This window comes from Ferrimonas marina (genome assembly GCF_900129905.1).
GTDB classification, from domain to species: Bacteria; Pseudomonadota; Gammaproteobacteria; order Enterobacterales; family Shewanellaceae; genus Ferrimonas; species Ferrimonas marina.
In genome coordinates, this window is sequence record NZ_FQXG01000007.1 from 228865 (window position 1) to 343065 (window position 114201).

Genomic DNA, 114201 nt, shown 5'->3' on the forward strand with positions numbered 1-114201 from the left:
TGCACCACCTGCTCGGCGGTCAGGGTGGCGGTGGGGTAGCGAGCACCCGGCCCGTTGGCGTACGCCAGGGTGGTGTAGGGCTGGCCATCGCTGTCCAGGGTGGGGATAAACTCGCCGTTGGCATCAGTACGACCCGCCAGCCCGAGGATATTGTTACCCGCGGCGGAGTAGCCGGCGAAGGTCATGGTGTGGGAGTGGTCTGCGGTTACCAGCACCAGGGTGTCATCGCCCACGGCGCCGAGGGTGGCCGCTACCGCTTCGTCCAGCTCAATCACCTCGTGCAGGGCTCGATGCGCCTGGCCGGCGTGGTGGCCATGGTCGATGCGACCGGACTCCACTACCAGCAGGAAGCCCTCATCCCCCTGTGCCTTGAGCAGCTCAATCGCCTTCAGGGTCATCGCCTTGAGGCTCGGCTGCAGCGAGCTGTGGGTTTCAGAGTCCTGGCGATCCACCCGGTACTCGTTGTGGGAGGGGGCAAACAGCCCCAGCACCTGAACCCCGGCTTCCACCGGCAGATCTTCCAACTCCGCCTTGGTGTGGATGTAGAGTGACTGGGCGTGGCGCTGCTGCCACTCCTGGGTCAGGTTACGACCGTCCTTACGTTTACCACCGGCGCCCGGGTAGATGGGATCCGCCTGGTCCTCTGGCAGGAACTGGGCTCGGCCACCGCCGAAGGCCACGTCCAGGCCACGGCCATAGTCGAAGCTGATCAGCTGGCTGGCGATATCGACGCAGCCCACCTGCTTGCCCCAGTTGGTCAGGTCAGCGTCACTCTCGTAGTTGCGATCCGGCGACCAGGCAAAGGTGGCAGCCGGCGTAGCATGGGTGATGCGGGTGTTGGTAACCACACCGGTACCCAGCCCCGCCTCGGCCGCCAGCATCATCGCGCTCATCAGCCGGTGCTCACGGAACTCAGCGCAATTACGACGATTGACGTTCTCGTCCACCCCCAGCAGCCCGGCGCGGGTCTTCACCCCGGTCATCATGGCGGTCATGGTGCCGGCGGAATCTGGCGTCTGGGCATCGGTGTTGTAGGTCTTCACCATGGCAGTGAAGGGGAAGGCATCGAAGCTGAGCTGATGATCTTCACCGGGACGGCCCTGCAGCTGACCGGCCAGGATCCGGGCCGCCGCCACAGTGGTGGCACTCATGCCGTCGCCGACGAACAGCACCACGTTGCGGGGGCGCTCGGTCAGCGGGGTCAGCTCCATCATGGATTTCAACTGGGATTGTCCCTGGGTAAACCAACCGCTTTGCAGCGGGCTGGGTTGCCCATCCAGGCCCAACTGACCGACGGAACCGTAGCGGTGTACCGGCTCAGGCTCCGCTGCGATTGCCGGCTCAGGGGCCGCAGCCTGCGGGGCCTCAATCTCGGTTTCCGGCTTGGAGCAGGCCGCTAACAACGTGGTGGCCAGGATCACGGCCAAAGGGTGCATTCTTGTCATTATTGTTTCCTTGCCAAGTCGCGGGAATTGCTGGGTTATACCCTAAATTGATGACAAACCTGTGGCGATACTAAGGGCAATGTTCTGCCCCTTTCAAGCCGGGGCTGCCAGAGGGTTAACCGGGTTACAAAAAAGCCCTGCATGGATGCAGGGCTTCTTGATTAAAACGGGCCGAGGCCGATCATCTGGCCGACTAGCACCGCCACCAGGGCCACCGCACTCCACAACAGGAACAGCGGCAGGAAGAAGCGGGCCCAGCTGCTGTAGGAGATCTTGGCCAGGGCCAGTACCGCCAGCAGACCGCCATTGGTGGGGTAGATGTAGTTGGAGATGCCGTCCCCCAGCTGGGAGGCCAGCGCCGCCACCTGACGGGTCACCCCACCCATGTCCGCCAGCGGCACAATGATCGGCATGGTGATCACCGCCTGACCGGAGCCGGAGGGGATAAACAGGTTGATGATCGCCTGGGACAGGTACATCGCCGCCGCGGAGACCAGCTCGTTACCCCCTACCAGGAACTGAGACAGGCCATGGATGATGGTGTCGACCACCATGGCGTCTTCCATGATGGTCATGATGGCACGGGCAAACAGGATGATCAGCGCTGCCACCAGCACGTCGCTGCAGCCACGGGTCCAGTAGTCACAGATACGGTTGAGGCTCAGCCCCCCCACCAGACCGGAGATAAAGGCGGCGGCGAAGAAGCAGCCGGACATCTCGGTGAAGCCGAAATCCATGGTCAGGGTGCCAAAGATCATAAAGCCCATGATCGCCACGAACACCAGGCCGGCGGCCTTCTCACGGGGAGTCAGCGGCGCCACCTGGTCAGCCACCTTCTCCACCGAGGTGATCACCGCCAGGGAGGGGTCCCGCTTGACCTTCTCGGCGTAGCGCAGCACATAGATCATCCCGGTCACCAGCATAAAGGCGCCGATGATGGCGCGGTACCACATACCGGAGTAGAGCGGCAGCTCGGCGATGTTGTGGGCGATACCGGTGAAGAAGGGGTTGGCCAGTGCCGCGGCAAAGCCGGCACAGGAGGCCAGCAGCACGATGCCCAGGGCGGTCATGGCGTCGTAGCCCAGCTTGATGCAGATCGGGATCATCAGGGTAATGAAGATCACGTCCAGCTCGCGCATGCCGGTGAAGGTGACATTGAGATAGATGGCGATCATCACCACCGGGGCGATCACCTTAAGGCCATGGCCCTGGGTGCGTTCGGTCAGGCCATAGACGGCAGCATCCAGTACCCCCATGTACTTAAGCACCCCAAAGGCACCGCCAACGAAGAGCACCAGACCGATGATACCGGCCGCCTGGACAAAGCCCTTGTAGAAGGCATTGAAGAAGTCGGTGATGCCGGCGGGGTTGCTCTCCACCAAACGGAAACTGGCGGGGTCCACCAGGGTGCGGCCATCCACCACCACCCGGTCAAACTCGCCGGCGGGGATCAGGTAGGTGGCTATCAGGGCCACCACCACCATGATGATCAGGGAAAGAAAGGGGTGATTGACCTCTTGGGCCTGGGCTGCGCCCTTGGCCTGAGTGACCTCAGCAGATTGCATAGCTCTCCCATCAATTACAGGGGATTGGCCAGAAAAAGCGGCTATCCCGTGAGCAAAAAAGCGCGCATTCTGCCAGTTTGTTCAGGCTTCGCACAGCCCACCCCGAAGCCAAGTTAAAAAGCTGCGATCCGGATCCCAGCGGTCGGTCGGCCCGGTCCCGCAGGGATCACGCTTATGGCCACCACAGAGCGCGATCCCAGCAGGGTCTACACTTGGCTGTGTTTTGCCTTGGTCGAGGAGTCTTCATGTTGCGCCTCATCCCCCTGCTGCTGTTTTGCCCCTGGCTGATGGCGGCGCAGTCCTCTTTGCAGCAACTGGCGGAAGGGCTGGAGCCGGAGCAGCCGGTGACCCTGTTCGTTGCCGCTACCATCCACACCCTGGACCCGCTCCGTCCCCAGGCCAAGGCGGTGGCGGTGCACCAGGGTCGTATCCTGGCGGTGGGTGATGAGGAGGTGGTCAGCGAGTTGCTCAAGGACTACCAGGTGCGGGTGGATCGCCGTTTTGAAGAGAAGGTGTTGGTGCCTGGCCTGATCGAGCCCCACCTGCACCCACTGCTCAGCGCCCTGACCCTGACCTCGGAGATCATCGCCATCGAGCCCTGGCAGCTGCCCAGTGGCACCGTGCCTGCTGCCAAGGACCAGGCGGCGTTTCGTCAGCGCCTGAGCAAGGCGGATGAAGCCCTGGCTCCGGCAGACCAGCTGCTACTGGTTTGGGGCTATCACCACTATTTCCATGGTCCGCTGGACAAGGGGGTTCTGGATGGCATCAACGCCAAGCGGCCCATCGTGGTCTGGCATCGCAGTGCCCATGAGTTCTACCTCAACTCCGCCGCCCTGCAGCAGTTCGGCATCGATGCCGGCTTTGTTGAGCAGCTCGATAGCGAGGCCCGGGCCCAGGTTAGCCTGGAGCAGGGCCATTTCTATGAGCAGGGGATGTTTGCCCTGCTGCCCAAGCTGGCGCCGGCCATCGCCACTCCGGAGCGGCTGGAGCAGGGCCTGCGCCTAACCCGCGACTACCTGCACCAGGCCGGGGTGACCCTGGCCGCTGAACCCGGCGGAATACAATCCAAGCCCCTGCAGGATGCCCAGAATGCGGTGCTGGGAGAGAGCGATACCCCGTTTCGCTTTTTCTATATCCCCGACGGCAAGAGCCTGGCCCAGCAGCACCTGGATGGGGATCTTATCGGTGAAACCGAGAAGCTGCTCAGTTGGGGGGCCGGCAACACCCAGTTCCTGCCCAAGCAGGTCAAGCTGTTCGCCGACGGGGCCATCTTCAGTCAGCTGATGCAGGTGCAGGAGCCCTACCTCGATGGCCACCAGGGTGAATGGATCATGCCCCCTAGCCTATTCTCCCAAGCTTTTAAGGCCTACTGGGATGCTGGCTACCAGATCCATATCCACCAGAATGGCGACGCCGCACTGGCGATGATCCTGCAGGTGCTCAAGGAGAACCAGCAGCGAACCCCGCGCCAGGACCACCGCACCACCCTGGTTCACTTCGGCATGGCGGACCAGGCCCAGGTCCAGGAGTTGAAGCTGCTGGGTGCCATCGTCTCCGCCAACCCCTACTACCCGGTGGCACTGGCGGATCGCTACGGTGAGATCGGTCTGGGCCCGGCTCGAGCCGATCAGATGGTACGGCTGGGGGACGTCTCCCGGGCCGGGATCCCGTTATCACTGCACTCGGACATGCCGATGGCCCCGGCGCAGCCGCTCTACCTGATGTGGGCCGCGGTGAATCGTCAAACCAGCTCAGGTCGGGTGGCCGGGCCCGAGCAGCGGCTGCGGGCACCGGATGCGCTCAAGGCGGTTACCCTGGGTGCGGCCTACGCCCTGCGAATGGAGCAGGAGGTGGGCAGCATCGAAGTGGGTAAGCGCGCCGATTTTACCGTACTGGACAGTGACCCACTGACGGTGCCAGCGGAGGCGATCAACACCATCAAGGTCTGGGGTACGGTGCTGGCGGGTCGGGTTCAGCCGGTCGCACCCGACTCCCAGGCCGAGCCACCGAAGGCAGAACCTGGGCCCGGCGCTAGCGAAGGGGAGTTTGGCGCCACACCAGCAGCGACCCAGGATGAGCCGCTAGCCCAAGCCGTACTGGCCCACTGGCAAAAACTGCTGCAGCACCAGCACTGACGCTGGTGCCAGAGATGTGGTTGTCAGCCCCTAGCCCGGAGGGTCGCCATGATCCGCAGTGCCGTGCTCCGTAACACCCTGCTTGTTCTCTACCAGCTGTGGCTACTGCCGCTCTGTGTCGCCAACCCGGTTGCACAGCTCTGGGCCCCCGACGGGGTGAGCGCCGATCAGTTCGGTTATGCGGTCGCCATCGACGGCGAAACCGCCCTGGTGGGGGCAAACCAGCACGATGAGCCCAGCCGGGACGGCGGTGCCGCCTACGTGTTTGAACGCCTGCAGGGCAGCTGGGTGTTTATCGCCAAACTGACCCTGCCGGAGGCGGGTCTGGATGACCGACTGGGCCACGCCGTGGCCCTGGCGGGGGACAACGCCCTGGTCAGTGCCAGCCAGGGCAGCGAGCCGGGCAGCGTCCATCACTTTCGTCGCAGCGGCGGCAACTGGCTGTACCAGGGCCAGCTGCAAGGGGAGGACACACGCCCCAATGATGGCTTTGGTGTCGCCCTGGCGCTGGATGGCAGCCTGGCTGCGGTGGGGGCAAGCAAGGTGAGGCACCAAGGTCAGAACAGCGGTGCCGTGTACCTGTTCCGACTCGAGGATGAGCAGTTCCAGCCCGTCGCTCGCCTCACCCAGAGCCAGGGTCAGGACCAGGATCTCTTCGGCATCGCCGTGGCGCTTTCCGGAGATCGGGTGCTGATCGGTGCCAGCGGTGAGGACAGCCAGGGAACCGACAGTGGTGCCGCTTACCTGTTTGATAGCGAGGATGGCCAACAATGGCAGCAACGGGCCCGTTTGCTGGCCGAGGACGCTGCCCGCTATGACCGCTTTGGCAACGCTGTGAGCCTGGATCATCAGCACCTGCTTATCGCCGCCAGTCAGGCAGATCTTGGCCCTGCCCTAGACGCGGGCGCCGCCTACCTCTACCACCAGAGAGATGAGCAGTGGCAGCTGCGACACAAGCTGCAGGCGGCTGATCCTGTTGGGGGTGAATACTTTGCCAGTGCAGTGGCTATCCACTGTGGCCAGGCGCTGTTGGGGGCCATCGGTAACCACCTTAACGGCCAGCAGTCAGGTGCCGCCTACCTGATTGACCTGGACCAGCCGGAGAGCGCAGCAATCAGGCTGCAGGCACCACAGGGGCAATGGGACGATCGCTTTGGTTTCTCGGTGGCGCTGAGTCAGAACCAGGCCCTGGTCGGTGCCCCCGGGGACGATGACCTGGGCAGCAACGCCGGCAGTGCTCTGCTGCTGGCGTTGGAGCCGCAAGGCTGCCCAGGGGAGTAGGAAGCGCGTCAGAGCTTCAGGTGTGTATCCAGGAACTCGACCATGGCCTCCATCGCCGCCAGCCGATGGGGTTCAGCCCAGAGTGAATGATTGGCGTCCTCCAACTCCAGGTATTGCACCGGTTTGCCGGCCTTCTTCAACGCGCTGGCCATCTTGCGGCTGTGGGCAACCGGTACCACCTTGTCGTCGGTGCCATGGATCAGCAGCAGCGGTGCTGAGACCTTGTCAGCCTGGTGATAGGGCGAGTTGGCGCGGTTGTTGGCCTTGTCGGTGCCCAGCTGCTTGCGCACCACCTCTTTGTGGGTAAAGAAGCGGGCGGTGGAGAGCAGCAACTCAATATCACTGACACCGGCAAAACTGGCGGCACAGCGGAAGGTCTCCGCGTGCTTGACCGTGGCCATCATCGCCGCATAGCCCCCATAACTGCCTCCGACGATGCAGATCCGTTTGGGATCGGCCCAGCCCTGTTCAACCAGGAAGTGCGCCGCATCCTGCAGGTCATCCTGCATCGCCCCACCCCAGCCCTGGATAGCCGCCTGAGAAAAGGCAAAACCGCGCCCGCTGGAGCCACGGAAGTTGGGCTGCAATACCAGGTAACCCCGGTTGGCCAGCAAGGCCGACCAGTAGTCATACTCCATACCGTCCTGTCCGGCCGGGCCGCCATGGGGCAGGATGATGGCCGGCAGCTTTTGCTCTTCGCTGCTGCCCACCGGCCGGGTTAGTACCGCATCCAGTTTGGTGCCATCCCGGCTGGTGTAGTTGAGCCACTGCTTACCGCCATAGCTGCGCTCATCCACCTCGGGATAGCGGCTGCCCAGGTAGTCCAGGGTCTGGGCCTGGCGATCGCCCAGCAGATAGTCACCGGCGGAGGTAGGGGAGCGGGAGAACAGCACGTAGGACTGCATATCCCGGCTGACGCTGATGATGCGGTTGTTGCGATCCGGCAGCGCCTGCTGCAGTGCACGCTGCAGCGCCAGGTGCTCCTTGTCCCAGTAATCCACCCCTGTTTCACCGAGACCATGGCGTACCCCCACCACCTCGCCGGACCGCGGCGAGTAGACCAGGCCGCCATCGATGTCGTACTTGTCATCACTGAAGACCAACTCAAGTTCCGGCTGTGGCTGGGTCAGATCCGCCTTGAACAGGGCGTAGCGGCCCTGGTGATCAGCCCGGATATAAAGCAGGTTTGGATCCTTATCAAAGCCCAGCATCTGGATATCAGGGGCCTCGAACAGCTGGTACTCCCAGAGGATGCGAAACTCCTCTCCATCGGTGTCATAAAGGCGATAAAACACCCGGGTCTCATCCTGACCGATGCCCAAGCGCACCCGCCCCTGGCGGTCGGCGATCCAGTGCTGAATATCCTGTTTGGCCCGTCGTACCCGCTTCAACCGACCGCTCTTAAGACTGAGTCGATAGACAGTAGGCAGGTTGTTGATCTCCAAATCGATGGCCACCATCACGTGGTCGGGGTCATCCGGCAACAGGCTGACCAGGCGGTCGGTGAACTGGGGCGAGCGCCCCTTGAGCTGTGAAAGCTTGATCGCCAGCTTGGGCTTGCTGTCCTTGCCCAGGGTGAATTTCTGCAGCTGGTTAACCGAGTACTTGATCCCGGCCTGTATCTCGGTGCGGCCAACACTGAGCAGCAGGGTGTCGTCATTAGCCCAGTGAAACCAGTTGAGGGTCACCTCCAGGTTGTCGGCCTTGACCAGGTACTGCCACTGGGCCTCGTTGCGATCCAGCACCGCCAGCACTTCGTGGCCCTGGACACCCCTGAGCACGGCCAGGTAACGGCCATTGGGAGACAACTTTACCCCGCTAAAGTCCGGCAGGGCGGCAAAGGCCTTGACCGGGAGCGGCTCACTTTGCAGCGGTGGCATCCATAGCACCAGCGCGGCCAATATAGCAGAAACGAATAGTCGCATAGCCTCTCTCTCCTTGAGAAACAATCACTTACAGACATATTCATTCCATGTCCATCAGCCTGATGCAACCGCAAATGAGTGTAGCTGGCAATAAAAAGCCGAAGCGGATGCTTCGGCTTTTATAGCGCAGGACGGCAGGTGTTATTCACCTCGTCGGTGCAGGGTTACCAGCAGCTGGGCCTCGGCCCGGGGCAGCTCGCATTCGCGCATGATCTCGTCGACGTCCGCCCCCAGCTCCACCATCTTCATGGCACGGTTATAGAGCCGCGCCTCCGGATCGGTCTGGGCCACTTCGTCCTGGCGCGCCTTAAGCAGGTCCAGGTGCTGCTCAATCTCCTTGACCCGGCGCCCGACCCCGAGGGCACCGGTGCGGATCTCCGCCAGCTCACGCTGCAGGCTGTCGCTATTGCTCTGGGCATTGCGCTGAACCAGCTTGAGGGCTTCGCATTGACGCTCCAGCTGCGCCATCCGCAGGCGCGCCTGGCGCAGCTGCCACAGGCACACCAACAGGAACAGCAGGGCCAATGCCGCCACCGCGGCGGGGATCCAAAGCATCACAGGGCGGCGATCTCCATCCACTCTTCGTCGCTGAGCAGCTTCTCAAGGTCAACCAGGATCAGCAGCTTGTCATCCCGGTGGCAAACCCCCTGGATAAACTTGGCGCTCTCTTCGTTGCCCACATTCGGAGCGGTATCGATCTCGGAGCTGTTGAGGTAAACCACCTCGGCCACGCTGTCCACCAGGATACCAACCACCTGGTCCTCCGCCTCGATGATCACCACCCGGGTCTGCTCCGTCACCGGGGCTTCTGCCAGGCCGAAGCGGGCGCGGGTATCGATCACCGTGACCACGTTACCACGCAGGTTGATGATCCCCAGCACGTAGCTCGGTGCCCCGGGTACCGGTGCGATGTCGCTGTAGCGCAGCACCTCGCGTACCTGCATCACGTTGATGCCGTAGGTCTCCTGCTCCAGCTGGAAGGTCACCCACTGCAGCACTTGGTCTTGCTTGTCGCCGGTTTCAGCATTGAGCGCTTGTTGCATGCTCATCCCTCAGGACTCCTGTAAATTGATATCCAAACCCGCATCCAGCAGGCTGACCAGTTCCGGCACATCCAGTACCACACACATTCTTTTCTTGACGATGCCCGCCATGAAGCGGCGCTGGTCTGTGTCATTGCGCCACTTCACCTCCGCCTGCTTCAGCGGCTCAGCGTTGACCAGGCTCTCACAGGCCAGGCACCAGCGGCTCTCGCCCAGCTGCACCAGGTATTGGTAGTCCGGCATCTGCGCACGCGGCCGATCCGGCAACAGCCAACGTCCGCTGTCCACCACATAATATTGTGCCTGCGGGTCACTTTGTACCCCCAACATCCAGGGCGGTTGGCCCGGCAGCTTGGTGCGCTCCGCCACCCGCTTGATGCCGCCGAGCATCTGCAGTGGCACCGCCAGGGTCAGTCCGGCCACCTTGAAATAGAGGCATTGGAACTCATCACCCAAGTCGTCACGCCAATGGGCCCGGGGCAGGACCGGCTCAGTCGGCACCTCAAGCTTGCGTTCTGTCTCTGCTTCAGGCTCCACCCGCACAGGGGTGGCCTCGGGCCGAGGGGGCGCAACCGGAGTGGCTCGCTCTACCACCGCCGGCTCGGGTTGAGCCTGCTCCGGCTCCGGCGTCAGCGATTGCGCCTGGGCCCGCTCAAGCAGATCGGCCACCCGCGCCTGGTGCACCGGTACCGCGGTTTGGGGTTCCGGCTCTGGCTCCGCTTCCGCCAGCAGCACATCGAAATACTCGTCAACCGCTTGTTGCGCGTGGCGCGACATTCGCCCCGTCCTCTTGATCCAGGAAATTCAGCAACTCATTGTATGCGGTTACGCCGCGACTGGCACCCGCGAACTGGGGTGCAGGCAGATGGGCGAGACTGGCGTCACGAAAGCGGGTATCCACCGGGATCACCGAATGCCACAACTGCTGCGGATAACTGCGGGCCAGCTCGGCCAGGGCCAGCAGCGACGCCTTGGTACGACGATCAAACATGGTCGGTACGATGACGTGGGGCGCCACCCGGCGTTTGCCCTGGGCCATCCGCTGCAGGGTCTGGATCATCCGGTCCAGCCCCTTCAGTGCCAGGTACTCGGTTTGTACCGGCACGATAATGCGATCACAGGCGGCCAGGGCGTTGACCATCAACACCCCCAGCACCGGCGGACAATCGATCAGCACGTAGTCGTAGCGCGAGCGCAACTGGCCCAGGATCTTCTGCAGGATAAAACCCATGCCCGGCTGGTTGCCCAGCCGGCGGTCGAGGGTCGCCAGGGCGGTAGCCGCGGGCAGCAGGTCCAGCCCCTCCACCTGGGTAGGCACGATGGAGAGGGAACAACGCTCGGGGCTGAGCTGGTCATGATGGATGAACAGATCAAACAGCGATGCCGGCAACTCCTCCGGGTCCAGCCCGAGGTAGTAGCCCAGCGAGGCATGGGGATCGGTATCCACCATCAGTACCCGCTTGCCCCTGGCCGCCAGCAAGCCGGCCAGGGTCACCACCGAGGTGGTTTTGCCTACGCCGCCCTTTTGATTGACCACGGTCCAGACCTTCACGGGGTTACTCCGGTGCGGTCAGGCGCACCGCACCGTTGGGCTGCTGCATCAGCGCCAGCCCCTTGTCGGTGTGCTCAATCAGCAAGGATTCGCCACTCAGGGCAGCCTGGGTCTTGAGGCCATCCCGACGCTGGTACTCCGCCAGCCGGCTCTTCAGCTCACGGTTTTCCGCCACCAGTTCGGCCAGCTGCTGATGCTGCTCACTGGCCTCGCGATGCTGCTGGGCCAGCTTGTCCTGCAGCTCGCCGGCATACAGATGCTTGTCCACCGCCCATACCAGGGTGACCAGGGTGAACAGGCTCAAGGCCGCGGTCAGCCAGGGATAGAGCCGGCAGCTCCAGTTACATCCGGTGGGTTTCACGCAGGATCGCCTCCGACATCTTGTCCAGGGGAATGCTGTGGCTGCTGATCCCGGCGGCAGTCACCGCCTGGGGCATGCCATAGACCACGCAGCTGTCGGCATCCTGGGCCCAGATATTGGCGCCCTGGGCCTTGAGCATGCGGCAGCCTTCGCGGCCATCGGCCCCCATGCCGGTGAGGATCACCCCCAGCACGTCACCGCCAAACACCCGTGAGGCACTGCCGAAGGTGATATCAACCGAGGGCTTGTAGTTGATCTTGCTGTCACCATCACGCACCACCAGGCGCGCACTGGCACCGGTACCCTCCACCAGCATCTGCTTGCCACCCGGCGCCAGGTAGGCCACCCCAGGGCTAAGCCGCTCGCCACCCTGGGCCTCACATACGCTGATCTGGCAGAGGCCATCCAGTCGCTGAGCAAAGGCCGGGGTAAAGGCCGCCGGCATGTGCTGAACCAGCAGGATGGGATAGGGGTAGTCCTTGGGGAACTGGGTGAGGATGCTCTGCAGCGCCACCGGCCCACCGGTGGAGGTGCCGATCAGCAGCGCCTTGTAATGCTTGCCACTGGCGCGCAGCGGCAGTCGGGCCGGGCGCTCTACCCGCTCGCTGCGTGGCGGCGTAGTCACCGTTGCCACCGTGGCACTGCGGGCAGTGCTGCCGGTCAGCGTCGGTGCCGGACGGGCGCTGGGCGTCGCCACCGCCGCCACTCGACGGGGCTGGCGGGCGATCGCCTTGACCCTCTGCTGCAGCAGGCTGGCCGCCAGACGACGGTCGTTGGCGATGTCCTCGAAGCGCTTGGGCAGGAAGTCCGCCGCGCCCGCCTCCAGGGCATCCAGGGTGGCCCGGGCACCATCGTAAGTCAGCGAGGAGAACATCAGCACCGGCCGCGGCGCAGTGGCCATGATCTCGCGAACTGCGCTGATGCCATCCAGCACCGGCATCTCGATGTCCATGGTGATCACATCCGGCCGCAGCTGACGGGCCTTGTCGATCGCCTCACGGCCGTTCATCGCGGTGTCGATCACCTCCAGCTCCGGATCCCCATTGAGGATCTCGGCGACACGGCGACGGAAGAAACTTGAGTCGTCAACAACTAAGACCTTAATGGTCATGATCTTTCCTATATCTATCCGGCCGCCACTCAGCGACGACGGGCGTAATGTTTTAGCATGCCAGGCACATCCAGGATCAGCGCAATGCCGCCGTTGGAGGTGATGGTGGAGCCGGCCATACCGGGCACCCCCTGCAGCATCGCCCCAAGAGGCTTGATCACCACCTCTTCCTGACCGATCAGGCCATCCACTACGAAGGCCACCAGGGTGTTGCCGATGTGGACGATCACCACATGGCCCATCCCCTCCCGCTCTGCACGACCGCTGCCTTTGAGCAGCCACTTATCGAGGTAGAACAGAGGGATGGCACGGTCGCGGACGGTAATGGAGAGCTGACCATCCACCACGTTGGTGTTGCCCAGATCCATATGGAAGATCTCGGACACACAGGACAGCGGCAGGGCAAATGTCTGCTGGCCCAGCTTGACCATCAGGGTCGGCATAATAGCCAGGGTCAGCGGCACCTTGATCTCGATGATGGTGCCCTCGCCGGGCTCGGAATCGATGGTCACCGAGCCATTGAGCTGGGCGATGCGGGTCTTGACCACGTCCATACCGACGCCGCGGCCGGAGATGTCAGAGATCTCCGACTTGGTGGAGAAGCCCGGGGCAAAGATCAGGTTATAGGCGTCCTGATCGCTCAGGCGAGCAGCGGCATCGGCGTCCAGTACTCCACGGTCCACCGCGATCTGACGCAGCTTGTCGGCGTTCATGCCGCCACCGTCATCACGGATCCGCAGCAGGATGTGGTCACCCTCCTGGGCGGCGGACAGCAAGATGGTACCCTGGCGCGGCTTGCCGGCGGCCTGGCGCTGGTCCGGCATCTCGATGCCATGATCTACCGCGTTGCGCACCAGGTGAACCAGGGGATCCGCCAGGGCTTCCACCAGGTTCTTATCCAGATCGGTATCCTCGCCCTCCAGCTGCAGCTGGATCTCCTTGTCGAGGCTACGGGCCAGGTCACGAACTACCCGGGGGAAGCGGCCAAACACCTTCTTGATTGGCTGCATCCGGGTCTTCATCACCCCGCCCTGCAGATCCGCGGTGACCAGGTCGAGGCTGGCCAGGGCCTTGCTCATCTCCTCGTCTTCCCGCTCCAGACCCAGGGTCATCAGGCGGTTACGAACCAGCACCAGCTCACCGACCATGTTCATGATCTCATCCAGCCGGGCGGTATCCACCCGCACCGTGGTCTCGCCCTGGGGCTGGGTGCTGGTGGCTTTTTTCGGCGCAGGCTTAGCCGGGGCTGGCGGCTTGGCTGCGGGGGCCGGGCTTGCCTCTGGGGCCGGGGCGGCAGAGACAGTTGCCTGCGGCTCCGGGCTGACAGCGGCTTGTGGGCTGGGCTTGGGTTCGGCCTGTGGGGCAGCGCTGGGTTGCGGAGACTGGCCCACGCCGTGGAGCTGGTCCAGCAGCTGTTCGAACTCATCTTCGCTGATCAGATCCGATTCACTGGCACTCTCCGCTGGGGCCTCCACCGGCGCTGCCTGGAAGCGGCCCTTGCCGTGCAGCTCGTCCAGCAGGGACTCGAACTCGTCGTCACTGATCTCGTCGCTGGCCTGCTCGACAGGTTGGCTTGGCGCCGGCTCGGCGCTGAACTGGCCCTTGCCATGCAGCTCGTCCAGCAGCGACTCGAACTCATCCTCACTGATCTCGTCGTTGCCTGCCGAAGCGGGTTCCAGGGTATCCAGCATCGCCTGGTATTCATCGGACTGGAGGCCATCGATGCCGGCACTGGCGGGCACCAACTGATCCAGCGGGACCGGATCCAGCTGGGCTAGCGTGGGCTCGGACTGGACAGACTCGACCATTGCTGGCTCTGCTGCCGGGGCAGGCGCCGCGGCGGCCGGGTTGGCGCTGGCGGATTCAACCAGGGGTTCGCCATTGGCACAGCGCTCCAGTCTTGCCAGCAGCTCGGGATCCGCCTCCTGCGGCTCCTCACCGGCCTGCAGCAGCTGGAACATCTCGTTGACCGCATCCAGCGCCTGCAGCACCAGGTCCATCAGCTCAGAGCTGACATTGAGCTGGCCGTTGCGCAGCAGGTCAAAGATGTTCTCGGCACCGTGGCAGGCGTCCACCATGGCGTTGAGGCTGAGGAAGCCGGCGCCGCCTTTGACGGTGTGAAAGCCACGGAAGATGGCGTTCAGCAGATCCGCATCGGTGGGGTTCTGCTCCAGCTCTACCAGCTGGGCCTGTAACTGCTCAAGGATCTCCCCCGCCTCAACGAGGAAGTCCTGCAGGATGTCATCGTCCAGATCGAATCCCATGCCCTACTCCTAAAAACCCAGGCTCGACAACAGGTCGTCCACTTCATCCTGGCCGCTGACCACCTCTTCCCGGTTGGCGGCAGCCACCACCGGCCCTTCGGCCACGGTCAGGTCACGCTCCTTGGCGGTCTGGGTGGACTCGCCAAACATGGTCAGCATGTGCACCAGCGACAGCTCAACCTCCCGCACCAGGTCGATCACCTTGCGGATCACCTGACCGGTGAGGTCCTGGAAGTCCTGGGCCATCAATACCTGGTTGAGCAGTTCCTTGAGGCGATCGACGTCGCTGCCGGTCTCCGCCAGCAGGGCGTCGACGTCATGACACAGGGTCTTGAACTGATCCAGCTCCAGCTCACGGCGCATCAGCTGATCGAAGCGCGGCTTCACCAGCGCCACCTTGGCCTGCAAAGCGTCGGCCAGCGGCAGGCTCTCCTCCACCGCGTCCATGGTGCGGTTGGCGGCTTGCTCGGTCATGTCGATGACGTAGCTGAGACGCTCCTTGGCGTCGGGGATCTCCCGCTTGGCCAGCTCGCTGATGCGATCGTCCAGTTGGAAGTCCTGCAGGGCGTCATGCAGTTGGCGGGTCAGCTTGCCGACCTCGTCGAACAGTTGCTGATTGGTGCTGTGGTTGGCCTGGAGAATGATGTCGTTGGCCGCCTCGGTCTGTCCCGCTTGCAGCAGTTCCACCAGCGCCTTGGCGTCCTCGATCGAGATCAAGGCTTCTTGTTGTGTCATCCCGACTTCCTTGTTCAGTTCAGGCGCTCGAAGATCTTATCCAGCTTCTCTTTCAGGGTGGCGGCGGTGAAGGGCTTAACGATGTAGCCGTTCACACCGGCTTGGGCGGCGGTGATGATCTGCTCGCGCTTGGCTTCGGCGGTGACCATCAGCACCGGCAGGTGTTTGAGGTTGTCGTCGGCACGGATTGCCCGCAGCAGGTCGATGCCCTGCATCCCTGGCATGTTCCAATCGGTCACCACGAAATCAAACTCTCCGCTTTGCAGCATCGGCAAGGCGGTGGTGCCGTCATCGGCTTCCTGAGTGTTGTTAAAGCCCAGGTCCCGCAACAGGTTCTTGATGATCCGGCGCATCGTCGAGAAGTCATCAACGATCAGGATCTTCATGTTCTTATCCAAAATCCCCTCCAATTGAGGCACAGCTGTTGTTATTAAATTCGTTCTAAGCGGACTCGGTCCAGACTCTTAGCTTGGTTTTCAGTCGCACCATCGCCTGACTCATGATCTGGCTGACCCGCGACTCACTCACCCCCAACACGGCCCCGATCTCTTTCAGGTTCATCTCTTCGTCGTAGTAGAGGGAGAGCACCAGAGCTTCCCGCTCTGGCAGGGTTTTGATCGCCGCAGCCAGCGCCTGCTGAAAGCGATGATCGGCCACGTTGGTAAAGTTATCGCTGTCGTCGTCGGCACTGCCCAGTGCCTCTTCCGACACACCGAGATCCTCGATGCCGATGATCTTGCCACTGCTGACGTCGTTGAGGATCTGATGGTATTCCGCCAGGGGCAGCTCCAGTTGGGCGGCCACCTCTGCATCGCTGGGGTCACGGCCCAGCTGCTTCTCCAGGGTGGCGATCGCCTCGCTGACCATGCGGCCGTTGCGGTGTACTGAACGGGGGGTCCAGTCACCGCGGCGGATCTCGTCGAGCATGGCACCGCGGATACGGATGCCGGCGAAGGTCTCAAAGCTGGCGCCCTTGCTGGCATCGAAGTTGCCGCTGGCCTCCAGCAGCCCCAGCATCCCCGCCTGCAGCAGGTCGTCCAGCTGTACGCTGGCGGGCAGGCGGGCCAGCAGGTGGTGGGCGATGCGCTTCACCAAGGGGGTGTAGCGCTCGACGATGCCTGCCCGGTTGTCGAACTGGGTGTAGGCGGCTGCCTTATTCACCGACCGCCTCACCGTACATGTTGCGACGGATCATCCGCTCAACGAAGAACTCCAGGTGACCACTGGGGTTCTGCGGCACCGGCCAGGTCAGGATCTTGTTGGCCAGGCCCTGGTAGGCGATGGCAGCCGGGGTGCGCGGGAAGGCTTCGACGACCACCTTCTGCTGGCGAACCGCCTTACGCACGTTCTCGTCGTAGGGGATGGTGGCTACCAGCTCCAGGGCGACATCAAGGAAGCGATCGGTCACCTTGGACAGCTTGGCGTACAGCTCCATCCCTTCCCGCAGGCTGCGCACCATGTTGGCGACGATGCGGAAGCGGAACACGCCGTGCTCGCGAGACAGCAGCTTGATCAGGGCGTAGGCATCGGTGATGGAGGTGGGCTCATCGCACACCACCACCAGTACCTCCTGGGAGGCACGGGCAAAGCTCAGCACCATGTCTGAGATCCCCGCCGCGGTGTCCACGATCAGGCAGTCAAACTTATTCTCCAGATTGGAGAAGGACTGGATCAGGGCGGCGTGCTGGGCCGGGCTCAGCTCCACCATGCCCTGGGTGCCGGAGGCGGCAGGGATGATGTAGACGCCGTTGGGGCCTTCAATCAGCACCTCCTCCAGCGAGCACTCCCCGGCCAGAACGTGGGACAGGTTACGCTTGGCACGCACCCCCAGCATCACGTCCACGTTGGCCAGACCCAGGTCGGCATCCAGAACCAGCACTTTCTGGCCTTGAGCGGCCAGGGCGGAGGCTGTGTTAATGGAGACGTTGGTTTTACCCACGCCCCCCTTGCCGCCGGTTACGGCGATCACGCGAATCATTCGATCTTGTTTTTTTACCATCTTTCTTAGCCCGCTCGCTTGATCCTGTAGAAACCACCTAGTCATACCGACCCACCCCGCTCACCTGACGCGGTTCGGTATGTTCGGTCCCGTCGTTCTCCTCCACCAAAGCGCGTTGCGCCAGGTAATGGGGATCGGCGGCCCTCAGATCTTCCGGCACCCGTTGTCCATCAGTGAGATAGCATACAGGTAATTTGCTTTGAAGTAGCACACTTAAGGCTTCTCCGATGCTATGGGCTTCGTCCAGCTTGGTAAAGATGCACCCTGCCAGATCGATGCGCCGGAAGCGCTCTACGGTTTCCTGAAGTACGCGGTACTGGGCCGTGGCCGACAGTACCAGATAAGGTTTAATCGGTAGTCTGCTGGAACCGGCCAGCTGTTCCAGCTGCTCCACCAGACGCATATCCCGCTGGCCCATGCCGGCGGTGTCTATCAAAACCAGGCGGCGGCTGCGCAGTTGATACAGCACCTGCTCCAGCTCCTCCACCGTGGCGGCACTGCGCACCGGACAGCCCATGATCTTGCCGAAGGTGGTCAGCTGCTCCTGGGCCCCGATGCGGTAGTTGTCTGTGGTGATCAAAGCCACCTGTTCCACCCCGTAGCGGGCAGCAAAGCGTGCCGCCAGCTTGGCGATGGTGGTGGTCTTGCCGACGCCAGTGGGGCCGACCAGGGCGATCACCCCGCCCTCTTCCAGCATCGCCTCATTGCCACAGATCAGTTCATCGGCCACCAGCTGCGGCAGTTGAGCCAAAACCTCGTGCAATTCACCGTGCTGTGGCAGCATCTCGGCGAAATGCTCCGCCACCTCCTTATGAAAGCCCAGATCCCGAAGCTGCTCTATCACCATGGCGCGAACCGGGGCCTGGCGCGCCATGTCCTGCTGCATCAGGCCAGCAACCTGGTGCTGCAACAGCTGGCGGATGGAGGCCATCTCTTCGCGCATGGCGTTCAGTTCAGCCTGGTTAGCGCCATTGCTGGCCCGGGTCGAGCGCGGTGCCGGGGCACGGGCCAGTTCGGCAGGGCGCGGTGCCGGCTTGGCCTTCTCCGGCTCAAACGCGCGCTGGGCCCACTTGGGCAGCGCCTGCTCCTGCTTGGCCACCATCGCCTTGGCCTCTTTTTGCTGGCGACGCTGCTGTTGCCGCTCAAGCAGGGCGCGCAAGCTGTCGGAGCTGGGTACCCCGCCGGACGCAGACTCTGCTGGCGTCCGTTTAGGTGTCGCTGCCGGCTTGGGCCGCGGGCTGGGGGCGGAGGAAAGACTCACTTTATCTTCACTAAGCGAACGATCCGGCGCCGGACTTGAGGGTGCCGCCTCACCGGGCGCGGGCTGATCGAAGTCCACCGCCGCAACGATCTCCACCCCACCGCTGACCCGCTTGTTGGACATGATCACCGCATCCTGGCCCAGAACCTCTTTTACCTCGGCCAGGGCACTGCGCATGTCTTTTGCAAAAAAGCGCTTAATCTTCAAGGTCTCGCCTCAACAATTACTGTCCAACCGAATGGACAATCTTGATCTGTTTGTCGTCCGGGATCTCCTGGTAGGAGAGTACCCGTAACGCCGGAATCGTGTGTTTAACAAACCGCGACAGGGTAGTGCGCAGCAATCCAGAGGTCAGCAGAACCGCTGGTTCGCCCACCATCTCCTGTTTTTGCGCCGCCTCTTTCAGCGACTTCTGCAGTCGCTCTGCCAGGCCTGGCTCCAGGCCGCTGTTCTCGCCGTTGGAGGCCTGCAGTGACTGGTGCAGGATCTGCTCCAGTTCCGGCGACAGGGTGACCACGGGGATCTCCCGCTCCGGTCCATTGATCTCCTGCACGATCAGTCTCTTCATCGAGATGCGGCAGGCCGCGGTCAGGACATCCGGATCCTGGCTCTTGGGACCATACTCCACCAGGGTCTGAACCAGGGTGCGGGTATCGCGGATCGGCACGCCCTCGTTGAGCAGGTTCTGCATCACCTTGACGATCACCCCCAGCGACAGGATATCCGGCACCAGCCCCTCAACCAACTTAGGCGACTGCTTGGCGAGAATATCCAACAACTGTTGCGCTTCTTCGTAGCCCAGCAGCTGGGCGGCATTGTTATTGAGCAGCTGCGACAAGTGAGTGGCCACCACGGTGGAGGCATCCACCACGGTGTAACCCAGGGTCTGGGCATAGTCGCGCTGGTCTGGATTGACCCAGACCGCCTCCAGGCCAAAGGCGGGGTCCACCGTCGGTTGGCCCTCGAGCTTACCGAACACCTGGCCGGGGTTGATGGCCAGCTCACCGTCGTGGCGGATCTCCGCTTCTCCCACCACTACGCCCATCAAGCTGATGCGGTAGGTGCTGGGGCCGAGATCCAGGTTGTCACGGATGTGCACTGGCGGGATCAGAAAACCAAACTCCTGGGACAGCTTCTTGCGCACCCCCTTGATGCGGGACAGCAGCTCACCGCTTTGGCCCTTGTCCACCAGCGGGATCAGGCGGTAACCCACCTCCAGGCCGATGATGTCGACGTGGTTGACGTCATCCCAACCCAGCTCCTTGTTGGGCTCCGATTCGAGCCGTTCGGTGTTGGCCTTGGCCTCCTGTACCTCGGCGTCAGCCTTGGCCTGGCGCTGTTTCTTCATCATCCACCAGGTCGCGCCCGCCAGGCCCAGGGCCAAGCTGAGAAACGCCAGGTGGGGCATGCCGGGCACCAGGCCCATGACGAACAGCACCCCGGCGCTGATCCCCAGCACCTTGGGGTTGTCGAACATCTGACGGGCGACCTCGTCGCCCATCTTTTGGGATTCGTTTTGCCGGGTGATGATGATGGCGGCACCGATGGAGAGCAGCAGTCCGGGGATCTGTGCCACCAGGCCGTCACCGATGGTGAGCAGGGTGTAGATCTCCACCGCCTCGGACAGGCTCAGGCCATGCTGGGCCATACCGATAACAAAGCCACCGAGGATGTTGATCACCAGGATCAGGATGCCGGCAACCGCATCCCCCTTCACGAACTTGGAGGCACCGTCCATCGAGCCGTAGAAATCCGCTTCCCGGGCTACGTCGGCACGGCGTTCACGGGCCTGCTCCTGGTTGATCAGGCCAGCATTGAGATCCGCGTCGATGGCCATCTGCTTGCCAGGCATGGCGTCCAGGGTAAAGCGGGCACTTACTTCGGAGATCCGGCCGGCACCTTTGGTGACCACCACAAAGTTGATGATCACCAAAATCAGGAACACCACCAGACCGACGGCGTAGTTGCCACCGATCACCACCGAACCGAACGCCTCGATCACCTTACCGGCGGAGTCCGGACCGTTGTGCCCCTCGAGCAGAACCAGGCGGGTGGAGGCCACGTTCAGCGCCAGTCGCAGCAGGGTGGCCACCAGCAACACGGTGGGGAAGGCAGCAAAATCCAGCGGGCGCAGGGTATAGATGGCCACCAGCAACACCACCAACGCCAGGGCGATGTTGAAGGAGAACAGCATGTCCAGCAGGACAGCCGGCATCGGCAGAGTCACCATGGCCAGGGCAGCCAGGACCAGCAGCGGAGTGCCTATGCCTTTAATGTGGGTAAGCCGGTTCTGATAGAGCGAACCGAATGTGGCCTTGAGATCCATACAACGACTTAATATTGACGTAAGCGGCTCGAATGCAATTTTCGCGCCAGTATTATTATTGTGACTCGTCGTCTATCTCAGGCTCCTCCACCCAAAGTTCGGCGGGGATCGGCAGATCGGAAGGCAGGGGGATTGGCTTGCGGCCCCGCCCGGTTTGGAACTGCTTAAGCTGGAAGACGTACGCCAGGATCTGAGCCACGGCCGTGAACAGCCCTTCAGGGATGGGCTTGTCCAGTTTGGTGGATTGATAGATCGCTCGTGCCAATGCCGGAGAGGATATCACGGGCACCTCATGTTCGCGCGCGATTTCACGGATTTTGAGGGCTATCTCATCCGAGCCCTTGGCCACCACCAGCGGCGACGTATTGACACTCTTGTCGTACTTCAAGGCGACCGAGTAGTGGGTCGGGTTGACCACCACCACATCGGCCTTTGGCACCTCCGCCATCATCCGTCGTTGTGCCATCTCCCGCTGCAGCTGACGGATCTTACTCTTCACCTCCGGCTTGCCTTCGGTCTGCTTGTACTCGTCCTTGACCTCCTGCTTGGTCATCCGCAACTGCTTGTTGTGGTTCCAGAGCTGGTAGGGGGCGTCGATCACTACGACAAGCAGCAGCGAGCAACACAGCAGCACAAACAGCGCCAGCAACAGTTCCAGGGCATTGCGCACCGCACCCGCGGGGGCCCCGGAGGAGAGCGCCAGGATCTTGTCGAAGTTAAAGCGCAGCAGCAGGTAGGCCACCACCGCCACCACCAGGAACTTGGCCACCGATTTCACCAGCTCCACCAGGGCCTGGACCCCAAGCATCCGCTTCAGCCCCTTCAGGGGGCTCATCTTATTAGCCTTGGGCGCGGCGGCGCTCCAGCTGAAGCTCAAGCCCCCCAGGCCGATATTGCCGAGGAAGCCAGCGATGAAGAGCACCAGCACAAAGCCCAGCACCGGCACCAGCAGGTGCTCGAGGATGGCGCCGTAGAGCTTGCTCCACTGGCCGATGTCAAACACCTGGGCGCGGGTCAGGGTGAACTGCTGCTGGGCCAGCTGCAGCAAGGCTTCACCGATCTGGCTGCCGAGCATCAGCATGCTGGCGGCGGCGGCCACCAGCACCGCTGCGGTGCCCAGCTCCTTGGAGCGGGGAACCTGGCCCTTCTCCCGGGCCTGCTCGCGCCTTCGGGGTGTGGCCTCTTCTGTCTTCTCCTGACTGCTGTCGTTCTCCGCCATCAGGGCACCTCACACTGCAGCGCCAGCAGGTCGCAGATCAGCACCTGGCCGGATTGCCAGACAGAATGGAAGTGGGGCAGTACGCCCCCCAGAGTCAGCCAGAGGATCAACAGGCCTGACAGCATGGTGATGGGGAAGCCGATGGCAAAGATGTTGAGCTGGGGCGCCGCCCGGGTCATCACCCCGAAGGAGAAGTTGATCAGCAGCAGTGCAGTGGCGGCGGAGAGCGACAGGGTCAGGGCGCTGGCAAACATCAGGCCGCCAAACTGGGTGATCGCCTCCAAACCGGAGGGCGCCAGGCCCTGGCCGATGGGCAGGGTGTCAAAGCTGGCTACCAGCATCTTGATCATCAACAGGTGGCCATCGACGGCAAAGAACAGCAAGGTGGTGAGTAACAGGTAGAACTGGCCTACCAACGGCACCTGCTGGCCATTACTGGGATCCACCATGGAGGCAAAGCCCAGCGAGGTCTGCATACCGATGATCTGGCCCGCCAGCACGAAGGTGTTGAGCACCAGCACCGAAACAAAGCCAACGGCGATGCCGATCAGCACCTGTTGAGCGGAGATCAGCATCCCTTCGGCGGAGAACAGCTCAACCTGGGGTGGTGGTGGCAGGATAGGCGCGACGGCGGCGGTGATCATCACCGCCAGCAGCAAGCGCACCCGGGCCGGTACCGAGGAGCCGCCGATGGTGATCATCACCATCAGCATCGCCGCGATACGAAACAGGGGCCACAACACGCTGCGCAGCCAATCGAACACGATGGGCAGCGGGAACTCCATCAGTCCCAACCCCGCGGCTGCATCAGCCCACCACCTGGGGGATCAGCTCCACCATCTCGAACATCAGCTCCATCAGGGTCCGGACCAGCCAGTGACCGAGGAACATCAGGGTGGTGAGAGTCACCAGCAGACGGGGCAGGAAGGAGAGGGTCTGCTCATTGATGGAGGTGGCAGCCTGGAAGATCGCCACCAGCAAACCCACCAGCAGGCCCGGCAGGATAATGGCCGCCACCATCATGACGATCACCTGCAGGGCGTGGCGGAAGATGTCGACGAAGGTCTCCGGCGTCATGGGCCCCCCAGTCCGAAGCTGACCGCCAGGGTCCCCATCACCAGGTTCCAGCCATCCACCAGCACAAACAACATGATCTTAAAGGGCAGTGACACGATCATCGGTGACAGCATCATCATACCCATGGCCATCAGCACCGAGGCCACCACCAGGTCTATCACCAGGAAGGGGATAAACAGCATAAAGCCGATCTGAAAGGCGGTCTTCAGCTCCGAGGTCACGAATGCGGGGATCAGCACCGTCATCGGTACCTGCTCCGGCTCGGTGATATCGGTGCGATCGGCGATCTCCAGGAAGGTGTTGAGATCGGTGATGCGGGTCTGGGACAGCATAAATGCGTGCACCGGCTTCTTGGCCAGCTCCAGTGCCTCCATCGCCCCCAGCTCCTCGTTCATGTAGGGCACCACGGCGTCTTCATAGACGGTATCCAGCACCGGCGACATGATAAACAGGCTGAGGAACAGCGCCATCCCCAGCAGCACCTGGTTGGAGGGGGTCTGCTGCAGGCCCAGCGCCTGACGCAGGATCGCCAGCACCACGATGATGCGGGTGAAACTGGTCATCAGGATCACCATCGCCGGCAGGAAGGTGAGCGCCGTCATCAGCGCCAGGATCTGCAGGCTGACGCTGTACTCCTGAGTGCCGTCGGGGCCGGTGATCACCGAGATGGCGGGGATCCCCGGGTCCGCCCAGGCCAGGGCGGGACACAGCAGCAACAGGGCCGTTAGCAGCCCAAATCGGGTCAGCTTGGCCACTAGTTTGCTCTCTTGTTGAACTTGGCCAGCAGGTGGCCGAACTGGGCGCCGCCCTCCGCCTCCAGCGGTTGTTCCAGCTTATCCAGCATGGTGATCTGGGTGGCGGTGATCCCCACCAGGTACTGCTGCTCGCCCACCTGGATGACGGCCACCCGCTCCTTGCTGCCCACCGGCATCATCGCCACGGATTTGATCTGGCCACCGCTGATCTGGCTGGGCAGATTAAGACGACGACCCAGCACCCCCAGCACGATGATCAGTGCCAGCACACCAAACAAACTCGCCACCACGGTGACCAGTTGGTCGTTGCCGCCAGCGACAGGCTCGGCGGCCCACACCGGCAGCGCCAGTGCCGCCAGCAGGACAGTCAGAATTCTCATCGCAGTTTCTTGATCCGTTCGGTCTGGCTGATCACGTCGGTCAGGCGGATACCAAACTTGTCGTTCACCACCACCACCTCGCCGTGGGCCACCAGGGTGCCGTTGACCATCACATCCAGCGGCTCACCGGCCACCCGGTCCAGCTCCACCACCGAGCCCTGGTTGAGCTGCAAAAGGTTACGGATGCTGATCTGGCTGCGCCCCACCTCCATGGAGATGTTGACCGGGATATCCAGGATGGTGTCCAGCTTGCGGCGCTCCTCGGCGCTGATCCCCGCATCGTCGCCAAACTCTTCCAGCTCGACCGACTCCACCTGCTCGCCCAGGGCCGCGGCCCACTCTTGTGCCAGCTCGTCCTGGTTCGGATCTTGATCGTCAATCATTGGTCACCTTCACTCTCTTTGGCCGCCGGGGTTACCACCACGGATTCGGAATTGAGGCTCAAGGCCCCCTGACGGCTGATCAATTGCAATTCGTTCTTGTAGGACTTGGGCCTTGGGATCCGCTCGCTGATCTGGATCGCCGCGTGGTCGCCGCTGCGACCCAGCTTACCGCGGAAGGTGGGCAGCTCCTCCACCTTCACCAGCAGATGCTCCGGCAGCTCGATGGGGATGATGTCTCCGGTCTTCATCTCCATCACATCCCGCAGCCGGATCTCCTGTTCAAACAGGGTGGCGTTAAACTCCACCGGCACGTCCATGATCTCCTCCTGCAGGGCTTTGGCCCAGCGCAGGTCGGTGTCCTGCTTATCGCTCTGCACACCGGCATCCAGCAGTTCGCGGATCGGTTCAATCATGGAGTAAGGCAAGGTGATGTGGAAATCGCCGCCACCGCCATCCAGCTCGATGTGGAAGGAGGAGACCACCACCACCTCGGTGGGGCTGACGATATTGGCCATGGCCGGGTTGACCTCGGAGTCCAGGTACTCGAACTCCACGTCCATCACTGGCGACCAGGCCTCCTTGTAATCCTCGAACACCGTCTTGAGCAGCAGCTGAATGATGCGCCGCTCGGTCGGGGTAAACTCCCGGCCCTCGATCTTGGCCTGGAAGCGGCCATCGCCGCCAAAGAAGTTGTCCACCAGCAGGAACACCAGGCGGGCCTCCATGGTGATAAGGCCGGTGCCCTTGAGCGGGCGGAAGCGCACCATGTTGAGGCTGGTGGGGACAAACAGGGTGTGGACGTACTCGCCAAACTTGACCATCTGTACGCCGTTGATCGACACCTCGGCGCTGCGCCGCATCATGTTGAACAGGCTGATCCGCAGGTGACGGGCAAAGCGTTCGTTGACCAGCTCCAGGGTGGGCATGCGGCCACGGACGATGCGGTCCTGGGAGGCAAAATCGTACACCACCGCACTGCCATCGCGTTGCGGCTTATCCTCCTGCACCTCGTCTACGCCGTGCAGCAGCGCATCAATCTCGTCTTGGCTGAGCAGATCTGTCATGGCTTTCTCTTATTGCATCACGAAGCCGGTAAACAGCACCCGATCGACGGAGGGCTGGCCGGTAATGGATTGCATGGTGGTCTGTACATTGGCCAGGGCACGGCGACGCAGTTCGTCCTTGCCCTCCTTGCGTCGCAACAGCTCCGGTTTGGCGGCACTGAAGGTGGTCAGCAAGGCGTCCTCCAGCAGCGGAATGTGCTTGCGCACCGCCTGCTGAGATTCTGGACTGCGCACCTGGAACTGCACCTTGATCTGGACCATGTAGCTGCGGTCATCGCCGGGCAGATTGAACAGGAAGGGGCGCGGCAGGCTGACGTACTGGGCACCGTTGACCGCGGCGGTGATGCCGGTGGGGCTCTCCGCCACCGCTTCCACCTCAGCGCTGGGGCTGTCGGAGTCCCGGGTCAGCATCAGCACCAAAGCAAACACCAGGGCTACCAGGGCAACGGCGGCGGCGCCGAACAGCGCAAAGCGGCGCCACCGGGGAGCGGGTTTATCCCGCCGTTGTAACTCCAAAGTCTGTTCTGCCATGGTGTTGTCGTTCTTCGTTTATTCCAGTGGTTATCGGTGCCTAGGGTATCACAGGCCCTAGGCGTAGTAATCGATGGCGCCGTCGGCGCGACGGCTCTGCCAGGCGATCTGTTCAGTCTCTTCGCTGTCGCTATCCTGGGCCTCGCCGGCAAACGCCTCCTGGCCCGGGTTGCGGTCAGGATCACCGTGCTGGATGTCGGCTTCCGCCAACTGCAGCCCCTGCTGCTCCAGCATCTCCCGCAGCCTTGGCAGGGCCTGCTCCAACATCTCCCGGGCCTGGGCATTTTGCGCCACCACTTGCAGGTGGGCCTGGTCGCCGTTCATCTGCAGCCGTACCTGCAGGGCGCCCAGCTCCGGCGGATCCAGCCGCAGCTCAGCGCTGAGCCGGTCGGTGTTGATCATCACCATCAGCCGCTCTCGCAGCTCCGGGGCCAGGCGATCCGCCGGCACCGGCTGACGCAGGGCAGCCTCAGCCCCGGCGGCATTACGTTGGGCGGTGGCCTGCAACTGTGCCTGCTGTTGCTGCTGACGCTGCAGGGCCAGCCCCTCCTCCACGCTGGCCTCTTCCAGTAGTGGGTTGCTGACCTCCAGCGCCGCTTGGTTATCTGCTATCGGAGCCGCTGCGGCCAGGCCCATAGCCGGTAGCCCTTTGTTCAGTTCAGCGCCCTTGCTGGTACCATCCAGCAGTTCAGCGCTAAGCCGGCCACTGCCCTCCAGCGAAGTGCCAAAATGAGCCTGGCCAAGTCGGTTCTTGGCGCCAGGCAGAGGCTCGGCCTCCTCGGTCGTCATCATGCCCGCGGGGCTGGCATTTGCCGCCTTCAGCTCGGCGTCGCTGAGCGTATGACCGGTCGAGACCGCGCCAGCCAACGGATTGAGGGTCGGCTCGACTTCTGAGCTCAACTGCTCACCCGGCTGCGTCCCTTCCTTGGTGACAGGCTCGTCGCCACTGTCGAGGACCGCCGGCCTTTCAGCCCCGTCGTTCAGCGCCGCCCCTTGCTGAGCCAACTGGCTGAGCAGGGCATCCGGGTCTTCGACGGCAAGCTCTTGCCCCTCGGCAACTGCCGCCTCACCCTCGGACAGCGCCTCCCCCTCCGACAGCATCTCAGGAGCCAACTGCGGTGACTCCAGCTTCGCCTCCCCTTCCGGGTCCGCCATTAGGCTGGAGACCAGATCCGCGAAGCCTCCGCCCTCCGGGGCATGGCCGCTGCTGTCGGTGGTCACGCCCTTGGTCGGGGTGGGTACCAAAATCTCTGTCAACATGTTCACTTCTGCAATCGGTTGGGTCGCTTTAGTCACGTGGACCGTCCTTTGCCCGGCAATGGCGCGCCGACGGACCCACGATCAGCGCAGGAATCTCTTCACTCTGCAAAAATCACACCAGTCGGCAAAAATCGCACCACTCGGCCGCAAAAATCGCACCAGCCGGCAAAAAACACACCAGCTCAAGCATTGCTGGGTGCAGCAATGAGTAAAAACAGCCTATCGGCCCCGACGCACGTATTGCTGCAGGGCGAACTCGTCCATCGCCCGCTGCTCGCGCTGGGCCAGCGCCTGGGCCCGCCGGGTCTGCTCCTTCTCCAGCAACAGGGCGATCGCCTTTTGCCGCTGCTGCGCCTCCTGCCACAAGCCCTGGCGCTGCTGCTGGGCCTGCACGCTCTGCTCCAGCTTGTTGTTCTGCTGCACAATCGCCGCATCCAGCTTGGCGATGAAATGGTGGTATTGCTGGTAGTCGGAAGCACTCAGGGTCGCACCGGCCTGCTGCTGAGCCTGCTTGACGTAGTCCCAGCGGTAATTCTGCAGCTGCTGCAACTGCTGGCGACAGGCGGCCACCGCCGAGTTGGCGCTGCGCAGGTTTAGGCTGGCCTGTTCGAAGGCTTGTTCAGCCAGCTCCAGCACCTTGGCCAGTTGCTTGGGATCGCTCATCGACTACCCCCTAGCCTTTGCACTGGGCGGCAATACGGGCCAGCTGGGTCAGGCTGGTCTCGTAGTCCACCGGTTGGGTCATGGGTTGGCGCAGGAAGGCGGTGAATGCCGGCTGCAGCGCGATGGCCTTATCCACCTTGGGATCTGAGCCCTGGCTGTAGGCACCGATGGCGATCAGATCCTGGTTCTGGCGATAGGCCGACCACAGCTGCTTAATCAGCTGAGCTGCCTGCAGGTGAGCCTCTTCGGTGACCTGGGGCATCACCCGGCTGATGGAGGCCTCGATATCGATGGCGGGGTAGTGGCCCCCCTCCGCCAGCGCGCGGGACAGCACCACATGGCCATCCAGGATCGCCCGGGCACCATCGGCGATGGGGTCCTGCTGGTCGTCCCCTTCGGTCAAGACGGTGTAGAACGCAGTAATACTGCCCTGCCCCGGCCCGCCGTTACCGGCCCGTTCCACCAGCTTGGGCAGCTTGGCAAACACCGACGGCGGATAACCCTTGGTGGCCGGCGGCTCGCCGATGGCCAGGGCGATCTCCCGTTGGGCCTGGGCGTAACGGGTTAGCGAGTCCATCAGCAGCAGCACGTTCTTGCCACAGTCGCGGAAGTACTCCGCCAGCCGGGTGGCGGTTTCGCAGGCGCGCAGCCGCATCAATGGGCTGGTGTCCGCCGGGGCGGCAACGACCACGGCACGGGCGCGTCCCTTAGGCCCCAGGATAGATTCGATGAACTCCTTCACCTCTCGACCCCGCTCCCCCACCAGGCCCACCACGATCACGTCGGCATTGGTGCCCCGGGTCATCATCCCCAGCAGCACGGATTTGCCCACCCCGGAGCCGGCAAACAGGCCCATACGTTGGCCCTGGCCAACGGTCAGCAGGGCGTTGATGGCGCGCACGCCGACATCGATGGGGGCCTCCACCGGGCGGCGGGCCATGGGGTTGAGCAAGGTGGCGTGGTGAGAGCTGCGGTTGCGGGTCATCAGCGGGCCGAGGCCATCGATCGGCTCACCGTTACCATCCACTACCCGACCGAGCAGTTCTGGCCCCACCGCCAGCCCCTGGCGTGCCCCCAGCGGGGTTACCCGGGCACCGGGCAGCACCCCTTTGAGCTCCTCCACCGGCATCAGGTAAAGGATCTGGTCATCAAAACCCACCACCTCGGCGGTCAGGCTGCCCCCTTCCGTCTCAATCTGGCACAGCGAGCCCACCGGGGCGCGGCAGCCCACAGCTTCCAGGGTGAGGCCAACCACCCGCAGCAGCTGGCCGGAGGCGACTGCGGCGACCGGCTTCACCTGGCCCTGCCAGGCGGCGAGGCGGGCCTTGAGCCGCTCGCTGCGAAGCCCCTTCATCGGTGCTCCGTTGGGGTATCAGTGGGGGTTTCGCCGCTGGCTTCGACGGGATTGTCGGGGCTCTGAGCCGGTGGTTCCGGCTGTGTGGCGTCCGATGCTTCGGCATCGGCTTCAGGCCGGGCTGGCGTTGCGGACGGTGCCGCCACCGGCTCCGGCTTAGGATATTCAGGCTCCTGGGCAGCGGCGCGGGGAGAGCCGGCGAACTGTTCCAGCACCTTGCGCAGGCGGTCCTCCTCCAGCATCGGCACCTGGCTACGCTCGGTGCGGATCTGCAGCGAGCCCTGGGTCAGCTGCGGCTCAGCCTGCAGTTGCCACTGGCGCTGCTGGATCTGCTCGTCACCGAAACTGGTCTTCACCAGCTCCAGATCCTCCGGGTTCAGGGTAGAAATGGCGGGGCCGCTGGGCATGAAGGATCCGTCAAAAAGTTGTTGTTATTGGTATGCTTAGCGTTTTGTATGCATTAAACATGCCAAAGCCGCAGATAACTCTGCGGCTTTGCGATGGGTCTATCGAGGAAGCGTTTAGCCCTCTTTGGAGAGGCCGTACTTGCGCATCTTCTCCACCAGGGTGGTTCGACGCATCCCCAGCAGCTCGGCGGCGCGGGCCACCACGTTCTGACCCTGGTCCAAGGCCTGGCGGATCATGTCCACCTCCAACTCCGCCAGCATGTCCTTGAGGTTGAGACCATCTTCAGGCAGCTCGTTGGAGAAGCGCTGCTCCGGGATCTCCACCGGTTCGTCACCACTGAACAGGGCCGCCATCATGTCGCGCTCCTGGTCCTCTTCCGGGTATTCGACGGTGAACTCCGGCACCTCAACATGGCGGTACTTCATCGGCAGATCATTCACATCCACCATGCCACCGGGGCAGAGGATCACCATCCGCTCCACCAGGTTGGACAGCTCACGGACGTTACCTGACCAGGGGTGCTCCACCAGGGAGTCGATGGCACGGCGGGTAAAGCGCACCATGCCCTTGCCTTCCCCCTCGATGCGGCTGACCAGCTCGTTGAGCAGCAGCGGGATGTCCTCGGTACGTTCACGCAGGGCGGGCATCTCAATGGGGAAGACGTTGAGGCGGTAGAACAGGTCTTCGCGGAACTCACCGCGCTCGATCATCTGCTCAAGGTTGCGGTGGGTGGCCGCAACGATGCGCACATTGGACTTGATCGGCGCACTGCCGCCGACCCGCTCAAAACTGCGCTCCTGCAGAACCCGCAGGATCTTGACCTGCATGTGGGCCGGCATATCGCCGATCTCATCGAGGAAAAGGGTGCCACCCTCGGCCAGCTCGAAGCGGCCCTTGCGGGTGCTGATGGCACCGGTAAAGGCGCCCTTCTCGTGACCGAACAGCTCGCTTTCCAGCAGATCCGGCGGAATGGCACCGCAGTTAACCGGGATAAAGGGGCCGTCGCGCTGGGCGGAGAGGTAATGGATATTGCGGGCCACCACCTCTTTGCCGGTGCCGGACTCGCCGGTCACCAGCACGCTGGCGTCGGTGGCGGCAACCTGACTGATCAGGTGACGAACGTGGGCCACGCTCTCGCTGCGTCCGACCAGAGAGCGGAACAGCTTGGTTTGATTGGGGCTGGTGGGGGCTACCTCGTGGCGTACCCGCTGGAATACCTGGCAGTAGTGCAGCAGCTCGGTGACCTGACCGTAGGCGAAGGGCTGCTCCAGTCGGCCCACCAGGTTGGGGCGCTCCAGCGCGGTTTCGCCGATGCTGAGTACAGGCTGGCGATCAAAGCGGGCCAGTAGCGGCGCCAGGTCGCCATCGAGCAGATCACCGGCAACCAGGACAGCGCGGTAGCGCTGGCCGGCCAGGCTGGATTCCAAGGCATCGACAGCGGTGTGCTCGACCTCTTCCCCTAAGAACTGCAGGAGGAATAAAAGCTGCTCCTGCCGGGAAGCGTCGCTATCGACAAGCAAAATGCGTTGATCTGTCTGCATGAGTTCGCTTACTGGGAACGGCGTATCGCCCCGAGATTCTTCTAGTTTGAGTTGTTATTTCACGAATGGCGACGACGGTACCCTGGGTACGGTCACTCACTAAGCCATTGTAACCGCCGTTAAGATTGGCGCAACAGGCGGATGGATCCCTGACGCATTATTAGACGAAGGTCAAAATCCGGTTCACAGCATTAGGGAGCGACAACTCTTTGACTGGACTTTAGCAGAAGATCCTGCCGCCCCCGCTGACTCAACCAGCTTGCGGCAGATGGTGATGCTCCGGCGGGATGGCATCCCAGCCCTCTTTCACCGTCTTGAGCAGGTCCACCACCTCCAGCAGGATCGCCTTGTCGTTATTGGCGTTAGCCTCCGCCAGACGGCGTACGATGTAGTCGTACATGGCGGACAGGTTCTGGGCAATCTCACCGCCCTGTTCGAAATCCAGCGCCGCCTGCAGGTGGGCTACGATCTCAATGGTGCGGCTGATCAGCTCGCCCTTCTTGCCCAGTTGCTCCTGCTCAATGGCCAGGTGCGCCTGCAGCAGCTTCTGGATGCTGCCACCGAGCAGCATCTGCACCACCTTATGGGGGCTGGCCACCGCCGCCTGACTGTCGATGTTGACCTTGTTGTACGCCTTGAGTGAGCCTCGCATTACGCTATTCCTGCTTCGATTTGTTGGTATTGTTTCACCTGACGGCGTCCCTTGCGGTAGCCCCCGAGGCGGTTTTGTTGGGTCATCAACTGCGTCGTCGCCTGACGCTTGAGCTCGTTGATATGTTGCTGTTGCTGGCGCAGCCAGGCTTCATCCTGACCCAGCTCCGTGGCCAGGGCTGCTTGCAGCAGCGGCTCTCGCTCGGCGATGGTCTGGTTTAGCCGTTCTAGCCACTGCTCGATGTCATCTGCGGCACTGCCATCTTCCGGCGCTTGAGCCAGGTCTTTCAAGCACTGGGCTATCACCTCATCGCACTGGGCGATCTGTTGTTTCAGCTCGGTGCTGTGCATCAGTCACTGCTCCGGATCAGACCCGGCAGATTGTTGAGGCTGCTGGTGACATAGGCCCCCTGCTGACTGAGCTGGGCGACCGCCAGATCCATGGCGTTGTACTGTTTGTAGAGGCGAGCTTCCGTAGCGGCCATCTGCCGCTCCAGGGCCTCGCGCTCCTTGTCGATCTGGGTCAGCTGACGCTGCAGGGATTCATCGCGGGTATCGAACATCCCACCGGTCTGCAGGTAGTTGTCGGTCACATCGTGCAGTTTGTAGGCCAGGCCAACGTCTTCGGCGGCAAACAGCTCCGCCAGCCCTGCCATGTCGTTCTCGATCGCCTCGGTAAGCATCTCATCGTCGATCTCCAGGACCCCCTCACGGGTGAAGCTGATACCGAACTGGGACAAGGTCTTGAGCTCACCATTGACCGGATAGCTGTCACCGATGGCATTGCGTAGCTGACTGGTGATGGAGCGGGTCATGGAATCCGACTGCAGCGCCCCGGCGTTGGGGTCCTCGGAGTCTTCATTGACCGTGGTCAGGTAGCTGATGCTGAAGGAGAGCTCCTTGAACGCCTCGACAAAGGCCTCCACCGACGCTTTGGCGGCAGCCTCATCCCGGGTAACGGATACCCGGGTGATCTCTCCCGGCTCCGCCTTGGTCAGGTTAAGGGTCAACCCGGGTACTACGCTGTCCACCCGGTTGCTGGCAGAGACCGCGATCATGCCGTCCACCGAGATGCGGGCATCCTGGGCGGCCTGAGTTTCCACCATGTTGCCGAACACCGCATCCAGCTGACTGCCCGGGGCACCATTGGCGGTTACGGTGATCTGGTTCTCCAGGCCGGTCTCGTCGGAGCCAATCACCAGACGGGGACCAGACTCGGTCTGCACCACAGTGGCGGAAACCCCGGGGTTGTCGTCGGCGGCGTTGATCTTGGCGGCGATCTCCTCGAGCCCATCCTCCTCATCCACCTCGATGCTGAAGGTCTGCTCGGGATCCGGCAGCGGATTGCCATCCTCATCGACCCCCTGGCCGATGGTCAGGGTCCCGGTTAACGGCAGGTCCGGATCCAGATCATTGGTGCGCAACTTCTGGCTCTCCGCCAATTGCAGCACCTCAACGTTGTAGGTGCCCGGTACCGCCTCACTATCCACGCTGGCACTGAGGTAATCCTCAGTACTGGTGCTGACCCGGCGCTTATCGAAGGTGGCCGGGTCCTGCAGGTCCTCCACTGCACTTTGGAAGGTGCCCAGGGAGGATTTGAGGGTCCCAAGGGCCGAGATCTCCGTCTCCGCCTTGGCCGCGCGCACATCCAGGGTGGCAAAGCGTGGCGTGTAGCTCGCCGCCAGCGTCGCTTCCACGATGCCGTTGATGTCGAGGCCAGAGCCGATACCGGCAGCCGTCAAACCCATAATCTGTTTCCTTTGTCTCTTACACCTGAGTCTCGATCAATACCCCGGTCAGGTCCGAAAGCCGGGCGGCAAGCTCCAGCACCTCTTCGGCAGGAATTTGCCGGATCACCTGATCGTTGTGGGTATCCCGCACCACCACCACGTCACGGCCAGAGGCGTCATCGACGTGAAAGGAGAGCGCCCGCTGGTTACCACTGACAAAGCGCTCCAGCTCCTCGGCGATGCGGTTGAGGCGCTCCTGGTCCAGTGCCGGGTTATCGGCCTTGACGCCCTTTTCCATCGACTGCACTGCGTCTTTAGCTACCACTGCGGTGGTTTCCTGGCTCGAACGTGCCGGGGCCGGGGTATTGCTGGCCACGGAGTTTGCAAGATGTGTACCAGAAACATTGGTTAATTGAGAAGCCATAGTGCGGTCCCATGGTTGTGTATTCGCTCTTTCGCTGTATCGGCGATCCCGCGAAGAGCTTTAGCTGAAAAAACAAACAGGCCACCTCACGGTGGCCTGTCATTAGGTTGGGTAGAACCCGAATGCTTACAGCAGGGACAGAGCCAGCTGCGGGATCTGGTTGGCCTGGGCCAGCATGGCGGAGCTGGACTGCTGCAGCACCTGCTGCTTGGACAGTTCCGCGGTCTCCTTGGCAAAGTCCACGTCCACGATGCGGCTGTTGGCGTCGGAAACGTTGATCTGGATGTTGCTCAGGTTGTTGATGGTGTGGCTAAAGCGGTTTTGTACCGCACCCAGATCCGCACGCTGCTCATCGATCTCGGTGATGGCCTGGTCGATCACCATGGTGGCCACGGTGGAGCCGTTCAAGGTGCTCAGGTCCAGGTCGGCAACAGAGATGGTGTCCGCCACAGCGGCCGGATCGGTGGTGATAGTCTCGCCATCCAGGTCACCGGCACCGGTGTCGTTTACAGAAGTCACGGTGATGGCGGCATTGGCCAAGGAGTCATCCACCAGGAAGATCAGGTCGCCCGCGCTGGAGGTCACACCGTATTGATCGTCCTCTTCGGCTACCAGGGCGGTGATGCCCTTGCCACCAACCGCTTCGTTCATTTTGGCGGCGACATCTTCTACGGTGTCACCCACATTGATGGTGAAGGAGGACTCCTTGCCATCGATGTCGATGGTCACGGTCTCATCTTCGGTGATGCCAGTAATATCCGCGGCATCCCAAGCACCGCCATCGATGCCCAGACCACCGGTCAGGGAGGCGGCACTCACGTCACCCAGGGAAACGGAGATGGTTTCGTTGGCGTTGGCGCCCACCTGGAAGGACTGGGTACCGTAGGAGCCGTCCAGCAGGTTGTTGCCACCGAAGGAGGTGGTGTCGGCGATCCGGTCCAGCTCGCTTTGCAGCGCGGTCATCTCTTTCTGGATGGAGGCACGGTCCTGCTCGGAGTTGGAGCCGTTGGCGGACTGGATGGACAGGTCACGCATACGTTGCAGGATGTTGGTAGATTCCTGCATGGCACCTTCCGCGGTCTGAGCGATGGAGATGCCGTCGTTGGCGTTGCGCATGGCCACATCCAGACCACGGGTCTGGGAGGTCAGGCGGTTGGAGATCTGCAGACCTGCCGCATCGTCCTTAGCGGAGTTGATGCGCAGACCGGAGGCCAGGCGCTCCATGGAGGTGTTGCCAGCACCGCTGGCAGAGTTCAGGTGGTGCTGGGCCGACATTGAAGTCACATTGGTATTTACGGTAACAGCCATGGGCGTTCTTCCTTCTCGATATAAGACCACGGGACCAGTCATCGACTGTGTTCAGCACCGCGAAAACTGCAGCACCTCATCCCCTTACACCCGCTGTTTCGGCGATGAATCTACCGCCTTGAGAAAAAAAGCCGCAAAACCATCCACTTTTACCCGCCATTAACCAACAAAACACCCCCACACAACCAAGGCAACGCAAAGGCAAACTACACAACCAGACAGATACAAAAAAGGCCACCTCTCGGCGGCCTTTAAAATCTTTACTAACCAGTATCTTACAGCAGAGACAGAGCCAGCTGCGGGATCTGGTTGGCCTGGGCCAGCATGGCAGAACTGGACTGCTGCAGCACCTGCTGTTTAGACAGCTCTGCGGTCTCCTTGGCAAAGTCCACGTCAACAATACGGCTGTTAGCTTCGGAGACGTTCACCTGGATGTTGCTCAGGTTATTGATGGTGTGGCTGAAACGGTTCTGTACCGCACCCAGGTCAGCACGTTGTTCATCGATCTGGGTGATCGCTTGGTCAATCGCGACAATGGCAGCCTGAGCACCAGAAGCGGTGGAGACATCCAGCTTCGAGATATCGAAGCTGTCATCAGCACCGACGGTCGGCGCAGTCACACCGGTACCGGCCATAACCAAGTTGGATGCACCACTCCCATCATTTTCAATGGAGCCTTCGATGATAATGTCACCGGCATCATTAACACTTGCCGCCACGCCAAGGTCGCCCAGATCGCGGTTCAGTGCATCCACAATGCCACCGGCATCAGTTGCACCGCTCAAATCAACAGTAACGGCAGGCTGAGCGGTACCGGTTGCATCGGTGTAGGTGAAGCTCAGGTCATCTGCGGCGATCAAGGCATCTACGCCCGCTGCAGCAACCAGAGTACCTGAAACATCTTTACGCTGAGCCAGAGCGTCGGCGGACACATCCCCCAGCGACAGGGCGATGGTTTCATTGGCGTTTGCGCCAACCTGGAAGGACTGGGTGCCGTAGCTGCCATCCAGCAGGTTCTGACCACCGAAGGAGGTGGTGTCAGAGATACGATCCAGTTCGCTCTGGAGCGCAGTGATCTCCTTCTGGATGGAGGAGCGATCTTCTGCCGAGTTAGAGCCGTTGGCGGACTGGATGGACAGGTCACGCATCCGCTGCAGGATGTTGGTGGACTCCTGCATGGCGCCTTCGGCGGTCTGGGCGATGGAGATGCCGTCGTTGGCGTTACGCATCGCCACATCCAGGCCACGGGTCTGGGAGGTCAGACGGTTGGAGATCTGCAGACCTGCTGCATCGTCCTTGGCGGAGTTGATGCGCAAGCCGGAGGAGAGACGCTCCATGGCGGTGTTGCCGCCGCTGCTCGCCTTGTTCAGGTTGTGCTGAGCGGTCATGGAGGTGACATTGGTATTTACAGTAACAGCCATTGCTGATTCCTCTTGTTGATGGCCTGCCCAGACGACGCCGGTGTTATGGCCCTGTAGTTCCTTCCCCCTTGTTATCGCGCATACGCATCAATGCTTTAGCACTTTTTTTACCACCACAAACAAGACGCCAACCCAACCACAAGAGATCGCAACAACTTAATCATTTTCAGATCGATCACACTGGTTAACCCCTGCTCACCTGGCCTTAATCTCTAAACAAACGCCACAAAAAAGCCGGCAACAGTGCCGGCCTTGGTTGTTCAGGCTGAAAAATCAGAAGCGCAGGCCGCCATCGATCTCCAGCACCCGGCCATTGATGTAGTCATTGTTGACGATAAAGGCCACGGTACGGGCGATCTCGTCCGGCTTGCCAACACGACCGGCGGGGATCATCCCCTCCAATCGTGCCAGTGCCTCCGGCTTCATCGACTCCACCATCTCGGTGGCGATAACGCCCGGGGCAATGGCAGCGGTACGGATATTGTGACGGGCCAACTCCCGAGCCCAGCCGGTGGTCATGGCTACCACCGCTGCCTTGGAGGCGGCGTAGTTGGTTTGGCCGATGTTACCGGAGCGGGCCAGTGAGGAGATGTTGATGATCACCCCACCCTGGCCGTGCAGCGCCATCTGGGCAGCCGCCTCACGACCACACAGGAAGCTGCCGGTCAGGTTCACGTCGATCACCGACTGGAACTGGGCCAGGGACATCTTGCTCTGCACCGCCCCCTCCTTGACCTTCACCAGCATGCCATCACGCAGCAAACCGGCATTGTTGATCAGCACATGAGGGCCGCCGATCTCCTGGGCAATGCGCTCAAATACCTGCTCTACCGACGCTTCCTCGGTGATGTCCAGGGGGAAAGTCTCAGCCTTCAGCCCCTGCTCCGCCAGCAACCCGGCGGCACGGGCCAGGGCATCCTGGTTGATGTCGATCAGCACCAGCTTGGCGCCCTGGCTGCCCAGATGCTGGGCCATCGCCAAGCCCAGGCCACCGGCTCCGCCGGTGATCACCACCACTTTGTTATCCAGTTCCATGGTTTTTATCCTTGTTGTTCGATTCGCTGCGGCAAACCACTGCCAGCTTGATGCCCAGCATGCCAAAGCCGGTCCCCCGGGGACAAACCCAAGGGCGAAATGGGGATTGATACAGGTGGATTAAAACCCTTCCAACAGCCGTCGCTCGGCGCGCTCCATCTTCGAGGGCGGCCCCTGCAGCAACAGGATATCCCCCTCCTGGAACTGCAGCTCATCATCCAGCGCCTGGCGAGCATCCTCACGCTGTACCGCCTCAACACTGACCTGCCACTGCTGCAGCGAGATCTCCTGCAGACTGCGCCCGACCGCCCAGGCATCCCGGGTCAGGGTGATACCATGCAGTTGCTCCCGTGGAGTCTCCTCACCAGAGAAGAAGCCATGCAGGGTGGAGTAGTGACGGCGCCGCTCGCGCTCAAGCCGCTTGAGGATGGTGGAGAGGGGCACATCCAGGCGATAGAGCACCTGGGAGACCAGCATCAGGCTGCCCTCCAGCGATTCAGGAATGACCTGGTCGGCCCCCGCTTCTCGCAACGCCTTAAGGGTCTTGTCATCCCGGGTGCGCACCAGGATTGGCAGCTTGGGAGAAAGCGCCCGGATGCAATCGAGCTGGTTGAAGATGGCGCGGCGGTTGTCGTAGGTCACCACCACCATCTTGGCCCGGAGCAGCCCTGCGTCCTTGAGGATCTCGCTGCGGCGGCCGTCACCAAACAGCACCGGCTCGCCACCACCCCGGGCTTCACGCACCCGCACCGGGTCCAGATCCAGCGCCAGGTAGGGGATCCCCTCCCGGCGCATAAAGCGAGCCAGGGTTTGGCCTACCCGACCGTAGCCGAGTAACAGGACGTGATCCTCAAGCTGGGGTGCCTTGGGCTGGATATCCCCGCCAGTAAGGCGATCGCCACTGCCGAGCATCAGCTTGGCCAGCTCCAGGCAGCGGTTAATCAGGGTGGGGGCCAGCACCATAGAGAGCACCCCCACCACCACGATAAGATTACCCAAGGCAGGATCGATCACCTGCCAGGTCAGTGCCAGTCCCACCAGGATAAAGCTGAACTCGCCGATCTGCGCCAGACATAGGCCGGTAGCCAGGGCGTCCTTGATCTTCTCACCGGTGCCCACCGCCAGCATCGCCACAATGGCCGCTTTCATCAGCATCACCAGTGGCAGCATCAGCAGCAGCAACAGCCAGTGCTCCATCACGATGGAGATATCCAGCAGCATCCCCACCGAAACGAAGAACAGCCCCATCAGCAGATCGCGAAAGGGACGGATGTCAGCTTCCAACTGCTGTCGATACTGGCTCTCCCCCAGCAGCATCCCCGCCAGGAAGGCCCCCAGTGCCATCGACAGACCCAGCCAGAGGGTGACAAAGCCGGTGGCCAGGGCCACCACCAGGGTGGTAAGGACAAACAGCTCGTCGGAGCGGGAGCGGGCCACCTCATCAAACAGCCTCGGCAGCAGGTAGCCGCCGGCCCACAGCAGCGCAGTAAACACCGCACCGGCCTTAAGCAGGGCCCAGCCCAGCTCAAACACCAGGGCGGTGCCAACGTTTTCGGAGCCCAACATGGGGATGATGATCAGCAGGGGGATCACCGCCAGGTCCTGGAACAGCAGCACACTGACGGAAAGCTCACCATGACGACGGTTGAGCCAACCCAGCTCATCCAGCTGTTTCAGTACGATGGCAGTAGAGGAGAGGGCGATGGCGGCGCCCACCACGATGGCGGCGCGCAGCTCAACCCCCAGGGCGAGGGCGATAAGCGAGGCGATCCCCCCGGTGACCAACACCTGGGCGCTGCCCAGGCCAAACACCCGGCTGCGCATCGCCCACAGCCTGGGCAGGGAGAACTCGAGGCCAAGGGAAAACATCAGGAAAACGATACCCAGTTCGGCAACCAGGTGGATCTGATCCTGGGTCAGCCAGGCCAGGCCTTCGGGGCCAGCGAGCAGCCCTAAGCCCAGCCAGGCCAGGATCACCGGCAAGCCCAAGCGACGCACCAAGGCGATGGCCACAATGGCCATGGTGGCCAACAACAACCCTAAGCCTAACCAGCTTTCCTGCATCCCTACCTCCTGGTATCGCTTATCCTGGTTCTGGGCACCATCCCTGCCCATGCGTGCTCTGGGCCCAGCTTTCCTGCCAGTAACCCAATGCCGCGATAGGCCTGTCATGGTAACAGAGCATCGCCACCCGGTCTCGCTGCCAGGGTGGCACGCCATATTCCTGCCACAGCTTCTTCAGTGGCCGAGAGCCGTTGCGCCCCACCGGGTGCAGGCGCAGGCTGCCGGGCAAACCGTAGCACACGGTTAATCCGCTAAGCCCCTGGGGCAGCGACAAGCGCGGCCCACTGTCTCGAGAGACCAACTTCCAATGCTCGCCATTGGCCAGAGGGTCCGGGCCAAAAACCTCCTGGGTGGGCAGCACCGGCGGGGCTTTAGCCAACAGGTAGAGCCCCTGCTGATAGCGCCGTACCGACCATTCGCCCCAGTCCAATTGTGGCTGACTGTCCGGCCGTGCGGTCCAGAAATCCTGTAGCTGGGCCAGTTGTACCCGGCTGGGCAGCAGGGCGTCCTGCAAAGCCAGCCAGTAGCGCAGCAGGTTATTGCGTCGGGCGAGGCTAAAGCCCTCACTGTTGGTCAATGACAGCCCCTGCCCCGGCAGGACGCAGGCCTGCCAGTCCTGCTGGGCTAGTTCATCGCACAATTGCTGCTGCTCAGCGCAGAGCTCGGCACTGCGGGCCAGGCTGCGTTTGACCCCCGGCCAGCGCTGCTGCCACTGGGGCAGCACCTGGTGGCGCAGGAAGTTGCGGTCAAAACGTAGGTCCTGGTTGGAGTCATCCTCGATGTGGGCCAGCCCCAACTCCCGAGCCGCGGCTTCCAGCTCAGCACGCTCAAAGGCCAGCCAGGGACGCAGCAAGCGCCCCGCCCCCAGAGGCTGCTGCGCCGGCATGGCCGACAGGCCCTTAGGGCCACTGCCACGCTTGAGCGCCAACAGCAGAGTTTCCGCCTGATCGTCCAAGTGGTGCCCGGTCAGCAGAATATCCTGCGCGCAGATACGCTGTTTAAACGCCTGATATCTCGCCGTTCTGGCCAGGGCTTCGACGCTTTCGCGAGGGCCGGGGTTGAGCTGAACCGGGATGATCTCGATGGCCAGGCCCAGTTGCTCTGCGCTGCGTTGGCAATGCTCTGCCCAGGAATCGGCGTTGGCGGACAGGCCATGGTGGACATGAAGAAGGTGACAGGGGATGTCAGGGTGGTGGGATTGCCAGCGGGCCAGCAGTGTGGCCATCAGTTGCGAGTCGACGCCACCGCTGTAGCCCAGCCAGACCCGCTTGGGCTGGGCCTGGCTCAGGGCGCACTCCAGCGCCGCGTAAAGCGGCGCGGTGGCTAACTCAGCGGCAATAGCCGTAGCCCATCAGGCGCTCGTAGCGCTCCGACAGCAGGCGATCCAGGTCCAGACCCTGGAGCAGGCCCAGATCCTCTTCCAACCGCGCCTTGAGGCTGTTGGCCATGCCGGTGGGATCCTTGTGGGCACCGCCCATCGGCTCCTTGATGATGTTGTCCACCAGGCCCAGCTCGTGCAGGCGCTGAGCGGTGATCCCCATGGCTTCCGCCGCCTTGGGCGCCTGTGCCGCGTCCTTCCACAGGATGGAAGCACAGCCTTCCGGCGAGATCACCGAGTAGGTGGAGTACTGCAGCATGTTAACGCGGTCACCCACACCGATGGCCAGTGCCCCGCCGGAGCCACCTTCGCCGATCACGGTGCACACCACCGGCACCTTGAGGCCGGACATCACCAGCAGGTTCTTGGCGATCGCCTCGGACTGGCCACGCTCTTCGGCACCAACGCCGGGGTAGGCGCCAGGGGTGTCGATGAAGGTCAGGATCGGCAGCTTGAAGCGCTCCGCCATCTCCATCAGACGTAGCGCCTTGCGGTAGCCTTCCGGACGTGGCATACCGAAGTTGCGGCGGATCTTCTCCTTGGTGTCGCGACCCTTCTGCTGGCCGATCACCATCACCGGCTGATCGTTGAAGCGAGCGGTACCACCGATGATCGCCTCGTCGTTGGCGTAGGCGCGGTCACCGGCAAGCTCGTCAAACTCGGTAAACAGCATGCGAATGTAGTCCGCGGTGTAGGGACGCTGCGGGTGGCGAGCCAGCTGAGACACCTGCCAGGGGGCCAGATCGGAGAAGATCTTGCGGGTCATTACCTCGCGCTTCTCCTCCAGTTGGCTGATCTCCTGCTCCAGATCCAACTCCAGGTCGCCGTTTTGCGAGACCTTACGCAGCTCTTCGATTTTTGCTTCCAGCTCCGCGATGGGCTGTTCAAACTCCAGAAAGTCCAAGCTCATATTCCTATTCGCGTTGCGGGGCATCCTGCGCCCCGGCGGTTAAAATGTCAGGTTGACCCGTTCCCGGCCCAGCAACTTGTGCAACTCGAGCAGCAGGTCATCACCGGGACAAACCCGGTACTGGTCACCTAATTCAAACACCCCATGGGCATTGGGACGCTGGTACTGTACCTGTACCGGGCAGCCCCCCTTACCATGGGTGGTAATCACGTTCTTCAACTGTTCCAGGTTGGCCGGCTGGGCCTGGGCCTGGTCCAGGTTCAACACCAATGCCCGGGCGTAACGTTCCCGGGCCTGGCCAATGTCCAGGATCTCTTTGGCGGACATTTTATTGCCGCCACTGAACTGATCAAAGCTGACCTCTCCCTCAACCACCAAGATATTGTCTGTTCCGATAAGATCTTGATACTTCTCAACGCCCTCGGAGAATAGCATCACTTCCAATCGGCCGGACTTATCATCCAGGGTGAAGATCCCCATCTTGCTGCCCCGCTTGGTGATCATGATGCGCGAGGCGATCACCAGACCAGCGGCTCGCACGGTCTTGCCACGGCCGGTGGGGCTCATGTCTTTAAGGCGTCCGCTGGTGAATTTCTTTAACTCTTTGAGGTACTGATTGATCGGGTGGCCGGTCAGGTAGAGGCCCAGGGTCTCTTTTTCGCCATCCAGCCAAACCTTGTCATCCCAGGCCGGTACCTTGACGAAGGCGTGGTGGGCCTGCTCAGCATCCGGGGTGAGGGAGCCAAACAGGTCGTCCATCCCCTGGGCGGCGTTGCGGGCGTTCTGCGCCGCGGCCTTGATCGCCTCCTCCAGGGTGGCCATTAGGGTGGCACGGTGCGGCGCTCCGTCCGGCAGGCGGGGACCAAGATTGTCCAGTGCACCGGCCAGGATCAGCTTCTCGATGGTGCGGCGGTTGACCTTCTTCAGGTCGATGCGGTCGCAGAAGTCAAACAGATCGGTGAAGGGGCCGCCGCTGTCCCGGGCCGCCAGGATCTCATCCACCGGGCCCTCACCCACGCCCTTGATGGCGCCGATGCCGTAGACGATCTCTTCTTTCTCGTTAACGTTGAACTTGTACAGGCCCTGGTTCACGTCCGGCGGCAGCACCGGCAGCCCCATGCGGTTGCACTCGTCCACCAGGGTCACCACCTTGTCGGTGTTGTCCATATCCGCCGACATCACCGCTGCCATAAAGTAGGCGGGGTAGTGAGTCTTCATCCACAGAGTCTGGTAGGACACCAGGGCGTAGGCGGCGGAGTGAGATTTGTTGAAGCCGTAGCCGGCAAACTTCTCTACCAGGTCGAAGATCTTCATCGCCAACTCACCGTCGACGCCGTTGTTCTTCGCCCCCTCTTCGAAGGTGACCCGCTGCTTCTCCATCTCCTCCGGCTTCTTCTTACCCATGGCCCGGCGCAGCATATCCGCGCCCCCCAGGGTGTAGCCGGACAAGACCTGGGCGATCTGCATCACCTGCTCCTGGTAGAGGATGATGCCGTAGGTGGGCTCCAAGATGGGCTTCAGGCTGTCATGCTGCCAGGTTTCATCCGGGTAAGAGATCGCCTCGCGACCGTGCTTCCGGTCGATGAAGTTGTCTACCATGCCCGACTGCAGCGGCCCCGGTCGGAACAGGGCCACCAGGGCGATCATGTCCTCGAAGCAGTCCGGCTTGAGTCGGCTGATCAGCTCCTTCATACCACGGGATTCCAGCTGGAACACCGCGGTGGTCTCGGAGCGCTGCAGCAGATCGAAGCAGCGCTTGTCGGTTAGGCTGATGCTCTCAATACGCACCGGCTTCTCACCCCGGGCTTCCAGTGCCGGGTTGAGCATGTCCAGGGCCCACTGGATGATGGTCAGGGTTCGCAGGCCAAGGAAGTCGAACTTAACCAACCCGGCGGTTTCCACGTCGTTCTTGTCGAACTGGGTCACCGGGTTTTTGCCCTCGTCGTCGCAGTAGAGCGGGGCGAAATCGGTGATCTTAGTGGGGGCGATCACCACGCCACCTGCGTGCTTACCGGCGTTACGGATGGTGCCCTCGAGCTTGCGGCAGATGTCGATTAGGTTGGCCACCTCCTCGTTGCCGTCATAGTTCTCCTGCAGCTGGGGCTCCACCGCAAAAGCTTTCTCGAGCGTCATGCCCGGATCGCCAGGCACCAGCTTGGAGATTCGATCAACAAAGCCAAAGGGATGGCCCAGCACCCGGCCGACATCGCGGATCACCGCCTTAGCCGCCATGGTACCGAAGGTGATGATCTGGGACACCGCGTCACGGCCATAAAGCTCGGCGGTGTGGTCGATCACCTCATCACGGCGATCCATGCAGAAGTCGACATCGAAATCGGGCATGGAGACCCGCTCCGGGTTGAGGAAGCGCTCAAACAGCAGATCGTATTCCAGCGGATCCAGATCGGTGATCTTCAGCGCATAGGCCACTAATGAGCCGGCACCAGAGCCCCGTCCCGGCCCCACCGGGATATCGTTATCCTTGGACCACTGGATAAACTCCATCACGATGAGGAAGTAGCCGGGGAAGCCCATGTTGTTGATCACTTCCAGTTCGATCTTAAGGCGCTCGTCGTACTCCGGGCGCTTGGCTGCCTGCACCTCCGGATCCGGAAACAGGAAATCCAGCCGCTCCTGCAGCCCCTCCTCAGACACCTTCACCAGGAAGTCTTCGATCTTCAGATCGCCGGTGGGGAAGTCCGGCAGGAAGTACTCACCCAGCCGCACCTTAACGTTACAGCGCTTGGCGATCTCAACGCTGTTCTCCAGCGCCTCCGGAATGTCCTGGAACAGCTCCAGCATCTCTTGTTCGGAGCGCAGATACTGCTGATCCGAGTAGCGACGGGGTCGGTTGGGGTTATCCAACGGGAAGCCATCGTGAATGCAGACCCGGATTTCGTGGTTATCAAAGTCCGCCTTATCCTTGAACACCACCTCGTTGGTGGCCACCAAGGGCAAGCCACGCTCATGGGCCAGCGGCACCACCTCATGGATGTAGGACTCTTCGTCCTGACGACCGGTGCGGATCAGCTCCAGGTAGTAGTGATCAGGGAAGTGGGCTTCGTAGAAGCTCAGCAGCTCCAGCGCCAGCGGGTGGTTGCCCTTGACCAGGGCCTTGCCCACGTCCCCCTCACGGCCACCGGAGAGCAGGATCAGCCCTTCGCTGTATTTCGCCAGCCAATCCTTGTCGATCACTGCGCGACCGTCAACGTGGCCGCGCAGGTAGGCCTCGGAGATCAGCTCAGTAATGTTGGCGTAGCCGGCGTTGTTGGCAGCCAGGGCGGTGATGCGGCACTGCTCCTCGCCCAGCTCCGGTACCCGCATCCAGAAGTCGGTACCGATGATCGGCTTAACCCCATTTTTGTGGGCGGCACCGAGGAATTTCACCAGGCCGCAGAGGTTGGTCTGATCGGTCAGGGCCACCGCAGGCATGCCCAGGGCAGCCACCCCTTTGACCAGGGGGCCGGTTTTCATCAACCCGTCCACCATGGAGAAGTCGGAGTGGACGCGAAGGTGGACAAATTTGGGATCGTTCATCGGCATGGCGGGGCCACTTCTCTCCGGAAAGTGGGGCACCGATGCCCCACCTCAAAAAGTTATCTTGTCAGTTTTACCGTACTTTCGCTGTCGCGTCTCGTTGCGACAGGGCACGTTGTACCGGCGCGAAGCTGGTACGGTGCTCCGGCAGGGGGCCGTGGGCCTGGAGTGCTTCCAGGTGGGCCTTGGTGGGGTAGCCTTTGTGTTTGGCAAAGCCGTACTGCGGGTGACGGCTGTCCAGCGCCACCATTTCGAGATCCCGCACCACCTTGGCCAGGATGGAGGCGGCGGAGATGGCGGGCTCCTTGTCGTCCCCTTTCACCAACGCCTCGGCGGGCAGGCCACCGAAGTCCGGGCAGCGGTTGCCATCCACCCGGACCAGGGTCGGGGTGACGGACAGGCCGGCTACTGCGCGCTGCATCGCCAGCATGGTGGCATGAAGGATGTTGAGCTGGTCGATCTCCGCCACGCTGGCGCGGGCGACATGCCAGGCCAGGGCCTTCTCGCGGATCTCATCAAACAGCAAGATCCGCTTCTTCTCCGACAGCTTCTTTGAGTCTCTGAGGCCCTCGATGGGGTTGGCGGGATCCAGGATCACCGCCGCGGTGACTACGTCCCCCACCAGCGGGCCGCGGCCCACCTCATCAACCCCGGCGATACGCTCAATCACCGCCATCACCATCACCACCCTCGCCGTCGTCGCTCTCCATCACCGGATTGTCGTGCAGACGACGTTGCTTGTTCGCCTCAACAACGGCCATCACCGCCTCGGCGGCGCGGGCCGACGCATCGCGACGGATCTGCTGATGCAGCTCGGTAAAGCGGCTGACCAGGGGGGTCGGATCCAGGGTCAGCTTCTGCTCCACCTCCGCTACCAGCTTTTCCACGGTACAGTCGTACTGCAGCAGCTCGGGCACCAGGTCCTCACCGGAGAGCAGGTTGGGCAGGGCTACCCGGTCCACCGACATCATCGCCTTGGCGATGTGGTAGGTCAGGGTGCTGACCTTGTAGGCCACCACCATGGGGCGTTTAACCAGCATCGCCTCCAGGGTAGCGGTGCCGGAGGCCAGCAGGATGGCGTCCGAGGCAGTCATCACCTCACGGGAGCGGCCATCCACCAGGGTCAGCTCAGGGGCTTGTTCCATCTCGGCCAGCAGCGTTTCGAGTTGCTCGCGGCGGGCGGCGTTGGCCAGCGGCACCGCAATGGTGAGATCCGGCAGCCGACGTTGCAGCTCGGCTGCCGCCTGCAGGAACACCGGGCCGATGCGGCTCATCTCGCCACCGCGGCTGCCCGGCAGCATCGCCAGCACCTTGCCCTGGGCCGGTAGACCCAGCGCTTCACGGGCCGGGCCGGGCTCACTGACCAGCGGGATCTCATCCGCCAGGGTATGGCCGACAAACTCGCAGCTGACCTGGTGCTGGTCATAGAAGGCTTTTTCAAAGGGCAGCAGCGCCAGCACCTGATCGGTGGCAGCGTCGATCTTGAAGATCCGCTTGGGACGCCAGGCCCAGACCGAGGGACTGACGTAGTGCACCGTAGGGATCCCGGCGTCCTTGAGGGTTTTCTCCACCCGCAGATTGAAATCCGGGGCGTCGACGCCGACAAAGACATCGGGCTTGAGTTCGGTGATCCGCTCCACCAGTTCGCGCTTGATCTTGAGCAGCCGTGGCAGGCGACCGAGCACCTCCACCAGGCCCATCACCGACAGCTCCTCCATCGGGAACCAGCTGTCCAGACCCTGCTCAATCATCAGCTCGCCGCCGATGCCGACAAAGCGGGCGTCCGGATGCTGCTGGCGCAGCGCCTTGAGCAGACCAGCACCTAAAATATCGCCGGAGATCTCTCCGGCGACGATGGCAATGGTCAGTGGGCGGAACTCCTCCAAACTGGCCTCCACCTTAGCGTACGATCCCGCGGCTGGAGCTTTCCACGAAGTCCGCCATACCGACCACCTCGGGGTGCTCCTCAGCCAGCTTGCGCAGTTCAGGCAATGCCTCAGCGGTGGTCAGGCCGCTGCGGTACAGGGTCTTGTAAGCCTTGCGGATCGCAGCAATCGCCTCCTTGGAGAAGTCACGACGCTTAAGGCCTTCGCTGTTGATGGTGCGGGGCACCGCGCTTTGGCCGGAAACCATCACGTAGGGTGGTACGTCCTGCAGCACCAGCGAGCAGCCGGCGGTGAAGGCATGGGCACCGATATGAACGAACTGGTGTACCCCGGTCATGCCGCCAAGGATCGCCCAGTCATCCACCCGGACATGACCGGCGATGGAGGCGTTGTTGGCCAGGATCACGTTGCTGCCCACCACGCAGTCGTGGGCCACGTGGGTATAGGCCATAAACAGGTTGTTGGAGCCGATCTTGGTCAGCCCCTGGTCCTGAATGGTGCCACGGTGCACGGTACAGCACTCACGGAAGATGTTGTTGTCGCCAATCTCAACCCGGGTCGGTTCGCCGGCGTACTTCTTGTCCTGGCACTCTTCGCCAATGGAGCTGAACTGGAAGAACTTGTTGCCCTTACCAATGATGCAAGGACCCTTGATCACCACGTGGGAGCCCACCCAGGTGTCGTCACCGATCTCCACATCGGCACCGATGTAGGTGAACGGACCGATGGTGACGTTGTTTCCGATTTTGGCGTCCGGATGGACTACCGCGTTGGCATCAATCACGTTTACATCTCTCGCTTAGCGCACATTAGATCGGCGCTGCATACCACTTTACCGTCCACCAGGGCGCGGGCTTTGTAGAAGCCGATACCACGACGGTCCTTCAAGAACTCTACCTCCAGCTGCAGGGCGTCACCCGGCACCACCGGCTGCTTGAAGCGGGCGTTGTCGATGCCAGCAAACAGGTAGAGGCTGTTCTCTTCCTTGCCGTGGGTCTTGAACGCCAGGATGGCGGAGGCCTGGGCCAGCGCTTCCAGGATCAGGACGCCGGGCATCACCGGCATCTGCGGGAAGTGGCCGGGGAAGAAGGGCTCGTTGTAGGAGACGTTCTTCAGTGCCACCAGCTTCTCGCCGGGGGTATAGTCCAGGACGCGGTCGACCAGGACGAAGGGATGGCGGTGCGGCAGGTGGTCCAGGATCTCCCGGATCTCCATGGTGTTCAGTTGTTCGGACAAAGTGGTTTCCTCAAACCCGATTATTTCTCGTCGCCGGCCTGTTCAGCCAGCTGTTTCTCCAGGGCGCGCAGACGACGGTACATGTCGTCCAGTTGGCGCATCCGAACGCTGTTTTTACGCCAGGTTTTGGCGTCTTGCAGCGGCGGTGGCGAGGCGTACTGCCCTGGTGTCTTGATGTTACCGGTGACCCCGGTCAGACCGGACAGCAAGGTGCCGTCGCAGATCTCCAGGTGGCCGGCGATGGCGCTGTTGCCACCGAAGATACAGTGCTTACCCACCTTGGTGCTGCCAGCCACCACGGTGGCGCCAGCGATGGCGGTGTGGGCGCCAATCTGAACGTTATGGGCGATCTGCACCATGTTATCCAGGATCACCCCCTCTTCGATGCGGGTGTCATCCAGGGCACCACGGTCGATACAGGTGTTGGCACCGATCTCGACCTTGTCGGCGATCACCACCGAGCCCAGCTGGGGGATCTTGATCCACTGGCCCTTGTCGTTGGCGTAGCCAAAGCCGTCGGAGCCGATCACGGCACCGGCGTGGATAATGCACTCGCGGCCAATGCGCACCCCATGATACAGGGTGACGTTGGCCCAAAGGCGGGTCTGGCTCCCAATCTGGACATCGGGACCGATCACGCAGCCGGGGCCAACCTGGACGTCATCGCCGATCACCACGCCCGCTTCCACCACCACGTTGGCGCCGAGGCTGACGTTGCTGCCCAGCTCAGCGCTGGGGTCGACCTGGGCGGAGGGATGGATGCCGCTGGCAGCGGCCGGGGTGCTGTCCAGCAGTCGGGCCACCATGGCATACCCCAGGTAGGGATTGGCCATGATCAGGGCGTTACCCTCGAACCCTTCGGCGTCCGCCTCAGACAGGATCACGGCGCCCGCCTGGGTCTGCTCAAGCTGGGAGCGGTACTTGGAGTTGGCCAGGAAGGCCACATGCTGTTTTTGGGCTTGCTCTAACGTAGCGACACCCTCAATGAGGGTGTCGTCGTTGCCCTGCAGGCGGGCATCCAATGCACCCGCCAACTGCGCCAGGGTCATGCTCATGAATCAGTTACCTTTGGTGACTGCTTCAAGAACCTTAGCAGAGATGTTGTGCTGCTCGTCGGCAAATACCACGCTGCGGGCTTCCAGCACGATGTCGTAACCGCCCTGCTCTGCCACGGTCTGAATGGCACCCTGCACCTGCATCAGGATCTTGCGTTGCTCGTCATTCTGACGCTTCTGCATGTCCTCTTCCAGGGCCTGGCCCTTGAGCTGCAGGTCTGCCTGCAGGGACTGGCCCTTACGCTCCATCTCGGTCTTCTGGGCGTCGCTCATCAGGGCAGCGTCTTTTTGCATCTTCTGCGCCAGCTCCTGCAGCTCTTCCTGCAGGGAGCGTACGGCGGCGATGCGCTCGGCGAAGTCCTGCTCCATCTTCTGGGCAACGGCTTCGCGCTCCGGGTGCTGGGCGATCACTGCGCCCATGTCGATCACGGCGATCTTCTGTTCTGCGTGGGCCGCGGGGGCCAGGGTTGCCAGCATCAGGGCGGCAGTCGCGATTACTTTTTTCAAGGGTTTCACTCCTATGTGAATTTATTCTGTTTCGGGTACTGGCTGTTAGAAGGTTCGACCAATGTTGAAGGAGAACACCTCGGTGCGATCCCCCTCGTACTCTTTGATCGGCCAAGCCAAGCTAAACACCATGGGGCCCATGGGCGATACCCACTGTACCGACATACCGTAAGACGCCCGGATCCGGCTCGGATCGGAGTAGTCCTCCAGCTTATCAAACTCGGACTGGGGCAGGAATCGGTAGGAATCGTACTCAAACTCTGTGTCCCACACGTTACCGGCATCGACGAAGAACGAGGTCCGTACGGTGTTGGCGTAGGCCTCATCCAGGAACGGCGTCGGGATCACCAGCTCGGCGCTCAGGGTAGCGATGGAGTTACCACCGACGGAGCGACCGGTATCCACCGTCACCCGGTCCGGGTTACCGGGCAGGTCACAATTGCCGATACCGCCGGAGGGATCCGGGATACAGGGGGTACCGTCACCGGTCAGGTAGAAGGCGCGGGGGCCAACGGAGTTGGTGCGGAAGCCACGCAGGATGGTGGAACCACCGGCGTAGAAGTTCTCCCAGAACGGCAGGATCTGATCGTGCTCGACCGTGCCATCGTCGTAGGTGCCGTAGCCGTTACCGTAACCCAGGCGACCCCGGGTCAGGAACACCCAGCGGTGGTTCCGTGACAGCGGGAAGTAGAAGCTGGTGTCAAAGTTGACCTTGAAGTACTGGTTGTCACTGCCCGGTGCGGTCACCTTGGTGCTCAGTCGCTGGTTGTTACCGGCGGTGGGGAACATGCCCCGGTTCAAGGTGCTGCGGGTCCAGTTGGCGTTCAACTCAAAGTTGTCGAAGGCCAGGGTCGAGGTGGGGTCGTTCACATCGGCGTAGATGTTGTAGAACTTCAACACCTGCTGATAGGGCGACACCTCGGACAGTTCGTTGTGACGATAGCCGATGCCCACACCCAGACGGTTGTATTCGTTGATCGGCCAGGACAGGTCAAACGCCACGCCGTAGGAGTCGTTCTTATAGGACTCCAGGTAGTAGCGATCGGCGTCAAAGGCAGACCAGTAGATGCTGCCACCGGCACTGACCCCATCCTTGGTGAAGTAGGGATCGGTGTAGGACAGGTTAACGTTCTTGGAGTAGGAGTTGGTGTTCACGTTGATGCCAACGTTGTTACCACTGCCCAGGAAGTTGCCCTGGGACAGGCCCAGCTGCAGGCTGAGCTTACTCTCGGTGCCGTAACCCACGCCAAAGGTAAAGGAGCCGGAGGGCTGTTCCTTCACCTGGTAGGCCACGTCCACTAGGTCGTCGGCGCCGGGCACCGGCGTGGTGGTGGATTCCACCGTCTCGAAGAAGCCCAGACGGTTGAGACGCTCTTTGGACAGCTCCACGTTACGGCTGTTGAGCCAGGTGCCTTCCATCTGACGCATCTCGCGGCGCAGCACCTCGTCACGGGTAACGTGGTTACCGGCGAAGTCCACCTTACGCACGTAGATGCGCTTGCCCGGATCGATGTTGATGTTGAGGGTGACCTCGTTGGTCTCATCATCGATGTCCGGATAGGTGTTAACCGTCGGGTAGGCGTAGCCGTAGCGGCCGAGGAACTTGCTGATCAGCTCCTCGGTGAAGGTCACCTCGGCGCCGTTGTAGAGGTTGCCCTCGCGCAGGGGCACCAGGGCCTCGAGGATCTCGCGCTTATCCAGCAGCTCACCGGTGAGGTTGACCTCTTTGATGTTGTACTGCTCGCCCTCATCGATGTTGATGGAGACGTACAGGCCCTTCTTGTCCGGGGTCATCGCTACCTGGGTGGAGTCCACCCGAAAACGAATGTAGCCGCGGTCCTGGTAGTAGGAGGTTAGGGTTTCCAGGTCGCCTTCCAGCTTCTGCTTCTGGTAGCGGCGATCGCCGAAGAAGTCCCACCAGGCCTTGTAGTCTTTCAGCTCAAGACGACCGATCAGTTCATCATCCGGGAACACGGTGTTACCCACCACGTTGATCTGGTGGATCTCCGCCGCGTCACCCTCTTTAAACTGGAACTTCAGCTCTACCCGGTTACGGGGCAGGTTGATGATCTGGGCCTCCACCTTGGCGTTGTACTTACCCACGCCGTAGTAGAAGTCCTGCAGCCCCTTCTCAATCTCGGTCAGCAGGGTGCGGTCAAGGGGTTCACCCACCTTAACGCCGGAGCTGTCCAGGCTCTCCTGCAGCTGCTCATCTTTGATGTCTTTGTTGCCGTCCAACACGATGTTGGAGATGGTGGGACGCTCGCGTACCTGCACCACCAGGGTGTTGCCTTCACGCAACACCTCGACGTCGTCGAAGTTAGCGGAGGCGTAGAGCGAACGGATTGCACGCTGGAGGGTAATGGCGTCGATCTCGTCGCCTACCTTGACCGGCAGGTTAAGCAACGCGGCACCCAGGGCGACACGTTGTAATCCCTCAACTTTGATGTCTTCTACGACAAATGGCTCGAAGCCTGCAGCCGTGGCAGCCCCGGAATAGGTGGCCCCGACAAGCAGCATCGACGCCATGATTTTATTTATTCTCATAGACGCGACTTTCTTGTAATTCCCTAATGTCCCTACAGTCGGGCAACATCGTTGACAATGGCAATGGACATTAACAACAACAGCAGCGCCGAGCCGATTCTAAAGCCGATCTCTTGCGCCCTCTCGGGCACCGGCTTGCCGGTTAAAAGCTCAATAAAGTAATAGAGTAAGTGACCACCATCAAGTACCGGCAACGGGAAGAGGTTGATGATCCCAAGGTTGACGCTCAAAAGCGCCAGGAATCCCAGGAAAAACACCAAGCCAACTCCGGCACTGGCGCCCGCTCCCTGGGCAATGGCGATGGGCCCGCCCAAGTTCTTCACCGACAGGTCGCCGGTCAACAACTTCACGAAGGTACCCAAGGTCAAAGTGGTCAGCTCCCAGGTGCGGTCTGCGGCCTTCACCGCCGCGGCCAGGGGGCCAAATTTCAGATCCAGGCGGTAGGCCTCGGGCCAGGGTTCACGCAGCGGGGCGATCCCCACCTTGCCCACCAGTTGGCCCTCTTCCACCGTGCCTCGCGGGGTCACGGTCACCACCTGGCGGCCACCGTCCCGTTCGATGTCCATAGTTAACGCTTGATCGGCGGAAGCGGTAATGGCCGCCACCAGCTGTTCCCAGTTGACCGGCTCACCGTCGACGTGGGTGATGCGGTCGCCTTCCCGAAGGCCAGCGGCGTAGCCGGCGCCCTCTTCGTCAACGAAGGCCAGTTCGGTGGTAATGGTTGGAGTCCACAGCTGCAGGCCCAGGCTGGTGGTCAGCGGTTCCTTGTCCGGATCCACCGTCCAGCTACGGGTGTCCAGGGTGAACTGCTGCTCGCGGCTGTCGCCATCGGCGACCAGGGTCAGGGGGATGCGATCGGCGCCGATCTGCGCCGCCAGAGCCAGGTTAAAGGCTTCCCAATCCGCCACCGGCTCACCGGCGACCTGGGTCACTACGGATTTGTCCGGCAGCCCGGCGCGGGCGGCGATGGAGTTCTCCACCGGTGCGGTCAGTACCGGCTTCACTGTCGGCACGCCGATCAGGAACATGGCAAACAGCAGCACCAGGGCCAGGGCAAAGTTGGCCAGGGGGCCGGCGGCCACCACGGCGATGCGCTGCCCCACCGGCTTACGGTCAAAGGCCTGCTCGGCCTCCTGCTCGGAGATATCATCGACCCGGCCATCGAGCATCTTGACGTAGCCCCCTAGGGGGATCATCGCGACGACGTACTCGGTGCCATCCTTGCCCATGCGACGCCAGATGGGTTTACCAAAGCCGATGGAGAAACGTTCGACCTTGACACCGCACCGCCGGGCCACCCAGAAGTGTCCGAACTCATGTACGGTGACCAGGAGCCCAAGAGCGACAATAAAGGCTCCCAGGTTCCAGAGAAATCCAAGCATCACTTTCCTCGACTGATCCAGCCACTTGCCAGTGACCGGGATTGTTTATCCAATTCTGCCAGCCCCTGCAGACTGCTGCAGTGGGCCAAATCTGCGTGCTCAAGACAGTACCCGTTTACTCGGGCAATGTCACTAAAGCCGATCTGCCCCGCAAGAAATGCCGCAACTGCGATCTCGTTCGCGGCATTGAGCACCGTGGTCGCCTCCTGGCCCTGGTGACAGGCGTCGATGGCCAGCTTGAGGCAGGGATAGCGCGCATAATCCGGCGCTTCGAAGGTCAACTGTCCGACCTTGAAAAAGTCCAAAGGTTCCACCCCGGCGGCGATCCGCTGGGGGTAGGCCAGGGAGTGAGCAATGGGGGTACGCATGTCCGGCTGGCCCATCTGGGCCAATACGGAGCCGTCCTGGTACTGGACCATGGAGTGGATAACGCTTTGCGGGTGGATCACCACCTGGATCTGGTCCGGACGGGTATTGAACAGCCAGCGGGCTTCCACGTACTCCAGCCCCTTGTTCATCATGGTGGCGGAGTCGACCGAGATCTTACGCCCCATGGACCAGTTGGGGTGGGCACAGGCCTGATCCGGGGTGATGCTGTCAAAGCTGGCCAGGTCACGGGTGCGGAACGGGCCGCCAGAACCGGTCAGCAGCAGGTGGGAGATGCCGTGCTGAGCCAGGTCACAACGGCCAAGCTGGCCCTGAACCGCCTCCGGCAAACTCTGGAAGATGGCGTTGTGCTCGGAGTCGACCGGCAGCAGGGTGGCACCACTCTCCTTGACCGCATCCATAAACAGACGGCCGGAGACCACCAGGGCCTCCTTATTGGCCAGCAGTACCCGCTTGCCCAGGCGTACGGCAGCCAGGGTGGAGGCCAGACCGGCGGCACCGACGATGGCGGCCATCACGGTATCCACCTGCGGCAACTGGGCCACGTCCACCAGGGCCTGCTCGCCAGCCAGCACCTCAGTGGGCACCAGGCCTTTAAGCTGAGCTGCCAGCTGCTTGGCCGCTTGCGGATCGACCATCACCGCGACGTCCGGAACAAACTCAAGACACAGCCCCGCCATCACTTCGGCGTTGCTGTGCGCGGTCAGTACCGAGGCCCGGTAGAGATCCGGATGACGCCGAATGACATCCAGGGTGTTACCGCCAATGGAGCCTGTTGCCCCGAACACCGCCACATTCTGCATGGATTACGCCCCAAACAGCAGGTACAAAAAGGCGAACACCGGCATCGCTGCGGTCACGCTGTCGATGCGATCCAGCACCCCACCGTGGCCAGGCAGCAGACTGCCGCTGTCCTTGATGTTGGCCGCACGCTTAAACATGCTCTCGGCCAGGTCCCCCAAGGCGGAGGCAAACGCGGTTACCATCCCCAGCAGCAGCGCCTCAACCAGGCTCAGGCTCGGCACCAGCTGCCAGCCGATCAGGCTGAGCAGGGCACAGACCGCCATACCACCGAGCAGGCCCTCGCGGGTTTTGCCGGGGCTGACCTTGGGGATCAACTTGTTCTTGCCGATGGCTTTGCCGACGAAGTAGGCGCCGGTGTCGGCCCCCCACACCAGCAGCAACACTGACAGCACCAGCCAGGCCCCGTCCAGGGTGCCCGGCCAGGCCTTCAAAGCCAGCAGGGCAGCAAAGCAGGGCAGCAGGGTCAACTGGCCAAAGATCACTTTGGCAAACAGACTGTTCTGCCACTTGGCCGCACTTTCCGGGAAGGTGAGTACCAGTGCCAGCGCGGCCAGCCACCAGAGCACGCCAGCCACCAGCAGGCCATGGTAGAGCGGATGCAGATGGCCATCCACCCAGATCAGCGAGCTGGGCACCAGCAACAGCAGTGCCACCAGCAACGCCGCTATGGAGGCGCCGTACAGCCACTTGGCCGCTGGCTGTCCCGGCAGTACCAACGCGCCCCACTCCCGGGCGGCCAGAACGATGACCACGGCCACGGCCACGGAGAAGCCCGTGATGGGCAGCATGAAGATCCCTGCCAGCGCGATGGGCAGCAGCAGCAGGGCAGTCAGAACACGTTGCTTAAGCAAACAAACCTCGAAAATATCAAAGATGAAACTGGGATCAGCCGTTAAGTGTAGGGGCTATTCAGCTCAGGGTGGCGTCCATGATTTGCGCCGATGTCTTGCCAAATCGACGCTGACGGGAAGCGAAACAGGTCAGTGCCTCGTTGAAGGCGTCATCGGCAAAATCCGGCCACAGGGTCTCGGAGAAGAACAGCTCGGCGTAGGCACACTGCCACAACAGGAAGTTGCTGATGCGCTGCTCGCCGCCGGTGCGGATAAGCAGGTCAACCTCAGGCTGATCTGCCAGGCAGATAAAGCGACCCAGCAGCGCCTCATCTATCGCTTCCACCTCGATCTCGCCTTGCTGGGCTAAGCGCGCCGCTTGTTGCGCCGCCTGAACCATGTCCCAGCGACCACCGTAGTTGGCCGCCACGTTCAGCCTCAGCCCCTGGCATTCCGCCGTGGCCAGCTCCGCTTCGCGGATGCGCTGTTGCAACTTGGGTTCAAAGGCGCTGATGTCACCCACCACCCGCAGACGCACGTCGTTCTTTTTGAGCAGCTTGACCTCTCGACGCAGCACGGTGATGAACAGCCGCATCAGCATCTGCACCTCCCGGGCCGGCCGCTGCCAGTTCTCACTGGAGAAGGCGAACAGGGTCAGCGCCTGCACACCACGCTCACGGCACAGTCGCACAACCTCGCGGACCGAACGTACCCCGGCACGGTGGCCTACGACGCGCGGCTGCCCGCGTGACTCGGCCCAACGGCCATTGCCATCCATGATGATGCCAATGTGGCTGGGGATAACGAGCTCACCTGAGATGGGTGCGGACTGCGGCATGAAATGAGGTCCCGTAACACTGAAAACCAAAACGCCGTGTAGGATACCACTACACGGCGCTTTTTCTAACCCACCGGGGAGAATGCCGGGGCACGAAGGCTCAGAAACGTGAGGCCTTCTTTTGCCCAGCCTTCACCGGGGTTCAGACTTCCATCAGCTCTTTTTCTTTGTCCGCAGTGATCGCATCGATCTCTTTAACGAACTTGTCGGTCAGCTTCTGGATGTCGTCTTCGCCGCGACGGGCGTCGTCTTCGGAGATCTCTTTCTCCTTCTCCAGCGCCTTGATGTCACCGTTGGCGTCACGACGGATGTTGCGGATGGCAACCCGGCCCTGTTCCGCTTCACCGCGAACCACCTTAACCAGCTGCTTACGGCGCTCTTCGGTGAGCGGCGGCAGCGGGATACGGATAACGGTACCGGCAGAGTTGGGGTTGAGGCCCAGATCGGAGCTCATGATCGCCTTCTCTACGGCCTGGATCAGGGACTTATCGAACACGGTCACCGCCAGGGTGCGGCTGTCTTCGGTGGTCACGTTGCCCACCTGCTTCAGCGGGGTGTCGGCACCGTAGTAGGAAACGGTGATGCCATCCAGCAGGCTGGGGTGAGCACGACCGGTGCGTACCTTGGCCATCTGGGAGCGGGTCGCTTCCACGCTCTTGGCCATGCGACTTTCAGCGTCTTGTTTGATCTCGTTAATCACGGGATAAGTCCTATCTCTTTGAAACGGGGTTATTCGGTGTCGTTGCTGATCAGGGTGCCGATGTTTTCACCCATCACCACGCGGCGCAGCGCGCCAGGCTCGTTCATGTTGAAGACCATGATCGGCATGCCGTGGTCGCGAGCCAGAGTGAAAGCGGACAAGTCCATTACTTTCAACTCTTTCTCCAGCACTTCTTGGTAGCTGAGCTTATCATACTTCACCGCTTCCGGGTTCTTAACCGGGTCATCGGTGTAGACGCCATCCACCTTGGTCGCCTTCATCACCACATCGGCTTCAATCTCGACACCACGTAGGCAGGCGGCGGAGTCGGTGGTGAAGAAGGGGTTGCCGGTACCGGCGGAGAAGATCACCACCCGGCCGGTCTTGAGCAGGCTGATCGCCTCGGCCCACTGGTAGTTGTCACAGACACCGTTGAGCGGGATGGCAGACATCAGGCGGGCATTGACGTAGGCACGGTGCAGGGCATCACGCATCGCCAGGCCGTTCATCACGGTGGCCAGCATCCCCATGTGATCGCCCACTACGCGGTTCATGCCCGCTTCGGCCAGGCCCGCGCCGCGGAACAGGTTACCGCCACCCAGCACCACACCGACCTGGACACCCAGCTCCACCAGCTCCTTGATCTCCTGGGCCATGCGGTCCAGGACCTTGGGATCGATGCCGAAGCCCTCGGAGCCCATCAGGGCCTCACCACTGAGTTTCAACAGAATTCGACGAAATGCAGGTTTTGGATTGGTGCTCATATATAAGATCCTGATACGTGGGCTTGCTGATCTTTGCTGCCGGGTTCAGCAGCAAAGATCAGCAGCGCCTAAAAAAGACCGCAGCACAGGCTGCGGTCTGAATATGGAACAAGTCGGCGCTTATTGCTTAGCCGCGGCTACCTGAGCAGCAACTTCAGCAGCGAAATCGACTTCTTCTTTCTCGATACCTTCGCCCACTTCCAGACGTACGAAGTTCACCACGTCGGCGCCCTTCTCTTTCAGCAGTTGACCAACGGTCTTGGACGGATCCTTAACGAAAGCCTGACCGGTCAGGGAGATCTCACCGGTGAACTTGCGCATACGGCCTTCAACCATCTTCTCAGCAATCTCTTTCGGCTTGCCGGAGTTCATGGCGATCTCAACCTGGATCTCACGCTCTTTGGCCACAACTTCAGCGGAAACGTCTTCCGGCTTAACGAACTGCGGGGAGCAAGCAGCGATGTGCATGGCGATGTCTTTCGCCAGCTCTTCGTCGCCACCGTTCAGAACGGAAACTACACCGATCTTACGACCGTGGATGTAGGCACCCAGGTTGTCACCTTCAACGATCTGAACGCGACGTACGGCCATGTTCTCACCGATCTTGGCAACCAGCTGAGCACGGATGGTCTCAACGTCGGAGTCACGCATCGGGGCGGCACGCAGCGCTTCGATGTCGGTGATCTTGCCAGCCAGGGCGATGTCGCCGATCTCGTTGGCCATGGCCTGGAAAGAGGCATCCATAGCAACGAAGTCAGTTTCACAGTTCACTTCAACCATGGCTGCAACACCGTCAGCCTGCTTGATGATCAGGGTACCCTCGGCAGCAACACGGCCGGCTTTCTTAGCGGCTTTGGCCAGACCGGACTTACGCATGTTCTCAATGGCTTGCTCGATGTCACCGTTGGTCTCAACCAGGGCTTTCTTACAATCCATCATGCCAGCGCCAGTGCGCTCGCGCAGCTCTTTTACCAGGGAAGCAGTAACTGCCATTGTCAATTTCCTCTAGACACACGTCTGATTTAGAAAAAGGGGCCCGTGGGCCCCAATTTAACCAATAATGCCCAGCTAACTATGGCAGAAAGATGGGCATTGAATCTTGGCGATCTGGGGGGCAAAAACCCGACCCAAATTACTCGGCTTCTACGAAACCGTCTTGCTCAGCTTGAACAACCAGGTCCTGACCACGGCCGTCTTTAACAGCCTGGGCAACCGCACCGGTGTACAGCTGGATAGCGCGGATCGCGTCATCGTTGCCAGGAACGATGTAGTTTACGCCGTCCGGGTTGGTGTTGGTATCAACGATAGCGACAACCGGGATGCCCAGGTTGTTGGCTTCTTTGATAGCAATGTGCTCGTGGTCGGCACCGATAACGAACATTACGTCCGGCAGGCCGCCCATGTCCTTGATACCACCCAGGGACTTGTCCAGCTTGGCCATTTCACGAGTGCGCATCAGCGCCTCTTTCTTGGTCAGCTTTTCGAAGGTGCCGTCTTGAGACTGAGCTTCCAGATCCTTCAGACGCTTGATGGACTGACGAACGGTCTTCCAGTTGGTCAGCATACCGCCCAACCAGCGGTTGTCGACGAAGAACTGGTCGCAGCTTTGAGCCGCTTCTTTAACCGCTTGACCGGCAGCGCGCTTGGTACCAACGAACAGAACTTTACCGTTCTTGGAAGCAACGTTGCTGATGAAAGCCAGGGCTTCGTTCATCATCGGAACGGTGTGTTCCAGGTTGATGATGTGAACCTTGTTACGAGCGCCAAAGATGAACGGCTTCATCTTCGGGTTCCAGTAACGGGTTTGGTGACCGAAGTGCACACCGGCCTTCAGCATGTCGCGCATGGAAACAGTAGCCATGATAAATCTCTCTTAAATTTGGGGTTAAGCCTCCACGTACTCCATAGCCCGACCCCGAAGGGCACCCCGCACTATGTGTCGGTACGTGTGTGGTTTATGAGTTAATTTTAACGATATAATGACGCCCATTCCGCTGGGCCTGGCGCAAACGCCAGCCCCCTGCCCGAAGGCATGGCAATGAGAGTCGGCGCGCTTTATACCATACTGCGCCCGCAAGCTCAAATTTCACAGCGCCTGGGCGGTCAGCAAAAACGAGTTAAAGAGTAGCCTAATGAGTATTGTCATCAAGACCCCGGAAGAGATCGAAAAGATGCGCATCGCGGGCCAACTGGCGGCCCAGGTGCTGGAGATGATCGAGCCCCACGTGCAGAAAGGGATCAGCACCGAGGAGCTGAACCAGATCTGCCATGACCACATCACCAAGATCCAGGGGGCGATCCCGGCGCCGCTGAACTATCACGGCTTCCCCAAGTCCACCTGCATCTCCATCAACGAAGTGGTGTGCCACGGCATTCCGGGCCATAAGAAGCTCAAAGAGGGCGACATCGTCAACATCGACATCACGGTGATCAAGGATGGCTTCCACGGCGACACCTCCAAGATGTTCATCGTCGGTAACACCACCCCGCGCAACAAGAAGCTGGTGGAGATCACCCAAAAGGCGCTGTACGCCGCCATCCACACCGTCAAGCCCGGCGCCTGCCTCAGTGAGATCGGCGATGCCATCCACCCGCTGGCGGATCAGAACGGCTTCTCCGTGGTGCGCGACTTCTGCGGCCACGGCATCGGCAAGGAGTTCCATGAGGAGCCCCAGATCGTCCACTACCGCAACAAGGCCAAGCTGGAGCTGAAGGCCGGCATGTGCTTCACCATTGAGCCGATGATCAACGCCGGTGACTACCGCTGTAAGGTCAGCAAGAAGGACGGTTGGACCGCCACCACCAAGGATGGCCAACCCTCCGCCCAGTACGAACACACCCTGCTGGTGACTGAAGATGGCTGCGAGGTTCTGACCTGGCGCGGCGAAGAAGAGGGGCAACTGCCCCGCATCATCAGCCACGGCTAAGCTCAGGCACACGGATGGACAATCAGGCGATGGTGGGCCAGATCAAGGCCCAGTTGGCAACCCTGGATCAGCAGCAGCACCAGCAGTTCGTTGAGGGTGAGGCGATCGGCGTATTGCTGGCCGCCCGCGCCCACGAGGTTGACCTGCTGCTGCAGCGGCTGTGGCAGCAGTTTGAGCTGGGGCAGCAGGGGCTGGCATTGGTGGCGGTCGGCGGCTATGGCCGCGGTGAGCTGCACCCCCGCTCCGACATCGACCTGCTGCTACTGACCTCGGAGCAGCCTACGGCTGAGCAGGAGCAGCGCCTCGGTGTCCTGCTCACCACCCTGTGGGACGCCCGACTGGAGATCGGCCACTCGGTCCGCTCGGTGGCGGAAACCCTGGCCAGGGCCCAGGATGATGTGACCATCGCCACCAACCTGCTGGAGTCACGCCTGCTGTGCGGTGACCAGACGCTCTATAGCGAGCTGCAGCAGGGCCTGCTGAGGGACGACTTCTGGCCCAGCGCCGACTTCTTCCAAGCCAAGTTCGAGGAGCAGGAGCTGCGCCACAGCAAATCCACTCCCTTCGATCTGGAACCCAACATCAAATCCTGCCCCGGTGGCCTGCGCGATGTGCAGACCATCACCTGGGTGGCACTGCGCCACTTCAACGCCAGCTGCCTGGCGGAGCTGGTCAGCCATGGCTACCTGACCCAGGAGGAGCTGGAGGAGCTGGGCACCTGTCGCGACTACCTGTGGCGTCTGCGCTTTGCCCTGCACCTGGTGGCCGGCCGGGCCGAAGAGAAGCTGCTGTTTGACCGCCAACGAGACGTGGCCAAGTTGATGGGCTATAGCGACGAAACCCAGCTGGCGGTCGAGCAGATGATGAAGCGCTACTACCGTACGGTACGGGCGGTGCGTGAACTCAACCAGATGCTGCTGTTGCTGTTTCAGCAGGCCACCCTGGATCGACAGGCATTGCCGGCACGCGAACCGCTAAGCGAGCGCTTCGACCGTCGTGGTCACTACATCGAGGCCCGACGGGACGACATCTTCGCTCAGCCCGACAATCTGCTGGCGCTGTTTCTCGATGCCCTGGAGCATCCGGCCATCACCACCATCTCCGCCTCAACCCTGCGCCTGCTGCGCAATGCCCGCCGCACCCTGGCGGCACCGCTGTCGGAGCGAGCCGAGTGTCGCCAGCTGTTTATGGCGATCCTCAAGCACCCCCAAGGCTTCAAGGCGCTGTCATTGATGCACCGTCACGGCATCCTTGGCGCCTACCTCGAGCCCTGGCAACACATCACCGGGCAGATGCAGTTCGACCTGTTCCACGCCTACACCGTGGATGAGCACACCCATCGTCTGCTGCAATTCATCGAGCGCTTCTCCAACCCGGAGCACAAGTCGATCTTCCCGCTGGGCAGCGTGCTGATTGATCAGCTGCCCAAGAAGGGGCTGCTGGTGCTGGCCGCCATCTTCCACGACATCGGCAAGGGCCGGGGCGGTGATCACAGCGACATCGGTGCCGAAGAGGCCAAGCGCTTCTGTCAGCAGCATGGCATGAACGAACACGATGGCCGACTGGTGGCTTGGCTGGTACAGCACCACCTGCTGATGTCGGTCACCGCCCAGCGCCGCGACATCACCGATCCCGAGGTGATAGAGACCTTTGCCAACCAGGTCAAGGATCAGACCCAGCTGGCCTACCTCTACTGCCTGACCGTGGCGGACATCTGCGCCACCAATAACAGCCTGTGGAACAACTGGAAGGGCTCGCTGTTGCGGGAGCTGTACCACGCGTCCCGGGAGCGGCTACTCAACGGCTCGATGGCGCCGGTGGATGGCCGGGCGCGCATCCGCGAACACCAGGCGAAAGCGCGCAATCAGCTGTTGCGCCAAGGCTTCGAACAGGCCGACATCGACCAGCTGTGGCAGCGCTTCTCCGCCGATTACTTCCTGCGTTTCACTCCGGCGCAGATCCAGTGGCACAGCGAACACCTGCTCAGCCAGCCGGACGAGCCGCACCAGGTGCAGCTGTCGGTACACATGACCCGTGGCGGCACCGAGCTGTTTGTCTACGCCCCGGATAGCCCGGGGCTGTTTACCCGGGTGATGACGGTACTGGACGCCAAGCGGCTGTCGGTACACGACGCCCAGATCTTCACCACTCGCGATGGCTACGCGCTGGACAGCTTCGTCATCCTCGAGCATGATGGCGCCCCGGTACAGAGCCCCTCGCGCATCGCCAGCATCCGCAAGAGCCTGCTGCAGGCACTGCGCCGGGCCCAGGCCCCCAGTCGGGCACTGCGCCCGCTGTCCCGTAAGCTGCGCTCCTTCCAGGTGCCAACCCGGGTCAAGTTCCTCAACAACCATCGCAAGAACAGCTCGATGGTGGAGCTGGTCACCCTCGACCGCCCCGGCCTGCTGGCCCAGATCGGCGAGGTGTTTGAACAGTGCGGCATCGAAGTGAAGGCCGCCAAGATCACCACGGTGGGCGAAAAAGCGGAGGATTTCTTCCTGCTGTCGACCCCCGAGGGCGAGGCCCTGTCTCCGCCCATGCAACACACCCTGCGCAGCGCCCTGACTGAGGCCCTGGAGCAGGACACCCTATCGAATTTGAAGGAGTCATCATGACCGAACTGCAACAGCGCATCGAAGCGGCTTTTGAATCCCGCGCTGAGCTTACCCCCACCACCGCCCCGGCCGAGCTGTGCGCCGACGTTAAGCGCGCCCTGGCCATGCTGGACAGTGGCGAGGCCCGTGTTGCCGAGAAGCGCGATGGTCAGTGGGTTGTCAACGAGTGGCTGAAGAAGGCGGTACTGCTCTCCTTCCGTCTGTTCGACAACCAGGTGATTGACGGTGCCGAGACCAAGTTCTTCGACAAGGTACCGATGAAGTTTGCCGATTACGACGAGGCCCGCTTCCGCAAGGAAGGCATGCGCGTGGTGCCGCCGGCCTCGGTGCGCCAGGGCGCCTTTATCGGCAACAACACCGTGCTGATGCCCTCCTACGTCAACATCGGCGCCTACGTCGATGAGGGCACCATGGTCGACACCTGGGCCACCGTGGGTTCCTGTGCCCAGATCGGCAAGAACGTGCACCTGTCCGGCGGCGTTGGCATCGGTGGCGTGCTGGAGCCGCTGCAGGCCAGCCCCACCATCATCGAAGACAACTGCTTTATCGGCGCCCGCTCCGAGGTAGTGGAAGGGGTGATCGTCGAGGAGGGCTCTGTGATCTCCATGGGAGTCTACATCGGCCAGAGCACCCGCATCTTCGACCGCGAAACCGGTGAAGTTCACTACGGTCGGGTTCCGGCCGGCTCCGTGGTGGTCTCCGGTACCCTGCCCTCCAAGTGCGGCACCTGCGATCTCTACGCCGCCATCATCGTGAAGAAGGTGGATGCCAAGACCCGCGCCAAGGTGGGCATCAACGAGCTGCTGCGCAGCGCCGAATAAGCCGCCAGCACCCATAAAAAAAGCCACCAAAAGGTGGCTTTTTTTGTGCCTGGGCTAATCCGAACGGGGCTTCAGCGCCTGCTGCAGGCGGGCCCGGACACCATCCGCCTGGGTACCGACCACCAACTGAACCCCTTCGCCGTGCTGGATCACCGCCTTGGCACCCAACCGCTTAAGCGCTGCCGGGTCCAATCGTTCCGGCTGATACAGCGACAGCCGCAGCCGGGTCAGGCAGGCGTCCAGGCTCTTGAGGTTCTCTGCCCCGCCCAGCGCCGCCAGGATCGCCTCGGTGGAGGCCTTGAAGAAGCGACTCTGCCGATGGCGGGTGCGGCCCGGTGTCGCCAGATCAAAGCGCAGGATCGCCACCCGGAACAGGGTGTAGTAGAGCAGCGCGACCGGCAAGCCAAGCCAAAGCAGCGGCCAGGGATCGCGGCTGATCTGCAGGTAGAGCAGAAAATCCAGCATGCCATGGGAGAACACGATGCCATGGTGTGCCCCCACGTATATCGCCAGCATGTAAGCCAGCCCCGTCAACAGCGCGTGCAGCAGGAACAGCCCCGGCGCAATAAACAGGAAGGCAAACTCAATGGGTTCGGTCACCCCGGTGAGCCAGCAGGTCAGCGCGGCGGAGATCATGATTCCCCCGGTCTGGCGACGCTGTCGCGGCTCGGCACAGTGCCAGATAGCCAGGGCCGCTGCCGGTAGCCCCCACAGCTTCACCAGGTAGCCCCCCGCCAGATGGCCGGCGTTGGGATCGCCGGCAAGAAAGCGGGTGATCTCGCCGGTTACCGGGTAGTTGGGGCCGGCGTTGTACTGACCAATCTCGTAGAAGAACGGCAGGTTCCAGATGTGATGCAGCCCCAGCGGAATGAGCAATCGCTCAACCGTGCCATACAGGCCCCAGGCCAGCATCGGCTGCTGGAACAGGGCCCAGTCGGAGAAGCGGTCAAGCAGGGACTGCAGCGCCGGCCACAACATGGCCAGCACGGCCCCCAGCAGCATCCCCAGCGGTACATTGACCAGCGGCACCAGGCGACGCTCGGAGAAAAAGGCAAAGGCCTCCGGCAACCGGATCTTGTGGAAGCGTCGGTAGGCGGCGCTGGTTTGCAGGCCGATCAGCACGCCCCCCAGCACTCCGGTATTGAGGGTCTGAAAGCCCAGTACCGGCTGGGTTGGCCAGCCAAAAGACTGGGCCAGGGCCGCCATGGTGGCTAACAGTGCACCGTAGCCGGTCACCGCCGCCAAGGCCGCGGTGCCATCCTGATGGCAGAAGGTCAGCGCCACCGCCACGGCAAACATCAGCGGCAACAGCTCAAATACCGAGGCGCCGGTATAGAGCAGCAGGTTAGTCAGCAGCTCAGGGAAGAAGGGAACGGCGTTACCCAGCCCCACCAGCAGGCCGGCCACCGGCAGCACCGCTACCGGCACCATCAACGCCTTGCCCACCCGCTGCAGGCGATGAAACAGCCGCTGTGGCATCAGGCGTTGGCGACCGCCGGTTGCTCCAGGGCCGCCAGCCACTGAGGCAGCCAGGCCAGGGCTTCCACCTCGGGCTCGAAGGTTTCGCAGGCGTCGATCTGCAGACGTTCACCGACCCGCTGTGCGGTCAGTTCGGTCAGCAGCTCATCAAACTGACGGCCGGCGCCGCAGTAGGTCTCGCCGTAGCTACTGTCGCCCAGTGCCACCACGCCGTAGCGCAGGTTGGGCAGCAGCGGGAAGCGCTCCTTGAGATCGAAGAACAGCGGGGCCAGCTCATCGGGAATATCACCGGAGCCGGTGGTGGAGGTGATCACCAGCAGGACCTGGTCGGCAATGGCGCTGATCGCCGCCGCCGTGCGCTCTTCAATAAACTGTACCTGGTGACCCTGCTCTTTCAGTGCCGCTGCGACCTGGTCGGCCACGTGTTCAGCGGCACCGTAGACCGTCCCGACCAGCAAATGAATGGATGACATAACGTTAACCGACTTGAAACTTGATGGCTTCCAACTTACTGTAAGGGCCGAACAGGCGCAACCAGCCCAGATGGGGTCCCAGCATGCAACAACGTAGCCTTCGGCGTCGACAGATCCACCGCCAGGTCAGCAGCCAGCGACGTGTTCGTCGAAATCTCTACTTTGTTACGGTGCAGAAGACGGAACTGCCCCTGGCCCTGCCGCGAGTGCGTCACTCCTGATCTGGTAGTACTCCTGCTGCTGCGGCCAGCCAAATCGAGCCAGCAGCGGCTGCCACTGACTCTCCAGTGGTGCCTCGATCCACAAGGGTGTTCCACTGACCGGGTGCCTCAGTCCCATCCCCTTGGCCACCAGCCATAACCTCTGCAGATCAAACTCGTTGCGGTACAGCTTGTTGTGATGGCGATCGCCGTGGGTGGTATCGCCGATGATGGGATGGCGCAGATGGGCCATATGGCGTCGTAGCTGGTGCTTACGCCCGGTCTTGGGCATCAGGTGCATCAGGGTATAGCGCGCACTGGGGTAACGACTCACCGGGATCGGCAGCTCCACCTGTCGCAACGGGCGATAATCGGTTACCGCCTCCTGCGGGGCCTTGTCGGGATCGGCGTGCTTATCGGCGATCTTATCCAGCTCCTCCTTGAGTGGGTAATCCAGGCTACCGGATTGGTTCAGGTAGCCCCGCACCAAAGCCAGGTAGTGCTTCTCCACCTGGTGTGCCTCCAGCTGGGCCGACAGCGTCCGTGCCACCTCGGAGCTTTTGGCAAACAGCAGCACCCCTGAGGTCGGGCGATCCAGCCGGTGCACCGGAAACACATGACAGCCCACCGCATCCCGGGTCATCTGCATGGCAAACTGGGTTTCATGGCGATCCAGCCAGCTGCGGTGCACCAGCAGCCCCGACGGCTTGTGCACCGCCACCAGGTGCTCGTCCTCGTACAGGATCTCAATCACCGCTGGCTCCCTCCGGTTGTGACAAGGCACGATCCAGCTGGGCCAGCAGGTCAACCACCCCATCCAGCCCCGACCGCCCTCGCCACGACTCCTCCGCCATCGGCGCCACCGCTACCTTGGTAGGCAGCGCCTGGCCAGCCTCCATCAGCTGCTGCAGCCGCGGCAGGTAGAGGAACTGAACCCACTGCTCAAACCTCAGGGTATCGCAGGCAAAGGGCTGTCGACTGGCCAGCGCCTCGGCACTGGGGGGGCTGCTTTGCCAGAGCTGGGCCTGCTGCAGTGCCGCCTGTAACTGCGCCAGCAAAGAGTGGATGAGATGCCTGTCGTGCATGGGTTGTCCTGGCTGTGAGCGAATGGGCGGGGATAATACCATTGCCTGTCCACAGGCCCTATAATGGCGCCCCCAAATCCCTGCCGGAGCGCCCTGATGGACACCATTACCACCCTGGATCAATTCTTAACCCAAGCGGGCACTCAGTACCAAGTGTACGATCTTGGCCGCCGGGTGGTGCCCCTGGACCGTCCCCTGTTCGGCCAGATCGAATCCGGTCATCAGCCCTACCCCTTCCCCCGTGCCGGCCACGCCTGGCTGGGTCTGCTGTTCTGGAATCCTCAGCTGTCGGCCCAGCATTACGTCTGGTTCCTCAAGCTGCCGCTGGATGAGCGTGGCCTGATCAACCCGGCGGCACGTAACCAGTTTCTGCAGATGGTGGTGGAGGCCCTGGGCCAGGACCCGGCGGCGCCCTTGAGTGAAGAGCAGCAGGAACGACTCAACAACAACCCCTTCACCTTCACCCCGAGCCAGGAAAAGATGGCGATGTTCCATGCCCGGGTCCGCGGTCTGCTGGCACAACCGGCCAGCGTCCACTTCGAATCGGTACAGCACTACCTGTTGGGCCAGCGGCCCTGGGACCAGTGGCAACAGCTTGGACTGCAGGGTTTTGCCGATATGGCCTGCCGGCTCACCGCCCAGGAGGAGGCCGACGTGGTAACGGCGATCGAGAAGATGCCGATGGCACCGCTGCAGGCCTGGGCTAGCATGCAGGAGCACACCTCGGTCAGCGATGCCCTGGCTCAAGCCTGGTTGCAACGGGCGGGCCGATGTGACGACGATGCCAGCGAGCGGTTGTGCCTGCGGGCACTGGCCGGCAATCCGCAGTACTGCCGCCAAGGGGTTGATCTTTTGTTGGCAAAATCCGATCTGGATCCCGAGGCACTGATCGCCATCGCGGCACGGATGTGGCATGGTTTGGATGAACAGCGGGTCGGTCTGATGCTGGAGAAGATGGCACTGCACCCCAGCCAGCTGTTCAATCAACTCTACCTGGACCTGGTGGCCATCCCTGCCTTGCGCCCAGCGGTGCTGGCCAAGATGCGTGACCCCCAACGTTCGCCGGCCCTGGCCCAGGCCATCGGCCGATTGATGACCGCCTTGCGAGGATAACCATGCTAAACCTGTTCGACCTGATGCTGCTGATGCTGTGCGGCCTGGTGGGGATGCTTTTCTGGCAGCTGCGCCAGATCTCCGAAGGGGCCGAGTTTCACGCCCGTCGTCTGTGCCAGCAACGTCGCCTGCAGATGCTCAACGTCGCCCGGGTCCAGGCACGCTTGGGCCGCATCCCCGGCCAGGGGATTGGCTGGAAAACCCGCTACCAGGTGGAGTTCAGCACCGACGGTCTCAATAGCCTCAAGGCCGAACTGGAGTTTCTCGGCAATCGGCTGAAGGACACCCAGATGCCCTTTTACCCGGAGCCGGAGTGGCAGCAGGCGCCACAATCCCGTGGTCGCGTCGGCATGGGCAGCTGCGGTGGTGGCAGCTGTGCGCCCAAGAAAAACTGCGGAACCGGTTGCCGTTAAGGACAAAAAAGAGAACCGCAACAGTCACCTGTTGCGGTCCCGGGTACAACGTCTTGCGTCAACATCCACTGTTAACTCAGTGCTCCCTGCTTCATCCTTGAGTTGAATGGCATCCTGCCTCTTCCCTGACCGATCCCTCGGCCTCCCTGTACTCCAGCGCGGGTAACTCCTACCCAGAAACCATTCCTTGGTCACTCTCGCCACTGCATCCTGCAACTCCCTGGCGAAGCCCTGTCAAACGTACTGGTATCCCTACCACGACCCAATCCTTCGGGCCGAACACCTTCCTCCATGAAGGGGTCCATCGTCATCCCTGAACTCGTAATGGGGTGGCTTGGCTTCCTGCTAAATCACCCGCCAAATCAACGTTTCCTGTTCCGACAGGGATAGAGTTTAGATGAGCGCCGGGTGAGGACAAGACGGTCAGACAGGGGGGCGCTACCGTCAAAGCCCCGAAAAGGGCAGAAGTGGAATTCAATATCATATTCATATCAGTGACTTAGATGTAAAAAGTCAGCATCGGGCCTGGCGCTAAAGGGGCGATCTCTTACACCGAGTCGAGAGATCACAGGCCGCTTTTAAGGCCAGAAAACCTGCCCTCGCTTGTGGATTTTTTCTTTTTATAACATGTACTTATTTTAAAAATGCATGTTCAGATAGCGACAGGCTATGAGCTATGAGGCGGGGCGGTGGCAACCACAAAAAGAACGGGCCGCAATCCGAAGATTGCGGCCCTTTTAGTGCTGTTAAGCTGTCCTGCTTAAATTAGTGCCACTCCCTGGCCCATCCTTGCGTAGTATCTGCTAATCCGTGCGTCGTCCCTGGCTGATCCTTCAGCTTCCTTGTACTTGCGTACTTGCCTTCCTGGCAGGGTAATCTTCCTGTTTACCCAACACGGTCTCCCGTGTGTTCCATCCTTGCGGCCTCATCCTATCCGCCGGCACCCTTCATCAAGCCCCACTCCCTGTGGAAGCCCGTTCCAGTGCCTGACATCCCTCATGACCCAACTCCATGTCAGTGCCAATTCGAGATGTTCGCCCGTTCCTTGAGCTTGTAGTTAATTCTATTACTTCGTTTTTTTCTCACAAGCCCCAATGTGAACCCAGATCACAGTGAAAGCCAAAGTGTGAACGAAGTGATGCGGCGCAAACCATTGGTTTAAACAGGTTTTAACATCATTTGCCCGGTTATCGCTGGTACCAATAGTGGAGTTTGCCCAACCCCACTATGGGCGATCTCTTACACGCCACTAGGAGATCGACGCTTCAGCCAGGGAGAGCCGATAGAGATCCCCCTCCACTCGGCCCACCTTGAGGTTGGCGAGGAACTGGAATCCCTGTTGCTCAAACATCGGCACCAACGCCTTTTGATACACCATGGCGGCCAGGGCCGGTACCTGCTCTTCACGCTGCCAGCGAGTCAGGGCTGCCAGCAGCTGCGCACCATAGCCTCGACGCTGGTAAGCCGGTGCGACCGCGATAAACTGGATCAACCAGCTTGGCCCCGCCCCCAGGCTGTCCATCACATCCTCTTCCCGGGCCATCCATTGGCGGGCACCACTCCAGCCGGTACCCAGCGCCATCTTCAGGCGCCAGTTCCAGAAGCGGGACTGGCCTAAGGGGTAGTGCTGATCCAGCAAGGAGGCCACCGCCACCAAGGTGCCCTCCACCTCCAGGCCCAGGAAGCGCTGTTGACGCTGCCACATCTCCTGCAGCTCCTCCCGGATCGCCGCCCGCAGGCGTTGTTCGTAGTCCTGACTGGGCAGGACGGCACGAAAGAAGGGATCATCACGATAGGCATTTAGCAGCAGTGAGGCGGTCAGCCGCAGGTCGTCGGCAGACAGGTAACGTAAGGTGGCAGCAGCGGCAGAGGCCGGTTCCATGGCAGGGCTCCCTTTGGTGGCTGGCGCCGGTTCACCACCCCCGGGGGCACGGTTCCAGCGTTGGGCAGCTAAGCTTCAGTAAAAGACCCCCTAAACATCGGTCAAATGATGACCAAAATGCAAGCTTGAGGGCCTTAGCATGGACATGACCCCGAAAGACCTGACCCACCTGTTCGCCCAGCTTGGCCTGGATCCCGAATCCACCGCCATCGATCACTTCCTGTCGGAGCACCGGCTTAGCCCGGGTCAATCCCTGGAGGAGGCGCCGTTCTGGAACGACAGCCAGCGTGCCTTTCTGATGGAAGAGCGGCATCGGGATGCCGAATGGACCGAGACCATCGACATCCTCGATACCTTGCTCAGGGGGTGATTACAGGCTGCTGCGGGTGGCGTCAGCGTAAGCGCGATCACCCCAGCCGATCACTGCACCGTCACGGAACACCACAGCGGTACACTCGTCCTTGGCGGTCTTGCCATCGCCCTTGTTGCGGTGGGTGCGGAAATAAAGCACCTGGACAACACCCGCATCCAGTTGATGCAGTTCATTGAAGTCTGCGGTGCCCATGATGGTACGGACCTCGGCGACCGACATGCCCAGGTCCACCTTCTCCAGGTTTTTCCGATTCAGTTGCTGCTGCTCCTCCCAGGTACTCTTACCGTCCCAGCCCCCTTTGTTGCCCATCGCGACAACACAGCCGTTCAGGGCCAGAGTGGAGGTCAACATCATGGCCACCAGCAATTTGTTTTTATGCATCATTACATCCTTTGTTTGCGAGTTATCGAAGACACCCTATCCTAGAGCAAGGGGCGTACCAGAAATTTAAATTTATTAAAAACAACAACTTGGATATATGGCCTGGCTCACAATTGGCAAATAAGGCAAACTTGTGGCGATTCTCACCAACGGACATCGCCCATGGATCCAGTTATTCATCAGGCACTTAGTGACCTGCATCGACAGGGCGTCAGCCCCACCCTGGCCCGCCTGAAAAGCAAAACCGGCCACAGCTTCCCGATGCCGGTGCTGATCCAGGCACTGAAGCAATGGAAGGCCAACCCGCAGCCACTGGAGGCCGAGCCGGCGTTAAAGCCAGCCGAGCCGACGGCGCCCGCTCCAGACCTGGCTGCCCAGGTGGCCGCCCTGCAGCAACGGCTGACCGAGCTGGAGCGGGAGGTCGCCGAGCTCAAGGCTCGCCGTGATTGAGCTCGCTCCGGGCCAAGCCCGGCTTTTGTCCCACCCCCGGGCTGGCTATACTGTCGCCCCTTTTTGTCCCCGCTATCCATTGAGCCGCTATGTACCTGGTTGAGATCCGCTTTGACTGCTTTGCCGACACCACCCTGACCGCCGTGGAGCGGGCCATTAACGGCTTGATGGAGGCGTGGCGCTATAATGGCCAGGTGCTGGGGCGGGAGTTTCCCCTGGTACAGAACGAGGCGGAGTTTCGCCTGCGGGTGATGTGCCCAGGCGAGGACAGCCTGCACAGCCGCTACCACTCCCCCTGGGCTCAACGGGCATTAGAGAATTTGGCCGAGGCCAAGCTGCTGCAGCCCCGGGTCAAGGTGCTGGGCCGGGACATCAACGCCGACCACTGTGCCGAGCAGCCGCCACAGCAGTGGCAGATCCTCTACACCACCTATGTCCACTCCAGCTCCCCACTGCGCGATGGCGACTCGATGATGCCGGTGCCGCTCTACCTGCTGCCCGCCAGCTTCAACGGCGATCACAAGGCTTTGGTCAAATGGCAAACCGAATGGCAGGCCTGCGATGAGCTGCAGATGGCCGGCAGCGGCGCGGTGGAGTTCGCCGCGCTGGAGGAGATCGGCAGTGTTACCAGCACCCTGTTCCGGCGCGGCTGGGATCTGCGTGGCCGGCTGGAGTACCTGACCCAGGTGCCCACCTACTACTACCTGTACCGGGTGGGGGGCGAATCCATCGAACAGGAGATGGCCCGCCCCTGCCCCCGTTGTGGCAACCCGGACTGGGCGCTGGAAACCCCGCTGCATGACCTGTTCTATTTCAAGTGCGATGATTGCCGCATCGTCTCCAACCTGTCCTGGGATCTGCAGCAGGGCTGATCTACGGCTAAGGTCGAATAAGCGTGGTGAAAAATTAGGCACAGACTGAGAGAGTCCAAATCAAGGAGGACTCTTCCATGATCTACGCCAAGCCGGGCACCGAGGGTGCCCCGTTCCAGTTCAAACCCCAATACCAGAACTACATCGGCGGCGAGTGGGTCGCCCCGGTCAATGGTCGCTATTTCGATAACCCCTCTCCGGTCGATGGCTCGGTGATCTGCGCCATCCCTCGTTCCGACGGCGCCGATATCGCCCTGGCACTGGATGCCGCCCATGCTGCCCAAGCCAGCTGGGGCCAGACCGCCCCGGCCGAGCGGGCCAACATGCTGCTGAAGATCGCCGATCGGATCGAACAGAATCTTGAGATGCTTGCCTATGTCGAGACCTGGGAGAACGGCAAGGCGATCCGCGAGACCCTCAACGCTGATATCCCCCTCTGTGTTGATCACTACCGCTATTTTGCCGGCGCGATCCGGGCTCAGGAGGGCAGCATCGGCGAGCTGGACGCCTACACTGCCGCCTACCACTTCCATGAGCCAATCGGCGTGGTGGGTCAGATCATCCCCTGGAACTTCCCACTGCTGATGGCGGCCTGGAAACTGGCCCCGGCGCTGGCCGCCGGCTGTTCGGTGGTGCTCAAGCCCGCCGAGCAGACCCCGGTCTCCATCCTTATCCTGCTGGAGCTGATCGGCGATCTGATCCCCCCCGGGGTGGTCAACGTGGTCAACGGCATGGGGGAGGAGGCCGGCGAGGCGCTGGCCTCCTCGGACCGCATCGCCAAGCTGGCCTTCACCGGCTCCACCGCGGTGGGACAGCACATCATGCGCTGCGGCGCCGACTCGCTGATCCCGGTGACTCTCGAGCTGGGCGGCAAATCCCCCAACATCTACTTCGAGGATGTGCTCGATCAGGACGACGCCTTCTTCGACAAGTGCCTGGAGGGGTTACTGCTGGGCTTCTTCAACCAGGGTGAGGTCTGTACCTGCCCCTCCCGGGCGCTGGTGCAGGAGTCGATCTACCCGCAGTTTATTGAGCGGGTACTGGCCCGGGCCGAGCACATCAAACAGGGCAACCCGCTGGACACCGACACCCAGATCGGCGCCCAGGCCTCCCAGGAGCAGTTTGACAAGATCATGTCCTACATGGAGGTGGCCCGTAACGAGGGCGCGGAATGCCTGCTCGGTGGCGACGCCGCCGCCATGAGCGCGGAGCTGGCCGGTGGCTTCTATGTGCAACCGACCCTGCTCAAAGGGGAGAACTCGATGCGGGTGTTCCAGGAGGAGATCTTCGGCCCGACCCTGGGGATCACCACCTTCAAGGATGAGGCCGAGGCCCTGGCCATCGCCAACGACACCAGCTACGGCCTCGGTGCCGGGGTCTGGACCCGGGATCAGAACCGTGCCTACCGCATGGGCCGCGGGATCCAGGCCGGGCGAGTCTGGATCAACTGCTACCACCTCTACCCGGCACACGCCGCCTTCGGTGGCTACAAGAAGTCGGGCATGGGACGGGAGACCCATCTTAAGGCGCTGGGCAACTACCAGCAGACCAAGAACCTGCTGATCAGTTACGATCCCAACCCGCTGGGCTTCTTCTAGTCAGATCAAGCCGTGCTCGAAGCAAAAAAAGGAGGCCATCGGCCTCCTTTTGTTATGGTCGGTCAGGCTCAGTGGGCACTGCCGGCATGCATCGCATCAATGCCAAAGGTTTTGCCCTCTGCATGGCACACGCCGCAAGACTCGACACCGGCGACCGCAGTGCTCATATCCTCGGCCAACACGGCACCGTTGTTGCTGAAGTGGCTCAACGCGGTGGGCGTATTGTGCACATGGCAGCTTCGGCAGGCTTCGGTCACCGGAGATACCTGGTACAGGTTGCCACTGAAGGGCGGATACTCTACCTGAACCTGGCGTTTGGCGGAGCGCAGGCCTCCGTCCTCGGCGAACAGGCTGAGATCGTCCTTGTGGCAGGCGGCACAATGGTTCAGCTGCTGCGGATAGCCGGTCAGCTCGTTGTCGAGGATAAACACCGCATGGGGATCATCCAGGTCCCAGGCACCGGAGTGGAAGCGGTGCGATACCGTCATCAGGTCACGGTTGAAGTACTGGTTCGGGACCTGCTCCATCTCCACGTCACCACTGGTATTGGTCACGAACAGATTGACCCCGGCATGGTAGGAGCCGGCATTGCTGCTGTTATGGCACTGGCTGCATTGGGCCAGTTCGCTATTGCCGTAGGCCTTCTTCACCAGGGTCAAGTCATCGTGACAGCTGTTGCACTTGGCCACATCGACGCTCATCCGCTCCGGGGTGTCGGTTTGCAACATCACCGGCTCAGCGCCACCGCCCACTACGGCGTATTCAAAGATGGCCACCGGCGACTGAATGCCGCCGTCGACACAGATTGGCTGACGAGGCCCCACCTCCAAGGCCGGATCGCTGGCTACCAGCTCGCCGCCCTGGGTACAAACCGCAAAGTGCGGCGCAAAGACCACGGTATCACCATCAGCAAACACCATCGCATCCGCCGCCGCCAGCACCGAGGTCAGTTGGCCGCCCACGGCGGTCATATTATCCAGGTGGAACGCCTTATGGCGGCCATAGTCGGCAAAGCCATTCGCGTTAACCGCGGTAATGGTGATCTCAGGTAACACGCCCTTACCGGCGTGGTACGGGGTTAAATCGAAGCCGTCGGCGACCGCTGCGCCATTGACCATCACATCAAACACCGCGGTCATGTCACCGCTGACGGCATCCCGTTCAAAGGATGCCACAGACATGGTCAACACCGCCTTGGCCAGCTCGGTATCACCGACTCGGTGGGCGTTGGCGGGCGACAGGTTGCCGCTGCCATGGCAGTTCACACAGGCATCGTCGGTCACGCCATCGTGATTCAGGACCAGGCTGTCGTCGCTGGTGAAGTTGATATGGCAGCTTTCACAGGCCTGCACCGATGCAACCTGCCAACCATCCCCATTGTCGTGACACAGCACGCATTCGGTGCCACGGGCGGGATAACCGATGTGGCTAAACTCCGCCTTGGCATCGCCCACCAGCGCATCGGCCAGATGGTGTCCGGCATGGAGGCGGTGCACCATTGGGGCGAAGTCCGGGTTAAAGCCCTTGGGATCCTCACCACTGCCGTTGTCAGCATCCCCCAGGGCCAGGGCCCGGTTGTGACAGGCAATGCAGTTCTCGACCTGCTGATAGTTGTGGTGGGCATCGATGGCGGCCAGCCGGATGTCGTCCTCGGCAAAGCCGTTCAGGGTGCCGTGGCAGCGGGCACAGGCCTGGTTGGAGACGATGTCCTTGACGCTGTCGGCGGCATCACCGCTGGCCGGGATGTAATCCTGCACGGTGGAGAGCAGCTTGTCGGGGATCGGCATGCCATTGTGATCCACTACGTCGTAACTGCGCACCATGATGCGGTGCAGCGCGTTCGGGTCGCTGTCCATCACCACCGGGGCATTGCCTTCATGCTCCCAGGTGCCGGTGTAGGTACCGGGGGCCTCGGGGTCTTCCACCAGTGTACAAGCCTGGACCTCGTTGCCGCCCCGGTCGGTGGTGATGCCACTGGGGGTACAGTACATGGAGAATCCGGCTCCGTTGGCCATGGCATGGTTAACCCAGATGGACTGCGCTTCGTTGTTCTCTGCCGGGGCCTGGTGACTAACATAAACCGCTACCTTACTCAGGCCGTGGAACGCCTGCTCGGCGCCAGCCGGGCTGCGGCCCTGGGCGGTAAAGCGGATCTGGAAGGGCTGATCGCCACTGATCACGGTGGCGGACGGATCGACCACCAGAACCAGGTCACTGGCCTGGGACACGCTTTGCACTATGGGATAGGGTGGCCAACCCGACTCACCCGGGGGGCCCTCTGGCCCAGGGGCACCATCCTGGCCATCATCGCCGTCCGAACAACCGCCAAGGCCTAACCCCAGCCCCAATAGCACCAACCAAACGTAGCTCCAACCTTTCATCATCTTGCTCCTTGTCGTTATTCGAGTCCGAGCTCACAACAACAACTCGACAAGACACACTCTCCAGCGCAGCAACTTAAGCTGACAGCCGTCCTGTCATCGCGCAGCACAGCGAAAAGAAACTGGCGGCATGACAATGACATCCAATGAAGAGTCCATCTTCGAGCAGGGCGGTCGATTCGGCGCGGTATTGAGGATTGGAGAAAGCAGGCAAGAGGGCGGGACCACGGCCCTGGTGCACGTCAATCGGGACAACCCAATGCACCGGTAACCCATAGTGGGTCCACCCTAGCCTTGCCCTCCCTTAAGCGCGATTCGAACCGACATCCCATTAGAAAGGTAGAATTTTCTCCCGCCCCGCCCCCTGATCCAAATCAAACCACCAGCGGATTTATACAATCTGGAGTCACCCGGTGTCGCTGGCGAGATCCCGCCGGTGGCGGCACACAAAACAGGGAGGCCATCGGCCTCCCTGTTTTCTCTTTCGTGCGTTGAGTTCAGCCCTGGCGACGACCGCGCAGATGGCCCCACATGGTCTTGAATCGCCGGAGCAAACCTTGCTGGCTGGGCGCGGGGGTATCCGGCACCGGCTCCGGCATCACCACCCGGGGGCTTAGCTGGCTCACCAGCTCATCGATGCTGTCCGCCAGCTTCTGTTGGGGCGGCTGACCCGGCACCTCCAGCCAGACACTGCCATCGCCGTTATCCAACACCAGCATGCTGTCGCCGTCGCCCACCAGGCCGATAAACAGGGTCGGTGCCTGTTTCAGCTTGCGCTTCATCATCAGGTGGCCAATCAGGTTCTCCTGCAGGAAGTCCAGATCCGCCCGGTTCCACACCTGCAGCAGTTCCCCTTCGCCGAAGGCCGCATCAAACAGCAGCGGACCGGCGTAGTAGTGACTGTAGAACTCGGTCAGCGCCGGGTGCAGGCTCAGCTCCAGCGCCTCGGCAATATTATCGAAGCTGGCCGGGCGGGGCTGCGGCACCGCATGCCAATGGGCCAGGCCCTGCTCATCGCGATGATCCAGCGCGGGTCCGGCCTCACTCTTGTCGCACACTGGGCCATGACCCAGGCTCTGCTGCCAGGCGGTTTGATAGCGTTCGATAAAGGGCGTCAGGGGAGATTGCGACATGGGGGTACTCGAATGAGGTAAAATAGCGGGATATTGTGCCACGACTTGAAGCCATTATGTCACATCATGATCCTTACCAGGGCGCCGACGCCCTCTCTGGCCTGACCCTGGGCCAGGCCACCCAGTACGTCGACCAGTACGACCCCAGCCTGCTGCAAGCGGTGCCCCGCAGCCTCAACCGCGATGCCATCGAGCTGACCGAGGCCCTGCCCTTTGATGGCGCCGATCTCTGGACCGGCTACGAGCTGTCCTGGCTCAACGCCAAGGGCAAGCCCCAGGTGGCGATCGCCCAGTTTGCCCTGCCCGCCAGCAGCCGCAACCTGGTGGAGTCCAAGTCCTTCAAGCTCTATCTCAACAGCTTTAACCAGACCCGGGTCGAATCGGTCGAGGCGCTGACCCAGATGCTGCAGCGAGACCTGTCCGCCTGTGCCGATGGCCATGTGGAAGTTGTCCTGGTGCTGCCCAAGACGTTTCGCCAGCAGCCGGTGGTGGAGCTGGAGGGGGAATGCATCGACGAGCTGGACATCGAGGTGGACAACTTCGACTTCAATCCAGGCTTATTGGAGGGGGCGGCCACCGGGCCTGTGGTGGAGGAGACTCTGCGTTCCGATCTGCTCAAGTCCAACTGCCTGATCACCTCCCAGCCGGACTGGGGCAGTGTTCAGATCCGTTACCGGGGCGCCCAGATCGACCGCGAGGCCCTGCTGCGCTACCTGATCAGCTTTCGCCAGCACAACGAGTTTCACGAGCAATGCGTCGAACGGATCTTTATGGACCTGAAGCGCTACTGCCAGTGCGAGGCCCTGACGGTCTACGCCCGTTACACCCGCCGCGGCGGGCTCGACATCAACCCGTTCCGTTCTGACTTCGAGCCGGTACCCGACAACGACCGACTGGCTCGCCAGTGAGTCAAAAGCTGGGCCAGCTCAGGCCACCGCCTCCTCGGGCTGGGGCGCCAGGCTGGCCCGGACACTGTTGTAGGTGAGGAAGTAGGTGTCCATGCCAAACAGGTCCAGGCTGGGCAGTACCCCCTTGCGCTGGAACAGCTCCAGCTGAGAGGTGAGCGGCTCAGAGGTCGGCCAGAGGCGACTGTAGACCGCCGCCAATCGCACCAGGTCCAGGTAGCTGACCTCCGGCGTCTGGTAGGCGCTGTCGCGGCCATGGCGGGCCACCTCCACCAGCGCCTCGGGAAAGTCCCAGTTCTCCAGTACCGTTTTGCCCAGCTGCGGCCCCAGCAGTTGGATCGCCCGGCTCAGGTGCTGCTCATCCGGCAACAGCGCGGGGCAGCGCTCCCACTGGTCCAGCAGCGGCAGCGCACCGATGTTGTGGACCAGGCAGGCCAGCAGCAGGGTATCGCTGTTGAGGTGGCGCTGCAGCCCCTGGTCGTGCAGGCAGGCCAGCACCGCCAGGGCGCAACTGGCCACCTCAACGCTCTGTTGCCACAGGCTCTCCATCCAGCGCCAGGTGCGCTCCTGCTCGGAGTAAAACAGCTGGTGCATCGCCACCGCAGAGGCCAGCTCCCGGGTTTTACTCAAGCCCAGCCGCTTAACTGCCAGCGCCAGGCTATCCACCTTGACCCGGCCGCCGAACGCGGCAGAGTTGGCCAGCGCCACCAACCGGGTGGTCAGGGCAGGGTCCTGCATGATGGTGTTGGCCAGCTGGTCCAGCGGGCAATCGGGGTCCTGACACTGCTGGCGCACCCGCATCGCCACTTCCGGCAGGGTGGGCAGCACCAAGGTGTTGTTCTGGATCTTCTCAATCAGCTGCAAAAGCAGGGCGCGTTCCGTCGCCATGGTGTTCTCGTCGTCGTCCTGGGTAAGGCCATCGGGCCAGCTTAGCAGGTTGTTACCTACACAGGGCGACCGTGGATTGGTTAATCTGTTGTTAACGACCCGTAAGTTTCCGCTGCCAGTGGGGAACAGAAGCGCAGTCACACCTGTCTACATTTGCAACAGGGTCTGGCCGGCAGTAGAATTGCCCGCCGCTAATGAGATGTGCCGATGGCACGATTTGTCCTTGAGGATCCCCATGTTGAAGCCCGAACTCCTCTCCCCCGCCGGAACCCTGAAGAACATGCGTTACGCCTTTGCCTATGGCGCCGACGCCGTGTATGCCGGCCAGCCGCGCTACAGCCTGCGGGTCCGCAATAACGACTTCAACCTGGCCAACCTGGCCACCGGCATTGAGGAAGCGCACCAGCAGGGCAAGAAGCTCTACGTGGTGTCCAACATCTCTCCCCACAACGCCAAGCTGAAGACCTTTATCAAGGATCTGACCCCGGTGGTGGAGATGAACCCGGATGCCCTGATCATGTCCGATCCGGGCCTGATCATGATGGTGAAGGAGCGCTGGCCGGAGCAAGCCATCCACCTGTCGGTACAGGCCAACGCCATCAACTGGGCCAGCGTTAAGTTCTGGCAGAGCCAGGGCATTGAACGGGTGATCCTGTCCCGCGAGCTGTCACTGGATGAGATCGAAGAGATCCGCATGCAGTGCCCGGAGATGGAGCTGGAGGTGTTTGTCCACGGCGCCCTGTGCATGGCCTACTCCGGCCGCTGCCTGCTGTCCGGCTACATCAACAAGCGCGACCCCAACCAGGGCACCTGCACCAACGCCTGCCGCTGGAAGTACGATGTCCATGAGGCCAAGGAGGACGCCAGCGGCGATGTGGTGGCGATCCAACCGGCCGAGCCGACCCTGGGTCAGGGCCAGCCCACCGACAAGGTGTTCCTGCTGCAGGAGGGCAATCGCCCTGGCGAGTACATGCCGGCGTTTGAGGATGAGCACGGCACCTACATCATGAACTCCAAGGATCTGCGCGCCATCCAGCACGTGGATCGTCTGGCCAAGATGGGGGTCCACTCGCTCAAGATCGAGGGTCGCACCAAGAGCTTCTACTACGTCGCCCGAACCGCTCAGCTGTACCGCAAGGCGATCGACGACGCCGCCGCTGGCCGCCCGTTCGATCCTAGCCTGATGGCGGGGCTCGAGTCCCTGGCCCACCGCGGCTACACCGAGGGCTTCCTGCGTCGCCACACCCACGATGCCTACCAGAACTACGACTACGGCTACTCCGTCTCCGACAAGCAGCAGTTTGTTGGCGAGTTCACCGGTGAGCGCAACGCCCAGGGCCTGGCCGAGGTGCTGGTGAAGAACCGCTTCGAGGTGGGCAACCAGGTGGAGCTGATGACCCCCCAGGGCAACCTCAACCTGCAGCTGGGCCACATCGAGAACCGTAAGGGCGAGTCGGTCGAGGTGGCGCCAGGCAACGGCCACACCATGTACCTGCCGCTGTCCGAAGAGCTGGACCTGTCCCACGCCATCCTGATGCGTAACCTGGACGACGGCCAGACCACCCGCAACCCGCAGGCAAAGGGCTGAACCCATGGCGCTGAAGATCCTCGACACCTGCATCAACTGCGACATGTGCGAGCCGGAGTGTCCCAATGCGGCCATCTCCCTGGGGGAGGAGATCTACGAGATCGATCCCAACCTCTGCACCGAGTGTGTCGGCCACTACGACAAGCCTACCTGCATCAGCGTCTGCCCCATCGACTGCATCGAGAAGGATCCGGAGCACCTGGAGGACGACGACACCCTGATGGCCAAGTTCCTGATCCTCACCGGCAAGGCCTGAGCGCCCAAGCCGGTTAAGATTCTCCGACCCCGCGGCCTGCGGGGCATATTATTAACGGGAGCGCCCCATCGGCGCTCCCGTTTTTCTGTCCAGCTGGGAGACCTACATGACCTTAGTGGAACTGACCATCGTGCTGCTGGCGATCTACCTGGGGGCGCGACTGGGCAGCATCGGCATCGGCTACGCCGGTGGCATGGGGGTGCTGGCGCTGGCCGTGGTGGGGGTGCCGCCGGGCAATATCCCGGTGGCGGTGATCCTGATCATCATGTCGGTGATCGCCGCCATCGCCGCCATGCAGCTGGCCGGTGGCATGCAGTACCTGGTGATGCTGGCGGAACGGCTGCTGCGCAGTAATCCTCGACAGATCACCTTCCTCGCCCCCATGGTGACCTACCTGATGACCCTGATGGCGGGCACCGGCCACACCGCCTTCTCTACCCTGCCGGTGATCACCGAGGTGGCCAAGGAGCAGGGGATCCGTCCCTCCCGGCCGCTGTCGGTGGCAGTGGTCGCCTCGCAGATCGCCATCACCGCTTCACCGGTCTCCGCCGCCGTGGTGGCGATGTCCGGGCTGATGGAGCCGTTGGGGGTGAGCTACCTGACCCTGCTGATGGTGACCATCCCCACCACCTTTGTTGCCTGCATGGTGGCGGCGCTGGTGGCCAACCGCCAGGGTGTGCCGCTGGCTGAGGATCCCATCTACCAGCAGCGCCTGGCCCAGGGGCTGGTGGGTCAGCGTCAGCAGCAGAGCCAGGCCTTGCCCGAGGGGGCCAAGCGTTCGGTGGCGATCTTCCTGTTGGCTATCCTGGCGGTAGTGGCCTACGCCACCGCCACCAGTCCGGCGGTGGGACTGATCACCGAGCCCACCCTGGGGCGGGATCACGCCATCATGGTGGTGATGCTCACTGCCGCCACCGCCATCGTCGCCTTCTGCGCCATCGACGCCAGCCAGATCGTCAATCAGTCCACCTTCAAGTCCGGCATGAGCGCCTGTATCTGTGTGCTGGGGGTCGGCTGGCTGGGGGACAGCTTTGTCTCTGCCCATATCGAAGAGATCAAAGCGCTGGCCGGTGATCTGGTCCAGGCCTGGCCCTTCCTGCTATCGGTGGCGCTGTTTTTCAGCTCTATGCTGCTCTACTCCCAGGCCGCGGCGACCATTGCGCTGATGCCGGCGGCGGTCAGCCTGGGGGTGGATCCCGTCACCCTGGTGGCCTCCTTTGCCGCGGTCAGCGCCCTGTTCGTGCTGCCCACCTACCCCACCCTGCTGGCGGCGGTGGAGATGGACGACACCGGCACCACCCGCATCGGCCGCTTCGTGTTCGATCACCCCTTCCTGCTGGTGGGGGTGACGGCGATCGCCGTGGCGGTCACCCTGGGCTTTGTCTGGGGTGAGGTGCTTATCGATTAAGCAGCGACAGCAGCGGGTAGCGACTGAGCAGGCTCTTCACCTCCAGCGCCAATTCGGTGTCCCCCTCCATGGTCAGCTTGCGCTGGAAGAACAGGGCATCGGGATCCGCTTTGCCCAGGCCCACCTGGGCCAGGGCCCCGAGGGAGCCGCTGAGCTTGGCGTCGGCACTGCCACTGGGCCAGCTGAGCTGAAAGCGCTGACCATCCCAGCCCAGCTCGATGGGCCAGGGCAACTCAAAGGCCGCCAGCTCGACCCGTCGATCGGTCAAAAACGCCAGCTCACCCTGCTCGGCGGGGGTGGCAAAATGCTGTTGAAGCAGGGGCAGCAGTAGCGCCTTGACCGGCGCCAGCGGAGGAAAAATATTCAAAACTCAGACCATTTCAGTGACATAACCCCGATAATATCCGACTCAACTGTCGATTTATCTGCGTCACGTCAAAAAACGCCTTCATCCCCCCTGCTAGAGTAGGGCCGCCCATAACAACGATAATGATCCCATGGAACTGCTTGCCCCGGTCGGCAACCTGGCGGGCCTGAATGCCGCCCTCGATGCCGGTGCCGACGCCGTTTACGTCGGCCTCAAAGACGATACCAACGCCCGCCGCTTTGCCGGCCTCAATTTTACCCCCAGCGAACTGGCCCAGGCCGCTCAGCAGTGCCGTCAACGCGGTCGCCTGCTGTACGTCGCCATCAACACCTTCCCCCAACCGGGTCAGGAGCAGCGCTGGCATCGCGCCGTCGATGCCGCCGCGGAAGCGGGGGTCAGCGCAGTGATCATGGCGGACCCCGGCTTGCTCGGATACGCCGCCAAGCGTCACCCCAAGCTGGAGCGTCATCTGTCGGTGCAGGCCAGCGCCGCCAACCTACCCAGCCTGGCCCTGTATCAGCAGGCCTTTGGTATCACCCGGGCGGTGTTGCCCCGGGTACTGGACATTGAACAGATCGAGCGGATCGCAGCGGACAGCCCGGTCGAACTGGAGGTGTTCGCCTCCGGCAGCCTCTGTGTCATGGCGGAGGGGCGCTGCCAGCTCTCTACCTGGGTCAGCGGCCAATCCCCCAACTCCGGTGGCGCCTGCTCACCGGCGGCCCAGGTGCAGTGGCGGGAGACCGAGCAAGGCCGGGAGATCCGCCTCGGTGGTGCGCTACTGGACCGGGTGCCCGCCGGCGCCCCCGGTGGTTACCCCACGGTCTGCAAAGGGCGCTATCAGGTGGCGGGCTCGCAGTCCCACCCCATCTCCGCCCCCTGCTCACTGTCGACCCTGCCGCTGCTGCCCCGTCTGGCCCGCGCCGGGATCACCGCACTGAAGCTGGAGGGGCGCCAGCGCAGCCCCCATTACAGTGCCACCATCACCCAGGTGTGGCGCCAGGCACTGGATCGCCTGGCCAGTGACGGGGAGAGCTACCGAATGGATCCCGCCTGGCAGCAGCAGCTGCGCAAGCTATCGGAAGGGCAGAGCCTCACCACCGGCCCCTACCTGGCGGGGTGGCAGTAAGATGGAGCGACAGAATATGAAACTGAGCCTGGCCCCCAACTGGTGGCCGATGAGCCGTCAGCAGCAGCACCAGTGGCTGGAGCGCGTGGCCGAGAGCCCGGCCCAGCGGGTCTACCTGGGGGAAAACGTCTGTATCCTGCGTGACCGGCTCGCCCCCCGCACCCTGCTGGAGGCGGCCCAGGCGCTGCGGGACAGCGGCAAGGAGGTGATCCTCACCAGCCTCAACCTGGTGGCCAGTGAGCGGGAGTTGGCGCTGCTGGAGCGGCTGTGTCAGCAGGGGGAGTTTGCCATTGAGGCCAACGACATGGCGGCGGTGGCCCTGGCCCACCAGCATGGCCTGCCCTTTGTCGCCGGCAGCGGACTGAACCTGTACAACCCGGACAGCCTGGCCTGGATGCTGAGCCTGGGGATGACCGGCTACCAGCCGCCGCTGGAGATGGCCGCCGAAACCCTGGCGGATCTGATGCAGGCCTGTCAGCAGCGGGGGCTACGTGACCAGTTCGAGCTGGAGCTGCTGGGCTACGGCAGTCCCGCTCTGGCGGTGTCCGCCCGCTGCAGCACCGCCCGCGCTGCCGGGCGCAATCGCCAGCGCTGCGACAAGGTGTGCCAACACCACGGAGCCCAGCCGGTGGAAACTCTGGAGGGGCAAGCGATCCTGCGGCTCAATGGCACCCAGGTGCACGGTCATCAGCCTATCGACCTGTTGGGTCAGCTGGACCGGCTAGAGGCTTTGGGAGTGGATTGGTTGCGGGTGGATCTCGGCCCCGAAGGCGATGGCTCCTGGCTGCCGGCCTTGGCTGAGGCCCTGGCCCAGCGCCAGCCTGAATTTACCCCACCGGTCGCGGGTGCACGCCAGTTCTGGCAGCGTCAGGCCGGCGAGGTCGCCCTGTTCGGTGACTAGCACCTAGCACCTAGCACCTAGCACCTAGCACCTAGCACCTAGCAAGGCGAGACTACTGCTGGCGGCGTACCAGCACCAGCACGTACAACAGCCAGATCCCGACAAACAGCAACAGCAGCCAGCCGGTCAGGGCGGGCCACCAGATGGCGGGGCGTTCGGCGCCGAATTGGCCAAAGGCGTAGCGGTCCATCAGCATCAGGTCGCGCTCCGGATCCAGCAGCAACAGCAGGGCGCAGCCCGCCGCCGCCATGGCCGGCAACACCCCCCAGCGCGGTGGTAGCTCGGTGAGGATGGCAAAGCAGTAGATCACCGCACAGATCGGGGTCATCAGGTAGAAGGCGGTCATCGCCTTGCTGTGCAGCGGCCCCACGTTAACCGGGAACAGTCCACAGGCGGCCACACTAAGGGCCAGCAGGACCCCGGAGATGTGCAATGAAACGGTCAGCGGTGCATCGCGACGGATCCAGGCCTGGGAGCTGAAACAGAGCACCAGCGCCAGGCCCCCGAAGAACAGGCCGCCATTGACCAGCACCGCCAGGGTAGAGGTGTCGTAACGCCCCAACTCCGACAGGGTGTGGGTCAGGAAGCTGAACGATTCATCCGCATCCCCCTGGTAGACCCAGGCTGCCAACAGGGAGGGAACCACCAGCATCAGCAGGCCGATCACACCAACCCGGTTCGCCAGTCGAACCAGGATGGGATCGTCGCTTTTCGTCATCACTCGACACTCTCACAAAATAACACCCGGATACTCTATCCCTCCGCCACCAGAAACGCAGCTTTTTCTCCCCAGGATCGGAGCCGGCGCAAACTCGAGTACGGCTGAATCCACCGCCGAAACCATTGAAGTAATTGCACAAATTTAATGGTATTTTGTGACCGGCAGCAAAACAAGGAGCAACACCCGACATGGATCACGGCCAACCCAGCCGACGTCACCAGCAGATCCTCCTCAGTGAGAGTGACGAGCTGATCTCCACCACGGATCTCCGTGGCTACCTCACCTACGCCAACGACGACTTTGTCCGCATCTCCGGCTACAGCGAAGCGGAACTGATTGGCAAGAATCACAACCTGGTGCGCCACCGCAGCATGCCCAGCGCCGCCTTTGCCGAGCTGTGGCAACACCTCAAACGGGCCCAGCCCTGGCGCGGCGTGGTCAAGAACCGCGCCAAGGATGGCCGCTTCTACTGGGTCGATGCCTACGTCACCCCCATCTTCGAACAGGGCCAGGTGGTGGGCTACCAATCAGTGCGGCGCAAGGCCAGCCCGGCGCTTATCCAGCGCGCGGAGCAGCAGTACCGCCAGCTCAGCCAGGGCAAAAAGCCCACCCCGGAACTGTCTCCTGGTCAGCGCCTGGCCGTGGCCATCGCCTTGGCTCTGGCCACGCTGTCGCTGAGCCTGTGGCAGGGGGGCGTGACCGCGGCCCTACCCTGCCTGATACTGCTGGTTCTGTTGGCCGCCCTGTTTCGTCATGAGCTGTGGTCTTTGCCGCGCCAGCTTAAACAACAGATGGCCCAGAGTGACAGCGTCAGTCGTGGTATCTATTGCGGCTCCGGCCTGACCGGCCTGCATGGCTTCCAGCAAGCGCTGACCGAGGCCCGATTGCAGGGGGTGCTGGGACGCAGCGAAGACAGCGGTACCCGACTGCAACACACCGCCGAGCAGTTGGATCGGCTGGTGCAGCAGAGCAACGAGCAGGTGGCCGATCAGCGGCAACGACTGGATCAGATCGCCGCAGCCACCGAGCAGTTGAACGTCAGCATCACCGAGGTAGCCCGGGCGGCCACCGACAACGGCGAGCAGATCAGCCAGGCAGCGCAGCAGTGCCTGCAGGCGGAGCAACAGGTGCGGACCAACCAGGCCAGCATCGCTGCCGTGGCCCAGGCCAGCGCCAGTGCCAGCGACGGCGCCACGGAGCTGCAACAGCAGACCCAGCGGGTGGCCGACACCATGGCGGAGATCGACGCCATCGCCGAGCAAACCAACCTGCTGGCACTCAATGCCGCCATCGAGGCCGCCCGCGCCGGTGAGCAGGGCCGCGGCTTTGCCGTGGTGGCCGATGAGGTACGTGCCCTGTCCGGCCGTACCCAGCAGGCCACCCTGGCGATCCAAAGCTGTGTTGAACAGATGCAACAGGCTCTGCAGCACTGGGTGGAAACCCAGCAGCAGAACCGAGAGCGCGCTGATCTGTGCGCCGAGGCTGCCCAGCACGCGGCCAGCGTGTTAAGTCAGGCCCAGCAGGGGATCAGCGACAGTGCCCAGCGGGTGGCCCAGACCGCTCTGGCCACCGAACAGCAAAGCGCCGCGGCGGCGGAGATCGCCAGCCACCTGGTGCAACTGGAAGGGGTCAGCCAGACCCTGCAACAGCACAGCGAGGGCGTGGCAGAGCAGAGCCAGGCGGTGCAATCCGAGGTGGCCGGACTGTCGCAGCTGCACCGCACCTTCGAGCGTTAGCGCAGCGAACGGACCATCTGACGCTGATACCAGCCAGCAGAGATAAAAAAACGCCGTGCAATTGCACGGCGTTGTTGTCTCAGAGCCAGTCGCTTAACCGCGAACGGTGTAATCCCCCTGACCCACCCATTTGTAGGTGGTCAGTGCCTCCAGCCCCATCGGGCCACGGGCATGCAGCTTCTGGGTGCTCACCGCCACCTCGGCCCCCAGGCCAAACTGGCTGCCGTCGGTGAAGCGGGTGCTGGCATTGACGTACACCGCCGCCGAGTTGATGGCGTTGAGGAAGCGCTCGGCGCTGGCGATGTCATCGGTGAGGATGCCATCGGAGTGCTCACTGGAGTGGTGGCGAATATGGGCGATGGCTGCATCGAGGTCGTCCACCACCTTGACCCCCAGCACCAGGGCCAGCCACTCCTGATCGAAGTCATCGGCACCGGCGGGGATCGCCTCCGGCAGCAACACCAGGGCACGGGGACAGGCACGCAGCTCCACCCCGGCCTCGCGCAGCTGTTGACCCAGCACCGGCAGCACCTGCTCCGCCACGGCCTGATCCACCAGCAGGGTCTCCAGCGCGTTGCAGACGGTGGGACGCTGTACCTTGGCGTTGAGCACCACCTCGTTGACCCGACTCAGATCCGCATGGCGATCGACAAAGAGGTGACATACCCCGATACCGCCAGTGATCACCGGGATCCGTGCCTGCTCACGGCACAAGCGGTGCAGACCGGCGCCGCCGCGGGGGATCAGCATGTCGACGTGGCTGTCCATCTGCATCAGCGCCGTTACCAATGCACGGTCCGGTGAGTCGATCAGCTGGATCGCGCCCTTGGCCAGGCCCTGGCTCTCCAGCGCCTGGTGGATCGCCGCCAGCAGCGCCCGGTTGGAGCGCAGGGTCTCCTTGCCGCCGCGCAGGATGGCGGCGTTGCCGGTCTTCAGCGCCAGCACGGAAACGTCCACGGTGACGTTGGGGCGTGCCTCGTAGATCACCCCCAGTACCCCCAGGGGGATACGGCGGCGGGACAGACGCAGGCCGTTGTCCAGCAGTCGGCTGTCGATCGCCTCACCAACCGGATCCGGCAGGGCGATCACCGTGTCGATGTCGGCCCGGATGGCGTCCAGGCGCTCCGGGGTCAGCAGCAGGCGATCCAGCATTGCTCCCTGCAGCCCGGCTGCTTCCGCAGCGGCCATATCCTCGGCATTGGCCGCCAGGATAGCGTCCTGGTGCTGACCCAGGGCAGTGCTGATGGCACTCAGCAGCGCCTGCTTCTGCGGGGCGCTGAGGCCCAGCAGCTGGTAACTGGCCTCCCGGGCGGCTTCGCCCAGGGCTAGAAGAGGGTTTTGACTCATAACACCACCAAATCGTTTCTGTGGATCACCGCCGGGCCATGGCTGAAGCCCAGGGTGGTTTCGATGTCGCTGGAGTGGATCCCGCGCATCTGTTCAATCTCGCTTGCCCCGTAGCGGGCGATGCCCCGGGCCACCGGCTTGCCGTCAGGATCGGTCAATACCAGGGTGGCACCGCGTAAAAACTGCCCCTCCACCTTGAGGATCCCCTTGGCCAACAGGCTGGAGCCCTGCTGACACAGGGCACGGACCGCGCCGGCATCCAGCTGCAGGCTGCCGTTGGGCGGCGGGCCGGCCAGGATCCAACGCTTGCGGCTGTCCAGGGCCGAGTGCTGGGGCAGGAAGCGGGTTCCCACCGCCTCACCGCGGCACAGACGCTCAATCACGCCGTCGCGGCGGCCTGCGGCCACCACCACCTCCACCCCGGCGCGCACCGCCACATCCGCCGCCTGCAGCTTGGTGGCCATGCCACCGGTGCCCAGGCTGGTGCCGCTGTCACCGGCCAGCGCTCGCAGCGCATCGTCGATCCGCGCTACCTCAGGGATCAGCTTGGCATCAGGGTGCTTGCGGGGATCGGCGTCGTACAGCCCCTCCTGATCGGTCAGCAGCAACAACAAGTCAGCCTGGGCTAGCAGTGCCGCCAGGGCGGACAGGTTGTCGTTGTCCCCCACCTTGATCTCGGCGATGGCCACCGCGTCGTTCTCGTTGATCACCGGGATGATGCGGTTATCCAGCAACGCCTGCAGGGTATCCCGGGCGTTGAGGTAGCGCTCGCGGTCATCCAGATCGGCCCGGGTCAGCAGGATCTGCCCCACGTGCAGGCCATAGAGGTTGAACAGCTGCTCCCAGGCCTGGATCAACTGGCTCTGCCCCACCGCCGCCAGCATCTGCTTACTGGCCAGGGAGTCACTGAGCTCGGGAAACCCCAGGTGTTCGCGACCGGCGGCGATGGCGCCGGAGGTGACCAGCACGATCTCCACCCCGGCCTGGTGCAGCCGGGCCATCTGTCGCACCAGCTCCACCATATGGGCACGGTCCAGCCGGGTGGTGCCACCGGTGAGCACACTGGTGCCCAGCTTCACCACCACCCGCTTGGGGGCTTGTCTTACCATTGGATATTGCTCATTTCTGTCATTTGTTCCAGTAAACCCCATCCAAGCGGTGTTTCTCAAGGTAAAAACACGTCAAAGGGGCCCGGGATCGGCAGATCAACCCAGATTGATATAGGGAGCAGTCGCTTACCCAGGCCGGCAAGTGGATAAAAAAGGCAAAAAAAACGCCGAGGGAGACCCTCGGCGTCGCTACTGCGGTGTGCTTAAGCTTTACAGGTAAGCGAACTTCAGCGTAAACAGGATGGCCAGTACCGCCACCGCCGGGCTGATCTCCTTGGCACGCCCGCTGAGCAGCTTGACCGCGGCGTAGGTGATAAAGCCAATGGCGATGCCGTGGGCGATGGAGAAGGTCAGCGGCATCATGATGGCGGTGATCACCACCGGCGCCGCCTCGGTCAGGTCGTCCCACTCCACATGAATTAGGCCCGACATCATCAGGATGGCCACGTACACCAGCGCGCCGGTGGTAGCGTAGGCCGGCACCATACCCGCCAGCGGCGAGATGAACAGACAGGCCAGGAACAGCAGACCGACCACCACGGCGGTCAGGCCGGTGCGGCCACCGGCGGAAACACCGGCGGTGCTTTCGACGTAGCTGGTGGTGGTGGAGGTGCCCAGCATGGCACCGGCCAGGGTGGCGGAAGAGTCCGCCAGCATCGCCTTGTTGGCGCGGGGCAGACGGCCCTGCTCATCCAGCATGCCACCCCGTTGGGCCACCGCTACCAGGGTGCCGGAGGTGTCGAACAGGTCAACGAACAGGAAGGCAAACACCACCGCCACCATGCTCACCTCCAGTGCGCCCATGATGTCGAGAGCGGCGAAGGTGGGGGCGACGGAGGGCGGTGCAGAGACCAGGCCGGCGTACTGAACGTCGCCAAAGATCAGGCCCAGACCGGTCACCACCAGGATGGAGAGCATCACGGCGCCACGGCTGCCGAAGCTGACCAAAGCGATGATCAGCACGAAGCTCAGGGCCGCCATTACTGAGGAGAAGCTGGTGACATCGCCCAGGCCCACCAGGGTGGCTTGGTTAGCGACGATGATGCCAGCGTTCTTCAGGCCAATCAGCGCCAGGAACAGGCCAATACCGGCGGCGATCCCCAGCCGCAGGGACATGGGAATGGCGTTCATCAGCCACTCCCGCACCCGCAGCACCGACAGCAGCATAAACAGCACGCCGGAGAGGAACACCGCACCCAGGGCGGTTTCCCAGCTGTGCTGCATATCCAGCACCACGGTGTAGGTGAAGAAGGCGTTGAGTCCCATCCCCGGGGCCAGCGCAATGGGGTAGTTGGCCACCAGGCCCATCACCATGCAGCCGACAAAGGCGGCCACACAGGTGGCGACAAAAACGGCACCGTGATCCATGCCGGCATCCGCCAGCATCGCCGGGTTGACGAAGATGATGTACGCCATGGTGAGGAAGGTGGTGGCACCGGCAATCACTTCCTGGCGCACGCTGGAGCGGTTCTCGCTGAGCTGAAACAGCCTGTCAAGCATAATGAGACCTATCGATTGTTCTAATTAGATTTTGAAATACAGAGGGTTTCGATGCACTGCCGAAACCGGCGTGCAATTTGCGGCGGTATTATACGCAATTGCTCAATTGAAGCCAGAAGTGGAAGCAGTTTTGCCGATCCCCTTGGCAAAGTGGCAAAAAAAACGCCGGCATTAAGCCGGCGTAAGGAAGAGAAATGTTCCCCGGGGCACCCAGGCGACAAGCGGTCGTCTAATGGTGGATCCCCAATACAGGTTGATAGCGCAATTTACGACGCGACCTTCATGGCAAACATCCCGCCACTGGTCCAGCTGGAGCAGTACCAGGTGTTGTAGAGGGTCACATCGTAGGAAAACGGATACTTCATAGTTACTCCAACTCATGGGTATGAAAGATGACAAAAATCCGAAGGTGCGGTTCCCTGGCGCAAACTCGGTTCCATGGAGTCATCGATACTCAGTTCCTTGGAGAAACAGCGTCTTCCTGACAAGCACAGTGTCGATAAGGAGTGACCAACCGACGGTCACTAATCTACCAAAAGGTAATTTTATTACAACCCCTAGCCCAGTTTTGGCGCCGATAATGTGATTATGACCCCATAAGCGATAGCGGGCGTCACTGTTTTGTCATTTACTTTCATTGAACAATCAGAGAGCAAGTGTATATAAAACAAGGACTTAACACAGGGCACCCGGACGGGTGCCCTGCTGAGGGGTTAGTGATCCACCAGTTGGGCCAGCAGGGTGGCCACCGGCACCGCGGTCGGTTTGCCGTAGAGGGGATCCCGTTTCTCCACCGCACTGCCGGCGATGTCCAGGTGCAGGTAGGCAATAGGCTTGTCACTGCCGCATTGATGCTCATCCAGGCCCGAGGCCTGCAGCAGGAACGCCATCGGGAACTGGTGGCCCCGGCTGATCGCCACCGACGGGCCGTTGTTGGAGGAGAGCAGATCCTCCGACGGCGAGCGAGGCGCCACCTGGGCAAAATCTTCCCGTCGCAACCGCGACAGCTCAAAGGGCTCACCCCACAGCTCGGAGATCGCCTGCAGTTCACCGCCCAGCGCCTGCTGCCGTGCCACGCCGTTCTCCACCACCGCACTGTAGGGGCCGTAGCTGCGCACCACATGGCCGGTCAGGGTCGCCACCGAGAACATCACCGGATCCGCCACCTGCTCGGCCTGCAGACGCAGATGGGAGAGCAGATCCGCCAGCACCAAACGGCCCTCGGCGTCGGTGTTGCCGATCCGTACCCGGCGACCGGCGTGGCCGGTGATGATCTCATCCGGTACGATCGCCTCTCGGCCCAGGCTGTTACGCACCAGCCCCAGCTCCGCCACCACCCGGATCCCTTTCGGCTGCAGCTGCGCCAGGGTGGCCATCAGGCCGGCCACCGCCGCGGCGCCGCCCTTGTCGCGGCTCATCCCGGCCATGGCGCCACCGATCTTCAGATCGGCCCCGCCGGTATCAAAGGTGACCCCTTTGCCCGCCAGGAACCAGTTGCGGACGATCACGCCCTCGCCCACGTACTCCAATCGCACCACCCGGGGCTCATGCCGGGCCACGCCATAGGAGGCACGGGCCACCCCGGACAACAAGGGGTAGTTCTGCTCCAGGGTTGCACGGTCTTCGATCACTGAGACCTTGACCGGGCCATCCTCAAACAGCTGCTGGCAATACTCGGCAAAGGCCGGCGGCGCCATCTGCTCCGGATCGCCACCACACAGATCCCGGGCAGCGATGCGACCGGACTCCAGCGCATTGGCCCGGGCACTGTCCTCCAGCCCCAGCACTCCCACGGTAATGTCCAGCCCGGCAACGTCAAAGGGACGATAGACCCCCTGGCCCAGGCCCAGCATCGACACCGCCTTCGCCTCGCAGTAGCGCAGCTCCTCGTGGCTCTCATCCACCAGCAGCAAGGGGCGACGGGACCCGGCGGCCACTGCCAGGTTGACCCCCTGCTCCGCCGCCTCGGCAAAGCGACGCACGTCCTCAAAGTCGCCATCCAGGTCGCCGGTAGGGGCCAGCACCAGACGGCCTCCCGCCAGGCCCGGTGCCATCAACAGCTGGGCCACCTTGCCCACCCGCTGATCCACGCTGGCGGCATGGCGCACCAGTTGCGCCACCTCGGGGTAGGCACTCAGCTCAAAGCCATCACTGACCACGATCACCGCATCCCAGCTGGCCTGATCAAACAGCGCCTCGCTGCCAGCAACGCCTTGCCATAAAATCTTGCTCATAGCGACTATTCCTTCAATCTCAGGTAGTTGAACGGGAAAACCTTAGCAGTTTGCGCCACCCCTTGGCGAACCTTTAAACTAGTTTCGACTTTTCCTTCCGGCCAAGCCGGATTTTTGCCTATTTGATCGCAAAAGGAGCGTGCTGTGCAGTCATTGAGCACCCTTGCCCCCCAAGGTCTATGGACCTGGTTCAACACCATCTGCAGTATCCCCCACCCCTCCAAGCATGAACTGGCGCTGCGCGACCACATCCAGCAATGGGCCGATGAGCAGGGCCTGGCCACCCAGCTGGACCAGGTGGGCAACCTGATCATCCGCAAGCCCGCCACGCCGGGTCTGGAGCACCTCAAAGGGGTGATCCTGCAGGCGCACCTGGACATGGTGCCGCAGAAGAACAGCGAGACCGAGCACGACTTCGTCACCGATCCCATCCGCCCCCGCATCGACGGCGACTGGGTGCTGGCCACCGGCACCACCCTGGGTGCCGACAATGGCATCGGCATGGCCTCTGCCCTGGCGGTGCTGGCCGACGAGCGCATCGAGCACGGTCCGCTGGAGGTGTTGCTGACCATCGACGAGGAGGCGGGGATGACCGGCGCCTTCGGCCTGGAGGCGGGACTGCTGAAAGGCGATATCCTGATCAACACCGACTCCGAGGAGGAAGGCGAGGTGTACATGGGCTGTGCCGGCGGCATCGACGTCGAGCTGACCCTGCCGACCCCCCGCTCCCCCATCAAAGCAGGCTTCGAAACCTTTACCCTGGCGCTGACCGGCCTCAAGGGCGGCCACTCCGGGGTGGACATCCATCTGGGTCGGGGTAACGCCAATAAGCTGCTGAGCCGATTCCTGTTTGGTCACGCTGAAGCGCTGGGCCTGCAGCTGATCAGCCTGTCCGGCGGCACCCTGCGCAACGCCATCACCCGCGAGGCCTTTGCCACCGTGGCGATTGACCCGGCGCGTCGTGACCAGCTGGCCGAGCTGATGGCCCACTACCAGAGCCTGCTGAACCAGGAACTGGGTGGCGTTGAGTACCCCATCGAGTTTGCCCTGCAGCCTGCTGAGGGCGCGGCAGACGCCATCAACCCCGAGGCCCAGCGCCAGCTGCTGGCGCTGATCCATGCCGCCCCCAACGGGGTGATCCGCATGTCCGACGCCTTCCCCGGCGTGGTGGAGACCTCGGTCAACATGGGGGTGGTGGAGACCGTCGAAGAGCAAGTGAAGGTGCTGTGCCTGATCCGCTCCACCGTCGACTCCGGCCGCAGCATGGTCGAGAACATGCTGGCTGCGCTGGCGCAACTGGCGGGTGCCCAGTACCAAGCCTCCGGCGCCTACCCGGGTTGGAACCCGGATCCCAGCTCGCCGGTGATGCAGGTGGTACGAGAGACCTACCAGGGGCTGTTCGGCAAACTGCCCAACATCCAGGTGATCCACGCTGGGCTGGAGTGCGGCCTGTTCAAGGAGCCCTACCCGCAGCTGGACATGGTCTCCATCGGCCCCACCATCCAGTTCCCCCACTCGCCGGATGAGAAGGTCAATATCCCCTCGGTGGAGAAGTACTGGCAGCTGCTACTGGCGGTGCTCAAGGCGGTCCCGTCCAAGTAATATCCAACAAGCCGCCCTCGGGCGGCTTTTTTGTGTCGGCCGGAATGGGAGCCAGGCAACGGAGCCTGTGCGATTCATCGCGTATGCTTGGGTCAGAATCCAATTCGAGGTGATAAGCCGATGACCCTGAGAAACACCCTGTCCCAGCGCTGGAGCGCCGCCCGTACCGGCGAACAGCTGGCCAAGCAGTTGCGTCAGGACCCGATGGTGCCCGGCCTGTTCCAGGGGGCCACCAGCCTGGTGCAGTTTGCTGAGATCCTCGCCACCTTGGTGCACACCAGCGAACCGGCGCTGCTGGAGGAGCCGTTGGATGAGCTGCAGATGATGCGGATCCTGGCCTGTGGCTTTCAGGGCGCGGTGCTGAAGGGATTACAGGGAGAGACGCTGAACCAGGCGGAGATGCTGCTGATCAGCCTAAGCCAGCACTATGCCACCAAGCCGCTGGGAGAGAGCGTGGCGCCACTGCAGCAGCAGGTGCTGATGCTGTTCGATAAGTGGAGTGAGGTGCAGCGCGCACAGCGCGCCAGTCAACGCAACATGGGTGGGTAACCTCGTCACTTCCCTTCTGCTAGAGCCCAACCACAAGGGCCATCCCGTTTGGGATGGCCCTTGGTTTTTGTTCTGTCGCCGCTACTCCATGGTATTGAAGTAGATGATGCCGTCGCGCATCACCAGCTGGATGGTCTCGATCGGCTGGTATTCCGGCTCGGCGTCGAACCATTGGTCGGTACCGCCAATCACGCTGATGTCCTCCAGTGGATTGCCCTCTACCAGGATTATGTCGGCGATGGCGTCCACTTCGATCACCCCCAACTTGCCCTTGGCCGGGTTGCGCGGGCCGGACAGGGCCAACATCTCACCAGCCACCGAGGTCATCTGCTTGAGCACCTCGAAGTTGCTGCCAAACTTCTGCGAGCGCCACCAGATCTCGTAGCGGCGCGCCCGCTCAGCGTCTTCTGAGACACCGACGTAGTCCGAGGCAAACACCACCTTCACCTTGTTCTTCATCAGCCGCTCACCGAAGTCGGCGTACTGCTGCCCCAGCGCTTTGACCAGAGGGATCTTGTCTGCCGGCATCAACGGGTTGCGCGCCAAGTCCGGGGAGATCCCCCACATCTGTGGCACCACAAAGCCGCCGGATTTGGCGATCCGCTTCATGGTGTCGTCGTTGATGAAGAAGCCATGCTCAAAGGTCTTGACGCCGCAGTCCAACAGCCGGTTGACCGCCCGGTCATTGAATACGTGGGCCGCCACGTAGGTGCCCCAGTCCGCTGCAGCCTCCACCGCAGCACACACCTCATCCTTGGAGTACTGGGTGGTATCGATGGGGTCAAAGCGGGAGCTGCCACCGCCCCCGGCCATGATCTTGATCTGGGTGGCACCGTTACGCAGGTTAAGGCGCACCGCCTTAAGCACCTCGGGCACCCCGTTGGCCACGTTGCCTATCCCCATCCGTTCGAAGTTGGAGAGATCGCCGTCGCTGTGCTGTGAAAAGCCACCGTCCGCCCGGTCACGGAAATCACCGTGGCCGGAGGTTTGGGAAACGAAACCGCCTGAGGGGTAGAGCCTGGGGCCAATCACATGGCCATCGTCGATGTTGCGTTTGAGGGCAAAGGCGGGGCCGCCCATGTCCCGTACCGAGGTGAAGCCATCGCGGAGGAAGCGCTCCATCACCCGGATAGAGCGGATGTTGATGTCCCCCAGGTCCATGTTCTTCTCAACGGTGTCGAAGTGGGCGTTGATCATCACGTGGGCGTGGCCGTCGATCAGCCCCGGCATAAGGGTGCGGCCCTGGCCATCGATGACGGTGGCGCCGCCGCTGTCGATGCCACCATCGGCGATCTGGCTGATGCGGTCGCCCACCACCAACACCTGCTGGTTCTCCAGCAGCTTATCGTCGGTGCCATTGAACACATTGACGTTGGTAAAGAGGATCCGGCTGGGGGCCTCGGCGGCCATGGCGGCGCTGCTCAGCAGGGCAAGGCAAAACAGCAGGGCCTGATGCACTCCTTTCATCTTGATGCACTCCATTTCGCTGGGGAAGGGGCGTGAGCCCCGGCGAAATCAAGTGTAGTTCAAACCGTTGGGGTCGCTGTGTCGTCCACCATCACCGGCGCGTTGCTCAGCCACAGGCTCTGGTAGGGGGCCAGCTCCAGGGTCTGACGCAGATCGAGGAAGCACTGGCCACCGAGCAGATCGGTCCAGCGGTCGAGCTCAATCAGGTTGAGGCTGGTGAGCGACAGCGACTGGGGCTTGTCGGTGACATTGTGGATGGCAAAGATGCTCTGGCTTCGGTCCGGGCTCTGGCGCCAGAACGCCAGCAGCGCATCCCCCAGCTGCAGGGTGAACTGGGTGGCGTTGGGATGAAAGGCCGGCTGACAGCGACGGATCGCCAGCAACTGCTTCATCGCCTGGAACACCTGGGCGTGGTGACTACTGCCATCGGCCAGCAGGGCCTGCAGACGGGGGTAATCCCATTTGTGGCGGTTAATGGCCCGGTTGTGGTTGGTGTTGGCCACCCGCTCCTGATCATTCTGGGTGGCCAGCAGGGAGTGGATGTAGATGGCCGGGATCCCCTCCATCCCCAGCATGATGGCGTGGGCACAGAGAAAGCGGGCCTGCTGGTGGCTGTCCGGGCCTGCCAGGGTGCCGGCCAGGGCATCGTACAGGCTGATATTGATCTCGTAGGCACTGCGCTGACCATTGGGGCGATCGCGCCAGGAGATGCGGCCACCGAAGCCCTCCATGGTGGTGATCAGCCGGTCGATCTCCGCCTCACTCAATATCCCCTCGGCCGGACGCAGGCCGATGCCGTCGTGGGAGGCGATAAAGTTGAAGTAGGCGGTGCCGTTGCGGGCCGGGGGTAGGGTCATCAGCCAGGTACGCAGATGGCTGCAGTCGCCGGTGACCAGGGTGTTCAGCAGCAGCGGCGGCAGCGAGAAGTTGTAGATGGCGTGAGCCTCGTTGCCGTTGCCAAAGTAGGCCAGGTTCTCCCGGTTGGGGATGTTGGTCTCGGTGATGATGATGGCGTCGGAGCGCTGGTGCTCCACCAGCAGCCGCAGCAGCTGCACCAGGCAGTGGGTCTGGGGCAGATTGATGCAGGGGGTGCCGGGGATCTTCCAGACAAAGGCCACCGCATCAAAGCGAAACACCCGGATCCCTTGCGACAGGTAGTAACGGATGATGCTGACAAACTCCACTAGCACCTCGGGATTGGTGAAGTCCAGGTCCACCTGGTCCGGGCTGAAGGTGCACCAGACGTGGCGCTCGCCATCCAGGGTCTGCACCGGCTGCAGCAAAACGCTGGTGCGGGGCCGCACCACCTGGGACAGGTCGTCGCCGGGGTCGCCCTCGAAGAAGAAGCCCTGGCCCGGATCCTTGCGCTGACGGTAGTTGTCAAACCAGCCGGACCGAGCCGAGCAGTGGTTGATCACCACGTCCGCCATCAGGTCAAACTGGGCGGCGATCTCGCGGATCTGGGGCCAGTCCCCCAGGCTCTGGTTGACCTGGTAGTAGTCGATGACTGAGAAGCCATCGTCGCTGCTGTAGGGGAAGAACGGCAAGATATGCACGCCGCTGAGGCTGTCCGCCAGGTAGTGGCTGAGAAAGTGGTGCAGGTTCTCCAGCGGCAGTCGATCCTCGCTGAGCAGGCTGTCGCCGTAGCTGATGACGTAGGCATCGGCCTGGTCCCAGTGGTTGCTGTAGGGCACCGGCTCCGGGCCACCGGGCACGATGCGCATGGTCTCCACCAGCCGCTGGGCCAGGGCCGCCCCGTCCTGCTCTGGGTAGAGCAGGTTCAGGTGCGCCTCCAGCTTGCGGTACAGCTCTGTCATCCCATGAACTCCTTATGATCCGCCTCCACCGCCGCCACCAGGCGCTCAAACACGTCGGGCATGGCGCTGCAGATTCGATGCCAGCTGGGTACGAAGGGGGTCTCCATCGGGTTATCGAGGAACTGGTTACCCGCCTTGATGATGTTCTCGGCAAACAGCTCCACCGCCGCCTCCTCCTTGTGCACATCGAGATCGAGGCCGTTGATCAGTGCATCGTTGCGGTAGGTCTCGATGAAATCCAGGGCGATGCGATAGTAGGTGGCCTTGATGGTGCGCAGCACACCGGGGTTGAACACCATGCCCTGGGTGGCCAGCTTGCGGAACATCGCCTTGCTGATGTCGATGGACATCCGCGACAGGCCGGCACTGGCGTCCTCCGCTGACAGGTCCTGGTGCTTGTGGTCATAGGCATCGGCGATGTCCACCTGGCACAGCCGGTTGGTGGCGTAGTTGCGTTTCATCTCCGCCAGTACGCCGATCTCCAGCCCCCAGTCACTGGGGATCCGCAGATCCCGCAGCACGTCCAGGCGGAACGAGAACTCGCCGGCCAGGGGGTAGCGGAAGCTGTTGAGGTACTCCAGGTAATCGGAGTCCGGCACCTGCTTTTTCAGTGCCCGGATCAGCGGGGTCACCAGCAGCCGGGTAACCCGGCCATTGAGGGTGCCGTTGGCCAGGCGGGCGTAGAAGCCCTTGCAGAATTCGTAGTTGAAGTTGGGGTTGGCCACCGGGTAGATCAGCCGGGCCAGCAGGCTGCGGTCGTAGGTGAGGATGTCGCAATCGTGCAGTGCCAGCGACTCCACCCGGCCGGTGGCCAGGGCATAACCGAAGCAGTACCAGACATTGCGCCCCTTGCCGGGCTGATCCGGGGCCAGGCCACGTTCCATCAGCTCCGCATCCAGTGCCCGCAGCCGCGGGCCGTCGTTCCACAGCACCCGGTGGTGTTGCGGCAGCTGACTGAAGAAAGAGAGTGCGTGGCGGTATTCATCCTCGCTGGCCCGGTCCAGACCGATGATGATCTGCGACAGGTAGGGCACCGCCTTAAGCTGCTCGACGATGGCGGGCAGTGCCGGGGTGTCCAGCTCGCTGTAGAGCGAGGGCAGCACCAGGCCCAGCGGCCGCACCTGGCTGAAGCGACATAGCTCCGCCTCCATCTCCTCCACCGGGCGGCGGGTGAGGTTGTGCAAGGTGGTGATGATGCCATTTTGATAGTAATCCGCCATCGTCTTCTCCCTAAGTCTCAGCTTGCAGTAATTCCAGTACGGCGTCGGCCCAGCCCTGCGGCCCCGTCGCATCGGTTTTGATTATGGTGTTGTGGCCCGACAGCTCGGGAAACTCGTGCGCCGGCGAGCGCACCAGCACCGCCACATCCGCGGCCTCCAGCATGTCGATGTCGTTGTGGCCATCGCCCAGGGCGATCAGCTGTGGTGTGTTGCCCCAGGCCTGCTGGTACTGCTCGGCCAGCCAGCGCATCGCCTGGCCTTTATCGGTTTTGCCCAACAGGTGGAAGAAGCGGCCGCCCTTGAGCAGACGAAAGCCTTTCTTGTTGGCCTGCTTCTGCAGGTGCAAAAACTTGTGCTCGGTGTCCTGCCAAAGGAAGGGCTCGGAGTACTCCCGCTGACTGGCAGCCTCCGCCTGGGCCTCGGACAAACCGGTGTGCTCGATGATCTGGGCCAGGCTCCAGTCGGCAAACCCCTCGAAGCTGAGCTGCTCCTCTTTACGCACCCGGGCCAGCCAGCGCAGCAGCCGGCTGCGCTCCTCTCCCAGGCAGTGGGCCTGGGCCGGCTGGCCAGAAAGAAAATAGTCCTTGGGGATCAGCACCGCCGAGCCGTTCTCAACGATAAAGGGGTGAGACAACCCCAGCTGTTTGGCCAGCGCTTCGGTCTCCGCCCGGGTTTTGCTGGTGTTGAAGATCACCGGTACCCCCAGCGCCTGGCACTGGGCCAGGGCTGGGCGGGCAGCATCCACGCTGTAGCTGTGATGATCCAGTAGGGTCCCGTCCAGATCGGTGACGATCAATCGGGGGGTGGCACCATGGGTCATGGGGGCATGCTTCCTTTGCGTCATGTGGGGATAAGAGCAAAGTCTAAGCCAATCTGAGGGGGCCGCGAATGGGGCTTTGGCAGGGGGTCGGTGGCGATTGCACCAAAAGGCTGCACCCCGGCGGCGCAGCCATGCACTAGTTCGGTGCAGATTACAGCGACAGGGAGAGGATCAGGCGATCCTTGTGCTGTATGCCCTGCTCGAAGATGGGTTCGGGGTAGTGGTCGAGGAAATGATCGCGCTCCAGCGCCGTGACCCGAAAGCCCTGGCGCTGGTAAAATGCTAACTGGTAACCAAAGGTGCCGGTGCCGAGAAACAGCACCTTTGCCCCGGCGTCCCGGGCCTGGGCAATGGCAAAACGCAGCAGTTCGCTGCCCACACCCTGGCCCTGGGTATCAGGCAAAGTGGCGATGTTCATCAGCTCCCAGCGGCCATCGGCCTGCGGCCGCAATAAACAGGCGGCCACCACCCTGCCCGCTTGCTGCGCAACGTAGGCCTGGCAGTCGAGCTGGTAACGAGCCACCGCCTGCTCATCCGGGTCCGCCTCCAGCAGCAGCTCAAGTGGGACTTGCTCGGCAGCGCAGGCACAAAGGCTTAAGGGATCAGTCATCTACAGGGTCTCTTGGCTTTCTACACTGTTCAGGGCGGGCGCATTATAGTCGTCCGAGGCCAACACCGACAGCGCCAGGGACGGCGCACAGGAGCGAGCATGCCAAGACGAACCACCCAGACCCCGAAGCGCACCCATCAGACTCTGAAGAACATGAGCTACGAGAGCATGGTGATCAGCTGGCTGATGTACGACGGCTGGCAGGTGTTCTCGCCGGTATAAGTACCGTTTCACAGGGAAAATGCTCGGTTCAGAGCGCATGGGGGCGGCAAAGACAAGGCGCAGCCACGAAGGAATAGTGGGCCTCTTTCAAGTGGCTGCAACGCAGCATTTGTTGTCCCCATGCACTCCCGAAGGGCTGAACTCTACGGCACCTTAGCTTCGTCAGAGGCTTTTGACGTAGGGCCACTATGCCTGCAAGCCACTTCCTTGCTCAGTTACCGTAGAGTTCCAGCTGAATCCGTCATTTATCCTGAGAAACGGTACTAAATAATGGCCATCAAACCGACATCCTGATCTCCGATGGCCCCCACTACCACCGTATCCAGATCAAGACCCTGGAGGCCAGCGGCGAGGATGACGAGGTCAGCAACAAGTGGCAGGGCAGCCACGTCGACTGGGTGATCTACTTCGCCCGCAACTCCAATTGGGGCTGTGTCGCGCCAGCGTTCAGCGAGAGTCGACGGCCACTGAACCACCCGGAGCATCAGCGTTTCGATGCCGTCAGCCGAACCGATTTCCTGCGCGCTTTCCATCTGCTCGAATAGTGCTGTCCTGAACGAAAAAGGCAGCCTTGCGGCTGCCTCTGTGGTGGTTAGGGTGCCACCGGGGCGGTGGCGGCCAGTTCCGGCCCCTCACTCTCCAGAGCGCGCCACCAGGCGGTGGTGAGGTTGTCCTGACCGATCTGAATGGTCTGCCCCATCACAGGCGTCAGCACCTGCTGATTATCCGACTCCGCCGCCGCCAAAGCCCGCTCCATCGGTTCGTACCAGGCGTGCAGTGCCAGGTCGAAGGTGCCGTTGTGGATCGGGATCATCGCCTTGCCGCGCAGATCCCGGTGGGCCTGAACGCTCTCCTCCGGGCTCATGTGGATGCCGGACCACATCTCGTCGTAGGCCCCGGTCTCCATCAGGGTCAGATCGAAGGGTCCGTAGCGCTCACCAATCTCGGCAAAGCCATCGAAGTAGCCGGTATCGCCGCTGAAGAACACCCGGCTGTGGCTGCCGATAAAGGCAAACGAGGCCCACAAGGTGCTGTCCCGATCCCACAGGCTGCGGCCGGAGAAGTGCTGCGCCGGCGTGGCGACCAGCTCGGTGCTGCCCAGGGTGACGCTGTCCCACCAATCCATCTCCGTTACCTGCTGGGCATCGATACCCCAGCGGACCAGTCGCTGGCCAACCCCCAGCGGGGTGTAGAAGTGGGTACCGGTTTGGGCCAATTGTCGTACCGTGGCCTTGTCCAGGTGATCGTAGTGATCGTGGGAGATTACCACCGCCTTGATCGGCGGCAGCTCCTCCAGGGCCATGGCCGGGGCATGGAAACGCTTGGGCCCGGCCCACTGCACCGGTGAGGCGCGATCGACAAACACCGGATCGGTCAGGAAGTAGTCGCCATCCAGGCGCAGCAGGATGGTGGAGTGACCCAGGCGCAGGGCCAGATCACCGGAGGTTGCCGCCAGCTCCGCCTGAGTCGGATGCTGTATCGGCAGCGCATCGGCAGGGGTGGGATCGGTGCGGCGTTCGAACAGCCAGCGCTTGAGGATCTTGCCCAGGTTGCCGTCGCCGGAATCCACCTGGCCGGCCCGGTTAACAAACTTGCTGTCCTGATACTGGGGAGATTGCCAGTCCATGGCCGTACGGTTCGTGCAAGAGGCAGTCATCAGCAGTGCTCCACTCAACAAAGAAATCGCCATCAGGCCGGTTGCTCGTTTCATATCCCATGCTCCTGGTGTGCCCCCTTGTCAGCGGGGGTGGGACTGGGCGATCAACGCGCCAGACAAAGTAAACTACTCGGTGTAGTTTAGTTCTATTTTGGAAAAAGTAAACTGTTGAGTGTAAAATGCCTCGGTGTAGGCGATGACCAAGCCCTGGAGAGACGATGCAAACCACTGATGCCAAGCCCCTTACCCGCAGCGAAAAAAAACGCGCTGATATCCTCAGCGCGGCCAGTGCCGAGTTCCAGGCGCGGGGATTTACCGGGGCCAGCATGGATGGGATCAGCGCCGCGGCCGGGGTCTCCAAGCGCACCCTATACAACCACTTTGCCAATAAAGAGGCGCTGTTCGAGGCGATCACCGATCAGCTGTTCCAGGTCTGTGGCGGCACCCAGTACCAGGCCGATGTGGCACTGGAGCAGCAACTCTGGCGCATGGCAGAAGCCAAGCTTGAGCTACTGGCGGAACCGGGCCACATCGCCCTGGCCCGTTCGCTGATCGGCGAAACCATGCGTTCACCGGAACTGGCGCAACGTGCCATGGCCCGGTTTGAGCGTAACGAGGATGGGGTGACCGGCTGGTTCAAGGCGGCCATTGAGGACGGCAAACTGGCGGGGGCTGAGCCCTACTGGATGGCCCATCAGTTCTTTGGTCTGGTGAAGACCTTTGCCTTTTTCCCACAACTGATGGCGCACCAGCCAATGCCGGACGAGGCGACACAAAAAAGGATCATCGACAGCTCGGTGTCGATGATCCTGGCCTCGTATCGGGTTAGCTAGGGATCAGATCAACCCTTTGTCCTTGACTCGGCTGCGATTGAACTCCAGCACCACCTGCTCCACGGCCAGCTCGGGGGCGGCTTCGCAGCGTTCCAGGATGTACTGGTGGCGGGCTTTCTCACAGGTTCTGACCATCTCGCCGCCACGCTCCTTACCAAAGCGCCACATCAGGTAGTACATGGCGTTGTCATCGGCGTAGTCCATCAGTTTCTGCAGCTTAGCCTCGTCGTCCCGGTAGTAATTGATGGTGCGACAGAAGGTTTGCTCACCGGCGTAGTTGTCGAAGTAGTCGGCGGCGCGCAGGGGTTGGGATTGCTGGAACATCAAGGCGATGGCGAACAGGGCAATGACAACAATCCCCATCATCACACTGGCGGTGAACAGTTGGCGGTAGAGTGTGCGAATGCGCATGGTGGCCTCCTTGAACGTGCTGTCCAATCGGCCCCGTCGGCACGAGGCCTTAACCTTAGACTAGGCCTCTGATCCGCAAGGGGGGTTGATCGGGATCAACGGTCGCGCAGTTATGCATCTTATCCGCCTGTTAGTGCACTTTACTCCAGTCCCAGCGCCAGTTGTGGCTGCTCCGGAGCCAGGGTCACACTGACGCCGACCAGCCGGACTCCCCTGCCCTCTCCGCGCTGGTAGCCGGTGTGCAGCAGGCCCCGGAGCGCTTGAGGATCCAGGCTTTGGCCCTGGCCGGAGACCGTGGTTTGCTGAAAATCACTGAACTTCAGCTTGACGTTGATCCCCTTGAACGGACGCTCCCCCAATCGTCGGGACAGCTCCGGCAGCAGCGACAACAGCTTGTCCAGGCAGGCAGCTTCACTGCCCAGATCCTGGGCCACCGTGGTCTCCACCCCCACCGACTTACGCTCCCTGTGGGTCTGCACCTGGCGAGGATCGATGCCCTGGGCCCGCTGGTACAGCACCGGGCCAAACTTGCCCAACCACTGCGCCAGCTCGGCCGGGTCCTGTTTCAGGACATCGGCACCGGTGTGCAGGCCGCGTTGGGCCAGACGCTCGGCGGTGCGTGGACCGACTCCGGGGATCTTGCGCAGCGGCAGCGCCGCGGCAAACTCGGCGCACTGCTTAGGCAACACCACGCACTGGCCATTGGGCTTGTTCTCATCGGAGGCGATCTTGGCCAGGAACTTGTTGGGGGCGATGCCGGCACTGGCGGTGAGGCCAGTTTCGGCCTCGATCTCGGCGCGGATCTGCTGGGCCATCAGGGTGGCACTGCCGCGACAATGGCGGCTGTCGGTCACGTCCAGGTAGGCCTCATCCAGCGAGAGCGGCTCGATCAGATCGGTGTAGCGCTGGAAGATCTGACGGATCTGCTGGCTGACCGCCTTGTACACCGACATCCGCCCCGGCACCAGGATCAGATCCGGGCAACGGCGCAGCGCTTCGCTGCTGGGCATGGCGCTGCGCACGCCAAACTCCCGGGCGGCATAGTTGCAGGTGGAGATCACCCCGCGGCCGCTGGCTGGCCCCCCGACGGCAATGGGCTTGTCGCGCAGCTCGGGGTTGTCCCGCATCTCCACCGCGGCAAAGAAGCAGTCCATGTCGATGTGAATGATTTTGCGCTGCTCGACGCCCATGGCGTCCCCCGAAAGACCACTGTATAAATAACCAGTCCATCATAACACAGCGCCCGAGCTGGACAAGCTCGGGCGCTGTGGCGAAAGGGGTCTTGGGGCTAAACCTTGAACTTGGCCAGGTGGCGCTCCAGCTCCGAGGCGGCGGTGGTCATCTCACTGACCGCCCCCTCCAGGGCCTGGGCCTGCTGGCCATTGCCCTGGGACAGGTCGCGGATCTGCACCATCTTCTCGTCGATATCTCCAGCCACCGAGGCCTGCTGGCTCACTGCAGCGCTGATCTCCTGGACCTGCAGCTGGATCCCCTCTACCGCGCTGTTGGTTTGGCCCAGGGCCTGGGACAGCTGGTGGGAGATCGCCTCGCTGGCCCGGGCCTCGTCGCAGCTTTGCTGCATCGCCCGCTGGGCCGCCTCACTGGTCTGCTGCAGCTGCTCAATGATGCGCTGGATGTTGGCGGTGGAGTCCTGGGTCCGCGACGCCAGGGTGCGGACCTCGTCCGCCACCACGGCAAAGCCCCGACCCTGCTCACCGGCCCGGGCCGCTTCAATGGCGGCATTGAGGGCCAGCAGGTTGGTCTGCTCGGCAATGGTGCGGATCACCTCCAGCACCTCGCCGATCTGATCGGCGTTCTCCCGCAGGGCACTGACCACGGTGGCGGCGCTTTGCACCTGCTGGTTCAACCGACCCATGCCCTGCTCCGCCTCCATCACCGCTTCGGTGGCCTGGGCCACCTGGCTGCGGGCGGCAAGGGCGTGCTCTGACACCTGCTCAGTGGAGCGGGCCATCTCATGGCTGGTCTGGGCCATCTCGGTGGTGGCGGTGCTGACCTGGTCCAGCTGACTCTGCTGCTGTTCGATGGCGTACAGGGTGTCCTGGCACAGCGTCCGGGCGTTGTCGGTGGCACCGGTCATCAGGTCCGTGGCCTCGCGGGACTGGCTCACCAGCTGGTGCAGGCGCTCGGCAAAGCGGTTGAAGGCGCCCCCCAGCCGGCCCAGCTCATCCTGACGGTCGAGGCGGATACGGCGACGTAGATCCGCCTCGCCATCGCCCACCTCCTCCATCGCCCGCAGCAGCCGGTTGAGCTGGCGTCGCAGCGGCTGCAGCAAGGCCCACAGCAGCAGCGACAACAGCAGGGTGAAGCCCAGGCCGTTGAGGGCGGTACGCCAACGCACCGAGTTGACCTGCTGTTGCAGGTAGGCCTTCGGCATCAGCAGGCCCAGTCGCCATTGCACCTGGGGGTAATCGCTGTTGAGGCTCTGCCACTGCACCGACATCGGCTCCCCGCGGTACAGCACCTCGGCGTTGCCGCTGGCACTGGCGATCATCTCACGCTGCAGCGCCTCGAAGCCCTGATTGTCGTTGCCACTGATCTGAGCCAGCAGGTCGCCGGGCTGGAAGGCGCTGTCAAAGCCGGGGAAGAACACCGTCTTGCCGTCGTCGGTCAGCAGGAAGGCCTGGCCCTGGTCCTGGTAGTTCACCTGGCTGAGCAGCTCCCCTAACGTGCTGATCAGGATGTCCATGCCACCGATACCGATAAAGCGGCCCTGGGCGTCGTACACCGTGGTCTTGACCGTGGCGGAGATGCTGCCGTCGTTGGCGTCCACCGCCGGATCGGTGACGAACAGCCGGTCCATCTGACGGGCCTCGCCCCACCAGGGGCGCTTGGCGGTGTAGTAGTTGGGATCGCCCTCGTAGCGGCCATTGAGGTCGAAGTACTCATGGGTGTGCTCACTGCCGAAGAACACCGACTTGATGCTGCTGTCCTGGTCCGAGAAGAAGCGGAAGTAGCGCACCACGTCCGGGTAGTTGCGGTCACGGCTAAGATCGCTACCGCGGCTACGGTATTGGCTGAAGAAATCCACCACCTGGGGATTGGCAAAGACGCTGTGGACCACCTGGCCCTTGGCCTCGAAGAAGCCCTGGACCTGGGCACTGCGATGGGCCAGCAGGCTATCGATGCCCTGACGCAGTTGGCTCTCGGCGGAGCGGGCGTTGGTATGGACCAGGTAGAAGCTGGCGATCAGCAGAATGAGAAACACGGTGCCGGCGATGGCGGCGACCAGTTGGCGGATCAGAGAGTGACGCAGGAAATCCATTCCTTCCCCCAATGTGCGGCTTGTCGTTATAGGAATTTGGGTGCCGCATCAGGTTAACAAGTTGTTTACCTCAATGACAAAGATAAGCTGATAACTCACTGTCCAGAATGCAAAACAAAAGCGGCCCTATGGGGCCGCTTGTCGTCGGTTGCTATCAGGCCGGCAGGGCCTGAGCCGATCACAGGATGCGATTGGCGCTGAGTCGGGCATTGCGCTCCGCCTCGGCGTTCTCTTTGGCCATCTTGGCCTTGCGCTTGTCGCAGGGCTCCGGGCAGTCACACTCCTTGTCGATGCCGATGGCACCCAGGCCACCGCAGGAGCCACTGATCGCCTTACGCTTGACCAGGTAGCCAATGGACATCAATGCCACCAGAAGCAGCATCAGGGCAAAGGTTGCCAGGAACGTCATCATCTCTGGGAGACCTCCATGTAGGGTTCAAACGCTGTGGAATAGAATACCTCATATTCCCCATCCGGTCGCTTCTCGATCAGCATCACCGGCAGCTCTTCCCGCTCGGCCAACGCCAGCGAGGATTCGGTCCCCATGATGATGAACGCCGTTGCCAGGGCATCGGCGGTCATCGCCGTGGGGGCCAGCACCGTGGCCGACGCCAGGCGGGTGTTGACCGGCTCACCGCTGCGGGGATCGATCAGGTGGCTGAAGCGACGCCCCTCCTCCTCGAAGAAGTTGCGATAGTCACCGGAGGTGGCGATCGCCATTTCACCCGGGGCAAGGATCTGGGCCACACCACGGCCGTAGGCGTCTGGCTTCTCGATGGCGATGCGCCAGGGCTGCTGATCGGGCTTGGCACCCTTAAGCCGCAGCTCACCGCCGATCTCCACCAGGTAGTCGTGGATCCCCTGCTCATCGAGCAGGTCGGCCACCACATCCACCCCGTAGCCCTTGGCGATGGCACCCAGGTTGAGATTGAGGGTAGGCAGATGCTTGCGCAGTCGCATCCCCTCGATCTCCAGGTGTTTGATGCCGGTGTGGGCCTTGGCTTCCTGGATAGACTCAATGCTGGGGGCATGCTGAACTCGCCCCTGCGGGCCGAAGCCCCAGAGATCCACCACCGGTGAGATTGTGACGTCCAGCGCGCCATCGGTCAGTTCAGCCAGACGCACCGACTCACGCATCACTGCGATAAAGTCCGCATCAACCAGCATCGCCTCATCGCTGCGCAGGTCATTGAACTGACTGATCAGCGAATCGGGACGCCAATTGGACATGGAGTCGTTGACCTGCTCCAGTCGCTGGTCAATGGCCGCCTGCAGCTGCTCCGGGCTATGCCCTTCGCTGCCTGCTACCCAGGAGATGTGATAGCTGGTGCCCATGGTCTGGCCGCTGATGCTCTGCACCTTGGGGGCCGGGCTGCAGCCAGAAAGAATAAGGGCCAGCCCCACTGGGGCCAGCCACTTGATTAGGGTTCGATACAACATGAACGCTCGTAACTCGATGATTGAGATGGATTAGCCGCCGAAATCATCCAACAGAATGTTTTCGTCTTCAACACCCAGGTCCTTGAGCATGTTGATTACCGCGGAGTTCATCATCGGCGGACCACACATGTAGTACTCACAATCTTCTGGTGCCTCATGGTCCTTCAGATAGTTCTCGTACAACACGTTGTGGATAAAGCCGGTGTAGCCATCCCAGTTGTCTTCCGGTTGCGGATCCGACAGCGCCACGTGCCAGACAAAGTTGTCGTTGTCAGCAGCCAGGCCGTCGAAGTCGTCCTCGTAGAACATCTCACGCTTGGAACGGGCACCGTACCAGAAGCTGATCTTGCGCTTGGAGTTGAGGCGCTTGAGCTGGTCAAAGATGTGGCTGCGCATGGGAGCCATGCCGGCACCACCACCGATGAACACCATCTCCGCCTCGGTCTCCTTGGCAAAGAACTCACCGAAGGGCCCTGAGATGGTGACCTTGTCACCCTCTTTCAGGCTCCAGATGTAGGAGGACATCTTACCGGCCGGCAGCGACAGGTTGTTCGGCGGCGGCGAGGCGATACGCACGTTGAGCATGATGATGCCGTGCTCTTCCGGGTAGTTGGCCATGGAGTAGGCACGAATGGTCTCTTCATCCACCTTGGACTCGATGTCGAAGAAGCCAAAGCGCTCCCAGTCCGGCTTGTACTCATCCGGGATATCGAAGTCCTTGTACTTCACATGGTGCGGCGGCGCCTCGATCTGGATGTAGCCACCGGCCCGGAACGGCACGGACTCGCCATCGGGGATCCCAAGCTTCAGCTCCTTGATGAAGGTGGCCTTGTTATCGTTGGAGATAACGGTGCATTCCCACTTCTTGATGCCGAACACCTCTTCCGGCAGTTCGATGTCCATGTCGCCCTTAACGGCAACCTGACAGGCCAGGCGACAGCCCTCTTTGGCCTCCCGCTTGGTGATGTGGGACTGCTCGGTGGGCAGGATGTCACCGCCACCGGATTTGACGTTAACGCGACACTGACCGCAGGAGCCACCGCCACCACAGGCGGAGGAGATGAAGATCCCCTCACCGGCCAGGGCACCCAGCAGCTTGTCGCCGGGGGCAGTGGTGATCGCCTTGTCGGGATCGCCGTTGATGTTGATTTGAATGTTACCGCTGGCCACCAGCTTGGACTTGGCGAACAAAATCACCAGGACCAAGACAGTGACGATGGCGGTAAACATGGCTACGCCGAGTACAATTTCCATCGACTTATCCTTTTACTTCTTCCATTACCGCCGCTTACAGCGACACCCCAGAGAAGGACATAAAGCCCAGGGCCATCAGGCCCACGGTGATGAAGGTGATGCCCAGACCGCGCAGGCCGTCCGGCACATCGGCGTACTTCATCTTCTCGCGCAGACCCGCCAGCAGCACGATGGCCACTGCCCAGCCGGTACCGGCCCCCAGGCCGTAGACCACAGACTCCACGAAGCTGTAGTCCTTCTGCACCATGAAGGATACGGCACCGAAGATGGCGCAGTTCACGGTGATCAACGGCAGGAAGATCCCCAACGCGTTGTAAAGCGGCGGGAAGTACTTATCCAGCACCATCTCCAGGATCTGCACCAGTGCGGCGATCACCCCGATGAAGGTGATGAACTGCAAGAAGCTCAGATCCGCGGTGGGCAGGCCAGCCCATGCCAGCGCGCCCGGCGCCAGGATGTTGGCGTAGATCAGCTGGTTGACCGGCACCGCCAGGGTCAGCACCACGATCACCGCGATACCCAGGCCAAAGGCGGTGGAGACCTTCTTGGACACCGCCAGGAAGGTACACATCCCCAGGAAGAAGGAGAGTGCCATGTTTTCAATAAAGACCGCCCGAACGAACAGGCTCAGATAATGTTCCATCTCTCCTCCTTACTCCTTGGGTTCCACCTGATCCGGCTTCCAGGTACGCAGTGCCCAGATGATGAAGCCGATCAGGAAGAAGGCACTGGGCGCCAACAGCATCATGCCATTGGGCTGGTACCAGCCACCCTCGGAAACCTTGGGCAGGATGTCGAAGCCGAACAGGGTGCCGGAGCCAAACAGCTCGCGGAAGAAACCCACGGTCAGCAGGATAAAGGCGTAGCCCAGGCCGTTACCGATGCCATCAATAAAGCTCGGCAGCGGCGGGCTCTTCATGGCGTAGGCCTCGGCCCGGCCCATCACGATGCAGTTGGTGATGATCAGACCGACAAACACCGTCAGCTGCTTGGCGATGTCGTAGGCAAAGGCCTTGAGGATCTGGTCCACCAGGATCACCAGCGAGGCGATCACCGTCATCTGCACAATGATCCGTACACTGTTGGGGATGTGGTTGCGCATCAACGAGATGAACAGGTTGGAGAACGCCGTTACAAAGGTGAGCGCCAGCGACATCACCACCGCGGTCTGCATGGTGGTGGTTACCGCCAGGGCGGAACACACACCCAGCACCTGCAGGGCAATGGGGTTGTTGGCAAAGATAGGTCCGGTCAGGACCTGCTTGAGCGATTGATCAGCCATTGTTCAGCTCTCCTTCGCGAACCTTGTCGATGAAGGCGGCAAAGCCTTCGTCACCCAGCCAGTATTCCAGGCTGTTATTTACGCCATTGGAGGTCAGGGTGGCACCGGAGAGGCCATCCACACCGTGGATGTCGGCCGGATCCGCGCCGCCTTTGACCACACGGATGGCCAGCTCACCGTTGTCATCAAACAGCTGCTTGCCCACCCACTGTGCCTTCCAGCGCGGGTTCTCCACCTCGGCACCCAGGCCGGGGGTTTCACCCTGGTCGTAGTAGACCAGCGCCTTGACGGTGTTCATGTCCGGCTCCAGGGCCAGGAAGGCGTACATGGTGGACCACAGGCCATAGCCGTGGACCGGCAGGATCACGCTGTCCAGACCGCCCGCCTCGTCGCGCACCAGGTAGACCACGCCGGAGTTGG

At 62.2% G+C, this 114201-nt stretch carries 108 protein-coding genes (2 of these 108 cut by a window edge); 22 read left to right on the top strand and 86 right to left on the bottom strand.

Annotated elements, in window-relative coordinates:
* Nucleotides 1-1445, bottom strand: the 5' portion of a protein-coding gene (locus BUC04_RS17450) for an alkaline phosphatase (protein ID WP_082766688.1). 178 nt of this gene lie to the left of the window's left edge; the window shows 1445 of its 1623 coding nt (coding positions 1-1445); its start codon is at nt 1443-1445; the stop codon falls past the left edge of the window.
* Between the two features lie 161 nt (nt 1446-1606).
* Nucleotides 1607-3010, bottom strand: a complete 1404-nt coding sequence (locus tag BUC04_RS17455; protein WP_067660769.1) for a YfcC family protein — start codon at nt 3008-3010, stop codon at nt 1607-1609.
* Nucleotides 3011-3255: 245 nt separating this feature from the next.
* Between BUC04_RS17455 and BUC04_RS17460 the strand changes: the two genes are divergently transcribed.
* Nucleotides 3256-5145: an amidohydrolase gene (locus tag BUC04_RS17460; protein ID WP_067660766.1), complete on the top strand. Its 1890-nt coding sequence runs from the start codon at nt 3256-3258 to the stop codon at nt 5143-5145.
* Between the two features lie 48 nt (nt 5146-5193).
* A complete protein-coding gene (locus tag BUC04_RS17465) occupies nt 5194-6426 on the top strand; it encodes a hypothetical protein (protein WP_067660763.1) in 1233 nt (410 codons plus the stop codon).
* Nucleotides 6427-6434: 8 nt separating this feature from the next.
* Here BUC04_RS17465 and BUC04_RS17470 read toward each other — a convergent pair whose 3' ends face one another.
* From BUC04_RS17470 to rpsB, 53 genes are all read right to left on the bottom strand, one after another.
* A complete protein-coding gene (locus tag BUC04_RS17470) occupies nt 6435-8351 on the bottom strand; it encodes an alpha/beta hydrolase family protein (protein WP_082766687.1) in 1917 nt (638 codons plus the stop codon).
* Nucleotides 8352-8492: 141 nt separating this feature from the next.
* A complete protein-coding gene (locus BUC04_RS17475; RefSeq protein WP_067660756.1) occupies nt 8493-8906 on the bottom strand; it encodes a DUF2802 domain-containing protein in 414 nt (137 codons plus the stop codon).
* The gene (locus BUC04_RS17480) at nt 8906-9400 is read right to left on the bottom strand and encodes a chemotaxis protein CheW (protein WP_067660752.1); all 495 of its coding nucleotides are present in this window, start codon (nt 9398-9400) and stop codon (nt 8906-8908) included. Before BUC04_RS17480 ends, BUC04_RS17475 begins: the two co-directional genes overlap by 1 nt.
* Before the next feature lie 3 nt (nt 9401-9403).
* Nucleotides 9404-10171, bottom strand: a complete 768-nt coding sequence (locus tag BUC04_RS17485) for a chemotaxis protein CheW (RefSeq protein WP_067660748.1) — start codon at nt 10169-10171, stop codon at nt 9404-9406.
* On the bottom strand, nt 10143-10946 hold the full coding sequence (locus BUC04_RS17490; protein ID WP_067660745.1) for a ParA family protein: 804 nt from the start codon (nt 10944-10946) through the stop codon (nt 10143-10145). Before BUC04_RS17490 ends, BUC04_RS17485 begins: the two co-directional genes overlap by 29 nt.
* 4 nt (nt 10947-10950) lie before the next feature.
* Nucleotides 10951-11307, bottom strand: coding sequence for a hypothetical protein (locus tag BUC04_RS17495; RefSeq protein WP_143165782.1), 357 nt, complete (start codon nt 11305-11307; stop codon nt 10951-10953).
* Nucleotides 11288-12418: a protein-glutamate methylesterase/protein-glutamine glutaminase gene (locus BUC04_RS17500; RefSeq protein ID WP_067660736.1), complete on the bottom strand. Its 1131-nt coding sequence runs from the start codon at nt 12416-12418 to the stop codon at nt 11288-11290. Before BUC04_RS17500 ends, BUC04_RS17495 begins: the two co-directional genes overlap by 20 nt.
* Nucleotides 12419-12447: 29 nt before the next feature.
* A complete protein-coding gene (locus tag BUC04_RS17505) occupies nt 12448-14682 on the bottom strand; it encodes a chemotaxis protein CheA (protein ID WP_067660733.1) in 2235 nt (744 codons plus the stop codon).
* 9 nt (nt 14683-14691) lie between these two features.
* On the bottom strand, nt 14692-15417 hold the full coding sequence (locus BUC04_RS17510) for a protein phosphatase CheZ (RefSeq protein ID WP_067660730.1): 726 nt from the start codon (nt 15415-15417) through the stop codon (nt 14692-14694).
* A gap of 14 nt (nt 15418-15431) precedes the next feature.
* Nucleotides 15432-15815, bottom strand: a complete 384-nt coding sequence (gene cheY, locus BUC04_RS17515) for a chemotaxis response regulator CheY (RefSeq protein ID WP_067660727.1) — start codon at nt 15813-15815, stop codon at nt 15432-15434.
* 43 nt (nt 15816-15858) lie between these two features.
* The gene (locus BUC04_RS17520; RefSeq protein ID WP_067660724.1) at nt 15859-16578 is read right to left on the bottom strand and encodes an RNA polymerase sigma factor FliA; all 720 of its coding nucleotides are present in this window, start codon (nt 16576-16578) and stop codon (nt 15859-15861) included.
* The gene (locus BUC04_RS17525) at nt 16571-17461 is read right to left on the bottom strand and encodes a MinD/ParA family protein (protein WP_067660722.1); all 891 of its coding nucleotides are present in this window, start codon (nt 17459-17461) and stop codon (nt 16571-16573) included. The genes BUC04_RS17520 and BUC04_RS17525 overlap by 8 nt, the downstream gene beginning before the upstream one ends.
* Nucleotides 17454-18884: a flagellar biosynthesis GTPase FlhF gene (flhF, locus tag BUC04_RS17530; RefSeq protein WP_067660719.1), complete on the bottom strand. Its 1431-nt coding sequence runs from the start codon at nt 18882-18884 to the stop codon at nt 17454-17456. The genes BUC04_RS17525 and flhF overlap by 8 nt, the downstream gene beginning before the upstream one ends.
* Before the next feature lie 16 nt (nt 18885-18900).
* Nucleotides 18901-21003 (bottom strand): flagellar biosynthesis protein FlhA, encoded by a 2103-nt coding sequence (flhA, locus tag BUC04_RS17535; protein WP_067660716.1) that lies wholly within the window; start codon nt 21001-21003, stop codon nt 18901-18903.
* Between the two features lie 55 nt (nt 21004-21058).
* Nucleotides 21059-22222 carry a flagellar biosynthesis protein FlhB gene (gene flhB / locus BUC04_RS17540; RefSeq protein WP_067660713.1) on the bottom strand — a complete coding sequence of 388 codons (1164 nt, stop codon included), beginning with the start codon at nt 22220-22222 and terminating at the stop codon, nt 21059-21061.
* Nucleotides 22222-23007, bottom strand: coding sequence for a flagellar biosynthetic protein FliR (fliR, locus tag BUC04_RS17545; protein WP_067660710.1), 786 nt, complete (start codon nt 23005-23007; stop codon nt 22222-22224). The genes flhB and fliR overlap by 1 nt, the downstream gene beginning before the upstream one ends.
* A gap of 22 nt (nt 23008-23029) precedes the next feature.
* Nucleotides 23030-23299, bottom strand: coding sequence for a flagellar biosynthesis protein FliQ (gene fliQ, locus BUC04_RS17550; protein WP_067660708.1), 270 nt, complete (start codon nt 23297-23299; stop codon nt 23030-23032).
* Nucleotides 23296-24045: a flagellar type III secretion system pore protein FliP gene (fliP, locus tag BUC04_RS17555; RefSeq protein WP_067660910.1), complete on the bottom strand. Its 750-nt coding sequence runs from the start codon at nt 24043-24045 to the stop codon at nt 23296-23298. The genes fliQ and fliP overlap by 4 nt, the downstream gene beginning before the upstream one ends.
* 8 nt (nt 24046-24053) lie before the next feature.
* Nucleotides 24054-24434, bottom strand: a complete 381-nt coding sequence (fliO, locus tag BUC04_RS17560) for a flagellar biosynthetic protein FliO (protein WP_067660706.1) — start codon at nt 24432-24434, stop codon at nt 24054-24056.
* Nucleotides 24431-24817 carry a flagellar motor switch protein FliN gene (fliN, locus tag BUC04_RS17565; RefSeq protein ID WP_067660703.1) on the bottom strand — a complete coding sequence of 129 codons (387 nt, stop codon included), beginning with the start codon at nt 24815-24817 and terminating at the stop codon, nt 24431-24433. Before fliN ends, fliO begins: the two co-directional genes overlap by 4 nt.
* A complete protein-coding gene (fliM, locus tag BUC04_RS17570) occupies nt 24814-25881 on the bottom strand; it encodes a flagellar motor switch protein FliM (RefSeq protein ID WP_067660700.1) in 1068 nt (355 codons plus the stop codon). The genes fliN and fliM overlap by 4 nt, the downstream gene beginning before the upstream one ends.
* A gap of 9 nt (nt 25882-25890) precedes the next feature.
* Nucleotides 25891-26412, bottom strand: coding sequence for a flagellar basal body-associated FliL family protein (locus BUC04_RS17575; RefSeq protein ID WP_067660697.1), 522 nt, complete (start codon nt 26410-26412; stop codon nt 25891-25893).
* A 57-nt stretch (nt 26413-26469) separates the two neighbouring features.
* The gene (locus BUC04_RS17580) at nt 26470-27672 is read right to left on the bottom strand and encodes a flagellar hook-length control protein FliK (RefSeq protein WP_143165783.1); all 1203 of its coding nucleotides are present in this window, start codon (nt 27670-27672) and stop codon (nt 26470-26472) included.
* A gap of 219 nt (nt 27673-27891) precedes the next feature.
* Nucleotides 27892-28335, bottom strand: a complete 444-nt coding sequence (gene fliJ / locus BUC04_RS17585; RefSeq protein ID WP_067660688.1) for a flagellar export protein FliJ — start codon at nt 28333-28335, stop codon at nt 27892-27894.
* 10 nt (nt 28336-28345) lie between these two features.
* The gene (gene fliI / locus BUC04_RS17590; RefSeq protein WP_067660685.1) at nt 28346-29689 is read right to left on the bottom strand and encodes a flagellar protein export ATPase FliI; all 1344 of its coding nucleotides are present in this window, start codon (nt 29687-29689) and stop codon (nt 28346-28348) included.
* Nucleotides 29686-30096: a FliH/SctL family protein gene (locus tag BUC04_RS17595; protein ID WP_067660682.1), complete on the bottom strand. Its 411-nt coding sequence runs from the start codon at nt 30094-30096 to the stop codon at nt 29686-29688. The genes fliI and BUC04_RS17595 overlap by 4 nt, the downstream gene beginning before the upstream one ends.
* 114 nt (nt 30097-30210) lie before the next feature.
* Nucleotides 30211-31638, bottom strand: a complete 1428-nt coding sequence (locus BUC04_RS17600; RefSeq protein ID WP_067660679.1) for a sigma-54 dependent transcriptional regulator — start codon at nt 31636-31638, stop codon at nt 30211-30213.
* Nucleotides 31639-31888: 250 nt separating this feature from the next.
* Entirely contained in the window at nt 31889-32290 is a 402-nt protein-coding gene (gene fliS / locus BUC04_RS17605; protein WP_067660676.1) for a flagellar export chaperone FliS, read from the bottom strand.
* Nucleotides 32290-32640: a hypothetical protein gene (locus tag BUC04_RS17610; RefSeq protein WP_067660673.1), complete on the bottom strand. Its 351-nt coding sequence runs from the start codon at nt 32638-32640 to the stop codon at nt 32290-32292. Before BUC04_RS17610 ends, fliS begins: the two co-directional genes overlap by 1 nt.
* Nucleotides 32640-34037, bottom strand: a complete 1398-nt coding sequence (fliD, locus tag BUC04_RS17615) for a flagellar filament capping protein FliD (RefSeq protein WP_067660670.1) — start codon at nt 34035-34037, stop codon at nt 32640-32642. The genes BUC04_RS17610 and fliD overlap by 1 nt, the downstream gene beginning before the upstream one ends.
* 19 nt (nt 34038-34056) lie before the next feature.
* On the bottom strand, nt 34057-34395 hold the full coding sequence (locus BUC04_RS17620; protein WP_073326036.1) for a flagellar protein FlaG: 339 nt from the start codon (nt 34393-34395) through the stop codon (nt 34057-34059).
* Nucleotides 34396-34569: 174 nt separating this feature from the next.
* Complete coding sequence (locus BUC04_RS17625) at nt 34570-35751, bottom strand: flagellin (protein ID WP_067660664.1); 1182 nt, start codon at nt 35749-35751, stop codon at nt 34570-34572.
* A 275-nt stretch (nt 35752-36026) separates the two neighbouring features.
* Nucleotides 36027-37172, bottom strand: coding sequence for a flagellin (locus BUC04_RS17630; protein WP_067660661.1), 1146 nt, complete (start codon nt 37170-37172; stop codon nt 36027-36029).
* 273 nt (nt 37173-37445) lie between these two features.
* Nucleotides 37446-38207: an SDR family oxidoreductase gene (locus BUC04_RS17635; RefSeq protein WP_067660658.1), complete on the bottom strand. Its 762-nt coding sequence runs from the start codon at nt 38205-38207 to the stop codon at nt 37446-37448.
* Between the two features lie 120 nt (nt 38208-38327).
* Nucleotides 38328-40271 (bottom strand): monovalent cation:proton antiporter family protein, encoded by a 1944-nt coding sequence (locus tag BUC04_RS17640; protein ID WP_067660907.1) that lies wholly within the window; start codon nt 40269-40271, stop codon nt 38328-38330.
* 19 nt (nt 40272-40290) lie between these two features.
* Nucleotides 40291-41610: a tRNA lysidine(34) synthetase TilS gene (gene tilS, locus BUC04_RS17645; protein ID WP_326937934.1), complete on the bottom strand. Its 1320-nt coding sequence runs from the start codon at nt 41608-41610 to the stop codon at nt 40291-40293.
* The gene (accA, locus tag BUC04_RS17650; protein ID WP_067660652.1) at nt 41600-42559 is read right to left on the bottom strand and encodes an acetyl-CoA carboxylase carboxyl transferase subunit alpha; all 960 of its coding nucleotides are present in this window, start codon (nt 42557-42559) and stop codon (nt 41600-41602) included. The genes tilS and accA overlap by 11 nt, the downstream gene beginning before the upstream one ends.
* A gap of 39 nt (nt 42560-42598) precedes the next feature.
* Nucleotides 42599-46096, bottom strand: a complete 3498-nt coding sequence (gene dnaE / locus BUC04_RS17655; RefSeq protein WP_067660641.1) for a DNA polymerase III subunit alpha — start codon at nt 46094-46096, stop codon at nt 42599-42601.
* A 73-nt stretch (nt 46097-46169) separates the two neighbouring features.
* The gene (rnhB, locus tag BUC04_RS17660; protein WP_234977449.1) at nt 46170-46772 is read right to left on the bottom strand and encodes a ribonuclease HII; all 603 of its coding nucleotides are present in this window, start codon (nt 46770-46772) and stop codon (nt 46170-46172) included.
* On the bottom strand, nt 46759-47982 hold the full coding sequence (gene lpxB, locus BUC04_RS17665) for a lipid-A-disaccharide synthase (RefSeq protein ID WP_082766691.1): 1224 nt from the start codon (nt 47980-47982) through the stop codon (nt 46759-46761). Before lpxB ends, rnhB begins: the two co-directional genes overlap by 14 nt.
* A gap of 13 nt (nt 47983-47995) precedes the next feature.
* Nucleotides 47996-48766, bottom strand: a complete 771-nt coding sequence (gene lpxA / locus BUC04_RS17670) for an acyl-ACP--UDP-N-acetylglucosamine O-acyltransferase (RefSeq protein WP_067660638.1) — start codon at nt 48764-48766, stop codon at nt 47996-47998.
* A gap of 2 nt (nt 48767-48768) precedes the next feature.
* Complete coding sequence (fabZ, locus tag BUC04_RS17675; protein ID WP_067660635.1) at nt 48769-49218, bottom strand: 3-hydroxyacyl-ACP dehydratase FabZ; 450 nt, start codon at nt 49216-49218, stop codon at nt 48769-48771.
* Nucleotides 49219-49238: 20 nt separating this feature from the next.
* The gene (lpxD, locus tag BUC04_RS17680; RefSeq protein WP_067660632.1) at nt 49239-50273 is read right to left on the bottom strand and encodes a UDP-3-O-(3-hydroxymyristoyl)glucosamine N-acyltransferase; all 1035 of its coding nucleotides are present in this window, start codon (nt 50271-50273) and stop codon (nt 49239-49241) included.
* A 3-nt stretch (nt 50274-50276) separates the two neighbouring features.
* Entirely contained in the window at nt 50277-50780 is a 504-nt protein-coding gene (locus tag BUC04_RS17685) for an OmpH/Skp family outer membrane protein (protein ID WP_234977451.1), read from the bottom strand.
* A 45-nt stretch (nt 50781-50825) separates the two neighbouring features.
* The gene (gene bamA, locus BUC04_RS17690; protein ID WP_067660628.1) at nt 50826-53327 is read right to left on the bottom strand and encodes an outer membrane protein assembly factor BamA; all 2502 of its coding nucleotides are present in this window, start codon (nt 53325-53327) and stop codon (nt 50826-50828) included.
* Between the two features lie 32 nt (nt 53328-53359).
* Complete coding sequence (gene rseP, locus BUC04_RS17695; protein ID WP_067660625.1) at nt 53360-54709, bottom strand: sigma E protease regulator RseP; 1350 nt, start codon at nt 54707-54709, stop codon at nt 53360-53362.
* Nucleotides 54709-55899 carry a 1-deoxy-D-xylulose-5-phosphate reductoisomerase gene (ispC, locus tag BUC04_RS17700; protein ID WP_067660622.1) on the bottom strand — a complete coding sequence of 397 codons (1191 nt, stop codon included), beginning with the start codon at nt 55897-55899 and terminating at the stop codon, nt 54709-54711. The genes rseP and ispC overlap by 1 nt, the downstream gene beginning before the upstream one ends.
* A gap of 3 nt (nt 55900-55902) precedes the next feature.
* Nucleotides 55903-56751, bottom strand: coding sequence for a phosphatidate cytidylyltransferase (locus tag BUC04_RS17705; RefSeq protein ID WP_067660619.1), 849 nt, complete (start codon nt 56749-56751; stop codon nt 55903-55905).
* Between the two features lie 58 nt (nt 56752-56809).
* Nucleotides 56810-57568: a polyprenyl diphosphate synthase gene (gene uppS / locus BUC04_RS17710; protein ID WP_067660616.1), complete on the bottom strand. Its 759-nt coding sequence runs from the start codon at nt 57566-57568 to the stop codon at nt 56810-56812.
* A 142-nt stretch (nt 57569-57710) separates the two neighbouring features.
* A complete protein-coding gene (frr, locus tag BUC04_RS17715; protein WP_067660613.1) occupies nt 57711-58268 on the bottom strand; it encodes a ribosome recycling factor in 558 nt (185 codons plus the stop codon).
* Nucleotides 58269-58297: 29 nt separating this feature from the next.
* A complete protein-coding gene (gene pyrH / locus BUC04_RS17720) occupies nt 58298-59032 on the bottom strand; it encodes a UMP kinase (protein ID WP_067660611.1) in 735 nt (244 codons plus the stop codon).
* A 120-nt stretch (nt 59033-59152) separates the two neighbouring features.
* Nucleotides 59153-60025: a translation elongation factor Ts gene (gene tsf / locus BUC04_RS17725; protein ID WP_067660609.1), complete on the bottom strand. Its 873-nt coding sequence runs from the start codon at nt 60023-60025 to the stop codon at nt 59153-59155.
* Nucleotides 60026-60164: 139 nt separating this feature from the next.
* Entirely contained in the window at nt 60165-60893 is a 729-nt protein-coding gene (rpsB, locus tag BUC04_RS17730) for a 30S ribosomal protein S2 (protein ID WP_067660606.1), read from the bottom strand.
* Between the two features lie 271 nt (nt 60894-61164).
* Here rpsB and map point away from each other — a divergent pair, with 271 nt between their 5' ends.
* Genes map through dapD form a run of 3 tightly spaced genes read left to right on the top strand, consistent with a single transcriptional unit; the run spans nt 61165 to nt 65395 of the window.
* The gene (map, locus tag BUC04_RS17735; protein WP_067660604.1) at nt 61165-61959 is read left to right on the top strand and encodes a type I methionyl aminopeptidase; all 795 of its coding nucleotides are present in this window, start codon (nt 61165-61167) and stop codon (nt 61957-61959) included.
* Nucleotides 61960-61973: 14 nt separating this feature from the next.
* Nucleotides 61974-64574: a [protein-PII] uridylyltransferase gene (gene glnD / locus BUC04_RS17740; protein WP_234977452.1), complete on the top strand. Its 2601-nt coding sequence runs from the start codon at nt 61974-61976 to the stop codon at nt 64572-64574.
* A complete protein-coding gene (gene dapD / locus BUC04_RS17745; RefSeq protein ID WP_067660602.1) occupies nt 64571-65395 on the top strand; it encodes a 2,3,4,5-tetrahydropyridine-2,6-dicarboxylate N-succinyltransferase in 825 nt (274 codons plus the stop codon). The genes glnD and dapD overlap by 4 nt, the downstream gene beginning before the upstream one ends.
* Before the next feature lie 54 nt (nt 65396-65449).
* On the opposite strand, the gene BUC04_RS17750 is transcribed toward dapD, so the two are convergent.
* From BUC04_RS17750 to BUC04_RS17765, 4 genes are all read right to left on the bottom strand, one after another.
* The gene (locus BUC04_RS17750; RefSeq protein ID WP_067660599.1) at nt 65450-66874 is read right to left on the bottom strand and encodes a PTS transporter subunit EIIC; all 1425 of its coding nucleotides are present in this window, start codon (nt 66872-66874) and stop codon (nt 65450-65452) included.
* The gene (locus tag BUC04_RS17755) at nt 66874-67347 is read right to left on the bottom strand and encodes a flavodoxin (RefSeq protein ID WP_067660596.1); all 474 of its coding nucleotides are present in this window, start codon (nt 67345-67347) and stop codon (nt 66874-66876) included. The genes BUC04_RS17750 and BUC04_RS17755 overlap by 1 nt, the downstream gene beginning before the upstream one ends.
* Before the next feature lie 165 nt (nt 67348-67512).
* Nucleotides 67513-68301 carry a tRNA pseudouridine(65) synthase TruC gene (truC, locus tag BUC04_RS17760; protein WP_067660593.1) on the bottom strand — a complete coding sequence of 263 codons (789 nt, stop codon included), beginning with the start codon at nt 68299-68301 and terminating at the stop codon, nt 67513-67515.
* On the bottom strand, nt 68294-68632 hold the full coding sequence (locus BUC04_RS17765; protein ID WP_067660590.1) for a YqcC family protein: 339 nt from the start codon (nt 68630-68632) through the stop codon (nt 68294-68296). The genes truC and BUC04_RS17765 overlap by 8 nt, the downstream gene beginning before the upstream one ends.
* A gap of 96 nt (nt 68633-68728) precedes the next feature.
* On the opposite strand from BUC04_RS17765, the gene BUC04_RS17770 reads away from it, so the two are divergent.
* A complete protein-coding gene (locus BUC04_RS17770; RefSeq protein WP_067660587.1) occupies nt 68729-69745 on the top strand; it encodes a DUF3549 family protein in 1017 nt (338 codons plus the stop codon).
* A 2-nt stretch (nt 69746-69747) separates the two neighbouring features.
* Nucleotides 69748-70158: a DUF3301 domain-containing protein gene (locus BUC04_RS17775; protein WP_067660584.1), complete on the top strand. Its 411-nt coding sequence runs from the start codon at nt 69748-69750 to the stop codon at nt 70156-70158.
* A 1249-nt stretch (nt 70159-71407) separates the two neighbouring features.
* Here BUC04_RS17775 and BUC04_RS17780 read toward each other — a convergent pair.
* Complete coding sequence (locus BUC04_RS17780) at nt 71408-72040, bottom strand: GNAT family N-acetyltransferase (RefSeq protein ID WP_067660581.1); 633 nt, start codon at nt 72038-72040, stop codon at nt 71408-71410.
* A gap of 139 nt (nt 72041-72179) precedes the next feature.
* On the opposite strand from BUC04_RS17780, the gene BUC04_RS17785 reads away from it, so the two are divergent.
* On the top strand, nt 72180-72410 hold the full coding sequence (locus BUC04_RS17785) for a DUF2789 domain-containing protein (RefSeq protein ID WP_067660579.1): 231 nt from the start codon (nt 72180-72182) through the stop codon (nt 72408-72410).
* On the opposite strand, the gene BUC04_RS17790 is transcribed toward BUC04_RS17785, so the two are convergent.
* Entirely contained in the window at nt 72411-72794 is a 384-nt protein-coding gene (locus BUC04_RS17790; protein ID WP_067660576.1) for a DUF3192 domain-containing protein, read from the bottom strand. It abuts the gene before it with no gap.
* 162 nt (nt 72795-72956) lie between these two features.
* Here BUC04_RS17790 and BUC04_RS17795 point away from each other — a divergent pair, with 162 nt between their 5' ends.
* From BUC04_RS17795 to exaC, 3 genes are all read left to right on the top strand, one after another.
* A complete protein-coding gene (locus BUC04_RS17795) occupies nt 72957-73244 on the top strand; it encodes a hypothetical protein (RefSeq protein ID WP_067660573.1) in 288 nt (95 codons plus the stop codon).
* Nucleotides 73245-73333: 89 nt separating this feature from the next.
* Nucleotides 73334-74116, top strand: coding sequence for a Zn-ribbon-containing protein (locus BUC04_RS17800; protein ID WP_067660571.1), 783 nt, complete (start codon nt 73334-73336; stop codon nt 74114-74116).
* A gap of 77 nt (nt 74117-74193) precedes the next feature.
* On the top strand, nt 74194-75714 hold the full coding sequence (gene exaC / locus BUC04_RS17805) for an acetaldehyde dehydrogenase ExaC (RefSeq protein ID WP_067660568.1): 1521 nt from the start codon (nt 74194-74196) through the stop codon (nt 75712-75714).
* A 68-nt stretch (nt 75715-75782) separates the two neighbouring features.
* On the opposite strand, the gene BUC04_RS17810 is transcribed toward exaC, so the two are convergent.
* Nucleotides 75783-78098, bottom strand: a complete 2316-nt coding sequence (locus BUC04_RS17810) for an OmcA/MtrC family decaheme c-type cytochrome (protein WP_082766683.1) — start codon at nt 78096-78098, stop codon at nt 75783-75785.
* Nucleotides 78099-78592: 494 nt separating this feature from the next.
* Nucleotides 78593-79228, bottom strand: a complete 636-nt coding sequence (gene syd, locus BUC04_RS17815; RefSeq protein ID WP_073326038.1) for a SecY-interacting protein — start codon at nt 79226-79228, stop codon at nt 78593-78595.
* A gap of 56 nt (nt 79229-79284) precedes the next feature.
* Here syd and queF point away from each other — a divergent pair, with 56 nt between their 5' ends.
* Nucleotides 79285-80136, top strand: coding sequence for an NADPH-dependent 7-cyano-7-deazaguanine reductase QueF (gene queF / locus BUC04_RS17820; protein WP_067660562.1), 852 nt, complete (start codon nt 79285-79287; stop codon nt 80134-80136).
* A gap of 18 nt (nt 80137-80154) precedes the next feature.
* Here queF and BUC04_RS17825 read toward each other — a convergent pair whose 3' ends face one another.
* Nucleotides 80155-81021 (bottom strand): HDOD domain-containing protein, encoded by an 867-nt coding sequence (locus BUC04_RS17825; protein ID WP_073326040.1) that lies wholly within the window; start codon nt 81019-81021, stop codon nt 80155-80157.
* Between the two features lie 235 nt (nt 81022-81256).
* On the opposite strand from BUC04_RS17825, the gene trhP reads away from it, so the two are divergent.
* The 3 genes from trhP to BUC04_RS17840 all read left to right on the top strand — a co-directional run bounded on the left by trhP (nt 81257) and on the right by BUC04_RS17840 (nt 84273).
* Nucleotides 81257-82609 (top strand): prephenate-dependent tRNA uridine(34) hydroxylase TrhP, encoded by a 1353-nt coding sequence (trhP, locus tag BUC04_RS17830; RefSeq protein ID WP_067660555.1) that lies wholly within the window; start codon nt 81257-81259, stop codon nt 82607-82609.
* A gap of 4 nt (nt 82610-82613) precedes the next feature.
* Nucleotides 82614-82865, top strand: a complete 252-nt coding sequence (locus BUC04_RS17835; RefSeq protein ID WP_067660552.1) for a YfhL family 4Fe-4S dicluster ferredoxin — start codon at nt 82614-82616, stop codon at nt 82863-82865.
* Nucleotides 82866-82971: 106 nt separating this feature from the next.
* Nucleotides 82972-84273, top strand: coding sequence for an anaerobic C4-dicarboxylate transporter (locus BUC04_RS17840; protein ID WP_067660549.1), 1302 nt, complete (start codon nt 82972-82974; stop codon nt 84271-84273).
* Here BUC04_RS17840 and ubiT read toward each other — a convergent pair.
* Nucleotides 84263-84640, bottom strand: a complete 378-nt coding sequence (gene ubiT, locus BUC04_RS17845; RefSeq protein WP_067660546.1) for a ubiquinone anaerobic biosynthesis accessory factor UbiT — start codon at nt 84638-84640, stop codon at nt 84263-84265. The genes BUC04_RS17840 and ubiT overlap by 11 nt on opposite strands.
* Before the next feature lie 130 nt (nt 84641-84770).
* On the opposite strand from ubiT, the gene ubiU reads away from it, so the two are divergent.
* The gene (ubiU, locus tag BUC04_RS17850; protein ID WP_067660544.1) at nt 84771-85766 is read left to right on the top strand and encodes a ubiquinone anaerobic biosynthesis protein UbiU; all 996 of its coding nucleotides are present in this window, start codon (nt 84771-84773) and stop codon (nt 85764-85766) included.
* Between the two features lie 16 nt (nt 85767-85782).
* On the top strand, nt 85783-86667 hold the full coding sequence (locus tag BUC04_RS17855) for a U32 family peptidase (RefSeq protein WP_067660543.1): 885 nt from the start codon (nt 85783-85785) through the stop codon (nt 86665-86667).
* A 52-nt stretch (nt 86668-86719) separates the two neighbouring features.
* Here BUC04_RS17855 and BUC04_RS17860 read toward each other — a convergent pair whose 3' ends face one another.
* Nucleotides 86720-87385: a hypothetical protein gene (locus BUC04_RS17860; RefSeq protein ID WP_067660541.1), complete on the bottom strand. Its 666-nt coding sequence runs from the start codon at nt 87383-87385 to the stop codon at nt 86720-86722.
* 191 nt (nt 87386-87576) lie between these two features.
* On the opposite strand from BUC04_RS17860, the gene BUC04_RS17865 reads away from it, so the two are divergent.
* Nucleotides 87577-89124, top strand: a complete 1548-nt coding sequence (locus BUC04_RS17865; RefSeq protein ID WP_067660540.1) for a methyl-accepting chemotaxis protein — start codon at nt 87577-87579, stop codon at nt 89122-89124.
* A 93-nt stretch (nt 89125-89217) separates the two neighbouring features.
* On the opposite strand, the gene BUC04_RS17870 is transcribed toward BUC04_RS17865, so the two are convergent.
* The 4 genes from BUC04_RS17870 to BUC04_RS17885 all read right to left on the bottom strand — a co-directional run bounded on the left by BUC04_RS17870 (nt 89218) and on the right by BUC04_RS17885 (nt 95314).
* Nucleotides 89218-90471, bottom strand: a complete 1254-nt coding sequence (locus tag BUC04_RS17870) for a glutamate-5-semialdehyde dehydrogenase (protein WP_067660538.1) — start codon at nt 90469-90471, stop codon at nt 89218-89220.
* Nucleotides 90468-91580 carry a glutamate 5-kinase gene (gene proB / locus BUC04_RS17875; protein ID WP_067660535.1) on the bottom strand — a complete coding sequence of 371 codons (1113 nt, stop codon included), beginning with the start codon at nt 91578-91580 and terminating at the stop codon, nt 90468-90470. The genes BUC04_RS17870 and proB overlap by 4 nt, the downstream gene beginning before the upstream one ends.
* A 210-nt stretch (nt 91581-91790) precedes the next feature.
* Nucleotides 91791-93080, bottom strand: a complete 1290-nt coding sequence (locus BUC04_RS17880; RefSeq protein WP_067660533.1) for an NCS2 family permease — start codon at nt 93078-93080, stop codon at nt 91791-91793.
* A 713-nt stretch (nt 93081-93793) separates the two neighbouring features.
* Nucleotides 93794-95314 (bottom strand): M17 family metallopeptidase, encoded by a 1521-nt coding sequence (locus tag BUC04_RS17885; RefSeq protein WP_067660531.1) that lies wholly within the window; start codon nt 95312-95314, stop codon nt 93794-93796.
* 144 nt (nt 95315-95458) lie between these two features.
* Between BUC04_RS17885 and BUC04_RS17890 the strand changes: the two genes are divergently transcribed.
* Nucleotides 95459-96916 carry an aminoacyl-histidine dipeptidase gene (locus BUC04_RS17890; protein ID WP_067660529.1) on the top strand — a complete coding sequence of 486 codons (1458 nt, stop codon included), beginning with the start codon at nt 95459-95461 and terminating at the stop codon, nt 96914-96916.
* Between the two features lie 120 nt (nt 96917-97036).
* Nucleotides 97037-97465, top strand: coding sequence for a hypothetical protein (locus BUC04_RS17895; RefSeq protein WP_067660526.1), 429 nt, complete (start codon nt 97037-97039; stop codon nt 97463-97465).
* A gap of 81 nt (nt 97466-97546) precedes the next feature.
* Here the strand turns inward: BUC04_RS17895 and BUC04_RS17900 are convergent, their stop codons facing one another.
* From BUC04_RS17900 to BUC04_RS17920, 5 genes are all read right to left on the bottom strand, one after another.
* Nucleotides 97547-98932 carry a metal-dependent hydrolase family protein gene (locus BUC04_RS17900; RefSeq protein ID WP_067660523.1) on the bottom strand — a complete coding sequence of 462 codons (1386 nt, stop codon included), beginning with the start codon at nt 98930-98932 and terminating at the stop codon, nt 97547-97549.
* 59 nt (nt 98933-98991) lie between these two features.
* Entirely contained in the window at nt 98992-100749 is a 1758-nt protein-coding gene (locus tag BUC04_RS17905) for a sugar phosphorylase (protein WP_067660520.1), read from the bottom strand.
* Complete coding sequence (locus BUC04_RS17910) at nt 100746-101969, bottom strand: glycosyltransferase family protein (protein ID WP_067660517.1); 1224 nt, start codon at nt 101967-101969, stop codon at nt 100746-100748. The genes BUC04_RS17905 and BUC04_RS17910 overlap by 4 nt, the downstream gene beginning before the upstream one ends.
* Nucleotides 101970-101979: 10 nt before the next feature.
* Nucleotides 101980-102789, bottom strand: a complete 810-nt coding sequence (locus tag BUC04_RS17915; RefSeq protein WP_067660514.1) for an HAD-IIB family hydrolase — start codon at nt 102787-102789, stop codon at nt 101980-101982.
* 151 nt (nt 102790-102940) lie between these two features.
* Nucleotides 102941-103399, bottom strand: a complete 459-nt coding sequence (locus BUC04_RS17920) for a GNAT family N-acetyltransferase (RefSeq protein ID WP_067660511.1) — start codon at nt 103397-103399, stop codon at nt 102941-102943.
* Nucleotides 103400-103498: 99 nt separating this feature from the next.
* Between BUC04_RS17920 and BUC04_RS24220 the strand changes: the two genes are divergently transcribed.
* Complete coding sequence (locus tag BUC04_RS24220; RefSeq protein WP_268762546.1) at nt 103499-103621, top strand: hypothetical protein; 123 nt, start codon at nt 103499-103501, stop codon at nt 103619-103621.
* A gap of 263 nt (nt 103622-103884) precedes the next feature.
* On the opposite strand, the gene BUC04_RS24015 is transcribed toward BUC04_RS24220, so the two are convergent.
* Both BUC04_RS24015 and BUC04_RS17930 read right to left on the bottom strand, forming a co-directional pair.
* Nucleotides 103885-104154, bottom strand: coding sequence for a hypothetical protein (locus tag BUC04_RS24015; protein WP_067660508.1), 270 nt, complete (start codon nt 104152-104154; stop codon nt 103885-103887).
* Between the two features lie 59 nt (nt 104155-104213).
* Nucleotides 104214-105332: an MBL fold metallo-hydrolase gene (locus tag BUC04_RS17930; RefSeq protein WP_082766680.1), complete on the bottom strand. Its 1119-nt coding sequence runs from the start codon at nt 105330-105332 to the stop codon at nt 104214-104216.
* A gap of 164 nt (nt 105333-105496) precedes the next feature.
* Between BUC04_RS17930 and BUC04_RS17935 the strand changes: the two genes are divergently transcribed.
* On the top strand, nt 105497-106111 hold the full coding sequence (locus tag BUC04_RS17935; RefSeq protein WP_067660506.1) for a TetR/AcrR family transcriptional regulator: 615 nt from the start codon (nt 105497-105499) through the stop codon (nt 106109-106111).
* 3 nt (nt 106112-106114) lie between these two features.
* Here BUC04_RS17935 and BUC04_RS17940 read toward each other — a convergent pair whose 3' ends face one another.
* The 9 genes from BUC04_RS17940 to BUC04_RS17980 form a co-directional block, all read right to left on the bottom strand.
* Nucleotides 106115-106522, bottom strand: a complete 408-nt coding sequence (locus BUC04_RS17940; RefSeq protein WP_067660503.1) for a hypothetical protein — start codon at nt 106520-106522, stop codon at nt 106115-106117.
* Between the two features lie 140 nt (nt 106523-106662).
* Nucleotides 106663-107712 carry a DNA polymerase IV gene (gene dinB, locus BUC04_RS17945; protein WP_067660501.1) on the bottom strand — a complete coding sequence of 350 codons (1050 nt, stop codon included), beginning with the start codon at nt 107710-107712 and terminating at the stop codon, nt 106663-106665.
* Between the two features lie 98 nt (nt 107713-107810).
* Nucleotides 107811-109805, bottom strand: a complete 1995-nt coding sequence (locus tag BUC04_RS17950; RefSeq protein ID WP_067660498.1) for a methyl-accepting chemotaxis protein — start codon at nt 109803-109805, stop codon at nt 107811-107813.
* 178 nt (nt 109806-109983) lie between these two features.
* Nucleotides 109984-110217, bottom strand: a complete 234-nt coding sequence (gene nqrM / locus BUC04_RS17955) for a (Na+)-NQR maturation NqrM (RefSeq protein WP_067660495.1) — start codon at nt 110215-110217, stop codon at nt 109984-109986.
* The gene (locus BUC04_RS17960) at nt 110214-111245 is read right to left on the bottom strand and encodes an FAD:protein FMN transferase (protein WP_067660492.1); all 1032 of its coding nucleotides are present in this window, start codon (nt 111243-111245) and stop codon (nt 110214-110216) included. Before BUC04_RS17960 ends, nqrM begins: the two co-directional genes overlap by 4 nt.
* Before the next feature lie 30 nt (nt 111246-111275).
* Nucleotides 111276-112499 (bottom strand): NADH:ubiquinone reductase (Na(+)-transporting) subunit F, encoded by a 1224-nt coding sequence (gene nqrF / locus BUC04_RS17965; protein WP_067660489.1) that lies wholly within the window; start codon nt 112497-112499, stop codon nt 111276-111278.
* A gap of 34 nt (nt 112500-112533) precedes the next feature.
* Nucleotides 112534-113142 carry an NADH:ubiquinone reductase (Na(+)-transporting) subunit E gene (gene nqrE / locus BUC04_RS17970; RefSeq protein ID WP_067660486.1) on the bottom strand — a complete coding sequence of 203 codons (609 nt, stop codon included), beginning with the start codon at nt 113140-113142 and terminating at the stop codon, nt 112534-112536.
* 9 nt (nt 113143-113151) lie between these two features.
* Nucleotides 113152-113781, bottom strand: a complete 630-nt coding sequence (locus BUC04_RS17975; RefSeq protein ID WP_067660483.1) for an NADH:ubiquinone reductase (Na(+)-transporting) subunit D — start codon at nt 113779-113781, stop codon at nt 113152-113154.
* Nucleotides 113774-114201 carry the 3' portion of a Na(+)-translocating NADH-quinone reductase subunit C gene (locus tag BUC04_RS17980; protein ID WP_067660480.1) on the bottom strand. Its footprint extends 352 nt past the window's final position, so the window shows 428 of its 780 coding nt (coding positions 353-780); its start codon lies beyond the right edge, outside the window; the stop codon is at nt 113774-113776. Before BUC04_RS17980 ends, BUC04_RS17975 begins: the two co-directional genes overlap by 8 nt.

Bases quoted from the DNA above. Each gene is read 5' to 3' on its own strand.
- BUC04_RS17595 (WP_067660682.1), bottom strand. From the start codon at position 30,096: ATGCCCAGCGGCCCCGCCATTTCTACCCTGAACCCGGAGGATCTGGAG.
- BUC04_RS17780 (WP_067660581.1), bottom strand. From the start codon at position 72,040: ATGGAACCGGCCTCTGCCGCTGCTGCCACCTTACGTTACCTGTCTGCC.
- fliR (WP_067660710.1), bottom strand. From the start codon at position 23,007: ATGGAGTTCCCGCTGCCCATCGTGTTCGATTGGCTGCGCAGCGTGTTG.
- BUC04_RS17910 (WP_067660517.1), bottom strand. From the start codon at position 101,969: ATGGCGGATTACTATCAAAATGGCATCATCACCACCTTGCACAACCTC.
- queF (WP_067660562.1), top strand. From the start codon at position 79,285: ATGTCACATCATGATCCTTACCAGGGCGCCGACGCCCTCTCTGGCCTG.
- bamA (WP_067660628.1), bottom strand. From the start codon at position 53,327: ATGAGAATAAATAAAATCATGGCGTCGATGCTGCTTGTCGGGGCCACC.
- ispC (WP_067660622.1), bottom strand. From the start codon at position 55,899: ATGCAGAATGTGGCGGTGTTCGGGGCAACAGGCTCCATTGGCGGTAAC.
- fliS (WP_067660676.1), bottom strand. From the start codon at position 32,290: ATGCGAGGCTCACTCAAGGCGTACAACAAGGTCAACATCGACAGTCAG.
- fliI (WP_067660685.1), bottom strand. From the start codon at position 29,689: ATGAAGGGGCTTCGCAGCGAGCGGCTCAAGGCCCGCCTCGCCGCCTGG.
- BUC04_RS17630 (WP_067660661.1), bottom strand. From the start codon at position 37,172: ATGGCTGTTACTGTAAATACCAATGTCACCTCCATGACCGCTCAGCAC.
- ubiU (WP_067660544.1), top strand. From the start codon at position 84,771: ATGGAACTGCTTGCCCCGGTCGGCAACCTGGCGGGCCTGAATGCCGCC.
- BUC04_RS17825 (WP_073326040.1), bottom strand. From the start codon at position 81,021: ATGGCGACGGAACGCGCCCTGCTTTTGCAGCTGATTGAGAAGATCCAG.
- BUC04_RS17885 (WP_067660531.1), bottom strand. From the start codon at position 95,314: ATGAGCAAGATTTTATGGCAAGGCGTTGCTGGCAGCGAGGCGCTGTTT.
- rnhB (WP_234977449.1), bottom strand. From the start codon at position 46,772: ATGGCGGTGATTGAGCGTATCGCCGGGGTTGATGAGGTGGGCCGCGGC.
- BUC04_RS17930 (WP_082766680.1), bottom strand. From the start codon at position 105,332: ATGAAACGAGCAACCGGCCTGATGGCGATTTCTTTGTTGAGTGGAGCA.
- map (WP_067660604.1), top strand. From the start codon at position 61,165: ATGAGTATTGTCATCAAGACCCCGGAAGAGATCGAAAAGATGCGCATC.
- BUC04_RS17920 (WP_067660511.1), bottom strand. From the start codon at position 103,399: ATGACTGATCCCTTAAGCCTTTGTGCCTGCGCTGCCGAGCAAGTCCCA.
- BUC04_RS17485 (WP_067660748.1), bottom strand. From the start codon at position 10,171: ATGTCGCGCCACGCGCAACAAGCGGTTGACGAGTATTTCGATGTGCTG.
- syd (WP_073326038.1), bottom strand. From the start codon at position 79,228: ATGTCGCAATCTCCCCTGACGCCCTTTATCGAACGCTATCAAACCGCC.
- BUC04_RS17810 (WP_082766683.1), bottom strand. From the start codon at position 78,098: ATGATGAAAGGTTGGAGCTACGTTTGGTTGGTGCTATTGGGGCTGGGG.
- fliO (WP_067660706.1), bottom strand. From the start codon at position 24,434: ATGAGAATTCTGACTGTCCTGCTGGCGGCACTGGCGCTGCCGGTGTGG.
- BUC04_RS24220 (WP_268762546.1), top strand. From the start codon at position 103,499: ATGCCAAGACGAACCACCCAGACCCCGAAGCGCACCCATCAGACTCTG.
- BUC04_RS17455 (WP_067660769.1), bottom strand. From the start codon at position 3,010: ATGCAATCTGCTGAGGTCACTCAGGCCAAGGGCGCAGCCCAGGCCCAA.
- BUC04_RS17480 (WP_067660752.1), bottom strand. From the start codon at position 9,400: ATGAGCATGCAACAAGCGCTCAATGCTGAAACCGGCGACAAGCAAGAC.
- tsf (WP_067660609.1), bottom strand. From the start codon at position 60,025: ATGGCAGTTACTGCTTCCCTGGTAAAAGAGCTGCGCGAGCGCACTGGC.
- nqrM (WP_067660495.1), bottom strand. From the start codon at position 110,217: ATGATGACGTTCCTGGCAACCTTTGCCCTGATGCTGCTTCTGGTGGCA.
- BUC04_RS17935 (WP_067660506.1), top strand. From the start codon at position 105,497: ATGCAAACCACTGATGCCAAGCCCCTTACCCGCAGCGAAAAAAAACGC.
- nqrF (WP_067660489.1), bottom strand. From the start codon at position 112,499: ATGGAAATTGTACTCGGCGTAGCCATGTTTACCGCCATCGTCACTGTC.
- BUC04_RS17610 (WP_067660673.1), bottom strand. From the start codon at position 32,640: ATGCACAGCACCGAGCTGAAACAACAGATCGCCCAGTGCGATGAGGTG.
- BUC04_RS17840 (WP_067660549.1), top strand. From the start codon at position 82,972: ATGACCTTAGTGGAACTGACCATCGTGCTGCTGGCGATCTACCTGGGG.
- BUC04_RS17800 (WP_067660571.1), top strand. From the start codon at position 73,334: ATGTACCTGGTTGAGATCCGCTTTGACTGCTTTGCCGACACCACCCTG.
- lpxD (WP_067660632.1), bottom strand. From the start codon at position 50,273: ATGAGCATGACCCTGGCGCAGTTGGCGGGTGCATTGGATGCCCGCCTG.
- BUC04_RS17510 (WP_067660730.1), bottom strand. From the start codon at position 15,417: ATGACACAACAAGAAGCCTTGATCTCGATCGAGGACGCCAAGGCGCTG.
- BUC04_RS17580 (WP_143165783.1), bottom strand. From the start codon at position 27,672: ATGTTGACAGAGATTTTGGTACCCACCCCGACCAAGGGCGTGACCACC.
- accA (WP_067660652.1), bottom strand. From the start codon at position 42,559: ATGAGCTTGGACTTTCTGGAGTTTGAACAGCCCATCGCGGAGCTGGAA.
- BUC04_RS17775 (WP_067660584.1), top strand. From the start codon at position 69,748: ATGCTAAACCTGTTCGACCTGATGCTGCTGATGCTGTGCGGCCTGGTG.
- fliQ (WP_067660708.1), bottom strand. From the start codon at position 23,299: ATGACGCCGGAGACCTTCGTCGACATCTTCCGCCACGCCCTGCAGGTG.
- exaC (WP_067660568.1), top strand. From the start codon at position 74,194: ATGATCTACGCCAAGCCGGGCACCGAGGGTGCCCCGTTCCAGTTCAAA.
- BUC04_RS24015 (WP_067660508.1), bottom strand. From the start codon at position 104,154: ATGGAAAGCGCGCAGGAAATCGGTTCGGCTGACGGCATCGAAACGCTG.
- BUC04_RS17755 (WP_067660596.1), bottom strand. From the start codon at position 67,347: ATGTCATCCATTCATTTGCTGGTCGGGACGGTCTACGGTGCCGCTGAA.
- BUC04_RS17575 (WP_067660697.1), bottom strand. From the start codon at position 26,412: ATGGCAGAACAGACTTTGGAGTTACAACGGCGGGATAAACCCGCTCCC.
- BUC04_RS17950 (WP_067660498.1), bottom strand. From the start codon at position 109,805: ATGGATTTCCTGCGTCACTCTCTGATCCGCCAACTGGTCGCCGCCATC.
- BUC04_RS17915 (WP_067660514.1), bottom strand. From the start codon at position 102,789: ATGACCCATGGTGCCACCCCCCGATTGATCGTCACCGATCTGGACGGG.
- BUC04_RS17900 (WP_067660523.1), bottom strand. From the start codon at position 98,932: ATGAAAGGAGTGCATCAGGCCCTGCTGTTTTGCCTTGCCCTGCTGAGC.
- BUC04_RS17865 (WP_067660540.1), top strand. From the start codon at position 87,577: ATGGATCACGGCCAACCCAGCCGACGTCACCAGCAGATCCTCCTCAGT.
- BUC04_RS17465 (WP_067660763.1), top strand. From the start codon at position 5,194: ATGATCCGCAGTGCCGTGCTCCGTAACACCCTGCTTGTTCTCTACCAG.
- flhB (WP_067660713.1), bottom strand. From the start codon at position 22,222: ATGGCGGAGAACGACAGCAGTCAGGAGAAGACAGAAGAGGCCACACCC.
- fliD (WP_067660670.1), bottom strand. From the start codon at position 34,037: ATGGGTTTGACGGCTGCCGGTATCGGCTCTGGCCTCGACATCAACGGC.
- BUC04_RS17460 (WP_067660766.1), top strand. From the start codon at position 3,256: ATGTTGCGCCTCATCCCCCTGCTGCTGTTTTGCCCCTGGCTGATGGCG.
- fliM (WP_067660700.1), bottom strand. From the start codon at position 25,881: ATGACAGATCTGCTCAGCCAAGACGAGATTGATGCGCTGCTGCACGGC.
- BUC04_RS17600 (WP_067660679.1), bottom strand. From the start codon at position 31,638: ATGCAGACAGATCAACGCATTTTGCTTGTCGATAGCGACGCTTCCCGG.
- BUC04_RS17795 (WP_067660573.1), top strand. From the start codon at position 72,957: ATGGATCCAGTTATTCATCAGGCACTTAGTGACCTGCATCGACAGGGC.
- BUC04_RS17770 (WP_067660587.1), top strand. From the start codon at position 68,729: ATGGACACCATTACCACCCTGGATCAATTCTTAACCCAAGCGGGCACT.
- BUC04_RS17785 (WP_067660579.1), top strand. From the start codon at position 72,180: ATGGACATGACCCCGAAAGACCTGACCCACCTGTTCGCCCAGCTTGGC.
- BUC04_RS17870 (WP_067660538.1), bottom strand. From the start codon at position 90,471: ATGAGTCAAAACCCTCTTCTAGCCCTGGGCGAAGCCGCCCGGGAGGCC.
- fliJ (WP_067660688.1), bottom strand. From the start codon at position 28,335: ATGAGCGATCCCAAGCAACTGGCCAAGGTGCTGGAGCTGGCTGAACAA.
- BUC04_RS17635 (WP_067660658.1), bottom strand. From the start codon at position 38,207: ATGGAACTGGATAACAAAGTGGTGGTGATCACCGGCGGAGCCGGTGGC.
- flhA (WP_067660716.1), bottom strand. From the start codon at position 21,003: ATGGATCTCAAGGCCACATTCGGTTCGCTCTATCAGAACCGGCTTACC.
- BUC04_RS17975 (WP_067660483.1), bottom strand. From the start codon at position 113,781: ATGGCTGATCAATCGCTCAAGCAGGTCCTGACCGGACCTATCTTTGCC.
- BUC04_RS17940 (WP_067660503.1), bottom strand. From the start codon at position 106,522: ATGCGCATTCGCACACTCTACCGCCAACTGTTCACCGCCAGTGTGATG.
- BUC04_RS17500 (WP_067660736.1), bottom strand. From the start codon at position 12,418: ATGACCATTAAGGTCTTAGTTGTTGACGACTCAAGTTTCTTCCGTCGC.
- BUC04_RS17960 (WP_067660492.1), bottom strand. From the start codon at position 111,245: ATGTTGTATCGAACCCTAATCAAGTGGCTGGCCCCAGTGGGGCTGGCC.
- dapD (WP_067660602.1), top strand. From the start codon at position 64,571: ATGACCGAACTGCAACAGCGCATCGAAGCGGCTTTTGAATCCCGCGCT.
- nqrE (WP_067660486.1), bottom strand. From the start codon at position 113,142: ATGGAACATTATCTGAGCCTGTTCGTTCGGGCGGTCTTTATTGAAAAC.
- BUC04_RS17640 (WP_067660907.1), bottom strand. From the start codon at position 40,271: ATGCAGGAAAGCTGGTTAGGCTTAGGGTTGTTGTTGGCCACCATGGCC.
- BUC04_RS17625 (WP_067660664.1), bottom strand. From the start codon at position 35,751: ATGGCTGTTACCGTAAATACCAATGTGACTTCAATGTCGGCCCAGCAC.
- BUC04_RS17505 (WP_067660733.1), bottom strand. From the start codon at position 14,682: ATGGGATTCGATCTGGACGATGACATCCTGCAGGACTTCCTCGTTGAG.
- BUC04_RS17790 (WP_067660576.1), bottom strand. From the start codon at position 72,794: ATGCATAAAAACAAATTGCTGGTGGCCATGATGTTGACCTCCACTCTG.
- BUC04_RS17525 (WP_067660722.1), bottom strand. From the start codon at position 17,461: ATGACTAGGTGGTTTCTACAGGATCAAGCGAGCGGGCTAAGAAAGATG.
- BUC04_RS17855 (WP_067660543.1), top strand. From the start codon at position 85,783: ATGAAACTGAGCCTGGCCCCCAACTGGTGGCCGATGAGCCGTCAGCAG.
- BUC04_RS17905 (WP_067660520.1), bottom strand. From the start codon at position 100,749: ATGACAGAGCTGTACCGCAAGCTGGAGGCGCACCTGAACCTGCTCTAC.
- rseP (WP_067660625.1), bottom strand. From the start codon at position 54,709: ATGCTTGGATTTCTCTGGAACCTGGGAGCCTTTATTGTCGCTCTTGGG.
- BUC04_RS17895 (WP_067660526.1), top strand. From the start codon at position 97,037: ATGACCCTGAGAAACACCCTGTCCCAGCGCTGGAGCGCCGCCCGTACC.
- BUC04_RS17470 (WP_082766687.1), bottom strand. From the start codon at position 8,351: ATGCGACTATTCGTTTCTGCTATATTGGCCGCGCTGGTGCTATGGATG.
- uppS (WP_067660616.1), bottom strand. From the start codon at position 57,568: ATGCCGCAGTCCGCACCCATCTCAGGTGAGCTCGTTATCCCCAGCCAC.
- BUC04_RS17835 (WP_067660552.1), top strand. From the start codon at position 82,614: ATGGCGCTGAAGATCCTCGACACCTGCATCAACTGCGACATGTGCGAG.
- BUC04_RS17860 (WP_067660541.1), bottom strand. From the start codon at position 87,385: ATGACGAAAAGCGACGATCCCATCCTGGTTCGACTGGCGAACCGGGTT.
- dnaE (WP_067660641.1), bottom strand. From the start codon at position 46,096: ATGAACGATCCCAAATTTGTCCACCTTCGCGTCCACTCCGACTTCTCC.
- dinB (WP_067660501.1), bottom strand. From the start codon at position 107,712: ATGGGCGTCGAGCAGCGCAAAATCATTCACATCGACATGGACTGCTTC.
- fliN (WP_067660703.1), bottom strand. From the start codon at position 24,817: ATGATTGACGATCAAGATCCGAACCAGGACGAGCTGGCACAAGAGTGG.
- BUC04_RS17475 (WP_067660756.1), bottom strand. From the start codon at position 8,906: ATGCTTTGGATCCCCGCCGCGGTGGCGGCATTGGCCCTGCTGTTCCTG.
- glnD (WP_234977452.1), top strand. From the start codon at position 61,974: ATGGACAATCAGGCGATGGTGGGCCAGATCAAGGCCCAGTTGGCAACC.
- BUC04_RS17750 (WP_067660599.1), bottom strand. From the start codon at position 66,874: ATGCCACAGCGGCTGTTTCATCGCCTGCAGCGGGTGGGCAAGGCGTTG.
- proB (WP_067660535.1), bottom strand. From the start codon at position 91,580: ATGGTAAGACAAGCCCCCAAGCGGGTGGTGGTGAAGCTGGGCACCAGT.
- BUC04_RS17880 (WP_067660533.1), bottom strand. From the start codon at position 93,080: ATGCTTGACAGGCTGTTTCAGCTCAGCGAGAACCGCTCCAGCGTGCGC.
- pyrH (WP_067660611.1), bottom strand. From the start codon at position 59,032: ATGAGCACCAATCCAAAACCTGCATTTCGTCGAATTCTGTTGAAACTC.
- BUC04_RS17765 (WP_067660590.1), bottom strand. From the start codon at position 68,632: ATGCACGACAGGCATCTCATCCACTCTTTGCTGGCGCAGTTACAGGCG.
- rpsB (WP_067660606.1), bottom strand. From the start codon at position 60,893: ATGGCTACTGTTTCCATGCGCGACATGCTGAAGGCCGGTGTGCACTTC.
- trhP (WP_067660555.1), top strand. From the start codon at position 81,257: ATGTTGAAGCCCGAACTCCTCTCCCCCGCCGGAACCCTGAAGAACATG.